The sequence below is a fragment of the Arboricoccus pini genome, assembly GCF_900187945.1.
GTDB lineage: Bacteria > Pseudomonadota > Alphaproteobacteria > Geminicoccales > Geminicoccaceae > Arboricoccus > Arboricoccus pini.
Genome location: NZ_FYEH01000006.1, coordinates 56,175 through 170,791 on the forward strand (window position 1 = coordinate 56,175; position 114,617 = coordinate 170,791).

A 114,617-nucleotide genomic window follows, 5' to 3' on the forward strand; every position below is an offset into this window, starting at 1 on the left:
GACGCTTGGTGGAGGGGAGCAGCAGCCTCGCCGCTGCCTCCTCTTCTTCAACGCCGCAATCAAACCCAAGGAGATTTAAGCGATGCGTACCAAGCAGCCTTTGCCTTGGGCAGAGGGCGACAAGATCGGCAGTACGCTCTTCACGTTCCTCAGTGAGGCCGAGGGAAGCAAGCCGCGTAAGGCTGTTGTGGCGTGTGCATGCTCGCCGGGAATGCCCGTCACGGTCGAGGTGAACAACCTGAAGAGCGGCAATACCACCTCCTGCGGGTGCCGACGCGGTCGCAACCAACACAGCACCAAGAGGCGCAACCAGCACCAAGAAGAAGAAGACATGGGCAGACCATACAAGCCGCAGTGGCGAACCGGAGAGTCGATTGGGAACAGCCCCTACATCCTCAAAGAAGAACTCGGACTCCTCCCTACGGGCAGTACGGTAACCCGCCATATCCTACTCACCTGCACCGGCTGCGGCGCTGATCGGCCTATCCAGCTGTCCAACGCCAAGCGCGGCACACTGCATTGCCCGACATGCGGGGGTTCGGACTATCTAGAGGAGAGCGAGCGGCTGGAGCGGGAGCAAGAGCGGCTGACCTATGAGGCCTCCAAGGCGGACGAAGGCACCGCTGCTGATCTCTACGCCGCTCTAGATGAGATCGAAGGTAGGCTACGGCGGCTCAAGCGTGAGCGAGCAATCGGGACTGATCGGCTCTACAACATCCCCCTCCCGCCAGACTACCGCTGGTATAATAGGCCAACCCCGAGCACCCCTGAGACCCACCTAGACGCCACCCAGATGGCGATGCAGGGTCCCGCATGGATCGGCCTAGACCACTGCCTCAGGGTGCTCTCCTTCGATTGCCATCTAGCCGGGTGGCCTCGGGATACCGGCGTGCCCCGCTGGAGGATGGTGGAGGAACTGGCTGCCAATCTGCCGTCAGCGTGCCCCTATACGGGCGAAGAGCTGAACCTTGAGGGTACATGGTGTGCTGCTGGGCGACCGCCTCACGGTCATCACCCCGAGGGCCATAAGCACTGGCTCAGGGTGGCCGATCCCGAGACAGCCGATCTAGGTGGCAGTTATTTCTTCGGGCCGCGTGGTACTTTTCAGCTCATCACGGCTCCCAAGCCGCCCACTGAGCCACCCAGAGGAACGCCTACGGTCGCCCTAATGGACCCGACTGACGGCTTTCGGCCTAACAATCTAATTGTGTGCTCGTGGCATGCCCTTGAGAAGGAAAGCGACCAATGCCCGATAGCGGCTTGAGGAAGTCCCAGCAGCGAGGTCCTGCACAAGGTGTTGCTTTTGGTCAGCCGACAGAGGCCGCCATTCTTCAGGCGATCAGCGGGAAACGGTAAGCTGGCCTAGCTAGCACACTTCTTAATGAACGACGTGCGGGCAGCACCGTGAAGCTTCTTGGTGTCAGCATCAGCGGCACACTTAGCGCTGCCATCCGTCGTCGTAGCGGTCGCCTTTGAGGACAGGCAGGTGCTCATGAAGCTCTTGCGTGCATCCCCGGATAGACCCTTCGTCTTCGCATCTGCATTGCAGGTCGTCATCTTGTTCTGCTGCGAGTTGGCCGCATGGGCCACATCGGGCAGTCCAGAGTAAAGCACCGCAGCCAGCGCGATAGCCGAAGACAACAAAGCTGCACGCATGATCCACCTCCTAGTTGATGCCCCAACGCGAGCTGAAGCTTGCGGCCGACCATCGCAGCGATGAGGCCTCGTGGAAAGCTAAAACGCCGGTCGAAGCTGTCGAGATCAGCCTTGCCTCAGGTACACGGAACAGGTACACACAGCACCGACCTCAGCGCACTTAAGTCATTGATTTTGCTTGGATAGAAGGCCCCATAGGCGTTTCCCGGGGGGTCCACCAATACACATGCAAGCTGCTGATTCACCTATAAGAATCAAGCCCAGCGGGCATCCCCAGCATTGGTGTTGTCGCGTTCCGCCCGCCGCCATGTGCATTCGACGGCAGTGATCCTCAGCCCGCTTGATAAGCAGCGTTCGATATGCCCGGCCTGCAAGCAGCCACGCCGAGCGGCGCCTCGCTTTCGCGAGGGGGGCCACCCTCCAGGCGCTCGGAACGCTCCGGCGGGCTGGCGCGCATCACACCTCCGCGGCGCACCAACGGTCCTGGCTTTGCGTACACGGGCGTAGGCCTTGCCGGAGCCGCATTACAGCGCCTCTTGAGACACGTCCCGGCGGCACACCGAAGCCGTCATCGACAGGCCTTACGCGGCAGATTGCTCTACGTCGACCGCAGCGACCGGCTTAGATGAGTTGGCCTCAACCAACGGCACCTCTATCGGCGAATCGGGCAAGGAGGGCGACACCGCTTCAATCGCGACGTTCTTCACGGGTCGCTCCAAGCAGCGAATTATATCCACCCTCCCCGGACGAATCACGGCGATGGCATCCCTGCTCACTCTAAACGTATGCATCCGACCCCCGCTAAATCAACTTAAAGATGCGTGATTTATCGACAAGAAACCGTGCAGATCACGTGAAATGACCGTGAATCCAGAGAAGGCCGCTGTGCCGCAAGGCAGATTTGCAACAAGCAGCAGTCCTTGAGAACTCAACCAAAACGCATCGACCGCTACGGCCTGCTGAGGCGGCTTGCGACCGCCACGGAGGTGTGGCCTACTTTTCCAGCGGTTCTCGCTGATGCCAGCTTGAGCACGGCACCCAATGGAATCGGGCGCAGGCTATGACCGCTTCAGGCGGCCTTGCTCTGCGACGATTGCTGGGGAGCGTTCGCCGTCACACGCGACAGGGCATCAATGTTATGGGCCTTGCCACGGACAACCGCCGGCTGAGCAGCGACGCAAACGCAACGTCGAAGGTCGACCCGGCCAGGACGGACAATGGCAATAGCTGTATCATCTAAACGAATGGTCTTCATCGCGCCAACCCTCAACCTTTGGTAGCGGCGTAATGATCTTCATTTCGATAAAATGCAATAGGAATTTGAGAGATAAATTTATCTTTTTGAGGGCACGGAACCTTTGATTGCCAGACCTCTCGAAATGCAAACTTTCAACCAGGCCGACTCGGGCAGGCGCGGCGTCAAAAGCGGCGATCTCACCCCTTGCCTTGACCTCTACGGTAAGCACGACCGGTAAGATCCGGGCCCATCAAGGTCGCCCGTTGAGCAAATCTGGTCAGGAGGTTCTGGTTGATCGTTAAAATGACCCTCGTCGGGTCAGCGGACGCACGAGCCCCCCGGATCTAGCGCCGTCTGCGTCGCTACTCCCCGGTGGTCATTCCCTCACCGACGGCATTGGCCGGCCGACCTTATCGGATGAAGAGCAGGGCACCTTTGGCCGACCCCACCGCTGGGCCTCTAACAATATGCCTCTAAGGGCTGCGAAGCCGGAAGGCCAAAGCCGTCATCACCATTCTAAATGGGTGAAATGCTTCCGACCAAGTTGCAAGGGCCCGCGCCAGAATGGCGGCTCTCTCTCAAACTCGATGGTGCAGGAAACCGGCACGCTGTTCCAGCCGTTCCCGGGTCACGAACCACAGGCCTAGGGGTCGGCCAGTCCTTTTATGGCTCACGAGGTGACGACGATGTGCATACCTTCCCTCTTGAGCCGGCTGCAGGCAAGACTGAAATCCCGTTTCGTCTATGCCGATGCCTTCGCTCGTATGATTAAGGAATCCACCGTGGGCCGGTCGATTACATGGGCCGTACGAGGATCGCCGCATCTCTCGTCAGGTAGCTGCGCACGTAAATCGACAATGAGCAGTCGTCAGCTTCTACAATGTTATAAGGGGAGCCCGCTGCGCTTCGATGCGTCGAGCCAGAGTCGAGCAATATCGTCTCACCGGCGACGGCTGCGAATCGCAGCCAGCCCGGCCAGTAGCAGCGACAGGCTAACGGGCAAGAGCGCGCTTGCCAGGCAATAACGCTCGACTTGCCGCGAACGACGATACTCCAGGCGGCCTGAAGGCAACGCGCCTGTCGGCCTCATGATGGGAATAGCGCGTGCCGTCAGCACCTGCGCCATGGTAGCACTGACGATCCGTCCCCAGGCCAGCAGCGGCGTCACAGCGGAATAGGCGGCGGCGCCCGGGCCATCATCGAAACTCAGGAGAGCATACCAAACTCGATTTGGACTCTCCTCCGCCGGCCGGCTCCTCGAAACCAGAGCGTTGCCGCCGCCAGTCGGAGCCAGGCACCGCGGCGCGCCCGCCTCCGAGCAATCGAGCAGGCTCGGTTCGCCTACGGCCTCGGGCATCCCAACGGCCGGGAGCCGATCGGCATGGATGGCGGCGACTGCGACTGTCCGCTTCGTCAAGTCGCCACAAGGACGATCGATCGGCACGGCCGCCGACGCATTCAGCATCAGCAATGACAGTACAAGCACCGCCAGAGCCTTGAACACGCCATCCTCCTGCGCACCTGGCACACGCCGACCTGACCGACCGAATCAGGCGTCCAAAAACCACAAAGGTTAATTTATGTCAAGAAAGATCAACCTTAATGATCGCATTCGCAGGGCCGTTCTTAACGCGGCGTTAATCTTGAGGCCGCATCATGATGATGTCCCTACAGATGGATGTGTCATTCATGCGCTTCACCGATCTTGCGCCTCAGCCATTCGCGGCGCTGCATCTCCTTCAAGTCATCGCCGCATTCTCGATCCTGTCTTTTTGGATCGGCGCACCACTATACGTCGCGCTGCTTGTCGCACCGCTAGCCGGGCTCTTCCCCTTAACGGGACCGATTCTGGGACTAAGTTGCGGACTTATGGCCTGGTCATGGCTATAGGCTGATCGCCGCTAACGGCAGACCAGGCGTCGGGCAAGCCTGCAACAGCTCGACTGGCCAAGCCGCGAAGATCGATTCAGAGGCTGGCGGCGCGTTCTTGGCCCTATACCTTTAGGGCCGCTAGCCGCCGGCGAGCTCGAGGGTCCTGGATTCGGCTGCCTGGTCAGCCGGTATACTGGCTAGAATCGGCATTGCGGCACCGTTGTCCGTGACAGGCGCGGCGATAACACACCCATTACGGACCACGGCAGCTGTCCCCGCAGCCCGTATCACCAATCGGACCCGGCCCGCCGAAATCTGTGCTTCAACGTTTGAACTGAGCCTTATCGACTTTGTCATGACCGCGCGCCGTAGTGATGATCAACCAGGGATAGCAGGGTTGATTAAGCGGACGCACATCAAGAAACCGTGAATTTACTAAAATGCAATTCATTGGCCCTATGCAATGAGGTGCAAGGCTGCCCAGCTCAAGCTGATCGGGCATGCAAACCTGAACGCGACCGTCTTATCAAAGGGCGGCAATGTAAGCGCGCCAGCCGCCATAGGAAGAAATATCCAGGGCACCGTCCTGGCCCGCCGGCTCCAGGATGAACCCCTTCGGGGTACTGCCGTCGTCGAGGTACGTCGTACCGATGCCTAAGGGTGCCGGAATATCGGCAACGAAGGCGCCAAACCCGGCGGCCGGCAGTGCCCAGACCTCAACCTCGATGGCCGCGCCCCTACGGTCGGCCACCCGGACGAGTCCGGGGCGGGCGGGCGGGCCGCCCGGCAGCGCCAGCAGACGATAATACGGCTTTGTTTTCGTCGCACGGAGGAAGCGCGCACCGCGCCGGACGAGTTCGCCATTGAGCGGCATGCCCGAGAGATGCGCGCCGACGACCACGACCTCTATCTCGTCGCCAACGGCTGTCGCCTGCCCGACCGGTGCTTCCGGCACCGGCGTGGTACTCGCCCCAAGCATGACGCCGGCGGCAGCATGCAGACGCATGCCCAAGGATGCCAGCAGACCATCCTGGCCGCGCCCGGCGATCAAGGTGACACCCGAGGGAAAACCGTCAGCGCGAAAGCGTGACGGCACCGCCAGCGCCGCGAGGTCCAGCAGATTGACGAAGTTCGTATAAGTCCCCAGCTCGCTATTGGGACCGATCGGATCTACTTCAAGCTCCTCCAGCTTGCGGGGCCGAGGATAGGTCGGCACCACCAGCAGATCGATCCGCGCCAGGATCGACTGGGCTGCCCGCCGCAGCGCTGCCAATTTGTACTGGCCGGCAAAGGCATCGGCGGCGCTATAAGCCTTGGCGCCTTCGATGATCCGCCTCGTCGTCGGATGAAGAATGTCCGGTCGCGTCTCCATGACGTCTCGGATGGCCTGATAGCGCTCGGCCACCCAGGGGCCAGCATAGAGCAAAGCGGCCACGTCGAAGAGTGGCTGCATGTCGACCGGCACGATCTCGACCTCGCTCAAGGCCTGGAGATCGCCCATTGCCGCGTCGAAGGCGGCTTCGGCCAGCGCGTCGCCGCCAAAGACGCGACTGCTGGCGTCAGGCACGCCGACCCGGAGGCGCGGTGGCAGACGCGATGGCATACCCCCGACAGGCAAGTCGCGGCAAAAGCCGTCCATGGGATCGTAGCCTTGCATGACGCGAAAGACCGTGTCGGCGTCGCCGACCGTGCTGGCAAAGACGGAGATCGTATCGAGCGTGCGGCAGGCCGGGACCACGCCACGGGTCGAAACACTGCCCAATGAAGGCTTGAGACCGACAATGTTATTGAGTCCAGCCGGCACGCGACCCGAACCGGCGGTATCCGTGCCAAGCGCAAAGGTCACGAGGCCACGTGCCACAGCCACGGCCGAACCGGAGCTGGAGCCGCCGGGTACATAGGCTGCATCAATGGCGTTGCGCGGAACCGGATAGGGCGTGCGCACGCCCACCAGGCCCGTGGCGAACTGGTCGAGATTGGTCTTGCCGATGGGAATGGCGCCGGCGGCTCGCAGCCGTTGCACTGCGAACGCGTCGACCGCGGCCTTATACGCAAAGTCCGGGCAGCCTGCCGTTGTCGGCAGGCCGACAACGTCGATGTTGTCCTTGACAGCGAATGGTACACCCCAGAGCGGTCGGCTCTTGGGATCGAAAGGCCCAAGGGCCTTGATCTCCGACAATATTTCGGCCTCGGATCGCAGAGTAATAAAGATCCCCGGATCGTCGAGGACGGCCATTCGACGATAGAGCTCGGCGATCACGAGCGTAGGATCGCTATCCCGGGCGTAAGCCTCGTGGAGTGCTCCGATCGTCGGAAACGCGCGCACCATCATCTTTTTCCCAAGCTGTGTCGGTCGCAAGATTGCACCGCGACACACCGCCCGCAATCGAGCGGATGATCTACCGTCGCGGGATGCAGCGGCCATGAGGTCCTGGGCGGCAAGCGCGGTTGCAACCGGCGGAATGGGGATCGAAGGCGAGCCGCCCGCCATGGCGCCATGCTGCGTCGCGTCGACCTTACTCGACGCTATTCCTCTCGACGTAGCATCCGAACGACGAGGGAGAGCCGCGATCGAAATTGCGATCGATGGACAGGTACCGGCGGTGGGACGCAAGCGGGCGAGACGACGCTGTCGCCGCAAGGGCGGGTGGCGCTTGTTATTCGCGGGAAGGATGGAACATGGTGCGCCCGCAGGGATGCGACTCCCAACGCTTTTGATCCCTGATTATACAAGGCTCTTTTCGACCAATACCGTTTCCGACCGCGCTGCTGGCCCGCATGATGGCCCAATGCGCGACGTGGCCGTCCATATCGAAGGTGGTGATCACTCTTCGACCTTCGCATCCTCCGTCACACGAAACCCGAAGATCCGGTAGGCGGAGAAAGGAGCGTCCCAAAGGGGCGCATGAACACACCCATCCCCGAAATGATCCTCAAGCGAGAAATGTTGCTGCGATCTGGCGTCATCGGTCGACCTCAGGCAGCCGGCTTCAGCACTACTTTGGTCCAGCCTTCATCACGGTTGTCGAAATGCTCGTACGCTGACGGCGCCTCATCCAGCTTCAAACGGTGGGAAATAATCTTGGATGGCGTCGCACGCCCGGTGTGGATCAGTCGGGCGAGCTGGCGGTTGTAAGCCTTGACGTTAGCCTGGCCGGTGCGGATTTGCTGACCCTTGAACCAGAAGGCGCCAAAATCAAAGGCCATCTTGCCCTCCTTGGCCAGTATGTCCGGTGCGCCCGGATCCTGCGGCACGAAAACGCCGACGACGCCGATCCCGCCAGTGGCACGCGTGGAGGCTACAGCCCAGTTCATTGTGACGTGATTGGCTTCCTTCCCGTGGCGATCGCAGCATTGGTAGCCGACACATTCGCAGCCACGGTCGGTTCCACGACCATCCGTCCGGTTGAGGATCTCCTCCACCGGATCGCAACGCCGTGTATCGATCGGAACGGCACCCAGCGAGGCCGCCAATCTCAAACGATCGTCATGCGCATCCACGACGAATACGTCCGACGCGCCCTTGATCATGGCCGAGTGCGCGGCCATCAGCCCAACTGGTCCGGCACCGTAGACCGCAACGCTCTCACCCGGCCGCAGGCCAGCGAGCTCCGTGGCATGCCAGCCGGTCGGGAAGATGTCCGACAGCATCACATAGTCGTCCTCCTTCGCCTGCGCGTCCGGCGGAAGGACGAGGCAGTTGAAGTCGCCATACGGCACGCGCAATGCCTCCGCCTGGCCGCCCTCATAGGGACCCATTTCGGCGAAGCCGTAGGCGGCACCGGCAGTGCCCGGATTTGTGGTCAGGCAAAAGCCAGTGAACCCGCGCTCGCAATTCTCGCAAAACCCACAACCGACATTGAAGGGCAGGACGACGCGATCACCTTTCTTAACCCGATCCACCGCACTGCCGACCTCGACGACCTCGCCCATGTTTTCATGGCCGAAGATGCGTCCCTTCTCAAAAGATGTGCGGCCCTCATACATGTGAAGATCCGAACCGCAGATATTGGTGCTGGTCAGACGCACCAGAACGTCGGTCGGCTTTTCGATGCGTGCGTCCGGTACGTTCGAGACGCTGACGTCACGCGGTCCATTATAGACGACGGCTTTCAATTGGCTGCTCCTTTCGAGCGGCAACTCGGATGGCGAGGCGCCTCCACAAGCCTGTCGAAACGCCGGCAGTCTGGCGGTTGATTGCGGCCAGCGCTTCCGGCCGGGAAAGGCGGCAGGCGGCCACCTGTCTTCCCATTCGACCTATCCTAGGGGAATCGGATTGCGAATCGCGTTCTCGTGAGAAAGGCATGGCGGCTTAAGCCTCCCCATGCATCCCCGCCGTCGCTGACACCAAGGCCCGTTTGCTACCCGATCGGGTGCACTGGATCAGAGGTGGAGCGTGAAATGCTTCTGCGCTGCCTCGAGCGGCAGCAGCGCGAGATCCTAGCTATCAAGCGTCGCCCCGATATGGCGCTGAACCGGCTACGCCAGCGCCGCGACCCGAAGGCAGTTGCTTCCACGGCGACGCGAAGCTGGTTATCTGACCATCGCGCGCGGGCCAGCGCCTCGCGCCGACTCGACGAGGCTCCCATGAATTCAGCGATTCGCTCGCACATGCGGGCCAGACCTGATTTCTGGCAACCGAACTGGATCGGGTGCTGGGCATTTCGGTGCAGCAGGAACGAGACGCCCAACACCAAGGCCTGATCAAGGTTTATCGGCACGGTGCAGGCAAGTGATGATCCGGCCATCACCATCCACAAGGCTCAGGCATTCGACAAAGAAACCGACCGATACCGGGTCGACACGGCCCGCAGACTGCACCGCGCGCCGCAGCCGAGGACCATGCGCTTCCCCGTAGGCGCATACCGCGCACATAATGATTTTCTCGACCTGTCTCCGAAAACAGCCAGAAATATGGCTGTCATCGCCTGAAACCTGAAGGGTTGCCCGGGACGGATCGGCTGGTCGGGATCACCCCTCCGGCCACCCACTCTATCAAACGGTCGATGCGCGCCAAGGCATGGGCGGCAAACGCCCACTTGCACGTCCTCTGCATCCTGCTCAACTTCGACATCCGAAAGGGCTGTTGATCAGACAATCCGCCGCTGCCTTTCGGCAACTCGAGTTGCGCCTTTGAGAAACCATGTGGAGTCGAGGGGACGGGGCTAGACTGCTCGCGAAAGCGAATGAGGCGATTCGCCCAGCGCTGCGACTGGCCCGCCTCCCAGCAAGTTACACCGCTCAGCGCGAGAACGACCTGCTCCACATGGCGTGGCGCGACAAGTTCAAGGATCTGATGGTTGATGTGAGGATAGCAGGCCTGAGATTTCAGACCCACGCCGAACGGCGTTCGTTCGCATGGTCGAAACCGGATGCACCCTGCAGAGATCGCCGGCATGGCCGGTCACGCTGTCGTCGAGGCCAGCGCCTCATCAATACATATCTTCGAAGCAAGCTCGCCCTCGTCCAGGCGGTCGTCATCAAGACACCAACGCCGGAAACCGACCGAAGGCGTCTGAAATTCCAAAGCAAAATCAGGAAATGGTGCGCCCGTAGGGATTCGAACCCCAAACCTCCTGATCCGTAGTCAGGTGCTCTATCCAATTGAGCTACGGGCGCTTGCGAGGCCCGTCACATAACGGGATCAGATGCGGCGCGCAAGTCCCTCGGCGCTCATGAGGAGGGGATGAGTTGCTGCAGGCTGCGCGCCATCTGCTCGGCGCTCACGTCGTGACCGAAATGGGCAAGGTACTCGCCGCTCGGGCTCATCAGATAAGTGAATCCCGAGTGATCGACGCTATAATTGCCATCTTTGTCCGGCGTACCCTTGTGGACGTAGACGCGATAGGCACGGGTCACCGCATCGATGTCTTGCTGCGAGCCGGTGAGGCCAATTAGCGATGGATGGAAGGCACGGACATAGTCACGCATCACGCTGGGCGTGTCACGGCCGGGGTCGACGGTGATGAAAAGGGGAACGATGTTCGCTGCTTCCGCAGGCGGCAGATCATCCAATGCCTGGCTGATCGTTTGCAGGCCAAGCGGGCAGATATCCGGACAATAGGTGTAGCCGAAATAGACGAGCTTGTAGCGATCGGCGAAGTCGCGTTCCGTCACGCGTCGTCCATCATCGGCCGTGAGCGTGAACGGGCCGCCGATCAACGCCTGACCAGTGACCACGTTGGCCTGCTTATCCGCTCGCTGGACGATGACCGTCGCCAAGGCTGCGCTTACGACCGCCAGAGAGATCAGCCCTGCGAGGAACAGCCTTGATCGCATGGACCCGCTCCATCTCATCCCGCCACCGCCGGCATTACGTCAAAGACCTTGCCCGCAACAGCCTTTCCATATCGTCAACCGCGCCAATCGCAACAATGGCGAAATCTAGGACAGGCAGCGGCCGAGCGACTGTGACGTGATGTCGCTCGATGACGAGGTCATTTAGCAGAAGGCGCGTCGCGCGCGAAATGGCGCCAGATCGACCAGAGGCTGACGACCAGCAACAAGATCGGCCACGAGGCGGCCCGTTAAGGGACCGAGTGTCAGGCCGATATGCTGGTGGCCGAATGCGTACCAGAAATTGCGTAGCGCCGGTGCCCGGTCGACCACCGGCAGGCTGTCGGGCAATGACGGCCGGTGGCCCTGCCATGCGTCGTCAACGGTCGCTGTCAGACCCGGGACGAGACGGCGGGCGGGCTCGATCAGCCGACGGATGCGGGCATAGTCGGGGGGCGCCGCGTTACTGGCGAGCTCGACGCCGCCTGTGAGGCGAAGCCCATGCGTCATCGGAGCGACCACGAAGGATCCCTCGACGGTGTAGACTGGATTGTTCAGGGTGACGGCCGGATGCGGCAGCATGAGATGATAGCCGCGCTCGGCGATGAGCGGGACCGGCGCACCGCTCATCCTCGCCAGCGCACCGCTGAACGCGCCCGCCGCTAACACCACCCCATCGACGGCGAGCTTACCGGCGTCGGTGATCACGGTCTTAACGACGCCATCCGCTCGCTCGATGTCCCGTACGGTCTGACGCACATGCTCCGCCCCCCGTTCCATGACCGCGCGCGCGATACCTCCCGTGTAGTCCTGGGGATGCCGCACCGCCCGGCAATCGGCGATCAACACGCCTGCCGCGATCTCGGGATTGAGCGCAGGCTCCAGATCAAGGCATCCCTCGCGGTCAAGCATATGGTAGACGACGCCAAACCGGTCATAATAACGTCGAATTGACGCCATGTAGCGATCGAGCCGCTTTCGGTCATAGGCGACCTTCAGCCAGCCGCCGCCGCGGACAAGATCGCCGAGCCCGGCTTGCTGGATGACGATATCGTGCGCCTGGTTCGCGTGTTGCAACAGGGCAGCCAGCGCCACAGTGGAACTCTCTACCGTGCGGCTACGGCTGGCAATGCAGAAGCGGACCAACCAGGGCAGAAGTTCCGGCAGATGACGCCAGCGAATGCTTAGAGCGCCCATCGGATCACGCAGCATTGCCGGGACGCCCCGCAACGTTTCGATCGTCGCTAGCGGTGTGATCGCGCTACAGCTGATGATTCCCGCATTGCCCTTCGACGTGCCGGCGCCAGGCTCGCGCGGATCGACCAGCACGACGTCGTGGCCGTCGCGCTGCAAAAAAAGCGCGCAGGAGCAGCCAACGATGCCCGCGCCCACGACAGCGATCCTACCCATGTCTTATTCCCCGGCCGATTCGGCCCGCTTGTCGCTTCTTCGTCGAACGCTAGAGTGAGCGCATCGGCGCGCCAAGACGATCACGCGTTTGCTTGAAGCAAATGGTGTTCCGCGCTCTGTCATCGGATAGCTACATTTTGCCCAGCGTCGTGATCACCGTCGCCCAATCAGCACCGCTCCCCGACGATCTCCCGGGCAATGCGGCCGCGATCCGCGAAGCCCGCGAAGCGGCCGCCCGCATGCAGGCGCGGCTCGTCGTCTGTCCGCAAGATGCGCTGACGGGTCGGCCGGCCGCCGGCATCGCCTTGCGAGCCGATCTCCTGGCGAACTGCACGAAGCTCGTTGAACAATTCGTTCACGAGACCGCCGATGGCGGCCCGGCCCTTCTCTTCACGGCACCGCGTCAGACGTCCGAAGGCCTGGCCGATGTCGTCATCCTGGCGCAGGACGGCGCGGTCGCCGGCTGGCGCGCGCGCCACAGGCTGGAGCCAGAAGAGATTGCGACACTCGTGGCCGGTCCGGTCCCCGGTCCTTTGCCCCTCCGCCTCGACGAGGGCCGCGTCCTGCGACTTGGCGTCGTCCACGGAATCGACATTGAGACACCGGACGTTTCCGAAGCGCTGGCGGAATCCGGTGCCGAGCTTTTGATCTCCGTCATCGCCAGCAGCTTCGATCCGGCAGCCCCAGATATCCTCTTAAACAATGTCGTTAGCCGGATCAGGGAAACAGGACTTGCCTGCCTCGTCGCGAATCTGGCGGGCGCCCTTGACGACCGCGTGCATGCCGGCGGCTCCTTCGCGCTCGATGCCGATTGCCGCCTGCGGGCCTCGACGTTGCCGCTGGCGGCAGACCATCTTGCAACCAGCTGGGCGATCGAACCCGACGGAATTCGGCTTTTGGAGGGCAGGGTTCGGTTCCCGCCGCCGCCGGGGGTTCTCAGATCGCAAGCCCTCTGCCAGCGACTGCGCGCCATGGTCAGGGAACGCAAGTTCGATGGCATCCTGCTTCGTGCAGGCGAGCCGCGTCTGGCGGCACTGGCGATCGACGCAGTCGGCCCCTCCAAGGTCCGCATCATCGATCTCGACGAGGCCTTGGTTCCTCTTATCGCGGGGCTGACAAGAACGCTCGAGAGTACGCTCCATGCCGCACCCCCGAAGATCCGGGTGGAGGACAGCCTACGTCTTCTGGCGCTGCGGCTGGCAGCCGAGACTGCAAACTGCCTCCTCGTGGGGGCGGGAGGCTATGACCCCTTTGGCGCGAGCGAATCTGGCTGGCCGCGAGCAACGTGACAGACGGTTGCCCGCCCTTCCCCCGCAGCCCGAGGATCAGTTGTACCGACACTGGCACTCTTGTATAAGGCAGCCACCCGGACGGCGTGGCTTTGCCGGCATACGCCTGCGCGCGCCAGTCGTTCGAACCGAGGACTTTCGCGGTCCCGCAGATGGTATATGGGAGCGCCGGCGCGCACGTTACGCCGTGCAAGGAGCATCGACGAGGTTATGAGCCGGCGCAGGCGGGTCTACGAAGGCAAGGCGAAGATCCTTTTCGAGGGGCCGGAGCCTGGAACGCTCGTCCAGTATTTCAAGGATGACGCGACCGCCTTCAACAATAAGAAGCACGCCATCATCACGGGCAAGGGCGTCCTCAATAACCGAATCTCCGAATATCTGATGATGCGACTGGGCGATATCGGCGTGCCGACGCATTTCGTTCGCCGGCTCAACATGCGCGAGCAGCTGATCCGCGAGGTCGAGATCATTCCGGTCGAAGTGGTCGTGCGTAATGTGGCGGCGGGCTCGCTGTCGACCCGCCTGGGCCTGGAGGAAGGTTCCCCGCTCCCGCGTTCGATCGTCGAGTATTACTATAAGAGCGACGAACTGAGCGATCCTCTCGTCAGTGAGGAGCATGTAACGGCGTTCGGCTGGGCCAGCTATCAGGAGCTGGACGAGATCTTGAACCTGACTCTGCGCATCAACGATTTCCTCACCGGGCTCTTCATGGGCGTGGGCCTCAGGCTGATCGACCTCAAGCTGGAGTTCGGCCGCCTTTGGGAAGACGAGGAGATGCGCCTCGTGCTCGCCGACGAGATCAGCCCCGATAATTGCCGCCTCTGGGATCGGCAGACGAACGAGAAATTCGACAAAGACCGCTTTCGCCGCGACCTCGGCAACGTGCAGGAAGGCTATGCCGAGATCGCACGTCGGCTCGGCATCCTGCCAGAGGCAGGACCGCGCGACCTTAGTGGACCTGAGACCATTCAGTAGAGAGAAGCGACGATCATGCGCGTCAAGGTGGCCATCGGCCTTAGACCCGGCGTTCTCGACCCCGAAGCCGTAGCGATCGAACGCTCGCTCAAGGGCCTGGGCTTTCCCGATGTCGCAAACGTCAAGCGGCAAAAGATCATCGAGCTCGATGTGGGCGCACCTGACCGCGAGGCCGCTCTCACGGCTGCCAGGGCCATGTGCGAGAAGCTGCTCGCCAACCCGGTCATCGAAAGCTACACGATCGACATTGCCTAAGGGATCGCAACGCGGCTGCCGAGCGGCAAACCATGGCGTCCGGCGGCGATCCGCCGGGTCGCACAATCATCGCTGCCTGGGTCCGCTCACAAGCTTCCGTACTGATGAAATCGAGAGACGATGCGCGCTGCCATCATCACTTTTCCCGGGTCCAATCGCGAGGTCGATCTCGCGCGCGCCCTAGAGGCCGCAACCGGCCATCGCCCCCTTTCGGTATGGCACAAGGAGAGTGAACTCCCCGACCTCGATCTCATCGCCCTGCCCGGCGGTTTCTCTTACGGCGACTACCTTCGCTGCGGTGCAGTGGCCGCACGTTCGCCGATCATGACGGAGATCGCAAGGCAAGCAGGCCGAGGGGTTGCCGTCATCGGCATCTGCAACGGGTTCCAGATCCTGACCGAAGCCGGGCTCCTCCCTGGCGTCCTCATGCGAAACAAGGGGCTGGCCTTCCTCTGCAAGCCCGTCACGCTGGAGGTCGCCACCAGGCAGTCGGTCTTTACGAGCGGCTATGAAGCTGGCCAGGAGGTCGTCTTTCCCGTTGCGCACCACGACGGGAACTACACGATCGATGCCGAGGGCCAAAAGCGGCTCGAGGACGAAGACAGAGTGGCCTTTCGCTACAAAGGTGAGCTGAACGGCTCGGTAGGCCGCATAGCCGGAATTCTCTCGACCGGGCGCAACGTCCTGGGCCTCATGCCCCACCCCGAAGACGCCACTGAACCCTTGCAGGGCAGCATTGACGGCAAGCCTCTCTTTGCATCTCTTGCGGCCGCATTGGGTTGACCAAAATGACCAGTTCCGATTCCTCCGCGATCACGCCTAAGACAGTCGCCGAACACGGACTCTCGTCAACCGAGTTCGAACGTATCAAGGAAATCCTCGGCCGCGCACCCAATCTCGTCGAGCTCGGCATCTTCTCGGTGATGTGGAGCGAGCATTGCTCCTACAAGAGCTCCAGGCGACACCTCGCGAAGTTCCCCACCAAGGCGCCCTGGGTCGTTCAGGGGCCAGGCGAGAATGCCGGCGTCGTCGATATTGGCGATGGTCAAGTCGTCGTCTTCAAGATGGAGAGCCACAACCACCCCTCCTATATCGAGCCCTACCAGGGGGCGGCGACCGGCGTCGGCGGCATCATGCGTGATATCTTCACCATGGGCGCCCGGCCCGTCGCCGTACTGGATGCGCTGCGCTTCGGCGAGCCGCGTCATCCCAAGACCAGACACCTGATCTCGGGAGTCGTGGCCGGCATCGGCGGCTATGGCAATTGCGTGGGTGTACCGACCGTGGGAGGCGAATGCACCTTCCACGCCTCGTTCAATGGCAACATCCTGGTCAATGCCATGTGCGTGGGCATCGCCCATGCCGATAAGGTTTTCTACGCGCGCGCGGCCGGCGTGGGAAATCCCGTCGTCTATGTCGGCGCCAAGACCGGCCGCGACGGTATCCACGGCGCCACGATGGCCTCGGCCGAGTTCACCGACGAGACCGAGGCGAAGCGGCCGACGGTGCAAGTCGGCGATCCTTTCACCGAGAAACTCCTCATCGAAGCCTGCCTCGAGCTTATGGCGCGCGACTGTATCGTCGCGATCCAGGACATGGGCGCAGCGGGCCTCACCTCGTCCTCGTTCGAGATGGCAGCGTCCGGCGGCACCGGCATCGAGATGGATCTCGACCAGGTGCCGCTGCGCGAGACGGGCATGACCGCCTACGAAATCATGCTCTCGGAAAGCCAGGAGCGCATGCTCATCGTGCTCAAGGCAGGCCACGAGGACGAGGCCAGGGCGATCTTCGAGAAATGGGAGCTCGACTTCGCGACCGTCGGCCACGTGACCGATACAGGCCGGATGGTGCTTCGTATGGGTGGTGAAGTCGTGGCAGACCTGCCGGTCGCACCCGTGAGCGGTGCGTCGCCGGTCTATGACCGGCCCACGCTGCCCTCGCCCAAGCTTTTGCCGATCATGGGTGTGACCGGCGCGCCACCCATGGACGTGCGCGAGGCAGCATTGAAGCTCCTGGGCTCGCCCGATATCGCGAGCAAGAGGTGGCTTTACGAGCAATATGATCACCTGGTGCGCGGTGACACGGTGCAGCGTCCGGGCGGTGATGCCGCGGTGGTGCGCGTCGATGGCAGCAAGAAGGGCTTGGCCCTAACGACCGATTGTACTCCACGCTATTGCGAAGCCGATCCCTTCCAGGGCGGCATGCAAGCTGTTGCCGAGGCCTGGCGCAATCTGATCGCGGTGGGCGCAAGGCCGCTGGCGATCACCAATTGCCTCAATTTCGGCAATCCCGAGCGCCCCCGCATCATGGGACAGCTGGTTGCCTGCATCGAAGGCATGGCCGAGGCCTGCCGCGTGCTCGACTTCCCGGTCGTCTCCGGCAATGTCTCGCTCTACAATGAAACCGACGGTCGCCCGATCCAGCCAACCCCAAATGTCGGGGGCGTAGGCCTCATCGACGACCTGGCACGCATGACAGGCCTGGCGCTGCCCGGAGAAGGCTTCGTCATCCTTATGGTGGGCGAATCAGCGGGCTGGCTTGGCGCGTCTCTATATATGCGTGAGGTCATGGGTCGCGAGGAAGGCGCGCCTCCGCCGGTCGATCTGACCTATGAGAAGCGTAACGGCCTCTTCGTCCAGGGCCTTATCCACGACGGTCTCGTTGCCGCCGTCCACGACATTGCCGATGGCGGCCTCACCATAGCAATTGCTGAGATGTGCTTGGCCGGCGGTATCGGTGCTACCCTCGAGGTGCCAGACGACGCCACCAGCCCCCAAGGCTGGCTATTTGGCGAGGAACAGGGCCGCTATGTGCTGGCGGTGAAGCCCGAGCAGGTCGCCAATCTGCGTTCAAGGGGCAACGAAGCCGGTGTTTTGGTCAGAGAGATTGGCCGGAGTGGCGGCGACGCGTTGAACCTGGGCGGCCACGTGCCCATCTCCCTGGACGAGATGCGGCGGGTGCATGAAGCCTTCCTACCGGATCTGATGCAGGCTGCCTGACTGGGGCATCGTTTTTTCGACAGTTTCACGCGAGGGATTCCGCGAGCAATGGCGATGGCGCCCCACGATATCGAGACGCTGATCAAGCAAGCATTCCCCGATGCCATTGTTGTCATCGAGGACCTTGCAGGAGATGGGGATCATTATCGGGCCACCATCACGAGCGAGGTCTTTCGCGGCCAGAGCCGCATCCAGCAGCACAAGCTCGTCTACGAGGCGCTTGGCGGTCGCATGGGTGGCGAACTTCACGCTTTGGCCTTGCGTACTTGCGCCCCAGCTGCCTGAGACCCCTTAAACCCGACCTGGTCGGGCAATGTCCGGAGCAATGATGATGACCAATGCCGTTTTCGACCGCATCAAGGAACAAATCGAGCGCGACGACGTCGTCCTCTACATGAAGGGAACGCCCGTCTTTCCGATGTGTGGCTTTTCCGCCGCTACAGTGCAGGTCTTGGGGCAGACGGGCGTCAAATTCCAGTCCTACAATATTCTTGAGGACATGGAGCTTCGCAATGGGCTGAAGGAATTCGGCAACTGGCCGACCTTTCCCCAGCTTTACGTCAAAGGTGAGTTGATCGGCGGCTGCGATATTGTCCGAGAGATGTACGAGACGGGCGAGCTCGAAGCGCTGTTCCAGGAGAAGGGCGTGAACACAAACGCTGCCGTCGCCTGAATCCCGGTTGAGAAGGCTCTCGCTCCTACGAGCGAGACGCCATCTAGCGCTCAATATTTGCACAAGCACCTGTCTGCGGCTTTCCCAGGCAGTCGTTTTGCAGGCTGGCGCTTGCCTGGGTGGCATCGCCGACTGTGGTCATCAAGATGGGTGCCATATCTCCCGGCCGGAAATGGATTCGTGCATATTGCGTGGGCGTCTCGCCTGGGAAAGTTATGAGCCCATCGCCACGCTCGAAACCGGCTTTGGCAATAAACACCAGCTTGGCGACACGCGTGGTGACCTTCTGGCCAGCAATCTCGATGTCCGTACTTCCCTCATCGGTAACATCGGTATCGTAGAGCTTACGGCCATCGAAGATAGGCAGCGTAGCGCCTCCTCTGCCAGCCGCCATCGTGTCGCGCAGACGGAATGATGCGGTGACAGGATCGATCGTATTGGTCCAGGCTGTGCGTGGCACGTCGCTCGTGGCATCTCTACCATTATTCCGATACCGGAAGCTCGTGATCTGGCCGTCACTGCCATAGCTGATATCGATCAGGCGCTGGCGGTCGCTTTTTGACTGAACGCTCTTGAAGCTTACAGGTCGAATGACGCCGCCAACCCGCGCTGCAATGGCGCTATAGCTTGTGGTGTTGCCCGATAAGATCGCTGCTAGGCCGTCGGCACGCGCAACGATCCTGCCCTCAAAATGATCGCCACGACGCAGATTCTGCAGTCGGAGCGCGCCCACGGTCAAACCGTAGGCTTGCACCGCATAGCGAAAATCGCCTTCGCTGAATTCGGCAGCCTGGGCACTCAGGGGCGCTGGGAGACAGGCGGCAGCGAGCGCCAAGGTGCTAGACTTCAGAAGCCGGCGTCGCGCGAGCGGTGCAAGGAGGGACGGCATGATCATACCCACAATGTTTCGCATCGTGAGCGGGAAGAAAAGACTTGTGCGATTAAAAGCCGCCGAGATCTAGCTTGAGAGCGTCCGCTAGGATCACGGCTGCGGCATAATGATCAACAGGAGCGTCTCGCTTGGGCCGCCGCCACCGTCCCTCCGCAAATGCGTCCTCGACGGCAAAGCTCGTCAGGCGCTCATCTTGCATCAGGACCGGGAGGGCCAACTCCAGTGCGAGGCGATTACCAAGATACCTTGCGGTAACGGCCATGGGCCCCTCGGAACCATCCATGTTGAGCGGAAGGCCAAGGACAATACCGACCGCGGCCCGTTCGACCACTCGCGCTTGAATGGCCTCAAGATCGTCTTGAAGCCGCCGTCGCTGCATGGTCGAGAGCGGCGTTATCAGCAGTCGTCGCGGATCCGTGCCTGCGAACCCTAAGCGCCGTTTGCTGGCGTCAATTGCCAGCAGGCCACCACTTTGAGGCAACACCGAGATGAAGGCCGGGAGGTCGTCGAACAACTCGGCCATTGGAACGACTTTTCCTTTTGCCGGGACGATCGATGCGCTCGCCTACTGTGCTGTTCAGGCCAACTCGAAAGATTCCCGAGGCGCCACCTTCGATTGGACCGAAGGAAGGCCTTCGTATAACGACACATCCGAGGAAACCAGCGGCTGTTGGGCCAGCGAGATCCGCCTGGGCCGTGCGATAATACGCACACGGCCAGGCTCGATCGTCACGAATGCTCCTGGCAAAATGATCTCGCGCCTCGGAGCGTGCTCGTTGCCTCCACAAGCGTCGACTTCGGACATCGGATGTTCCATAATAAGCACGCTCTTCATCGGCTGGAAACGGTGATGCGTGGCGCCGCACTGGCCGCCCGTTTCGATCGCATCTGACGTTGAAAAACGTTGTGGCGCGTTATGGTTGCAATGTAAATCGAATTTTACGTAATTTTAGATAAATCAAGCGCCTTATTTCAACCTTGGGACCATGCCGCCACACCGTCGACGGTCTGTTGTCACTTCAACCCCGGCAGCTGTAAACTGTGCCGGCTGATGTCCATGGATCGGCATCCAAATTCCATCGTCTCGGAGACCAGTTTCATGTCGCTCGATCGATCCACCGTAGCGCGGATCGCGAACCTCGCGCGCATCGACGTGCCCGATGATCAGCAAGAACCGCTTGCTCGTGAACTCTCTAACCTGCTGCTCTGGGTGGAGCAGCTTCGCGAGGTCGATACGGACGGCGTCGAACCTTTGCGGATGATTATGCCGCTTCCGCCGCGCTGGCGTGAGGACAGCGTCACCGACGGCGGTCATGCCGATGTCGTTACCGCCAACGCACCGGCAGCACTCGACGGATTCTTCGTAGTCCCAAAGGTCGTCGAATGAGCGAACTTACCTATCTTACCTTGACGCAGGCGCGCGCGGGTCTCCTCGCCAAGGAGTTCTCGGTCGACGAACTCCTTGAAGCACATATCTCGGCTCTGGCTGCCCATCGCGATCTTAATGCGTTCATCACCGAGACAGCAGATCTTGCCCGCCAGCAGGCAAAGACCGCCGCGAGCAGGCTGCAGCGGGGTGAGGCCGGCCTGCTTGAGGGCCTGCCCATTGCCATCAAGGATCTGTTTTGCACGACGGACGTGCTGACGACAGCAGCCTCGCATATCCTGGACGGCTTCAAGCCGCCTTACGAATCGAGCGTTACAAGAAAGCTTTGGGGCGAAGGAGCTCTTTGCCTGGGCAAGACCAATCTCGACGAGTTCGCGATGGGCTCGGCGAACGTCACATCCTACTATGGACCCGTGCGGAGCCCCTGGACGGCCGTGGGTGACAACGTGGCCGTGGTTCCAGGCGGCAGCTCGGGCGGCTCGGCGGCGGCCGTCGCCGCGCGCATCGCCCTGGCTGCCACCGGCACGGATACGGGCGGCTCGATCCGCCAGCCCGCCGCCTTTTGTGGCATCACAGGCATTAAGCCTACCTATGGCCGCTGCTCGCGATTCGGCGTGATCGCATTTGCGAGCTCGCTCGATCAGCCAGGCGCCTTCGGCCGGTCGGTCGAGGACTGCGCGCTTTTTCTCGAAGCCATGGCGGGTTACGACCCGAACGACAGCACGAGCGCTGATCTACCCGTCCCCGACTGGAAATCGGAGGTCGGCGGCGGTGTTAAAGGCATGCGCATCGGCTTGCCACGCGAATACCGCGTAGATGGCATGCCGAGCGAGATCGAGCAGATCTGGCAGCAGGGCGCGTCGTGGCTCAAGGCGCAGGGAGCAGAAATCGTCGAGATCAGCCTGCCGCACACGAAATATGCGCTGCCGACCTACTATATCATCGCGCCCGCCGAAGCCTCGTCGAACCTCGCCCGCTATGACGGCATGCGCTTTGGTCTGCGCGTACCGGGCAAAAATCTCGCCGAGACCTATATGAAGACGCGCGGTGAAGGCTTCGGTGCCGAGGTGCGCCGCCGCATTATGATCGGCACCTATGTGCTCTCGGCCGGCTATTACGACGCCTATTATCTCAAGGCCCAGAAGGTCCGACGGCGGATAGCCGACGATTTCACCCAAGCCTTCGAACACTGCGACGCGATCTTGACGCCGACCGCCCCCTCGGCCGCCTTTCGCGTTGGCGACAAGATGGACGATCCGGTCGCCATGTATCTGAACGACGTCTTCACCGTACCCAGCAGCCTAGCCGGCCTCCCCGGCATCTCGGTTCCGGCCGGCCTCTCCGCGTCGGGGCTGCCGCTCGGCCTTCAGGTGATCGGCCGGCCCTGGGACGAAATGACCTGCTTCAAGGTGGGTCGCGCGATCGAGCAGGCCGCCGATTTCACCACCTTGCCCTACGGGCTGGAGGCTGCCGCATGAGCTATACGATCGAGGGCAACACGGGTACCTGGGAAATCGTCGTCGGCCTTGAGGTACATGCGCAGGTCATTTCCGAGAGCAAGCTTTTCTCGGGTGCCTCGACCGCCTATGGCGCGCCACCCAACGCCAATGTCTCTATCGTCGATGCGGGCATGCCCGGCATGCTGCCGGTCGTGAATGCACATTGTATCCGGCAGGCCGTACGCACCGGCCTCGGCCTGAAGGCGCAAATCAACAAGGATTCGGTCTTCGAACGGAAGAACTACTTCTATCCAGATCTGCCACAGGGCTATCAGATCAGCCAATATCTCCATCCGATCGTCGGCAATGGAGAACTCGTGATCGACATGCCGAATGGTGAGAGCCGGACGATTGGCATCACCCGGCTCCATCTCGAGCAGGATGCCGGCAAGTCGGTGCATGACCGAAGCGACGATGCGACATTGATCGACCTCAACCGCTCGGGCGTGGCGCTCATGGAGATCGTCTCCGAGCCCGACATCCGCACGCCCGAGGAAGCTGTTCTCTACATGCGCAAGCTGCGCTCCATCCTGCGCTATCTCGGGACCTGTGATGGCAACATGGAGGAGGGCAACCTGCGCTGCGACGCCAATGTCTCCGTACGCCGTCGGGGCGAGACCGCGTTCGGCACGCGCTGTGAAATCAAGAACGTCAACTCAATGCGCTTTGTTGCGCGCGCCATCGAATATGAGGCGAGGCGCCAGGTCGATCTCATCGAGAGCGGCCAGACCGTCGTGCAGGAAACACGCCTTTTCGACGCTCAGAAGGGCGAGACGCGCTCGATGCGTGGCAAGGAGGAGGCACACGACTATCGCTACTTCCCTGACCCCGATCTCCTCCCTGTCATCCTTCCCGAGGGCTATGTCGAGGAGATCGCAGCCAGCCTTCCCGAGTTGCCGGATGCCAAGAAGTCGCGCTTCATCGCCGATTACGGGGTCACCCCCTATGATGCAGGCGTCCTGGTGATGGAACAGCAAACCGCCGCTTATTTCGAAGCGGTGGCGCAAGGCAGGGACGCGAAGCAAGCCGCCAACTGGGTCATCAACGAATTGTTCGGCCTGCTGGCCAAGGGCGGCAAGGATCTGAGCGAAACGCCGATCAGCGCCGATGATCTCGGCCGGCTGCTCGACCTGTTGAATGACGGCACAATCTCAGGCCGCCTGGCCAAGGACGTTTTCGCCATCATGTTCGAGACCGGTCAATCGCCGGCCCGGATCGTTGAGGAGCGCGGCCTGAAGCAGGTTACCGACACCTCGTCGATCGAGCCCTTCTGCGAGGAAGTCATCGCTGCCAATCCGGGGCAGGTCGAGACATATCGAAAAAATCCCAAGGTCATTGGCTGGTTCGTAGGCCAGGTCATGAAGAAGACCGGCGGCAAGGCCAACCCAGCCGTCGTGACCGGGATCCTGCAAAAAATGCTCGACGGCTAAGGCTCAGCGTAGGGAAGCAGAGCGAGGTCGACGGCATCCGCGTCCAGGCAGACCACGGCACCGACCGACAAGCCCCCCCGACGTCAGATCGACAGCATAGAGGGTGCAATTCGGGCTTATGCATTGCCGTTGCCCGTTCGCTTTGGCGACAGCAAGCCTCGAGGCTATGCCCTCATGGCCGATGACGATGGGGCCGAACCGGTGCCCCCGGCGGCAGCACCAAGCGTATCGGCTTGTGGAGCACATTCACCTCAACGCGCCGCCCCGTGCGCGGCTCGCCGTCCAACGTCAGGTTCCACGGCTCGTCTGCCGACAACGTGAACCTTTTCGTGCGGCAGCGAATGACGAAGCGGGGCTGGGGAAAGTCGGGATCACCAACCTCCCGCACGACGGCAGGAAAATCCGCGATCTCGAAGGCGCGGATCATCCGCACATCCATCAGGCCATCATTGATAAGTGCGCTGGGTGCAACGACCGAACCACCGCCAGTCTGTCGCCCATTCGCCAGGGTCAGCACCACAAGGTCATCGCTCCCTCGCGCGTCATCCGACCGCCACTCGATTCGGCGCGGACGAAGGTGCAGGGTGCGCAAGATACCGGCGATCCAGTAAGCCGGGCCACCGATCAGACGCTTTAATTCGTCCGAAATCTCGGTCGCGTTCTCATCGATAAAGGCAGCGGTGATGACATTTACGGCGATCGACATATCCAAATCGGCAACCTCGCCAATCGGATCCAGGCCGCGGACTTGCAAGACGTCGATCGAACGGCTGCGACCCGAGGCCGCCAGTTGCAAGGCCAAAGGCGGAAAGCGCGGGATCTGGCAGCCGGTTGCGAAATCGTTGGCCGTACCAGCGGGTAACAGGGCCAAGCTCGGCCTTCGCGTCGGTCTGACGCGCAAGATACCTTCCACGACTTCCTGAATGGTGCCGTCACCGCCGGCAGCCACGACGACATCGCAAAGCCGAGTCGAAATGCTGGCGAGATGCGTCGCATCGCCCAGTCTATGGGTGATCGCAAGATCGACACGCGTCCCGGCCTGACGCATCTCCTCGATTGCCAGTCGAATGTCCGCGCGATCGGCCGACTTCCCATTCAAGATAAGGCGGAGTCGTCGATCCGATTTGGGCAATTTCGGCTTGAGACCAAGTACCCTGCGGACGATGGCGCGAACCCGCGCACGCCATATGCTGAACAAGGCGCCCAGGCTCACGAGGCGGTTCCCGGCATCAATGTCAGCCCGCCTATGTCGCGCCGTTGACAACAAGAGCCGGCATCAGGCGAACGACCCGACCGCTCGATCATCAACGAATAGGATGAATAAGGGCGTTAATTTGGTGGAGCCGATCGGGATCGAACCGACGACCTCCTGAATGCCATTCAGGCGCTCTCCCAACTGAGCTACGGCCCCACCGGGGAGACGAGCGGCTTCATAAGGGTAAGCCGCTCGCCAAGCAAGCCCTCCGTGCATTTTGTCGTCGAGGCATCAACGAGGCTATCGATCGCCGTCCGGATCGTCGATATCGTCATCGATAACGTCGCTCACATCGTCGTCATCGCCCAGATCATCGGTGTCTTCGATCAGCGAGGCATCGTCAGCGGTCTCGTCGACGTCGGCATCGGCAAGGTCGGTGTCGTCATCGACGAGATCCTCTTCCTCGGCCTCGGTCTCGACGGCGATATCGGCGTCATCGGTCTCGAGCTCGGTGTCATCCGTGGGCGCATCGGCTCCAGCCACCGCGCGCGTGGCAACCCGCGGGCGGCGAGACCGCGAAATCACGTCCAGGTCGAGCACGGTGCCGCAAGTCGGGCAGGTGATCGGCTGGCGCATGAAATCGTAAAATCTTGCCCCGCAATTCAGGCACAGGCGCTTCGTGCCCCATTCCGGCTTGGCCATCGGCTCTCCAAACAAGTAAGAATTGCGGCCGTCTGACCGCAGTGCATAAGCGAGCGAGGCGATTGCCATGACGGCCCGGCGCTGTCAAAAGCAATTCCCGTGCTATCGCCCGCCTTACACCAATCTCGGCGGTGCGTAGGACCGCCATCGATCTGTTGCCCCGGTCTGGAGCGGATAGGTCGGTCGCTACCGACCACATTTCAAGCGGCAGCCGGCGCCAAGCTAGCTGCGTGTTCGCCGGCCCTGCCTGAACGGGTGCTCATGCCGCTCCGACTGCCTGTCAGCTCTCAGCAATCGACGACCCTCAAGGTGCCGCCGGACCCGCGGAGCTCGATCGACGCCCTGATGATGGCAGCCCTGGCCGTTGGCAAGAGCCGTGTCGATCGCTTGGCATCGCATCCGCATATCGACGCCTTCATGCTTGCGCTGCAAGAATTGGGGGTTTTGATCACACTGGATACAAATGATGGGGTGCTGCTGCATGGCGTCGGCGTTGGCGGCTTCCTCAGCCCCGCTTCGACCCTACCGGTGTCGGCGATGACCTTCCCTCTTCTGCTAGGCGCCCTCGTGGGCCACGCCTTCGATAGCATCATGACCTGTGAGGGAAGCGGGTCAGTGGAGACCATGCTGACGTCGCTCCTGCCACCGCTGGCCGCCATGGGCGTGATCGCCAAGAATCGGCCGGAGCCGCGCTTCCCTCTGTTGTTGGAGGGGCGCAGCGACCTCATGCCCGTCGAATGGGATGCTGACGACGCAACCGACGGCACCCTTTTACGAACCTTGCTGCTAGCCGGCCTGCACGCGCCGGGAACCACGTCGCTGTGCATACCGCGACCATCGACCGACCCGATTCTGACGGCATTGCAAAGCATCGGCGCCAAAATCGAAGAGGCGGGACAAAACGAAGGTCGCCTACATATCGCCATCAGCGGCCAACCCGAGCTGAAGCCGGCAGATTGGGCGGTAGCCGGCGATGATCTTATTGCCGCCTGTCTTATCGTCACCGCCGCCTGTTCGCCCGGAGCGTCGGTTATTCTCGAAGCGGTGCCGAACAGCCCGGCCATCCTCTGGCTGACCCGGAGCTTGAAACAGGCGGGTGCGACAATCAAAACGCTCAACACCCACGCGTGCTACGGCGGTTTCATGATCGACCTCGCGATCGACGGCACATCCCTTTCGGCGATCGACGTGGAACTGGAAAATCCACTTCCCTCGAGGGAGTTTAGCCTGTTGCTGGCCAGCGGTCTGGCGCGCGGCAGCGACAGGTCGGTACTACGCGGCCTAGGGCCCAACGCCTCGATGCGCAGCCGCGTTGCCAGGCTCGCCGCTTGCGGTGTGGCGATCGATGTCGTAGGCGACAACCTCGTTGCAGGTGGCACCGCGGCCAGTGCGACAGCGGATCTTAGCGGCTTCGATGATGACCAGTTGACCGCTGCCTTCCTGACGGCGGCCGGGCCCACGAGGGCAGCGCTCATTGGCAGCAGCGCGTTCGGGGACTTGGCTTTGTCCTGCCTGCGTCAGCTCGTTCCCAACGCCAGAGATGAGAGACATTCGTGAGCTTGGACCCTGCCAGAGCTGCCGACCCCCTCGTGATAGCGGTCGACGGCCCGGCCGCTTCCGGCAAGAGCACGATCGCCAAGGCGCTGGCGGGGCGATTCGGCCTGGCGTTTCTCGACACCGGCCTCCTCTACCGCGCCGTCGGCCGCAAACTCCTCGATTGCGGGCTCGATCCGGCGGATGCCGAGGCAGCCTTGAAGGCAGCCGAAACGCTGCAGGCCTCGGATGTCGACGAGGCAAAGCTAACGGGTGACGAAACCGGCCAGGCGGGCTCGAAGGTCGCAGCCGTCCCCTCCGTTCGAGCTGTCCTTTTGCCTTTCCAGCGCAACGTCGCGAGGTCGGCGCCAGGCGCGGTTCTGGCCGGCCGCGATGTCGGTACGGTGATTTGCCCCGATGCTGCCGTGAAGCTGTTCATAACGGCCTCGGTAGAGGAGCGGGCCAACCGCCGGTTTGCGGAGTTGCATCAGCGCGGCGCAAATCCTATAAGGGCGCAAGTTCTCGAGGATATGATCGAGCGCGATAGACGCGACACCAGTCGGTCTGTCGCGCCTTTGCGCGTGGCAGACGATGCCCACGTCCTGGACACCACGCAGCTTTCTCTCGACGCGACGCTAGCCGCCGCCGCCGAGCTGGTAAGGCTGTCGCTGGTTCGAGCCGGACGCCGGGACGAAGCCGCTAGCGGTTAAGCGATACCTCGACGACGCTTGTTGCAACCCCAGCCCCGGCTGGCCCGTCCTCGAGGCGGCGCCTGCCGGCTTCTTGGAGACTCTATGTCGGAAAGCACCGCCACCCTCGATCGGGGGGCCTCCCTCGACGATTTCGCGGCCATGTTGGATGAGACGCTAGGATCCTCGGGTCGTCTCGAGGGTACGGTCGTGCGCGGCACGGTCGTGGGCCTCGATAGCGAAGACGTCATCGTCGATGTTGGCCTCAAGTCGGAAGGCCGCGTGCCCCTGCGCGAGTTCAGCGTTCAGGGCCAGGCTCCGGAGGTCAATATCGGGGATAGCGTCGACGTCTACGTCGAGCGCTTCGAAAACAAGAGCGGCGAGGCCGTTCTTTCTCGTGACAAGGCACGTCGCGAGGAAAGCTGGAACCGTCTCGAGCGTGCCTTCAATGACGTTGGCAAGGTCGAGGGCTTCATCTTCGGACGCGTCAAGGGCGGGTTTGCCGTCGATCTCGGCGGTGCCGTTGCCTTCCTGCCTGGCTCGCAGGTCGACATCCGGCCGCTCAAGGACATCGGCCACCTGCTCAACAAGACCGAGCCCTTCCAGATCCTGAAGATGGATCGCCGCCGCGGGAACATCGTCGTCTCGCGCCGCGCCGTCTTGGAAGAGAGCCGCGCCGAACAGCGCAACGAACTGCTGGCCAATCTTGCCGAAGGCCAGATCCTGGATGGCGTCGTCAAGAACATCACCGATTATGGTGCGTTCGTCGATCTTGGCGGTCTCGACGGTCTGCTGCATGTGACCGACATTTCGTGGCGCCGCATCAACCACCCAGCCGACGTCCTACAGGTTGGCCAGACCGTCAAGGTTCAGGTGATTCGCTTCAACCGCGAGACACAGCGCATCTCGCTCGGCATGAAGCAGCTTGAGGCCGATCCGTGGGAAGGCATCGAGCTCAAGTACCCCGTTGGTGCAAAGTATTCGGGTCGCGTGACCAACATCACCGACTACGGCGCCTTTGTCGAACTGGAGCCGGGCGTCGAGGGCTTGGTCCACGTCTCCGAGATGAGCTGGACCAAGAAGAACGTCCATCCCGGCAAGATCGTCTCGACCAGCCAGGAAGTCGAGGTGATGGTGCTCGAGGTAGATCCCGACAAGCGCCGGATCAGCCTCGGCCTTAAGCAGACCATGGGCAATCCCTGGGAGACCTTCCTCGAGACCCATCCGTTGGGTTCGGTCCTGGAAGGTGAGGTTCGCAACATCACCGAGTTCGGTCTCTTCATCGGCACCGATGCAGATATCGACGGCATGGTACACCTCTCCGACATCGACTGGGCGGAGCAAGGCGAAGAGGCCATCAAGCGCTTCAACAAAGGCGACATGGTCAAGGCGGTCGTTCTCGATGTGGATGTCGAGAAGGAGCGCATTTCGCTCGGCATCAAGCAACTGGCCGATGACCCCTTCAAGGAAGCGGTCTCGGGCATCCAGAAGGGCGAGCGGGTCACCTGCACGGTCAAGGAAGTGAACTCGGGTGGCGTCGAGGTCGAGGTTGATGGCGGTGCTACCGGCTTCATCCGCAAGGCCGAGCTGTCACGCGATCGAGACGAGCAGCGTCCGGAGCGGTTCGCTGTCGGCGAGAAAGTCGATGCGCGTGTTATCAATATCGACGCGCTCAATCGCCGCCTTACGCTTTCGGTGAAGGCGCTCGAGATCGCCGACGAGAAGCAGGCGATGGCCGAATACGGTTCCACGGACAGTGGCGCCAGCCTTGGTGATATCCTGGGAGCAGCGCTTCGTCAGAAGGCCGCTGCCGACAGCACCGATCGCAGCGACGACTGATCGGCGGCGCCCACGGGCGCGTGTATTGACAGGTATCGGGGGGCGGTCCAACAGGGGCCGCCCCCTTTTTTATGCCGGATCATCACGAGCACCCGGGACACAGGCGAGTGGCCGATTTTGACCACGCCTACCGCGCGCCTTGACGCTCTGGCCGGCCATTGGCTAAGCGGAACGCATCCGGCCTATCCCCGGGCGCATTGCTAGCGCCCGATCCATCTTCGTTGGCATTCGGCCTGCCCTTATCAACCGCGAGCGGAAAGCGGACCGATGACGAAATCCGATCTCGTCAAGCGACTGGCCGCAGCCAATCCGCATCTCTACCTCCGCGACGTGGAAAAGATCGTCGCCACGGTGTTTGAGGAGATCAGCTTGGCACTGACGCGCGGAGATCGGGTCGAGTTGCGAGGCTTTGGGGCTTTCTCGGTACGCGCGCGCGATGCACGGCAAGGTCGCAATCCACGTACCGGGGACGAGGTCGAGGTGCCCGACAAGCAGGTCCCACATTTCAAGACCGGCAAGGAACTACGAGACCGCCTCAACCAGGAGGCTGACTGAGCACCGGCCACCTAAGCCCGGCCCCGGCGGTTGGCGACGGACGACAATCTCGCTAGATGGAAGCAGTGGGCGACCGCTCAGACGACCGATATCGTGGTGCGTCGGCTACCATGCAGAGTTTGCGAGGGGCTTCGCTCAGCGCCGCGATCGGCGCGCTGATCTTTCGATCGGGCTGCTTCGTTACATCAGGAGACGCAATCCATGCTGCGCGCGATACGCCTCGTCATCGCCATCCTCGCGATCCTGGTCATCGTCGACATGGCCGTCGTCAATCGCGACAATGTCACGATAAGCTTCTGGCCGCTTCCCTATACGAGCGACACACCTCTCTTTGTCATAGGCGCGATCTGCCTCGTGGTGGGCGCGGTCCTGGGGGGCATCGCGACCTGGCTGGGCGCTTGGCGCTATCGCGCCAGGGCCAATCGGAACCGCCGCCAGCTTCGCGAGCTGGAAGCGCGCGAGCATGCCCGGCAGCGACAGGAAGCAGCTGCGGAAAATGAGCGTCAAAAGCAGCGCCGAGCCAACCTGACGCTCACCTGAGCCATAGGCGGCATCGCCCGATCCCTGCTGGCCATCTTCGCTTTGGCAGGCTGCGAGCGCCATGCTATAGCGGCGCGCCTTACAATGGGGTGACCGCCTCCTTATCTCAGCAAGACCATGGGTTTGACGAGCACTGCTATCAATCCGATCTACGTCGCGATCGACCGCCCGGACCTCAAGGGCGCGCTGGAGCTTGCCGGCGTCCTGAAGGGCCATGTGGGGGGCCTTAAGCTCGGCCTCGAATTCGTTACCGCCAACGGGCCCGCCGGGGTACGGGAGATGGCAGCAGTGGGTCTGCCGGTCTTCCTCGACCTCAAGTTCCACGACATTCCCAATACGGTGCACGCTGCGGTCAAAGCCGCCTGCGAACTGGGTGTCGCCATCATCAATGTGCATGCCGCCGGCGGTCCAGCGATGCTAGCAGCGGCAAGGGATGCAGCAGCCGCATCGCGAACGCCGCCCAAGGTCATAGCGGTGACGGTGCTGACCAGTCTCAATGGCGACGATCTGGCGGCTACCGGTGTAGCGGCATCTCCAGACGAGCACGCGGTCCGTCTGGCGTTACTCGCCAAGTCCAATGGCCTGGATGGTGTCGTTTGCTCCGCGCACGAACTCAAGGCGATACGGACGCGATGCGGACCCGACTTCATGACAATCGTCCCGGGCATCCGACCAGCGAACGCGGCCGACAGTGATCAAAAGCGTATCATGACGCCCGAGGCAGCGATGGCCGCAGGGGCGGATCTCCTCGTCATCGGACGTCCAATCACGGCGGCAGCAGATCCTGTTGAGGCAGCCCGCGCGATCGGCGTGACGCTGAAAGCGAACTGCTCATGAGCCTGATGGTCAAGATCTGCGGCCTACGTGAACAGATGGCAGTTGAACAGGCCGTCAATGCCGGTGCACGCTATTTGGGCTTCATCTTCTACCCACCCTCCGTCCGGGCGTTGCGGCCCGACGAGGCAGCTACGCTGATGGCCGACATCCCCGACAATGTTGGGAAGGTGGGGGTCTTTGTCGATCCGAGCGACAGAGAGATCGAGACCGTGTTGGCGCTCTGCCCACTCGACGTCATTCAGCTCCATGGCCGAGAAACGCCAGATCGCGTCGCCCAGGTGGCGCTGCGCAGCGGATTGCAGGTAATGAAAGCCATCCAGGTCGAAACGGCAGACGATCTGGGCGCATTGTCGGCGCACGTCGCTGCCGCAGACATGATTCTCTTCGATGCCAAGGCCCCCCGCGATGGCGCGGCGGTCCCAGGTGGCAATGGCCTGGCCTTCGATTGGCAGCTGTTGCAGAATCTGACCATCGACAAGCCCTGGTTCCTTGCAGGCGGCCTCAACAAGGAAAACCTGGCGCTCGCCGTCGAGCTCGTCGATCCGCCCGGCGTCGATGTCTCCTCCGGCGTGGAGCGATGGCCGGGGGCCAAAGATCCCGCGAAACTGGACGCCTTCCTGGCCGAGGCGCGCCGATTGGCCGACCTGCACAAGGCATCCTAGCCATGAGCGCTTTGGTCGCCCGACGTGTTGCGCCCAGCCTTCCCCTATCCTTGCTGCCCGGACAAGCTTGATGACTGCCGAGACTGCCTCTTCCACTTCCGCCAGGCCAAACAGCCTGCGTCAGGGACCCGACGCACGAGGGCGCTTCGGCATTCACGGCGGCCGCTTTGTCGCCGAGACATTGATGCCGCTTATCCTAGAATTGGAGCGCGCCTACGAGATCGCAAAGAAAGACGATCGCTTTAAGGCCGAGCTCGATTACTGGTTCAAGGATTATGTCGGTCGACCATCTCCGCTTTATTTTGCCGAACCCCTGACCAATGTGCTGGGCGGTGCCCGCATCTATTTCAAGCGCGAGGAGTTGAATCACACAGGCGCCCATAAGATCAATAACTGCCTTGGTCAGATCCTGCTGGCTCAGCGTATGGGCAAGAAGCGAATCATCGCCGAGACGGGCGCCGGCCAGCATGGCGTGGCGACCGCGACGGTAGCTGCCCGGTTCGGCCTGCCTTGCGTCGTCTACATGGGCGAGACGGACATTGAGCGGCAAAAGCCCAATGTCTTCCGCATGCGGCTTCTGGGTGCCGAGGTGATTCCGGTTAAATCCGGCTCTCGTACGCTCAAGGACGCGATGAATGAGGCGCTACGCGATTGGGTCACGAATGTTGAAGATACGTTCTACCTGATCGGCACGGCGGCTGGCCCTCATCCCTACCCTGCGATGGTGCGCGATTTCCAGTCGGTGATCGGCAACGAGACGCGCGAGCAGATCCTCGCGAAAGAAGGACGCCTGCCCGACGTTCTCGTCGCCGCCATCGGCGGCGGCTCGAACGCGATCGGCCTCTTTCATCCATTCCTTGATGATCCGGAGGTGCGGCTCGTGGCCGTCGAGGCCGCCGGGCATGGCATCGAGACGGGCAAGCATGCAGCGGCCATCGCCGGCGGCCGCCCCGGCGTGCTGCACGGACAGCGCTCCTATTTGATTCAGGACGATGACGGCCAGGTGGCCGAGGCACATTCCATCTCGGCCGGCCTCGACTATCCGGGCGTCGGTCCCGAGCACGCTTGGCTCGCCGATATCGGTCGCATGGAAGTGACGGCGGCAACCGACGACGAGGCTTTGGCGGCGTTTCAGACCACGGCCAAGCTCGAGGGTATCCTGCCCGCGCTCGAAAGCGCTCATGCGATCGCAGCGACGATCAAGCTGGCACCGCAACTCGCCAAGGATCAAATCCTCGTCCTCAACCTCAGCGGGCGAGGTGATAAAGATATCTTCACGGTCGCTTCCTCGATGGGAGTCGAGCTTTGAGCCGCATTGCCCGTCGTTTTCACGATCTGAAGGCCGAGGATCGGGCGGCCCTCGTCACGTTTCTTGTGGCCGGTGATCCGGACCTGGAGACAAGCCAGGCATTGATCGACGGCCTACCGGCTTCCGGTGCCGATCTGATCGAAATCGGCATGCCGTTTACCGATCCCATGGCCGATGGTCCCGCAATCCAGGCCGCGGGTCTGCGCGCGCTAGCGGCAGGTGCAACGATGGATCGTACCCTCGAAATGGTTCGCCGTTTCAGGGATACCGACAAGGTCACACCCATCGTTCTGATGGGATATTATAATCCCATCTGGGCACGCGGTCCCGAGCGCTTTCTCGCCGAAGCCGGCGCTGCCGGCGTCGACGGTCTCATTATCGTCGACCTCCCCCCCGAAGAGGATGAAGAACTTTGCCTGCCGGCCCGTGCCGCCGGAATCGACTTCATTCGTCTTGCGACACCTACCACCGACAGCGCTCGCCTGCCGGCCGTTCTCCTGAACAGTTCGGGCTTCATCTATTATGTCTCGGTTGCCGGCATTACCGGCCAAAAACGGGCTACGGCCGAGGTTATCGGCCAGGCGGTCCGTCGCCTGCGCGCAGCCACGGACCTGCCGATCGCCGTTGGCTTTGGCATTCGCGAGCCCGAGCAAGCCGCCGAGGTGGCGCGACTAGCCGATGCGGTCGTCGTCGGCTCCGCCCTGGTCGATAGCGTTGCGGCAAGCCTGGATCCTTCCGGTCAGGCTCAACCAGAGCTCGTGCGTGCAGTCCACAGCCGCGTCGAACGCCTGGCCGCGGCCATTAGAACTGCGAGGCAACAATCGTGAACTGGCTTTCCAGCTACGTCCGCCCGAAGATCCGCGCCCTCGTCGGCCAAAGCCGCCCGGACCTGCCGGAAAATCTTTGGGATCAATGTGCGTCCTGCGAACGGATGATCTTTCACCGAGATCTCGAAGCCAATGGCCGGGTTTGCCCGCATTGCGGCTACCATATGCGGGTAGGACCGGAGTTCCGCTTCCGTGCCCTGTTCGATGAAGGAAGCTGGCAACGGGTGGAAGCACCGAGGGTCGCGGCCGATCCGCTGAAATTCCGTGACCTCAAACGCTACTCCGATCGTCTTAAGGAGGCTCAGAACCGGACCAAGGCATTCGATGCGCTTGAGGCCGCAGCCGGCACGGTGGACGGCTTGCCAACTGTCATTGCCGTTATGAATTTCGACTTCATGACGGGCACGATGGGAACGGCCTTGGGTGAGGCTTTCATTACGGCTGCCAGGCACGCTGTCGAAACGCGAAGTGCCTTTCTTGTCGTCACGGCTTCCGGCGGCGCCAGAATGCAGGAGGGCGCCTTGTCGCTCATGCAAATGGCGCGCACGACGATCGCCGTGCAGGAGATCAAGGAGGCAGGCCTTCCCTATATCGTCCTCCTCACCGATCCGACGACGGGCGGCGTCACCGCATCCTTTGCCATGCTAGGCGACATTCACCTGGCCGAACCTGCCGCGATGATCGGCTTTGCTGGCCCGCGCGTCATCGAGCAGACGATCAGGGAGAAGCTGCCGAATGGCTTCCAGCGCGCGGAGTATTTGAAGGAACACGGTATTGTCGACCTCGTGGTGCCACGGCACGAGATGCGGGCGACGCTCGCCAGACTTCTAGGTCTGCTACTGCGTCCCAAGCTAGAGAGCCCCCCAGCCGCAGAGGTGACGAGCGGGCCGGAAGTCGCCACCGAGGACGAGATGGCGAATGTCGACGCTGGTCAGTGACCTGATCCTGGCCAGGCTCTCAAGCCTACACCCCAAGAAGATCGATCTATCGCTCGGTCGGGTCTCGCGCCTCCTAGAGGCGCTCGGCCATCCCGAGCGGCATCTGCCGCCTATCGTCCACATTGCCGGGACGAATGGCAAGGGATCGACCCTAGCGATGCTGCACGCCATGATCGATGCCGCCGGCCTCAGGGCACACCGCTATATTTCACCGCATCTGGTCCGCTTCAACGAACGGATCATGCTGAATGGCCAACCCATCGACGAGGCACGCCTATCAGACTGCCTAGATCGCTGTGAACGCGCGAACGCAGACCAACCCATCACTTTTTTCGAAATCACGACCGCTGCGGCCTTCCTGGCGATGGCGGCAGACAGTGCGGATCTCGTTCTTCTCGAGACCGGCCTCGGCGGTCTCTATGACGCAACAAATGTTATCGACAGGCCCGCGCTCAGCCTGCTGACGCCCATCTCGATGGACCATGAAGCGTTCCTGGGCGACAACATCTCGAAAATCGCCATTTCCAAGGCAGGCATCCTCAAGCCCGGATGCCTCGGCATCGTCGGGCCGCAGCCCGGATCGGCCCTGGACGTCATCAAGGCACATGCTGCCGAGATCGGTGCTCCGCTCCTGATTCATGGACGGGACTGGCTGGCCCGGGCCGAGGACGACTTCCTCGTTGTGGAAGATGGCGACACGACGATTAGCTTGCCCAGGCCTGCCCTCAAGGGAGCGCATCAGATCCAAAATGGCGGGCTTGCCGTCATGGCAGCGCGGCATCTGCCTTCACTGATCATCGATGAGCACGCTATCGCCAGCGGCCTGCGCCGTGTCGTGTGGCCCGCGAGACTGCAGCGCCTAACGCAAGGCCCGCTGGTCGAGTCCCTGGGCGGGATGCACGACCTCTGGCTCGACGGAGGCCATAATCCGGCGGCCGGCGAGGTCCTGGCGGAGAGCCTTGGAGCCTTGTCGGCGGGCCGGCCTGTTCATCTGGTCGTCGGCATGCTCCAGACAAAGGACTTCGCCAATTTTCTCAAGCCGCTGGTTTCGCGCGTGGCGTCCATAACGACCGTCCCGTTACCCGAGGAGCCGGGGGCCGGCCACGCGGCAGAGGAGCTTGCGGCCGTCGTCGTGGCGGAGAATGGACAGGCGAACATCGCAACATCGCTTGAGGACGCGACAGCGGGCCTTGCGCGCCGGTTGAAGCGGCCCTCCCTCGTTCTGATCTGTGGCGCCCTCTATCTCGCCGGTTATGTCCTGCGCACGAATAGCTGACAGCCGATTTAACCGACTATTAAGCTTATCGGGCTAAATTCGAGGTTGAAGCGGGCGGATGTCGCCATTGACGGCATTCGGATCCGATCGAAAGCCATTGGGTGGGGCATAAACGATGAGCGACGGGCTCGAGATCGAAAACTTACGGCACGAGCTTGCCTATATGACCGGCAAGATCGACGACACCATGCGTGAGATCTCGATGATCCGCCATCCCATGATGTCAGATGATCGCGTCAACGCCGCCGTCGATGAATTAGGCGCGATCGTGGCCGCCACCGAGGTCGCGACCGGTGAAATTCTCGACGTCGCCGAAAAGCTGGAAGAGACGGTTCCCGGCGCAGCCACCAGCGAGCTGACGACGCGGCTGTTCGAAGCCTGCAATTTTCAGGACATTACCGGACAACGGATCAATAAGGTCATGACGCTTTTGCGTGACATTGACGGCCGTCTGCACAGCATGATCGCGACTTTGGGCGAGGAGCGGCTCGAACAGATACCGCATGAGCAGGTCTCAGGGGAAGCGGCCCTGTTGAACGGACCGGCGGTGACGGGCGCGCTCGCACAGAACTCGATCGACGAGTTGTTCAACTAGCAGGAACTACCACTAGTCTTATCGCACCTGCTCGAGCGTTCAGGTGGAGGCTCACGCCCTCCGCTCGCCTCGGCATCGAGTCTGAAGATTGCTGGATCTGAGCAGCCGACGAGGTCGGCCCGAGCGCCTAGATGCTCCCAGGCAGAATGGCCGTGCGCGATTTTAGCCACATGTTTTTGGGTGGCGGGCATAGCGGGTCGGCTGTAAGCCGGTAGACTTGTTAACGAAACAGTCAGGTGAGTGGCCCCTTAGCTCATGTCCAGCCCGCGGCGTTACATTATCCGCGCGTTCCTGTTCATTGCGATCGCCATTGGGGTCGTGACGCTCTTATCGCGAATCATCTGGCAGGCGTTTCTTCACAATCCTTATCTCAACAGTCTCATCCTGGCCGTCCTGGTGCTCGGGATTGCCTATAATCTTCGTCGAATCTTCCAGCTCTTCCCCGCCAACAGATGGATCGAAACGTTCAGGACCGGACGTCCCGGCCTCTCACTGCAAACGGCTCCCCCTCTGTTGGCCTCAATGGCCGCGGTCCTGGGTGAACGTGACCGACGCGGTCGTTCGAAGCTCTCTCCCCTATCGGTTCGCCATCTTCTGGACAGCATCGGCACCCGCCTCGATGAGAGCCGCGACATTGCCCGCTACCAGACCGGGCTCTTGATCTTTCTCGGTCTTCTCGGGACCTTCTGGGGGCTCCTAGAGGCCATCGGGGCAGTCAGTGGCGTCATCAGCAATCTGTCGATCACGTCGACAGACGTGGTGACCCTGTTCAACGACATGAAGACGGGTCTGATGCGACCTCTGGCCGGCATGGGCACTGCCTTCAGCGCCTCTCTTTTCGGTCTCTCCGGTTCGCTGATCCTGGGTTTTCTCGATCTCCAGGCGACGCAGGCGCAAAACGGTTTTGCGAACGACCTTGAGGAGTGGCTCTCAGGCATGGCGCGCTTCGGCGGCGACGGTAGCGAGGTCGGCGGCCAGCCGATTCCGGTCTATGTGCAAGCGATGCTGGAGCAGACCGCCGAGAACCTCGATCGGCTGAACGCTATGATCGCCCGTGGCGAGGAAGGACGTGGCGAACTGAATCAGATTTTGCACGGGTTGAGCGAACGCCTGGGCATGCTGGGCGACAATCTTCGCCGCGAGCAGGACCTGATGGGCCGCCTGTCGGAGGGTTTCCACGCGCTCGCCGACCAATTGGCGCGACGCAATGACAGCATGCTGGATGCAGAAAGCCGGGATCATCTCCGCAACACCGACCAGCAAATCGGCCGCCTGCTGGCGGAAACGGTGCGCGAGCGGGAGGAGATCAAGAATGAGATCAAGATCCTGACCCGAACGGTAGCAATCGCCGCCGGCGAGCCGATCCCGCCGGGCGGGGTCTGAGCCGGTCATGGCCCGACGTCGGAGCGAGGCGCGCGCGGTCGATATATGGCCTGGCTTCGTCGACGCGCTCTCCACCTTGCTACTGGCCTTTATCTTTCTGCTTGTCGTCTTCGTCCTCGGCCAATTCTTCCTGAGCCAGCAACTGGTCGGCCGCGACCAGGAAGTCTCACGCCTCGGCCAACAGATCCGCGACCTGACCTCGAAGCTGGGGCTGTCGGCCAGCGAGGCCGACGACCTCCGACGTAGCTTGGCTCAAACATCCGCGGACCTGCAGGCGGCACTTACCGATAAGGACGCTCTGGCCGCGCGCCTCGACCAGAGCGAAGCGGCCCGAGCCGATCTCAACAGTAGGCTCGCCCATACCGGCGACGACCATCTGGTCATGCAACGTCGGCTGGACGAACTGGAAGCCGGGCGCAGTCAATCACAAAGCGATATGGCCGCCTTGCAGCACCAGCTAGACGAGGCCCGCAAGACCGTGAGTGCTGATCAGGACAAGTTGAAGGTCCAGTTGGCACAGCTCGTCCAGCTTCAGGCCGATATCGCAGCGCTCCGCCAAGTCCGCAGTGATCTCGAGAAGGATGTGGCCGATCTCACCAGCCGCTCCACAGCCAGTGACGCCGAACGGACCCACCTGCTAGCCGAGCTTGGGACGACCAGGGACAACAGCGCCGCTCTGGAGGCCAAGCTGGCGGATGCAGAGCAAAAAACGATGCTGGCCCAACGTGAGTTGCAAGCTCGTGAGATCCGTCTGACTGATCTCCTGCAATCGACGCAATCCCTTACCAGCAGCCGCGATCAAGCGTTGCAGGGGCAGGCGGATGCCGTGGCCGAAGTCCAGGCACTACGCCTACAGCTTACCGATCTCGGCGATCAGCTGCGGCGCTTGGCCAACGCCCTAGATGCGCAAAAGACTGCCGACAGCCAGAAGGATGCAAAAATCGAGGAGTTGGGCAAGCGGCTCAATCTGGCACTCGTCAACAAGGTCGAGGAACTCGACCGCTCACGGTCCGACTTCTTCGGCAAGCTCAGGGAGGTCCTGGGCGACCGGTCCGACGTTCAGATTGTCGGTGATCGTTTCGTCTTCCCCTCCGACGTGCTCTTCACCTCTGGCGACGCTGATATAGGCCAGGACGGGCGCGACCAGCTTGCCAAGCTCGCAACGGCACTTAAGGACATCATTACCCAGATCCCCAACGATCTCCCCTGGGTCCTGCAGGTCGATGGCCATACGGATATCCGCCCCATCAGCAACGCGCGGTTCCCTTCTAACTGGGAACTCTCATCGGCACGGGCCATCGCCGTGGCGCGCTTCCTCATTGATCAGGGAATTCCACCCGATCGCGTGGCAGCACGCGGCTTTGCCCAATTTCAGCCCTTGGACCCCGGCACCTCGGAAGAGGCCTATCGCCGCAATCGGCGGATCGAGATCAAGCTGACCACACGATAGCCTTAGTCGATCGGCAAAAGCCTAGTGTAGGCTGCGAGTGCGGACAGCTACTGACCGCGGCCAAAGGCGAGCTCTTGGAAAGCACCCGAAGGCGAGTCCTGATGCGCGTACACGGACCAGATCGGGTGCCAGCCTGATAGGCTACGACTGCCCATAGCCTGCGTTCGGCAGATGCTAGCGTGCCGTCTTAGAAGTCGCTCAGGAGCAGCCGCGCTTCAACCGCCCTCACCAATCCCAGACGACCCGCTAACGCGGCCATCGCGCTCAAGCGTCGGCACCTGGAGCCCGATTACCTGCAAGTCGGGCTGGCCGGATCGAGCTTGAACGGGCCATTTCGAATATCCGGGGACAGGGACGCTTACGATCTTGGAAAATCTCTCGGCTGCCGGAGACGTCGTCTCCGCAGTTGATCTCTGCCCAAGAAGCATTCGGTCAACGCGGAGCATGCCGCAATCGCCAAGTTCCGCGCTCAAACCATGACAGTGCCCGAACGAACCATTCCCCAGGGAACACCCATGCCTCAGGCGGCGGCCTCCAGGTCGAATTGCAGGGCAGCGAGACGGGCATAGAGGCCGCCACGCGCGACGAGCTCTTCATGCCTTCCCTCATCAATGACACGGCCCTGGTCGAGCACGACGATGCGGTCGGCCTTGCGCACGGTGGCTAACCGATGAGCGATCACAAGGCACGTTCGGCCATGGCGCAGGCGCTCGAGCGCCTCTTGGACCGCGCGTTCGCTCTCAGCATCCAGGGCACTGGTGGCCTCGTCCAAAAGCAGAACGGACGGCTCACGCAGAATGGCGCGAGCGATGGCTATCCGCTGGCGCTGGCCGCCGCTCAGCCGCACCCCTCGTTCCCCCAAAAAAGTCTTATAACCTTGGGGCAACCGTTCGACGAAGCCTTGCGCCGCGGCGTTGCGCGTGGCGGTCACGACGGCTGCTTCATCCGCCTCTGCCAAGCCGTAGCGGATATTCGTCAAAACGTCGGTGCCGAACAAAACCGGGTCTTGCGAGACCAATGCCAGGCGCCGGCGAAACATTTCGGGCGCCAAGCTCCTCAGATCCTGCCCATCAAGAAAAACGCGGCCTTCCTGGGGATCATAGAAGCGCATGAGCAGATCGAAGATCGTCGACTTGCCAGCGCCTGAGGGACCGACGATAGCGACCGTCTCGCCCGGCCTGACCCGCAGATCGAAATGATCGAGGACGAGACGCTCCGGCGCGGAAGGATAGGCGAAGGACACACGATTAAACTCGATCTCGCCTTGCGTGCGAGGCGGCAACGTGGCGACGATTGGTGGCGCCGCGATCTTGGGCTTGATGTCCATCAACTCGAATATCCGCTCCGCGGCACCGGCGGCGCGTTGAAGATCACCAAAGGTGTCGCTCAATCCCCCCATGGCACCGGCCACGACGCTGGCGAAGAAAACGAAGGATGCAAGCTCGCCTGCGGTAAGACGCCCCGAGACGACGTCCTGACCACCAATCCAGAGCACCACGACGATGGCACCGATGACCAGCGTTATGACGATCGCTGCCAGAAAGGCTCGGGCCCAGGCATAACGCGATGCCGCGGCGAAGGCCGTCTCGCAAGCCTCGGCGAACCGCCGGCTTTCATGCTCCTCCTGCCCGAATGCCTGAACGGTCTTAACGGCGCCGAGCGTCTCCTCTGCCAGCGCACTGACTGTTGCGACCCGGTCCTGGGTCTGACGCGACAGCCTACGTACATTTCTGCCGATGACGACGATCGGTACGACGACAAGCGGTACAACAAGAAGGATGAGGCCGGTTAATTTCGGATTGGTTACGGCCAGCAGAACCAGACCGCCCACGAGCATAAGGAGATTACGCAACGCCTGGGTGACACTGGAAGCGATCACCGCCTGGATCACGCTCGTATCGGTCGTCAGGCGGGAAATAATCTCGCCCATCCTCCTCGTCTCGAAAAATCCCGGCTCAAGACGGATGAGACGCCGTTCGAGTGATGTCCGCAGATCGGCAACGACACGTTCGCCTAGCCAAGTCACAAGGTACGAACGGGTAAACGTGGAAAGCGCCAGAACGACGATCACGATGAGGACCGCCTCGACAGCATGCCGCATGGCGATCAAGCGCCCACCGACCAATCCATGGTCGATCAGATAGCGCATGCCCACGCCCAGCGACAGAACGGATCCGGCAGCCAGAACGAGCGCCAGAAGCGCTAGAACGAGTCGCCAGCGATAGGGTAGGAGATATCTTGCCAGCCGCTTGAGCGGCTTGAGGTTGCGGCTTTTCTCACGGCCATCGCCTACGACCTGGGCCGTCCGTCGACCTGATGCCATCGCCATTCTCTTACCGGCTGAATCGAAATAAACTTGTTCTATGCCATAGGCCTGAGGCGGGTCAGGCAGCAACCCCAAGCCTGTCACACCGACGAATAAGCCGCGGCCGCGAATGATCTGCGTACATGTCCGATCTGCTGCCGGAGATCCCGTCGCTGCGGTCAACGACGTTCGGTCGCGCTACCAGCGGATTTCCCGAAGGCGCCATCGCTTGCCTTTGCCGAGGGGTTCGGTTAGACAAGCGTCCGCACATGCTAGGCAAAGCGTTCGGCCCGGGCAGGAAACCGCCTGGAAGGGCCTTTTCTGCTGTTGTTGAACTTCTCCTACATTCGTCTCCATCAAGTTTCGTCTCGAGGATCGGCCAAGTGAAGAAGGAAATCCACCCGGACTACCACGAGATCAACGTGGTGATGACCGACGGCAGCACCTTCACGACTCGCTCCACCTACGGCAATGCCGGCGATAGCCTGCTGCTCGACGTAGACAGCAAGTCGCATCCGATGTGGACAGGATCGACCTCGCTGCAGCTTGTTGAACGCGGGCAGGTCGAGAAGTTCAATCGCCGCTTTCAGAACTTCCGCCGCAAGAAATAATCATGGGCGACGCCTCCCTGGTCTGCTTGCCAGCAGGGCGGTGACGTACATAGGGGTAGACGAGATGAAAATCCGGAATTCGCTCAAGACCGCCAAGGCCCGACACAAGGATTGCCGGCTGGTGCGCCGCAAAGGGCGCGTCTATGTCATCAACAAGACGGCACCGCGCTTCAAGGCTCGTCAGGGCTGATCTGAAGGCCTTCTCGAGAGCAGCGCTGGTGGTACAAGAGCCCGCCGATCGATATGATCGGCGGGTCTTTCGTCTTTGTACGGCCGTATCGAAAACTGATCGGCCCAATCAGGGAGCTTATGATCATGGAGATGCCTGCGCTTGACCGGGACTCGCTGGCAAAGCGTGATCGCATCGTGGCTGCCCTGCGTGCGATCGTCCCCGGCGAGGGCGTCATCGCCAACGTGACCGAAATGCGGGCCTATGAATGCGACGCCCTGTCGGCCTACCGGACACTACCGATGGCGGTTGTGCTTCCCGCCAGTGTCCAGCAGGTCTCAGCCATTCTTAAGCTCTGCAACGACGAGAAGATCAAGGTCGTGCCCCGCGGCGGCGGCACATCGCTTTCGGGCGGCTCTTTGCCTCTCGGCGACGGCATCGTCCTTGGCATGGGCAAGTTCAACAAAATCCTCGATGTCGATTTCCAGAATCGCTGTGTGGTCGTCCAACCGGGCGTTACCAATCTCGCCATCACGCGGGCAGTCGAGCATGAAGGTTTCTATTACGCTCCCGATCCTTCCTCGCAGATTGCCTGCTCGATCGGAGGTAATGTCGCGGAGAATTCGGGTGGCGTACATTGCCTGAAATACGGCCTGACGACCAATAATCTGCTTGGCGTCGAGATGGTACTTCCAGATGGATCCGTCATTCGTCTAGGAGGCCGGCATCTGGACGCGGACGGCTACGACCTGCTCGGTGTGATGACCGGATCGGAAGGCCTCTTGGGCGTCGTCACCGAGGTGACGGTTCGAATCTTGAAGAAGCCCGACACGGCTCGCGCCGTCCTGATGGGATTTCCCAGTAACGAGACCGGCGGCGATACGGTGGCCTCGATCATCGCGGCTGGCATCATCCCGGGTGGCCTCGAGATGATGGACAGACCGGCAATTCATGCCGCCGAAGACTTTTGCAAAGCTGGCTACCCGAGGGATGTCGAGGCGCTGCTCATTTGTGAGCTTGATGGCACGGCGCAAGAGGTCGATCACCTGATCGACATCGTCGCCGCCATTGCACGCCAGCATCATGCATCGTTCATCAAGGTGTCGGAGAGCGAAGAAGAGCGAACCCGCTTCTGGGCGGGTCGCAAAGCCGCCTTTCCGGCTGTCGGCCGCATCTCGCCAGACTATCTCTGCATGGATGGCACCATCCCACGCAGCCAACTGGCCCACGTCCTTAAACGAATGGAGGAAATGAGCGCGCATTACGGCCTAAGGGTCGCCAATGTCTTCCATGCTGGGGATGGCAATCTGCACCCCCTCATCTTGTTCGACGCCAACGTTCCCGACGAGTTACGCAAGGCCGAAGACTTCGGCGCGGACATCCTCAAGCTCTGCGTCGAGGTCGGCGGCGTCCTTACCGGGGAGCACGGAGTAGGGGTGGAAAAACGTGACCTGATGCCCTCCATGTTCAACGAAAATGAGCTGGCCCAACAGCAGCGACTGAAATGCGCCTTCGACCCTGTCCAAATTCTAAATCCCGGAAAGGTCTTTCCAAAGTTGCACCGTTGCGCGGAACTTGGGAGGCTCCACGTCCAGCGGGGCGCCCTGCCCTTTCCGGATCTGCCGCGCTTCTGACTGCGAGGCATAGGCCCACTAGCTGGGAGGCATCAGCTTCGCGGTGAGGACTGCTTCCGCGGCCACGCTGCCTTCTACCGTGGCCCGTCCTGCATATTTCCAGACACCCAACCTGTGGCGATCCAGTGTTACTTCTAGTCTGAGTTGATCTCCGGGACGGACAGGACGACGGAATTTCGCCCCATCCACGCCCATGAAATAGACCCCGCTGCCATTGGCCCACTCGCCCAAGCTGCGGATCGCCAAGACTGCGGCAGCCTGCGCCATGGCTTCAATGATCATCACCCCCGGCATGATCGGATCGCCGGGGAAATGCCCCATGAAAAACGGCTCGTTGAAGGTAACGTTCTTGATACCGGCAGCACTTTCGAAGGCACGCGCATCGACTAGGCGGTCGAGCAACAACATCGGATAGCGATGCGGCAATATCGCCAATATCTCTGCATAACCGACATCGGGCAGCCTAGTGCCATGCGGCAACGGCGTCTTATCCGTCATTATCTTCTCATCGTCGCTTGGGCCGAGTTCCGATTAGCGGTCAGTTCGCCGTATCGGGAACCTCAACATGGGGCAGTTTCTTGTCGAGAATGGCCAGAACATCCTGGGTCAGGTCAAGGTCTGGCGCGAAGAGCAAGACCGTCGAGGACGGCAGGACCAAGTTGAAGCCTCGCTGCTTGGCCAGCTCGTCAACGACCTCGATCACCGCCTGACGGACCGTACCAAGTGCGCGGGCACGCACGGCCTCCAATTGCTGCCGCCGCTCCTGCGACAAACGTTGCGCTTGCTGGACACGCTGCTCAAAATCCCGCCGCTTTTGCGTATAAACCTCCGGCGCGAGTACACTCCGCTGCCGGGCGATCTCCTTATCGGTATCGTAGAGATGCTGTTCTTCGGCTGACAATTCGTCGAGATAGCTTTTTCGCCGCGCCTCGACCTGATCATTGATGTCCTTGGCGGCCTTGGCGTCGCTCATCAACCGTTGAAAGTCGACGACAGCCGCCACCGTCGTTGGCATCGGCAGAGCATTTTGGTCCGCCTTGGCGTCGGGACTTGCAGGCGACGTCGCCGCGTCCTCCGCATTCCCCACATTCGGGATAACGAACAAAGAGGTCGCAAGAGCGAATGCCGCCGCAGCATGTCCGCGCGCCCAGCGGCCTTCACCGAATCGCCAACATGTGCCGCTTTGGAGAGCCTCGCTCACGTGTTTCGCCGCCACCGCCCTCTAGAAGCGCGTGCCGAACGACAAGCGGAAGATCTCAGTCTTATCGCCACTATCCTTGACGACAGGCTGGGCAATGTCGATTGCGAGCGGACCCAATGGCGAAACCCATGACAGACCCACGCCGGTCGATACGCGGATATTGCCGCTGTCCTCGATACCACCACCATGCAGGTCGGTTTTCGTTAGCGTACCGAAATCAGAGAAGGCACGGCCGAAGATTCGCAGCTCGTCGGGCAGACCCAAAGGAAAGCGCACTTCCGTGGTGCCAACCCAATAGGCGTTGCCGCCTAGCGCGTCGTCGGTGTCCTTGTCCCTCGGACCCATGCCCGCATAGTCAAAACCGCGGAAGGTCTGGCCGCCTATGAAGAAGCGGTCAGTCAGGTGGACGTCCGATCCCAGGCCGAAAATATAGCCGGCACTGGCGCCAAGATTGAGAACCACGTCTGGCACGATTGAATAATACCAGTCAGCCCGGCCCTCATGGCGCAACCAACGATTGTCGCCGCCGACCCCGGCAACGTCTTCGTCCACTCGGAAATAATAACCTGAAGAGGGAAGGAAAACGGTGTCACGCCGATCATAGGCAAAGCTTTGGCCAGGCCCGGACGTCAGTCTTTGACCCTCTTCCCGCTTGATGTAGCGCGACGCGTCGTCATCGACGTTCTTGATCTCGTCGAGCCGCAACGTGTAGCGCACAGTGTGCTTGAGATATTCTGTCAGCGGATAGGTGGCACGCAGCGTGATGCCCGTCCGATTCTCATCGAAATTGGCCTCGCTTTGATAATTCGTCTGCGAGCGGTAGACGTCGAAGCCGGCGGCGATTTCCTTGTTAAGGAAATAGGGCTCCGTATAGCTCAGCTGGATGAGCTGGCGACGTCCTGATACCGTGAAATTGGCCGATAGCTCCCGTCCGGTTCCCAGAAGATTGCGCTCCGAGAGACGGATGTCGCCCAACGGGCCATCGCTTGTCGAAAACCCGGCACCAAAGGAGAGCTCGCCTGTGGACTTCTCGGTAACCGCGACATTGATGATGATCCGGTCAGGGGCGCTGCCGGGTGCCGTCGTGACATTTACGGAATCGAAGAAATCGAGATTACGAACGCGCTGCTGTGAGCGACGCAGGAGGGCCGAGTTGAAGGGATCGCCTTCGGCCAGCCTGAACTCACGCCGGATGACCTCGTCGAGCGTGCGAACATTGCCGGTAATGTTGATCTTCTCGACGTAAACTCGGGGACCTTCCTTCACACCGTAGTTGATGCCAATCGTCAGATTGTCACGATCCTGAGTGGTCTGCGGGTCGACCTGCACGAAGGCGTAACCGAGCTGGCCAAGCCGGTCGGTGATCGACTGCACCGTCGCTTCCACCTCGTCGGCGTTGTAGGTCTTGCCTTCTTTGGTTGTGATCAGTGACTTCAACTCGTCGACGGGCACATCCGGCACCGAACTCGTAAGGTCAATGGCGCCAAACTTGTAGCGCTGACCCTCCTGCACCGTGAAGGTGATGTAGAAATCCTTGCCGTCCTGTCCCAGCTCCGCGATCGCCGAGACTACTGTGAAGTCCGCATAGCCTCGTGCCAGATAGAAACGCCGCAGCATTTCCTGGTCGAAATTCAGCCGATCGGGATCGTAATTGTCGTTCGACGAGAAGAACCGATACCAAGCGCTCTCCTTCGTCGAAATGACCCCACGCAGCGTGTTTGCCGAGAAGTCCTTGTTACCAACGAAAGAAATCGCCGCCACCCGGGTCATTTCGCCCTCGTCGATCTCGAAGACGAGATCCACGCGATTTTGGTCAAGATCGATGGTCTTGGGCTCGACCCTCGCCGCATAGCGGCCCTGGCGGCGATACAGATCCAAGATACGCTGGACGGCATCCCGGACGCGCGCCTCGCTGAAGACTACGCGCGGCCGAAGCTGGATCTCGCTCTCCAGCGTCTTGTCTTCGATACGCTTATTGCCCTCGAAGGCGATGCGATTGATGATCGGATTCTCGACCACGTGTACCGTCAAGGTCGAGCCGTCCTGACTGATCGAGACATCCTTGAACAGCCCGGTGGCGTAGAGATTCTTCAAGGACTGGTCGAGCGCTGTCGGATCGAAATTATCGCCGCGATGAACCGCGAGATAGCTCTCAACGGTCGACTGCTCCACGCGCTGATTGCCCTGCACGGCGATGTTGGCGATCGTCCCACCGCTCGTCTGCGCCATGGCGGAGACCGTCAGGACGAACGGTATCAGCGTGGCCATCATCAGCCGTGAGATCAACGCCCGCATTATAAAACCTTCGGCTGCTATTGAGATCCGCCACTGGATGGCGTGTCGATAGGATCACGTCCTTAACAAATTATCGAGGGAATGCCAGCAGGTCGTTGATCCAGCGAGCGATCTTTAATCATGCGTTGCAAATAGACCAAGCAGATCGAACGCCTGTCGTCCAGAGGTCAGGAGACGAGTCCCTTGACGAATTCCACCACCCGCAGGTGGATGAGGTCGTTCCATGTAGCAAAAACCATGAGGGTCAAGACCATCGCCAAACCAATTCGGAAGGCGATCTCCTGGCTACGCTCACCGAGAGGTCGGCCGCGTACGGCCTCGATGGCATACATAACGAGATGGCCGCCATCGAGCATGGGCACAGGAAAGAGGTTGATCAGACCAAGATTGATCGAAAGCACGGCCGTGAACCATATGGCCGGGACCAACCCGTCCTGAGCGATCTGCCCGGACATCTGTGCAATGCGCAATGGTCCGCCCAATTCATCGGTGCCTCGCGAGCCCACGATCATTTGGCCGATCGCCTGCAGCGTCCCGCCTACCATGCGGCCGATCTCCCCTACCGCCTGAAACGGTGCGGCGAGGGGGTTGCTGCGGACGAATTCGACGCCCGCGCGGCTGACGCCGATCAGACCGATGCGGTGCACATTGCCGAACCGATCGGTTAACTCCTGCAATTTAGGGACCACCGTCGCCTGCACCGCCTGCCCGCCTCGTTCCAGAGTAAGGACCAACGGGACGCCCGCAGCATCCCGCACAATGTCCTGCAGACGCTCGAAGCTGTCGACGGCCTTGCCATCGACGGCGGTAATCCGATCGTTGGGCAAAAGCCCGGCCGCAGCGGCTGGCCCGTCCTGCTGCACTTCGCCCACGACCGCTGGCGTGAATGGGCGGCCACTGAAAACAAAGAGGAAAGAGAGGACGACGATGGCGAAAAGAAAATTGAACGCCGGTCCGGCGAACACGACCGCCATGCGCTGTGCCACGCTCTTTGACGGAAAGCTGCCTTCCTGTGCGGCCTTCGCGCGGTCGATACTGGTGCTGGATGCATCGGCATCGCCGAGCATCTTTACGTAGCCACCCAGGGGGATCAGGCTGAATTTCCACCGTGTGCCGGCCTTGTCGGTACGACCGAATATCTCGGGCCCGAAGCCGATCGAGAAGCTCTCGATGCGAACGCCGTTCCGGCGCGCCACCCAGTAATGGCCGTATTCGTGAACGAACACGACAACAGAGAGGATGATTAGGAACGGAACGAGATATTGAGCGATCAACGACAAAGCATGATCCTCGCGATCGTGACGGCACAGTGCCGGTGTTTAGGCCAAAATTACAGGCGAGCGCGATTCTGCCGCATCACGCGACGTGCAGCCCACCATCTCTTTAACGCGAAGCCCTGTTTCGCGCCAGCATGCCCGTGAGCTAATCACAAATGACGGGTCAACCGATGAGCTGCTTTGCCAGGGCGCGACCTTGCTGGTCGGCAAGGGCAACGGCCGCGAGGTCCATCAGGCGCGTGCTTTCGATGTCATCAAGCACGCGCTCGCAGATCCGGGCAATGTCGAGAAACCCGATGGCGCCTTGTAAAAAGGCCTCGACGGCGACCTCGTTGGCAGCATTGAGCAGTGCGGGAGCGGTACCACCTGCTTCCAGGGCCGATCGAGCCAGGCGCAATGCTGGAAAACGTATCGGATCGGGCGGCTCGAATGTGAGATCGCCGATCTCGGCCAGGTCCAGCCTGGGCGCGCCCGTCGTCAAGCGTTCTGGCCATCCAAGCGTGGACGCGATCGGAATTCGCATGTCCGGAGATCCGAGCTGCGCCAGATGCGACCCGTCGACGAATCCCACCATGCTGTGAATGACCGATTGCGGATGAACCAGAACCTCGATCCTCGCCGGGGGCAGACCAAAAAGATGGTGCGCCTCGATGATCTCGAATCCCTTGTTCATCATGGTCGCACTATCGATGCTGATCTTTGCGCCCATCGACCAGACGGGATGCGCTAGAGCATCGCTTGGACGCACGTGCGCCATTTCAGCCAATGAGAGCTGCCGAAAGGGGCCACCTGAAGCTGTAAGGATGAGCTTCTCGACGCCCATGTCGGCGGCCCCATCGCTCTCGCCACGACTGCCAAGACATTGGAAGATTGCATTATGCTCCGAGTCAACGGGCAGGATAAGGCTGCCATGAGCATGCGCAGCCTTGATCATCAAATCTCCCGCGCAGACGATGCTCTCTTTATTGGCCAGCGCCACGAAACTCCCTTGGCGCAACGCGGCCATTGTGGGTTCCAGGCCTGCCGCACCGGTAATTGCCGACATGATCCAATCGGCCGGCAGGGCTGCCGCGGCGACAACCGCCTCCCTACCAGCTTCGACCTCGATGTCGGAGCCGGCAAGCAGACCCGACAACTCGGCCAGTCGGTCCGGGTTCGCAATAACCGCCCGTTTAGCACCCAACGCTAGCGCCAGCGCCGCCAACTCGGCTGCTCGATCGCCACCGACAATCGCCTGAACATCATAAAGGTCCGGTCGCTCGCGAAGGAGAGCGGCGGTGCTCCGACCAATCGATCCCGTTGCCCCCAGGATGGAAACTCGCCTCGGACGATCGGGGAAACGCGCCTCTGTTGCGGGCCCGGGCATCAGACAATCCATCCGTTAAGATAGAGCATGAAGCCCAGAGCAAAACACGGCGTGGCAAACAACAGCCCGTCAACCCGGTCCAGGACACCGCCATGCCCCGGCAGCAATCGTCCGCTATCCTTGACACCGGCTCGACGTTTCAGCGTTGATTCGAATAGGTCGCCGGCTTGGGCCAGCACCGCCAGGATGGCGGCCATGATGGCGCCGGGTAGAAAAGGATGCCCGGTCGCCGCCGACACGCTGCCACCGACAATCGCCGCAAAGACCATGCCGCCGCCGAGACCGGCCCAGGTCTTGGACGGACTGATCCTTGGCGCCAACTTTGGGCCGCCAATCGCGCGACCGGCAAAATAAGCACCCACATCCGTGGCCCAGATAACGACGAGCAGCCAGAGCACGGCATCTCTGCCATCAATGTCGACATTGCGCAGCCAGACGAGGCAGACGGCTGAAAGGCCGATATAGACGACACCGAACGCGCAGCGGTGAACGGAAAGTCCGGGAATAGCCGCAGCCAGACCCGCCGCGGCAACCATGCCTGCGCCGAGGGCGCCGAAGGCGAAGGCAGTTGCTCCCTCCATCATGAAAACGATGGCGGCAATAGGTGCAGCAGCCGTAATGAGCCGACTAATGCTTTGAGCTCTTGGTGTCTGCGGACGGGCCAGAACCGCCCACTCTTCCGCCATCAAGAGCACTGCAACGACGACGAAGATGGCAAAGAACCAGCCGCCGAGAAAGACGTCCGCCAGCGCGATTGCGGCTAGGACAGCGGCAGTCGCAACACGTTTCTTGAGGACTGGATCAAAACGATCAACGCGCGTCGACGCCATAACGCCTTTCGCGCCTTGCATAATCGGCCAACGCCAGTTCCAGGTCTTTCTCGCCGAAATCGGGCCAGCCGACATCAAGGAAGAGAAATTCAGTGTAGGCCATCTGCCAAAGAAGAAAATTGCTTATGCGGCGCTCGCCGCCCGTCCGGATGAGAAGATCAGGATCTGGCAGGCCGCTCGTATGCAGCGCCGATGCCAATGCGTCCTCATTGATCGCCGCTACATCAATCAGTCCCGCTGCTGCCCTTTGCGCCAGTTGTCGCGCGGCTCGGGCCAACTCGGCACGCGCTCCGTAATTCAACGCCACGACCAGATCCAGGCGGAGATTGCCGCGTGTCCGCTCTTCCGCTCGAGCGATCATGTCGAGAATATCGGGGTCAAAGCGTTCGCGTTCGCCGATCATGCGCACACGAACGCCGTTCTCGTGCAGTCGCTCGAGCTCGTTTCGCAGATAGTGGCGCATGAGGTTCATGAGCTCGCCCACTTCGTCACGCGGTCGACCCCAGTTCTCACTTGAGAACGCGTAGAGCGTGAGATAGCGAATGCCGCGGTCAGCGCAGGCCTCGACCGTGCGTTGTACCGCCTTGGCTCCCGCGCGATGACCAGCAGCGGCAGGAAGATGCCGCGCCTTCGCCCATCTGCGATTCCCATCCATGATGATCGCGAGATGGGTTGGCAGCCGACCCGTTCCCTGGGCGTCGACGGTCCCGATGAGCTTATTGTGCGCCACGCTAGCCGATCAAACCGTCAGAATGTCTTTTTCCTTGCCGGCAGCAAGCTCGTTAATACCACCAATCGTCTTATCCGTGAGTCCTTGGATCTCATCCGCCCAGAGCTTGTGCTCATCCTGGCTCAGATCCCCATCTTTCTCCATCTTCTTGAGCGCATCCATGGCATCGCGGCGTACATTACGAACGGCCACGCGCGCCTGCTCGGCATATTTATGCGCTACCTTGACGAGTTCGGTCCGCCGCTCCTGCGTCAGCTCCGGCAACGGAACCCTGATAAGGGTTCCTTCCGCCGCCGGATTGAGCCCAAGGCCAGCGCTGCGTATAGCCTTCTCCACCGCCTTCGCATTATTTCGGTCCCATACCTGGACGGAGAGCATGCGCGGCTCGGGCACATTGATCGTCGCGACTTGGTTGAGCGGCATGTCGGCGCCATAGACCTCGACCGTTATCGGGTCGAGCAAGCTGGCCGAAGCTCGTCCGGTACGAAGACCCTGCAATTCCTTGCGCAGCACCTCAACCGCACCTTCCATCCGCTTGCTGTAATCGTCGATCTTGACGTCGCCGTCACTCATTGTTGGCTCTCCTCGGCGATGATCGTATGCGGGCCCTCACCCTTGAGGACGCGGGCGAAAGCGCCTGGTGCATGGACCGAGAAGACGATGATCGGGATCTTGCTATCGCGCGCGAGCGAAATCGCCGACGCATCCATGACCTTCAGATCCTCGCTCAGCACCTGAAGATAGCCCAAGCGGTCATATCGCTTGGCGTTGGGATCTTTTTTGGGGTCGGCCGAATAAACGCCGTCGACCTGCGTGCCCTTGAGGAGCGCGTCACATCCCATCTCGGCGGCCCGCAGAGCGGCGCCCGTATCGGTGGTGAAGAACGGATTGCCCGTACCGGCGGCGAAAATCACGATCCGGCCTTTCTCAAGGTGGCGGATGGCGCGACGACGGATATAAGGCTCGCAAACAGCGGCCATGGGGATGGCCGACATGACGCGCGTGGGAATGCCTGTCTGCTGCTCGATGACGCTTTGGATCGCCAGGGCGTTGATGACCGTACCCAACATGCCCATGTAGTCGGCGGTCGTGCGCTCCACACCCGCCGACGCCAGCGTGCCACCGCGAATGATATTGCCGCCGCCAATCACGACCGTGAGTTGCACGCCCATCCTGTGGACTGCCGCGCATTCCTCGGCCAACTGCGAGAGCACCTTGCGATCATGTCCGAATTGACTGTCGCCCAGCAGGGCCTCGCCCGACATCTTAAGCAGAACGCGCTTGTAGCGCGTTTCGGCGGCGGCTGCGTACGACGTCATGGGAACTCCTCCTGGGCACCGCCCCTCGTCGACGGTGTTAAACGGATAGTCTGTCGGCGCACACCAAGCCACCCCTGGCGCGCGGTCCCGTTAAGGACAGGGCCGCGCGATCGCCTCAACCCTGGGTCAGCTTTGCGACTTCGCTGGCCAGATCCTGCTCTTCCTTTGCCAAACCCTCGCCCAGTGCCAAGCGGATGAAGCCGACAAGGGCCACCGGCGTGCCCAATTCCTTAGCGGCTGCCTCGACCACCTGCTTCACTCGCTTGTCGGTGTCGACGACAAAGACCTGCTCGAGAAGAACGGCTTCTTCGTAAAATTTGCGGATCCGGCCTTCGACCATCTTTTCAACGATGTTGTCGGGCTTTCCCGACGCCTTGGCCTGATCAGCGAAGATCGCGCGCTCGCGATCGACAAGAGTGGGGTCGATGCTGGCGATGTCGAGGGCCTGCGGATTGGCGGCCGCCACGTGCATCGCAATCTGCTTGCCGACTTCGGCGAGCCTCGCAGGGTCACCCTTTGACTGCAGCGCTACCAGAACGCCGATCTTGCCCAATCCCGGCGCCGCCTGGCTATGCATATAGCCGGCAACGACGCCTTCCTGAACGGCTAGATACGAAGTGCGGCGGACGGTAATGTTCTCGCCGATGACGCCGATCGCTTGCTGCGCCGCCTGCTCGACCGGAAGACCGGAGGACGGTATCGTCAGCGTCTTGAGCTTCTCGACATCGCCCTCGGCGCTCAAGGCCAGCGCCGTCACCTCACGGACCAGCGACTGAAACGTCTCGTTGCGTGCCACGAAGTCGGTCTCGGAATTCACCTCGACGAGGACGCCCTTGGGCCCTTCCAAGGCAAGCCCGATCAGGCCCTCCGCCGCGACGCGGCCGGCCTTCTTGGCGGCAGCAGCCAAGCCTTTCTTGCGCAACCAGTCGGTAGCGGCCTCGATGTCGCCGCCATTCTCCTCAAGCGCCTTCTTGCAATCCATCATCCCGGCGCCGGACTGCTCGCGAAGCTGCTTGACGAGGGCGGGAGTCACCTGAGCCATCTGCTCTCTGCCTTTTGAAAATCATAGTCATTACGCCCGCGAGGCGCGGGCGGCCGGTTATCCGCCATCGTAGCAAGACGACAGCTTGGACCGGCCTTGTGTTAATTCACTGAACGGCCGCGGCGGGTTCGGAGTCGCCGATATTGCTCTGCACCTCGGCGGGCTCATTGTCCAAGGCAGGCTCAGATTCCGCTTCTTCAGGGACGTCATCGAGCGGCTGCTCGATGGCACCGAGATCGACACCGGAAGCCACCATCTCGGCCTGAATACCGTCGAGAACGGCGCCCACAAGGAGGTCGCAATAAAGATTGATCGCCCGGCTGGCGTCGTCGTTGCCCGGGACCGGATAGCGGATGCTTTTCGGATTGCAGTTGCTGTCGACCACGGCCACGACCGGGATGTTCAGCTTCACCGCTTCCTGAATCGCGATCGACTCCTTGTTGGTGTCGATCACGACAATGATGTCGGGCAGGCCACCCATATCCTTGATGCCGCCGAGCGAGCGCTCCAGCTTCTCGCGTTCGCGATCCAGCTGCAGCAGCTCCTTCTTCGTCAGGCCGCCTTGGCCGCCCTCGGCTTTGGCCTCAAGATCACGCAGCCGCTTAATCGACAGCGAAATCGTCTTGTGATTGGTCAGCATACCACCCAGCCAGCGGTGGTTGACGTAGTACTGACCACATCGCGCCGCTGCCTGGGCAATCGGCTCTTGGGCCTGGCGCTTCGTACCGACGAAGAGCACGCGGCCGCCCGCCGCAACGACATCGCGCACGGCTTGCAGGGCGCGATGCAGCATCGGCACGGTCTGAGTAAGGTCCAGGATATGGACGCCGTTGCGGGTACCGTAGATGTAGGGAGCCATCTGCGGGTCCCAGCGGCGCGTCTGGTGACCGAAATGGACGCCTGCCTCGAGGAGCTGGCGCATGGTAAAGGTCGGAAAAGCCACGTCTTTCGTCCTTGATCCGGTTATTCCACCGCAGGCATTGAGCCCGGCAACGATCTCCATCTGGGATGATCGACGTCCGGACACCGGAAGGCGTGCAAAAGCAGCACGCATAAGCCCGCGTGAGAGGTGCGGCGGCTTTTACTCGCATTGTCTTGCAAGCGCAACCGCTAGCATTGACAGCGCCTGTTGGCGTCCTAGCCTGCCTTCGCCAGAGGAGAGCTCAATGCAGTATGCCGACATATCCGCCGAACTGCTCGAACGCGTAAGGGCGCGCGCGCCGCTCGTTCAATGCATCACGAATTTCGTGGCGATGGATATCGCAGCCAATCTGGTTCTGGCGATTGGTGCATCTCCCGCCATGGTCCACGCAAAAGAAGAAGTCGAGGAATTTGCCGCGATCGCCTCTGCCCTGACGATCAATATCGGCACTATCGCGCCTGAGTGGGTGGAAGGCATGTCACTGGCGGCAAGCACCGCCAGTCGGATCGGCCTGCCGTGGGTCCTGGATCCGGTCGCCTGCGGCGCCACACGCTGGCGCACACAGGTGGCGCGTGAACTGGCGGCCAAGAGGCCTACGCTCATTCGCGGCAATGCGTCGGAGATCCTGGCTCTTCAGGCCGATAGGGAGACGACGACCCGCGGCGTCGATTCGACCGATCCGGTCGAACGTGCCCAGACAGCTGCCCGGGCCCTGGCAAAGACGTACGGCGCCATCGTAGCCGTAACGGGTGCTACCGACTTTGTCACCGATGGCTCCCGCGAGTTGGGTATAGAAGGCGGCGATCCGCTGATGACGAAGGTAACGGCTCTGGGGTGCTCACTCACCGCCGTAAGCGGCGCCTTCCTCGCAGTGGGCGATTCCGCCTTCGAGTCTACGGTGGCGGCGCTCGCGAGCTTCAAGATCGCCGGCAGCCGATCGGCCTTGAACTGCCCGGGTCCGGGGACCCTTCGCTGGCGTATGGCTGACGAGTTGCACCGGCTGGATGCCGCGGCGATGCGAAGCGAAGCCCGCCTACTAAGCTATGCCTGATGCGCAGCCTGCGAGATGCGCTCAATGCAGCGTGATGTCGCGAATTTCCCGTACGCCGGGATGTCGCTCAACATCCGCCCGCCTCTGATAGGGCAGGGCATACGTCTCCGGCAGGTTGAGCGTGATCTCCTCGCCTTCCTCCACGATCACGAGCCTGATGCGCGCTCCAGCACCGCTAGTATTGAGTAGCGGTTTGAGGCGCAGCGCTGATTCCGTATCGACCAACCGGATTTCGATCGAGGTAGGCCCGCGTCGATCGACCAAACCATCCAGTTTTTCCATGCGCAGGACGCTCAGCTTGACGTTCTCGCCGTCCAGGCGAGCATCGACTTCCACCAGCAGGGGGTCACGTGATTCCAGCAACTCACGCGACTGTGCCAGTGCCTCGTTGAAGAGCATAACCTCGAACTGCCCAGACGGGTCGGAAAGCTGCGCAAAGGCGAAGCGCGAGCGCTCGGTGACACGCTCCTGCTTGCCCAGCACGACACCGGCAAGCTTGATCCGCGTGCGCTCGGCAAAGCCCAGCGCATGGCGCAACTCGGCGGCAGGTGTAATGCGCAAGCGCTCGAGGGCAGACCTGTAGCTGTCGAGCGGATGAGCCGACATATAAAAGCCGATAGCCTCCATCTCGTATTGCAGCCGCTCCATAGCGGGCCAGTCTTCGGTCTCCGGCAGGGTCGGTTTAGGCGGTAGCGCCTGTTCGCCGCTCCCGAACATATTCCATTGCCCGCTAACCGCCGCTTCCTGACAGGCCGCAGCCCAACGGAAGGCGGAATCGATCGCGAGCATCGACCGCTTGCGGTTGGCATCGAGGCCGTCCAACGCGCCCGCCTTGATCAGGGCTTCCAAAATCCGCCGGTTGAGCGTCTTCGTGCCGACACGGCGAACGAGATCAAAGATGTTGCCGAACGATTCTCCGTCGACACGCTCTCTCACAAGCTCTTCCATGGCATGCAGGCCGACCCCCTTGATCGCCGCCAAAGCGAAGCGGACGGCAGGCTTGCCGTCCGAGCGGTCCTCGACGGCGAATTTAGGCTGTGAGAAATCGACATCGGGCGGCAGCAGCTCTAATCCGCGGCTTTGCATCTCCTGGCGAAAGGCCGCCAGCTTCTCTTGGCTGGCCATTTCGGTCGTCATTGCCGCCGCATAGAACTCGACGCCGTGATTGGCTTTCAGATAGGCCGTATGGTAGGCGAGCAGCGCGTAGGCGGCCGCATGGCTCTTGTTGAAGCCGTAGGATGCGAATTTGGCTACGGCATCGAAAATCGTGTTGGCTAGATCATCAGCGATGCCGTTACCCGCGGCTCCCTTGACGAAGACCTCGCGCTGCGCATCCATTTCCGCCTTAATCTTCTTGCCCATCGCGCGACGCAGAAGATCGGCGCCTCCCAGCGAATACCCGGCCAGCTGCTTGGCGATCTCCATCACCTGTTCCTGGTAGATAATGACGCCATTCGTCTCCGAAAGGATCGGTTCCAGGAGCGGGTGCAGATAGGCGGGCTCTTCGAGTTTGTGCTTCACCGCAGTGTAGCGTGGAATATTGTCCATCGGTCCCGGGCGGTAGAGCGACACCATCGCGATGATGTCCTCAAAACAGTCGGGCTTGAGCTTTCGCAGCGCGTCGCGCATGCCTCCCGATTCCAGCTGGAAGACGCCCGTCGTTTCCGCCTTGGCAAGCAAACGGTAGGATTCGGGATCGTCTAATTCGAGGGCGGAAAGATCGAGGTCGATCCCCCTTGCATGGACGATTTCTTCGGCAAACCGGAGCAGGGTTAGGGTCGAGAGCCCAAGAAAGTCGAATTTGACGAGGCCGGCCTTCTCGACATCCTTCATGTTGAACTGCGTGGCTGGCAACTGTGCGCGCGGATCTTGATAGAGCGGCACCAGTTCATCGAGCGGCCTGTCGCCAATCACCACGCCCGCGGCGTGGGTGGAAGCGTTACGCGGCAATCCCTCCAGCTGGCGCGCGATGTCCATCATGCGGGCGATGTTCTCATCTTCGCGCATCGCCTCCTTGAGCCGTGGCTCCATCTCCAGGGCCTGCGTAAGATTAATCGGATTGGCGGGATTTTGCGGCACGAGCTTGCAGATGCGGTCGACCATGCCGAAGGGCAGCCCCATGACCCGCCCGACATCGCGCAGCGCGGCGCGCGCCTGAAGCGTGCCGAACGTGATGATCTGAGCCACCCGGTCAGCACCGTAGCGATCGCGAACGTAGGCAATCACTTCGCCTCGCCGCTCTTCGCAAAAATCAATATCGAAGTCCGGCATCGAGACACGCTCGGGATTGAGGAAGCGCTCAAAGAGCAGTCCGAAACGGAGTGGGTCCAAATCGGTGATCTCGAGGCTCCAGGCGACGACCGAGCCCGCACCTGAGCCGCGCCCCGGACCCACAGGTATTCCCTGGCTCTTCGCCCATTTGATGAAGTCCGAGACGATCAGGAAGTATCCAGGAAACTTCATCTGGCTGATCACGTCGAGCTCATAGGCGAGACGCTGGTGATAGGGTCGTGCGGCCTTCTCCCTAGACGCTCCGTCCATGTCTTTTACGAAGACAGCCTGCCTGAGGCGCTTCTCCAAGCCTTCCGTCGCCTGTCGCCGCATCTCTGCATCCTCGTCGGCGGCAAAGGTCGGAAGGATCGGCTTCCGTTCAGGTGCCGCATAGGCACAGCGTCGGGCGACGACCAAGGTGTTGGCGATCGCCTCGGGGAGATCGGCAAATAACGCCGCCATTTCCTCGGCTGACTTGAACCTGTGATCAACCGTTACCCGCCGGCGATTTTGGTCGTGCAGCGTCGTACCCTGGCCTAGTGCGAGGAGCACGTCATGGGCCTCATGCATCTGGGCGGCGATGAAATGGACGTCGTTTGTCGCCACGAGCGGAATCTCGTGCCGATAGGCGAGTTCCAGCAGTTCGCCCTCGACCTCATCCTCCTGCGGCAAGCCATGCCGCTGGAGTTCGATGTAGAGCCGATCCCCGAAGATGGCCTTTAGCGCCACCGTCAGCCTGTCCGCATAGGCGCCTTCCCCTCGCAGAAGAGCCTGGCCAATGGGTCCAGCGCTCCCTCCCGTCAGGCAGATCAAGCCTTCGCTGAGGCTCTCCAGCCTCTCGATGCTAAAGCGCAAACCCTGCGTCGGATCGGACTCGAGATAAGCTTGGCTCAGTAGCTTTGAGAGATTGCGATAGCCCTGCTCATCCTTGACCAGAAGCACGATCGGCTCGGCTGGCGGTTCCTTAGTCGTCGTCCGCGGCCGCTCATCGAGGAAAGCCAAGGCGATCGTCGTGCCAAGGATCGGCTGCACGCCCGCTTTCGTCATGGAGGAACTGAACTGCATGGCGCCGAAGAGATTGGCGCTATCAGTAAGGGCTACCGCAGGCATCCGCAGCCCCACACAGGACTTGGCCAAATCATCGAACTTCACAGCACCTTCGAGCAGCGAAAAGCCCGAACGTACGCGAAGATGGACGAAGGATGCGTAAGCCATGAGGACCTGGACTGATAGGGACCGGGGTTGAGTGTCGCGTCAGACCAGCGTGGGATCAACCACCAGGGTGGAGATCGCGCTCCGATCGACGAACAGGCGTAACTTTGCACGGACTCATGCCCGAGAAACAATCGGCTGCATCGAAGCAGCGAGCTATTTAAGCATTCCTACCCCATGGCCGGCCGCCCTGGCCATCTTATATCAAAGTTTCGACTATTGGGCTGACTCGGAGATGGAGCGCTGTGCCATGAGCCTTGTCGTTGCCGACTTTGATCATCTCGTTTTGAACGTGACCGATGTCGAGGCATCGGCCCGATGGTATGAAGATGTCCTCGGCATGAGGCGAGAGGAATTTCAAGGTGGAGACGGGCCGCGCCTCGCGCTGAAATTTGGTCGACGCAAGATCAATCTCAGACCGGCTGACGCCAGTCAGAAGGATTGGTTTACGGCGAGCGAAGCCCGGCCCGGGTCGGCGGATCTCTGCTTCCTGACATCAACCTCTCCGGCCGAAGTCATGACGCATCTGCGTACTTTAGGTGTCTCGATAGAAGCCGGACCGACCAAGAAACAGGGAGCGCTGGGCACGCTTGATTCCATCTATTGCCGAGACCCGGACGGCAGCCTGATCGAGATCGCCTCCTATGCCGGCCATCCGGTCGTTCGGCGCTAAGATCAGCTCAGGTGGCGCCCGAGACATCGGCACGTGACCGCATAAGCGGCTGAATACGCTGGCCGAACTGGTCCATGCCGATCAAAAACTCATCGAAAGTCAGCATGAGCCCCTTGGTGCCCGGCACGGTCGCAGCCTCGTCCAGCAGACGGGCGACGGTGGCATAGGAGCCAACGATTGTCCCCATATTGAAGTTCACCGCTCCCTCCGGCAGATTCATGTGAGTTGCCGTGGAATGTACGCTCGCGGTGCTGTCGGTGGCGCTTTGCGCCGCCATCCAGGCGAGCGCGTCCAGATCGGCGCCCGCTCGATAACTCTGCCACTTCGCCATCGCCGCGTCGTCTGTCTCGTCGGCAATCACCATAAAAAGCGCATAGGTGCCGACGTCACGCCCTGTCTTTGCCGCAGCACGCATTAGCCGGGCCGGCACATCTGAATGTGCCGTGGGCGTATTCACGCCTTTGCCGAAACAGAAATTATAGTTGCCGTAAGTTGCGACGAACTCCATGCCCCGATCGCTCTGACCTGCGCCCACGATTTCGGGCATGCGGACAGGGCGAGGGCTCAGCCGGCAATCGTCCATCCGGAAATAGCTGCCCTTGAAATCGGAGCGGCCCTCCGACCAGAGCTCGTTCATAACGCGAACATATTCCGAGGCGTAATCGTAACGATAGCGAAAATAGTCGTCGCCGGGCCAAAGACCCATCTGCGAGTATTCCGCCACGTGCCAGCCAGAGACGATGTTGACGCCAAAACGCCCCGGAGCGATCGAATCGATCGTCACAGCCTGCCGCGCGATCAAGGCAGGCGGGCATGTGGGAATCGCCACTGAGGCAAACAGCTTGATCTTGCTAGTAACGGCAGCGATGCCAGCCATCAGCGTGAACGAATCGAGCGCGTGGTCCCAAAACTCGCTCTCCCCGCCAAAGCCACGCAACTTCACCATCGAAAGCGCGAAATTCATGCCATAGGCTTCGGCCTTCTGGACTACCCGACGATTGAGATCGAAGCTCGGCATATATTGCGGCGATGTCTTCGAGATCAACCACCCATTATTGGCTATAGGAATAAAGACGCCGACATCCATGACCAATCTCCGACCTGAACCTTTGAACGAGGGGAGCAAAGATCATGCCGGTGCAGAAGACGAATGCTATCGCCCTATGGTTGAAATGAATCGCATCGACGGACCTCAAGAAGACAAGTTGATGACAAGAAGTTCAAGGTGACGTAGATAGCGCTGGAAACAACTCCTGTACTCGCCAAAGATCAAAATCCTGCTGTCTGGGATCACGATGGGATCGTCTCAATGACTAGCGTTTCTGCTGAGACGCTTCTTGATGGCAACGCGCCGCTCGTTGGCGGAGCCAACGTGCCCACTGTGTCAAAATCGGCCGTCGTCGTCGCAGGCGAACTCTATTTCAAACCGGCTCCCATAGAGGCCGAATGGATCGTCGAGGGTCAGCCGCTTGCCCAATCGGCCATTGTCAGCGGCAGCACCGATGGGATGGGTCACACCATGGTCTGGGAGTGCACGGCCGGCACATTCGACTGGCACTTTCATTTTGAGGAAACGATCCGCGTCCTGTCCGGAGAGGTCATCGTCACCGACGAGGATGGCCGAGTACATCGATTGAGCGCGGGCGACACAGCCTTCTTTCGTGGCGGCAGCCGCGCCCGCTGGCACATCCCTGATCACCTCCGCAAACTAGCATTTAACCGTCGCGTGCCACCCTCAGCCATTGTCCAAGCTTGGCGCGCGATTCTCGGCTACAGATTGATCATGCGCGCCGTTATGAAGCGCCTGGGCCCGGCACTCGAATCGCCGGCTACTCAGATGATACTCATTTCAGGCGCGGCCATACTGTTCTAAGGCCCACTCCTCTCAGCTAGCCTGAGCGAGTTGCAGCGCTGCACGTAGCAGGACGTTCGCACCTGCTTCCGCTTCATGCGGCTCGATGCTCTCTTCTTCATTGTGACTAAGGCCGTCCTTGCAGGGACAAAAGATCATGGCCGTAGGCACATGGCGAGCGGTGTAGCAACTGTCGTGGCCTGGGCCACTCACCATATCCTTGTGGCCATAACCCAACTCATCCGCCGCCTGCCGGATTGCAGCGACGCATGTCGCGTCGAATTGCACGGGTGGAAAATACCAAGTCTGATCGAGCTCGAAGGCTATCTCATCGCGCTCGCATGCAGCCTCGATGGAAGCACGAATCTCTCTGTCCAGAGTCTCGATCACCTCTTCCTGCGGATGCCGCACGTCGATCGAGAATTTGACCAGGCTCGGTATGACGTTCCGGCTGCCCGGCTCGATATCAATCTGACCGACCGTGATCACGGCGTGGGGTGCATGACGCCTGGCGATCTGATCGAGATCCGCGATCACACGCGAAGCTGCTACCAGGGCGTCCTTGCGCCGTGGCATCGGCGTCGAACCGGCATGGCTATCCTTGCCGTGTATCCTGCACTCGTACCAGCGAATCCCCTGGCCACCGACGACCACACCGATTGGCAACCGCTCCGCCTCGAGGATCGGCCCCTGCTCGATATGAAACTCCAGATGGCATTTCCATTTCTGGGGTTCGCAGGGCAGAGCGCCCCTATAGCCGATGCGCTCGAGTTCCTCGCCGAACTTGAATCCCTGGCGGTCCGCGCTCGCATAAGCCCATTCTTTGGTGAAAGCGCCCGCCCATACGCCCGATGCCATCATGGCCGGGGCGAAGCGGCCACCCTCTTCATTGGTCCAGTTGACGACCATGATCGGGTGGTCATGCTCGTAACCTGTGTCCTGAAGCGTACGCAAAATTTCGACGCCCGACAGCACGCCCAGCACCCCATCGAACTTGCCACCCGTCGGCTGCGTGTCCAGGTGGCTGCCAATGACCACTGGCGGCAGGTCGGCCCGCCGCCCGGGCTTGAGCGCCATCATGTTGCCCATTTCGTCGATGGTTACCGTGCAACCGGCCGCCTCGACCCATTTCCGGAACAAGGCCCGCCCCTGCGCATCGAGATCGGTGACCGTCTGCCGGTTGCAACCTCCCTTGGGCGTACCGCCGATCTTGGCCATTTCCATAAGCGACTCCCACAGCCGCTCTTTATCCACCTTCATGTTGCTGCCGGGCAGATTCATGACCGATTTCCTCGATAGATGGGACGAAACCTGCCCCTCTTACTCGGTGGTGGCCAGATTGTCTGGATGGCGCGGGTGATTTTTCCAGGTCAGATAAGGTGCGCTTGTCGGGACGGGTACCATTGCAATGCACCCTTCGACCGGACAGACATGCTGGCAGAGATTGCAACCGACGCACTCGGCCTCGATAACCTCGTAGTACCGCCGACCCTCGAGCCTGCTAGCAGCAATGGCCTGATGCGACGTGTCCTCACAGGCTATGTGGCAAAGACCGCATTTGATGCAAAGATCCTGATCGATCCGGGCTTTGGTGACAAAATTCATGTCCAATTCGCCCCACTCGACATAGTTGGGCGTAGCCATTCCCTTGAATGCATCCAAGGTCGCATAGCCTTTGGCATCCATCCAGTGGCTAAGGCCTGAGATCATGTCCCCCACGATCTTGAACCCGTAATGCATGGCTGCGGTGCAGACCTGTATCGAGCCGCTGCCCAAGGCAATGAACTCAGCGGCATCGCGCCAAGTCTCAATGCCACCAATGCCCGAGATCGGCAGCTTACCGCACGTGTCGCGGGCAATTTCCGCCACCATCCCAAGGGCGATCGGCTTCACAGCCGGCCCGCAATAGCCGCCATGCGTGCCCTTGCCGTTTACCATGGGCATTGGCGCCATCAGGTCGAGGTCGACGCCGGTGATCGAGTTTACGGTATTGATCAAGGCGACGCCGTCTGCGCCGCCAAGCTGCGCGGCGCGCATGGGAGCAAGGATGTTCGTGACGTTCGGCGTAAGCTTCACGAACACGGGCATGCGCGTGTGGGCTTTGCACCAGCGCGTCACCATCTCGATATATTCTGGCACCTGACCGACCGCCGAGCCCATGCCTCTCTCGGACATGCCGTGCGGACAGCCGAAATTCAACTCAACGGCGTCGGCGCCCGTCTGCTCGACGCGCTTTAGGATGCGTTGCCAGGACGCCTCCTCGCAAGGCACCATCAGTGACACAATGAGGGCGCGATCCGGCCAGTTTCGCTTTACCTCCGTGATCTCTCGCAAATTGATTTCGAGCGGGCGATCCGTGATGAGCTCGATATTGTTGAATCCCGCCATGCGTTGGCCGCGATAGCCTATAGCACCGTAACGTGAACTGACATTGACGACGGGCGGGTCTTCACCGAGCGTTTTCCAAACCACCCCGCCCCAGCCAGCTTTAAAGGCACGCTCGACGTTATATTGCTTGTCCGTTGGAGGAGCCGATGCCAGCCAGAATGGATTTGGCGAGCGCACGCCCGCGATGTTGCACGAGATGTCGGCCATGGCGGCGTCCTCTCAAGGCTGCAGATAGTTGTGGATGGCGGCTGCGGCGCGTTTGCCGTCCTCGACCGCGACCACAGTCAGATCCTGGTCGCGGGAAACACAGTCGCCACCGGCAAAAACTCCGATGATGGAGGTTGCAAACTCGGAATCGATCCGGATCTTAGTTTCTACAAGGGGGCTCGACGTCGTTGGGAAAGCACCTCTATCGAGGGTCTGGCCGATAGCTTTGAAAAGCTGATCGGCCGGCAAGAGGAACCGCTCTTCTCCTATAACAAGCTTACCCCCCGGATCGGTCTCCGTCGTGGCGAATTCGACTCCGGTCAACCGCCCATCCTTTCCGTGCAAGGCCACGGGAGCGGCCCAATGGCGAATGGTGCAGCCATTGATCTGCGCCAGTTCCTGCTCGAACGATGTGGCCGACATCTCCGCTGATCCGCGGCGATAGGCGATGGTCACATTGACGGCACCCAATCGCTTGGCCTGAATCGCGATGTCGATCGCGGTATTGCCCCCGCCGATAACGACGACGTCCTCTCCGACCTCCAGTTTGCTTAGATCATCCGCCTGACGCAGCGCGGCGATATATGCGACGGCGTCCTCGACCCCCGCGAGATCCTCGTTCGGCAAACCCAGCCTGTTGGCAGCACCGAGGCCGATCGCTAAAAAGACCGCATCATGTCCCCGCAGCAATTCCGGCAGATCGAAATCCCGCCCCAGCATCAAGCCATGCCGGATCTCAATCCCTCCTAGGCTCATTAGATAGGCGATCTCGCGCTGCGCGAAATCATGCGGGACTTTATAGGCGGCGATACCGTATTCATTGAGGCCGCCAGCCTTGGCCCGTTGCTCGAAGATGATCACATCGTGTCCGAGGCGGCTGAGGTGATGGGCACAAGCAAGGCCTGCCGGTCCGGCACCTACGACTGCCACGCGCTTTCCCGACGGCGACGCTCGGACGAAAGGCTGAATGCTTCGATCCATCAGCCAATCGGTGGCGTAGCGCTGCAACGCACCGATCTTGACCGGTTTGCCGTTCCGACCATGCCAAACGCAGGCCCCCTCGCAAAGAATCTCTGTCGGGCAAACACGTGCGCATGAGCCACCTAGAATGTTGGCTCCCAATATCGTCCTGCCCGCGCCCTCGACATTGCCAGTCTGGATCCCACGGATGAAACCTGGAATATCGATGCCCGTGGGACACGCCTCGAGGCAGGGCGCATCGTGACAGAAATAGCAGCGATCTGCCTCGACCACGGCTTCTTGGACGGTGAAAGGTGGATGGAGATCGTCGAAATTCCGCTCGTATGTCTCCTTTTGCAGTCGTCCCCCACGAACACGCGACGACAGCTTCTCACCAGGCTCACCAGCCAGCAAAGACTCAACCTCGGCAACGTTCACGCTCATGACACGCACCATCCTGACCCGGGCAAAACCGCCACGGATATGGTCAATCTACCATTGGAATGGCCCCGATTTTTCTTATCTAACGAGCGTAGGAATAACCTGACCATATGGTCAAGATTTTAAATAATCCAATGAATGAGGATTCCTCTGTCAGATCGGTCCTTCGCGGTGGCCAGCGCATTCGCGCCCGCAATGAAGCGCGCCTCATCAATGCGGCCATCCAGGTTTTCGCAGACCGGGGACTTGAGGGTGCAACGACGGCCAGAATTGCCGAAACCGCCGGATTACCGAAGGCCAATCTTTATTATTATTTTGCCAGCAAGGAGACGATCTATCGGCGTGCCGTGCTCGGTATCCTGGAGAAATGGCTAGACGCCTTTAATGCCTTGAGCCCCGACGACGATCCGGCCCTAGCTATCGCCGATTATGTCCGCGCCAAGATGACGGCCAGCTTCAACCATCCAGCAGAATCGCGCCTCTTCGCTCGCGAACTCCTTAGCGGGGCACCGATCGTCAAGCATTATCTCGAGACGGAACTCCGAGACTGGGTCGCCCGAAAGTCGGTCATCATCAAGGCCTGGAGCGATAAAGGCCTCATGGCGCCTGTCTCGCCGCCCCATCTTTTCTTCATCATCTGGGCTGCGACGCAGACATTCGCTGACTTCTCCGTCCAAATCGATTGTGTCCTCGGACCGGAAGACCGATCAAGCCGGCAAGAAATCGCTACCGACGAGATCGTCAGCTTCGTACTCCGCGCATGCGGTCTGGGCGGTTGAGCGATTTCCTCTTCCCATCCTGCCAAGCGCTACTTGTGAGCGAGAGCTTCTTGTCGTTGCAGAATGCCTGCCAAGTCGACTCGAATGGCTTCAAAGACCTGGCGATAAGCCTGGGCGGAGCTCCGCTCAATTACTGCTTCGAGGCCGATACCTGCGAAGTCGTGCTGGCTGTCCCCACCTTTGCCAGGATAAACCTTGTGAAGGAGTTGCTTCCGATCGGGCCCGAACAGCTTTGCATCGACCTGGAGATCGATGACGCCATCGGTGAATTTGAAGCTGGGTATCTCAAGGACGAGTGTTAGACGCTGTTGTCCGGAATCAGGTGTCGCGAAGCTGTCCTTGAGCACGTAGTGGCCAAACATGGCTCCGAGGTCGTGATCCGCTGCCTGTCGAAGCATGACGCCGGGTTGCGCATAATAGGCCCTGAGGCCAGCTGTGAATGACCCCTTGATCGGGTAAATGCCTTGCTGCGTAGCAGCATCGATCACCGCCACCAGCGCATCGCCGGGCGCGGTCTTCTGCACCGGGTAGTCCAAGGGCGCGAGGGCCAGATCGTCTGAGCAGCCCGCCATGAAGAGCAAGGCAGAAAGAGCCAGATAGACGATCTTGCGCATTGAATACCTCCTAGCCGTGGCTGGACGAGGCAAAATTGGATAGCGGCTGCAGGGGCAAACACCACAGGGAAGCGACGCTCGACGCGCCGAAGCAATATCGATTATATACCGGATGATCGCCGAAACGCCATCCGACGGTCGGTATCACCCGTTTACGCGAAACGGACGACAACGCGCCTTCGAGCGAAGGCAATCGTACTGCCGGCTACCCAAATCCTAAGCTTTCGAAGGGTTTGGTGGGCGCACAAGGACTCGAACCTTGGACCCGCTGATTAAGAGTCAGCTGCTCTACCAACTGAGCTATGCGCCCGGCGAGCGGGGACATACCGGGGATGAGGACGAGCCGTCAAGCCTGCCACCGCGTTTTGCACCATGGCACAGCCGTCCTCTGGCAAACGCGATAGCGCTTATGTGAGGCCCCCCGGCCAGACGGGAAGGCAACGTGACGACAGGCCGGACGTTTGTCATACAGGCATGAAAACCCATGCTCGGTTCGCAAAGGAGCGCGCATAATGGATCGCAATCGCGTCGAAGGCACAGCCAAGGACGTCAAGGGCAAGATCAACGAAGCTGTCGGCAAGCTCACCGGTAACGACCGTCTCCGGGCCGAGGGAAAGACCGATCAAGTCGCGGGCAAGGCCCAAGGTGCCCTGGGCAAAAGCAAGGATGCCGTGAAGGCCGCGGTCAAACATTGACGGCCGGGGAGCTTGTCTAGCCATACAGGCTCCCACTCCAGCTTTCTAGTGAGGCCGCTCGCTCATGAGGTAGGCAACGGCATTGGCTAATGCCTCGCGCGTGAATGGCTTCGCGAGGGCTACTGCCTCGAGGTCGTCGGTAACAGCCAGCGGCGTCGCAGTAACATAAAGGACCGGAACGTGCGAATGGAGCTGCCTTATCCGGCGTGCGGCTTCGACCCCATTACCTTGCTTTAGATGGATATCGACGGTCAGTAGCGCCGGCCGTCTGGCGACGGCAGAGGCGATAGCCTCTGCTTGCGTGGCCGCGATACTGAAGGTCGTGAGCCCCATCTCGCCAAGCAAGGCGACCATGGTCGAGGCGACCAGTCTTTCATCTTCAATAATCAGCGCGTGGGGCATGGGAGAAAGAGCTTGGTTGATTCGGTCGCGAGCTCGCATTTAGCGATACGAATACCGAATGTCACCGCGGCTTACGAAAATTTGAAGAGTCCCTGGTTTCTTCGCTGGCCGCCATGCGCATCGAGGTATCTACAATGCCCGGGCGCGGATAACACTGCGGATGGAAAAATTTGAATGGATGCGCGCGACGCCGGGCATGCGTGACAGCTGCTCGGTGTGAATACGCTCGTAGTGGGCCGCATCCCTGACCTCGACCCGCAACAGATAGTCGGCCATCCCACTCATCAGGTAACATTCTCCCACCTCGGGGCATCGCCGGACCGCAGCTTCGAACCGAAGAAGCGAATCCTCGGTTTGCCGCTCCAAGGTAATTTGAACGATGATCACCGTTACCGCCTCTGCACCGGGTTCATCGATCATCGCCGTGTAGCCGCGAATGACCTTGTTGCGTTCGAGCGTGCGCAGACGACGCAGACACGCCGATGGCGACAGGCCAACGACATCAGCCAGTTTCGCATTGCTGATACGCGCGTCCTGCCGCAATTCGCGTAAAATTCGCCGATCGATGTCGTCAACAACAGTCATGCAATTTCCACTCAAGAAACACAATTAAGTTCGATATAAGGACGTTTTTCGCAATATGTTTTCCACTATGAAAGGAAATTAGTCGATCATGCCTTTATCCTTACCCCTGCGCCGATGATCGGCGTAGGGGTTGGACGAAGGTGCCATCGGTGAGCAACAAATTGATGGAACTGACGGCTGCCGAAATCGACGCAGCAGCGGGCGCTGTCTTGACGGTCGACCTTGATGCCGTCGTTGCCAATTACCGGCTGCTGACACGTATGCTCGGGGGCCGGCGATGCGCCGCCGTTGTCAAAGCAGATGCTTACGGCCTGGGTGCCGAGCCTGTCGCCCGCAAGTTGCAAGCCGCGGGCTGCAGACATTTTTTTGTTGCACATTTGACGGAAGCCTTGAGTCTTCGTCCTGTGCTGGACAAGACGAACAACATCTTCGTTTTGAATGGTCTCAATCCCGGCAGCGAGATTCATGCCGTCCGTCACAACATTACCCCTGTTCTGAACAGCATTGAGCAGTTGCACGCTTGGCGCCAGCAGGCGATGCTTTCCTACCGGACCCTTCCAGCTGTGTTGCAACTCGACACGGGCATGTCGAGACTTGGCCTTTCGCAATCGGAACTCGACTCGCTCATCGCTTCGCCGCACTACCTTGAAGGCATCGATCTGCAGTTTGTCATGAGCCATCTCGCATGCGCCGACGAACCCGATCATCCAGCGAATCGTATGCAGCTTGAGAATTTCGTCTCAATGCGCCGGCACCTTCCCGCGATCCCTGCATCCTTCGCCAATTCAGCCGGCATATTTTTAGGCTCCGCCTACCAAGCCGACCTAGGGCGACCTGGCATCGCCCTGTATGGAGCCCATCCTGGCGCCAACCGATCGACACCGCTCTCTCCCGCCGTGAAGCTCGAGGCCAAAATCGTGCAGCTACGCGAGATCGAAGCGGGCGCAGGGGTCGGTTACGGGCATGCCTTTATCAGCAGCAAGGCTACACGCCTTGCGACCATCAGCGTCGGCTATGCTGACGGATGGATGCGAAGCTTGAGCGGTCGAGGATGCGCTTTTCTGGACGACCAGCCTCTGCCGATCGTCGGGCGCGTATCAATGGACAGCATGACATTGGACGTGTCGATGGTGCCCCCCAGCAAACTGCGGCCGGGCGCCCTTGTTGAACTTATCGGCCCGCACCAGAGCGTTGATGATATCGCCGCACATGCAGGTACGATCGGCTACGAGATCTTAACGGGACTCGGAACGCGGTATGCCCGCCGCTACCGAGGCATTGGCTCGGATGAGGCCACGGCACGGACGCCGGGCGCCATGGAGCGAACGGAGATTGCGCGATGAAGATACTTGTTCTTGGAGGCGGCGTCGTCGGCGTTACGACTGCCTATTATCTCGCGCGCGCCGGTCACGAGGTCGAACTTGTAGATCGCCAGCCTATGGCTGCCCAGGAAACCAGCTTTGCGAATGCGGGCCAGGTTTCGCCGGGCTATGCCTCGCCCTGGGCGGCTCCTGGAGTGCCGCTCAAAGCGATCAAATGGCTCATGATGAAGCACGGCCCGCTTGTGGTTCGCCCTCAAGCCGACAACCACATGTGGGCCTGGCTCGCGCAGATGCTTCGCAACTGCACTGCCGAGCGCTATGCGACGAACAAGGCTCGCATGGTGCGTATCGCGGAATATAGCCGGGATGTCCTAAAACAGCTCCGAGCGGATACCGGCATCCGCTACGATGATCGCGCCCAGGGAACGCTCCAACTGTTCCGCACGCAATCGCAACTTGATCACGCCGGCTCCGACATAGAAGTCCTCAAGCAGTATGGCGTGCCCTACGAGGTTTTGGATGCGCAGGAATGCGCGAATGTCGAACCGGCGCTCAAGCCCGTTACCGATAAGATCGCAGGCGGGCTCCGACTTCCTGGCGACGAAACTGGGGATTGTCATATCTTCACGCGCGAGTTGGCAACGCTGGCAACCGCGATCGGTGTCAATTTTTCCTGGAACACGTCGATCCAGCATCTGAACGTCGCGGGCGACAAGATAGCGGGCGTGGTCACCGACCGCGGCGTGCTCAAGGCCGACTGCTACGTCGTCGCACTGGGAAGCTTCTCGCCGTTCCTCCTCCGCCCGCTGGGCCTTGATATTCCAGTCTATCCGGTCAAAGGCTACTCGCTCACCTTGCCGATCATTGATCCCGACTCAGCGCCGGTCTCCACGGTCATGGACGAAACCTACAAGATCGCCATCACCCGCCTGGGCGATAGGATCCGCGTCGGCGGTACAGCTGAAGTGAGCGACTATAAAATCCGGTTAAGCGAATCCAGGCGCGCAACGCTGGCTCACTCGGTCACCGACCTCTTTCCCAAAGGTGGGGATGTGAGTGCGGCGACTTTCTGGTCGGGCCTCCGGCCGATGACGCCGGATGGCACACCGATCATCGGCCCGACCAAATATGACAATCTTCACCTTAATACCGGCCATGGTACGTTGGGCTGGACAATGGCTTGTGGCTCGGCACGGGTGATGGCCGACCTGATCTCCGGACGCTCGCCGGAGATCGATACGCGCGATCTGGCCATGGACCGGTATGGTGGCTCATTTGCCGTGCGAAGTCGCAGCTCCGCCAGCAACCTGCAAAAGGCTTGACGTCGGGGCGTTGCCAGCATCCCCCTCCTCCGCTATCAACGCGTCATCTGCGGGTGTAGTTCAATGGTAGAACGGCAGCTTCCCAAGCTGCATACGAGGGTTCGATTCCCTTCACCCGCTCCAATGACCTAATTTATTTGTCGCTTGGCGGCGCCCAAATGTCGGCCTTGGAAAGCGTGTTGTCCGCAGCCATGCTTTGGTCAGAGGCGTTGTCGTTTGCAGCATTGTCGTTGGCTCCAACGGCTGCCAGCGAGGTCAGTTTGGCGAGGCGGGCACTGACCATGGCCTCAACCTGCGCAGGCGTTAGGCCGAAACGGGCAATGGCGTCCGGCGCCTGCTTCAGCGCAAAGTTCGCAGCCGACGCGATCATGACGTTCTTGACGGCGGCTTTAGGATAATTCTTGGCCGCCTCCTCCATCTGGCTCGCAGCAAAGCTGACACCCCGAGTAAGGATCTCATCCAAATACTTGCGGACGACATCATCGCTCTTGAGCTTGAAATAGCTGGTGGCGCGAACGCTTAGCCAACCTGCCAGTGCTGTAAGCACGGCAACCGCGAGCGGGATGACGATATCCCAGAGGATGGTAAGGTTGATCTCGGTCGTCGCTTCCATAGCAGTCTTCTCCTTATCACTCGCATGCGCCCTGGTGCTTTGCCATCCAGAATTCATTATAGGACTTATATCCTAGGGATGTCCAGATTTATAGTTCGTTTACACCGGCGGCCCGCTGCCACTGATAAGGGGTCCGAATTCCCCGCCGATTGGCCAGTGACTATCTCCAGGTAAATTCTTCGACTTGGCGATCCGACGTCCCGTGACCGTGTATAGCTCAAAGCGTGAACGAGGATTTTGCGGTGCCTGCTTTAGGCTTAGCCCTGCTGAGGGCATCGTCGCGTATCAGCCCTGCCGAGGTTCGGAACTCTTAAATTGAACGCCGAACGAGCGGCGCGTTGGTGAAGAACTGGTTCATCACCATTTCTGAGAGAATGCTCTCAAGGAGATGGGGATGAAGCGCTCGTTCGGATCGGTTCTGGCGGTTTCGCTATTATTTCTGGCTGGCTGCAGCACAGCGGGCGAGGGAATCCCGCATTGGTTCGATCTACAATATAGTCTGACCTCGTATTACAAAAATTACGCTCAGGAGCGTGGTGCCACCTGTAATCTTCCAGACATGACCATCACCTCGACTAGGATCGTTGAGGAAACACCAAATAAAATGACGCTCGACGTTGGCTATGTATGGCGGGATACCGCATACGGTAGCGGATCGATTGGTGGCTTCAACAACTGCATAGGCACAGACCATCGCCAATTCCTCGTCAGCAAAAATAGCGACGGTACTTATTCTGTAGAGCGAATGTCTGGTCCACAGCGAAGCTGAAGCGCAATCTGGAACTCACCGCGTTGGAGCGGGGTAGGATCACGCTCACCGGCGTCAACCTTGTCTTAACCCTTGATGAATAAAGTCAGGACCTCCCGAGCCAGCCTACCCTTTACAAGCACGATCTCGTAGCGGCGGCGGTTAGTTCGCTAGCAGCGCTCGTCGAATTGCGGGGTACGAGCAAAGGCGCGGCGATTTATGTGATCCTCGCCTCGGCCGGCGGTGCTGTAACGAGCCTCGTGCTCGCCGCACAAGCGACCACCGGGATGATCTACAGCGACACTCTGGGACAGCGGCTACGCGCTGGCTTATCAGATCAACGACCAGACCGGATCACGTATCGTCATTCAGCATATCGATGCAACGAACGAGCTAACCGACACGTCCTTTGATTCCCAGCATAAAGATTCGCTGGTCCGACAATTGTGGCTCGCGTTGACGAAAGCGTCGCCTTCATGGGCGTAATTACGGATACTATCAGCACCATCCTGTCATTCACGATATCAATCGCTAATCTTGCTCAACAGCTACACGCGAGGCGATGAGACGCAGCCGACCATTGTCGCTCTAGCCAATGGCATTTTGCCCCAGTCTGGCGCTCTATGGGCCTGAACGGCAGCACGCGGGATGCTGTCATCATCAGAACGTTCTGCAATTATCGGCAGTGTCGGCCAAGGATGGCATATTGTTGGGTTCGCCGATGCCCGCGGCGACGATAAAACGGGTATTCTATCGCAACGCGATTCCGGCGTTATTGCGCTTTGGCAGTTGAGCAATAATCAGGTCTTGCACGCCACCTCGATCGTCAGCGTGAATCAGATTTGACGCATTCTCGATTTTGACGATGTCAGCGGCGACGGGCAAGCCGGCATCAACTGGCAGAACAAAACCGTGCCATCGCGGCGTGGTCAATCACGAACGGGTAGTTACCGGCGGCGTGACATTCGTTTCGACCGGACTTGGGTAGAATTTCCAAGGGTCCCTTGATGGCGATGGTCGGAGCTACTGGATCTGGCAACATCAATGCGGCGACGGCGATGCTTGGCAGATGACGAACGACCTTCATCTCAGCAGGCTGCCACCATAGCGCCGCGCGTTTACAGACTGGCATCTTTCCTAATGTTTGGTTGGCTAATTGCACGCCTTCTGCAAAGCAGATTCAACGATGCCAAATCCCAGATCGAGTTCGTCTTCCTTAATGTTCAAGGGAGGACATAACGTGATGATATTGCTGTTGCCTATTTTGAAACTTAGGCCGTTCTCAAGGCAGGTATAGAGCACTCTCTCTGCAACGGCGGCACCTTCTGGGTTCGCCAGTTCAATGCCCCAATACATTCCAAGGCCACGGACGCTCTTGATCGTCGGGATCTTCGCCTTCATGGCCACCAATCGCCCGAGCCCGACAGCGCCGAGACGGGCTGCCCTGGCCAACAGGGCCTCCTCGACGATGACGTCGAGGGTGGCTAGTGCCGCCGCACACCCGAGCGGACTTTTTTCATGCGTATAGTGACCAAGGGCCAGTCGCGGCGCCACAAGGTCAAGCTCGGGTCGGGCGATTAGCGCAGCTATCGGCATTACAGCACCCCCTAAACCCTTGCCACAGACAAGAATATCGGGGACCGCACCCGCCTGCTCACAAAGGAACATCGTCCCACTTCGCCCCAGGCCACTGGGAATCTCGTCGAAGATCAAAAGACAACCGTGTCGATCGCAGCTTTGGCGAATGGCAGCCCAAAAGCCTGCGGGCGGCGGATATACACTTGTCCATCGCATCGGTTCGGCGATGATCGCCGCGACGTCGCCTTGAACCTCCAGCATGTAGTCGATGTAGCTTGCGAGCCGCTCGAAGCCGGCCGGCCCAGGCCCAAAAAACCTCTCGACTTGATCAAGCGGCGGCACATGTTCACTGCCTGGCAGCAACGGTCCCGCCCCTCGCCGGAACAATGCTTCGCCACCTACAGATATCGCATCGAGACTGGCACCGTGAAACGAATCCCACATTGAGATCGTCTTGTGGCGACCCGTGGCATATCGCGCAAGTTTAAGCGCCATGCCGACGGCACTCGTCCCGCCAGGAGCAAACAAGACTTTTTCCAAAGTGCCCGGTGCAAGGCTGCCTAGTCGCTCAGCGAGTTCTATGGCCCTGATATTCGTGAACCGACGAGGAGAAAAAGGCAGATGCTCGAGCTCGTCCTGGATCGCCGCCTTCACGCGCGGATGTCCGTAGCCGACCTGATGGGCGCTATTGCCATGAAAATCGAGGATACGCCGCCCATCGATCGTCGTGAGCCAAGCCCCGTCGGCCGCCTCGATAACATCCAGACAGGGCGTGGAGAGCGATTGATGCAGAAAGGCCTTACTGTCTCGCGCCAACAAGTTACGCGTGGCCGGTCTCAAGCGCGAATGCCATGCCGCACGCGCCGGGGTCGTGTTCTGGTCGCCTTCGGCTGTGAGAGTCTCTTGCTGCATCGATCCGTTGCTCGCTCGCCGTCAGGGTAACAGGATGGCAAGAATGGCCATGAGCACGCCGACAAGCGAGACGAGCCAAACGACGCTGCGCAGAACTGGGATCCCGGCTGCATAGAGCGGCAGATACACGATGCGTGCAACGAGGTAGAGGATGGCCGCTGACAATGTGAGCACGCCCTCTCGCCCGGTGACGTGCGCCACGATCAGGGCGGCGACGATCACCGGCATGGTTTCGAAGAGGTTGGCTTGCGCTCGGCGCAGCCGCGCCGTCAGTCGCCCGACCGGCGGACCTTCGTCATCTCGCGGCCCGACATTGTAGGCCGTCCCCGTCTCCTTGTTGCGTGCATAAGACGCCAACAGGATCTGGACGATTGCCAGCAGCAATATCCAACCGACAAGATAGAGTTCGGTGCTCAACCTATTTTCTCCGGCTATGACCAGTGCTACCGACGGTGCGACGGTTGCCAGGGTAAGGCTGACCGGCAGACATGCCTATGAGGCTGGCCAATGTTTCTCGCCAGAGATCGTGGCGGCGGCTTGCGTCATTGCCTCGCGGTGGAAACTTCGTAGTCGCCGTTGATCCAGGTCCCGGTAACCTCGAGTTTGCTGTCGAGCAAGGCAAAGTTAGCTCGATAACCCGTGGCAATTCTGCCGAACTCATTCTGGAGTCCGAGGAACGCCGCGGGTACGGCCGATGCCATGCGCAAGGCTTGCTCGAGCGTTACATCTAGCCACGCACAAGCGTTGCGGACCGCCGTCGCCATGTCGAGGTCCGAACCCGCCAGGGATCCGTCAACCTCGAGAGCACAGCGGCCATCCTTCCGGACCACATTCCGGCCTTGCAACATGAAGCTCGACGATGCCGTACCTACGCCGGGCATGGCATCGGTAACCAACATAATATGCTCGGGACCTTTGGCGCGAATGGCCGCCTGCATGCTTGCGACATGAACATGGAAGCCATCAACGATCAAGCCACAGAATGACCCCCGATCCGCCAGCGCAAAACCGATGGGCCCGGGATCACGCCCGGCAAAAGGCGGCATGGCGTTGAAGAGATGCGTAAACCCTGTAAGGCCGAGTGATCTTGCGTTCGCGAGCGTTTCGCTGCTGGCGGCCGTATGACCCGCACTGACGATGACACCCGCATTGCAGAGATCGCGAATCTTCTCGAGATCCACGCATTCCGGGGCTACGGTCACCATCGAGACGCCGCCTTCGACCGATGCGAGGATGGCCACATCCTCCTCATCCAGTGGGCGCATTAAGGCAGGATTATGCACGCCTTTACGCAGCGGATTGAGGAACGGACCCTCGACATGAATACCTAAAAGTCCCGGCAAGCCGGCATCTAGAGCGGCGGTGGCGGCCGCCACAGCTTCCCGCATTCGGCTCTGGGTATCGGTAATGAAGGTAACCATAAAGCCTGTCGTACCATAGGCGCGATGGGCTTTTCCGATGGCGGCGATCCCCTGGACGGAGCGCTGGTCGTTGAACAGAACGCCTCCACCGCCATTCACCTGTACATCGATGAAGCCTGGAACCAACAGGCCGGAAAGCCTCTCAGCACTCTCGGCCGCGCCCAGAGCAGAGACCGGGATTACCTGCCGCACGCGGCCCTCTTCGACGATGACAGCCATGCCGTCCTGCATGTTCAGACCGTCGAAAAGCCTATCAGGGACATAAATGCGCGGCATGGCTCCGCTACCTCTCCGGCTAAGGCGTTCGTTCCAGCGTTCTAACGCCACTGTGCCCGCACAATCCAGCCGCGCTCGGCGTATCCATCACGGCCATGCCCCTTGCATCCCCGTCCGGCATTCCGCATGAGCAAACGCAGAGCGTTGGCATGGCGAACATGCCAGCGTCCCGCCTCGCACATTAAGGGAAAGTCACGATGGTCAAGCGTATCCAGCCCGGCAAGCGCATGAGCCAAGCAGTCATTCACGGTGACACGGTCTATCTTGCCGGACAGGTCGCTGAAGATCCCAGCGCATCGATCCAGAACCAGACCCGTTCCGTCCTAGCGAAGATCGATGCAATTCTGGCCGAGGCCGGATCCTCGAAATCCGATCTCATTTCTGTCACGGTCTATCTTTCCAGCATCGCCGACTTTGCAGCGATGAATGAGGTCTATGACGCGTGGATCGATCCGGCCAATCCCGCGACGCGCGCTTGCCTCGAGTCTCGCCTTGCCTCACCCGACCTGCGCGTCGAAATTGTAGCGGTGGCGGCCAAGCGTAGCTGAAGCCTGTAGCAGCCCGGGTGGCGGCGAGGTGTGTTTTGCCAAGCTCGGGCCTGCTACGTAACACCGACTCTTCGAAGCGGCTGCGGGGCCTCAAGCACGCAAAGCTGCATCCAATATCGTGGCAACGGCCTGCTCCGCATCAAGCGCAAGCTCGGCTTGGCCTGCATAGAAGGAAATCACCGTCTCGAGCGTGCACGCAAGATCGTCGGCTTTGGGAAGACGCCTTGTCGGTGCTGGAAGCAACTGCGCCAGCATTGCCTGCTCCACCTGTTCGGCGGCCAGTTCTGCCGTAGCGACCTTTTGCCGGACAGCGAGCTGAACTGGATGATCCTGAAGCTTATCGACAAGCTTCAGACTACGCCGCACTTTCCGCAGTGGCCAGACGACTTGACTGCGCCACTCCGATGCTGTCCTGTCCATTGCTGCTATGGTGAGGATGCTGGGCGGCCCGGCAATGGCCGCATGTATTAGCGCCACAAGTAAGACGTTGACGTCGATCTTATGGCGATCCTGCAAGAGCAGACAGGCGTCCGCAACACCCGGTTGTTCGTAGACCCGGAGAGAAAAGCGCCAATGAGCACCGTCGAGGTCAAGCTCGAAGCTCATTCGTCTCTCACCTGCAGCCACCGGCGACAGGCTACAAGAAGACGTCCACCGAACCACTTAGCATGCGGCCGAGTGATGTCTGCCGATTGGCAACCTTGTCGTCTGATCCAGATCGCGATGCCCACATCTTCGCCCCTTAACCCGACTGCATTATCGTCCGCAATTCGTTAAAGAAACACTAGCTCGGCAACGTTTTGCCCCCAAACTGTTTATAGCTGATGACCGCGGTCAACCGCGGACTTCCATTAACCAGACGAGGCCATCATGAACGAGGATCGAGCCGAAGCCACTCTGCGTGACGTAGGCGGTACAGGGAAGAAGATCGCGGGCGACCTGATCGGCGATGCGAAACTTCAGGCAGAAGGAACGGCCGACAAGGTCGTCGCACGCATTCAGGAAGGCGTCGGTCGGACCAAGGAACAGTTCGAGAGCGTTGCGGACACGGCCCAGCAACTTGGCGGCCGAGCCTATGAGGCCGGCAGCAAAGCCAGTCAGTATGTTGCGGAAAGTATCAAGGAAACGCCGCTCATCACCTTGGCGGTCGGCATTGCAATCGGCTACGCGATTGGCGCGCTTGTCCATCGTCAGATCGCGCCCACACCCCCCTCTTACAAATTCTGGCGCTAGGCATCTCAGTCATAATTGGTAGTGCTTCTCAATGCCTTTGTTCGCGAGCGTGAAGTCTTGCCCGCGATGCGCCGTTCCTTTGAAGCACGCGTGGGCCGGGTCGCCCGCCGCACTATCGGCGGCTCCAGCGCTTGCAAGACGAGGTCCTTGAGGCGTGAAATCGCGTCGTCGCGGTTCTGTTTCTGCGTACGGTGACGCTGCGCGAAAATTAAAATCACCCCGCTTTGGGTGAGACGATCTCCTGCCAGCTTCGCCAAGCGCTCTTTTGCACCTGCATTGAGCGCTTGGCTCCGCCCGACATGGAATCGCAGTTGGACAGCGCTAGCCACCTTATTGACGTTCTGGCCGCCAGGGCCCGACGCGCGCACGAAGACGATATCCACATCATCCTCGTCGAGCTGAAGGTCAGCGCTTACCGATATGCCCGCCACGTCAGGATCTCTTGGTTTCAGTGATCAGCGCGGATGAAGGCGCCATGATATCGACGGGAGACAGTCAGCAACCTTGTCTTCGTCCTCGCTCCCGCGAGCATAATGCCATACTGGCAGGAGGCAATTTATTCGGACAACCGAGGCTCTGGATCCTCAGTCTCTTCGAGAATGGCGTCCGCTGAACGGCTGAGGGTAGCCTCGTCCATCGGTTGGTGCGTGAAGCCCTTGAGGGGTGCCAGCTCCAGAGCATCGCGGGCGATTTCCACCGGGCTCGTCACGTAAGCTGTGATCAGCTCCGCCAAGCTGCGAAGACTATGCATGTGGATCCGCTCGTAGCCGTGGCTGCCATCGACACCAAAGGTGATGAGCGCCGTGCGCACATCGGCCCCCGCCTCGATGGCGGAGGCGCTATCGGAGCGATAGTAGCGAAAGACATCCCGCTGGAAGCGGATATCGTGATCCTGACACAAGCGGACCAGTTTGCGGGTCAGATGCCAGTCGAAAGGTCCCGTCTGGTCGGCCATGGCGATCGTGACACCGAATTCGTCACTCGCCTGACCGGGCGCTGTCGTGCCGTTGTCCACCGCGATCATGGAAGCGATTTCCGGCGCCAGCAGCGAAGAGGCACCGACGCCGACCTCTTCGGCAATGGAGAACAGCCAATATGTGTCCACCGCTGGCGACAAGCCCTCGCGCAAGATCGCCTCGAGCGCTGCCAGCATGACAGCTACTCCGGCCTTGTCGTCGAGGTGCCGAGAGACGATGAAGCCATTCTCCAGGAATTCAGGTTGAGGCTCAATAGCAACGATGTCGCCGATGGCGATGCCTAGTCGCTCTAGGTCCCGACGGCTCTTGGCCATCGCATCGACTCGCAATTCGACATATTCCCAGCCGACCGGCTGGGTATCAATCTCGCCGTCGTAAGTGTGCCCGGAAGCCTTGAGCGGCAAGATCGTGCCGCGGTACGTGCCATGCTCACTGTAGATGACCGTCCGCGCCCCTTCGGCAAAGCGCGATGACCAATGGCCAATCGGTACCAGCTCAAGGCGCCCGTTTGGCTTAAGGAGCTTGACCTGCGCACCCAACGTGTCGAGATGAGCGCAGATTGAGCGAGCAGGGCGCCGCTTGGCGCCCTCCAGGCGAGCTCGAATTGCTCCCCTTCGCGTCAATTCGATGACAAGGCCCAGCGAGCGCAACTCGTGGCTGACCCGGTGGACGATCTCGTCGGTGTATCCTGTAGGGCTAGGAATCGCCAACAGGGCAGCAAGCATCCGTTGAAGATAGCTCGTATCAATCTTCAGCCGGCGCATGAATTGTCCCTATTGGCTGCCAGGCAGGGAAGCACCCACCCCAGCCTGATTATTTTTCTGGTGACGCTCTGCCGCCGCGGCTCGAGCAGCGGCGGGCAATGAGAGTGGGAAAAGCAAGTCGACGAAACGCTCCGCGGTGGGCTGCGGTTCGTGATTAGCCAATCCCGGCCGCTCATTGGCTTCGATAAATACATAGTCCGGCTGCATTGGTGACTTGACCATGAAGTCGATTCCGACGACGGGAATGTGAATGGCGCGCGCGGCACGGATTGCCGCATCCACCAGTACGGGGTGGATGCGGTCCGTTACGTCATGGATCGTGCCGCCAGTATGAAGATTCGCCGTCCGGCGGACTTGCAACTCGCTGTCGCGCTCAAGGACGTCATCAAGGGTAAATTCCTGGGCAAGGATACACCGTTCCGTCTCATCATCCAGCGGAATGCGTGATTCGCCGCCAGTCGCCAGAGAGCGCCGCTTGCTCTGCCGCTCGATCAAATCGCGGATATTGCTGGTGCCGTCGCCAACGATGCTGGCGGGTTTCCGGATGGCTGCCGCAACCAGCCGATAGTCAATCACGATCAGACGAAGATCGAGGCCATCATGGAAGGCCTCGACGAGCACATGCTGGCAATAGGCGCGCGCGGCATCCACGGCGCGCTCGACGGCCTCGATATTGTCCAGACCGACGGCAACGCCTTTTCCCTGCTCGCCACGGGCGGGCTTAACGACGACCAAGCCGTGCTGCTCGATGAAGGAGGGCAAGGCCTCGCACTCTGCGGCATCTATCTGTTCAGGTACGCGAACCCCGGCAGCACTCACGATGCGCCGCGTCACCGCCTTATCGTCACATATGCTCATTGCGACGGCGGTGGTGAACTCGCTCAGCGATTCGCGACATGCTATCGATCGACCGCCATAGGTCAGGCGAAAAAATCCGCCCTCCGAGTCGATGACATCGACCCCGATGCCACGGCGGCGCGCCTCGTCGACGATGATCCTTGCGTAGGGATTGAGGTTGCTCTCCACGTCCGGGCCGGCGAAGAGCCGTTCATTGATCGGATTCTTGCATTTGACGGTAAAGAAAGGAAGGCGCTCGAAGCCGAGCTTTTCATATAGACGAATTGCTACGTCGTTATCGTGCATCACGGACAGATCCGTGAATTGTGCGCCGCGTGTTTGGAAAAGCTCCACCAAGTGTCGAACGAGCGTTTCACCTATCCCAGGGCGGGCTGACTGCGGATCGACGGCCAGGCACCAAAGCGAAGAGCCCCGGTTAGGATCCTCGAACGCGCGAGCATGGTCGATGCCCGTAACCGTACCGACGATCGCACCAGTTCGGAGGTCTTCGGCCACCAGATGGATAATTGCGCGATTGTCCCGTCGGTGCCAGAAAAAGTCAGGGGGCACAGCTACCATGTGCTGCGCCGCATAAATGCGGTTGACCTCTATCGCGTCCTCCGCAGAGGTCATGCGTCGAACCGTAAAACCGAGCGGTCGCCGCCGCGACGGCCGATAAGTCGACAAATCCAAACGATAGGTGTGCGAGGGATCAAGGAATAATTCTTGAGGGGCCGCGGCGAGCAGCACATGAGGGTCGCGGACGTAAAAGGCGATGTCCCGTCGATCATGCCCTTCGGCGCGCATAGCGGCTGCCAGTTCGGCCGGAACCTTGAACGTCTGGCCGAAGAGCAATCTTCCCCAGCCGCAGTCAATTGAAGCATTGGGCAGGGGCTCAGCCATGTGGCCCTCCTCGGCTTGCTCGATCACCGCAGAATTATCGCGCCGCAATCGCCTCAGGCGATCGGCAAATCCACCAAACGTGCGAGAGCCGCCGATCGCAGCGCTCATTCGTCGATCCCTTCGCGCTGCACGTCAGATCCGATGCTGCTGCAACCAGAGTTCCAAAAGCCCGGCCTGCCAGAGCTCCGAGCCGCGCAGGCGCGTAATATGGTCCTTAGGATTGGCTAAGAGCTTGTCGAGCCATGTACTTTGAAAGAGGCCCCGCTCGCGCGCCGACTGACTACTGAGGGCGTCTCGCACTAACTCGAGATAGGGACCATCCAGGTATTTGAGTGCCGGGACGGGGAAATAGCCCTTCTTCCTATCGATGACTTCGTGCGGCACGATTTTCCGGGCGACGTCCTTCAAAATTCCCTTGCCACCGTCGCGGAGCTTCAGTTCATCGGGTACGCGGGCTGCCAACTCGACAAGGTCATGGTCGAGAAACGGTACCCGTGCCTCAAGGCCCCAGGCCATCGTCATATTATCGACGCGTTTTACGGGATCGTCGACCAGCATGATCGTCGAATCGAGACGTAACGCCTTGTCGAGGGGACCATCGGCGTTCGCCTGCGCGAATTGCTCCTCGACAAAAGCCGTGCTGACATCACTTTCAGCCAGCCAGTTAGGCGCCAGTTGGCCGGCCAGCGTCGCATGACTTCGATCAAAAAAAGCGTTGCTGTAGTCGGTCAGCGGGTCATTAGATCCCTGCATTGGTGGGTACCAATGATAGCCTGCGAATACCTCATCGGCGCCCTGGCCACTTTGTACGACCTTGATGTGCCTGCTCACCTCTCGAGACAGAAGATAGAAGCCGACATTGTCGTAGGAGACCATCGGCTCCGACATCGCTTCGATCGTGCCGGGTAGCGCATCCAGAAGCTGCCTGGAGGGGATGAAGAGCTTGTTGTGATCAGTGCCGAAATGACTGGCGATCAGATCCGAATAGACGAACTCGTCACCTTTTTCCCCGTGGGCTTCCTCGAAGCCAATGGAGAATGTCATCAACTTTTGCTGCCCGGCCTTGGCCAGAAGCGCGACGATGAGCGAACTATCGACGCCGCCCGATAGAAGGACGCCCACTGGAACATCCGCGACCATCCGGCGATCGACCGCTGTCACCAGTGCATTCATGATGGCGTCACGCCATTCAACTGCGCTCATGGCGGCCTCGTCGGCCTGGCGATCGAATGAAAGACGCCAGTAAACCTCGTCCTTTTCGTCACCGTTCGCTTCGATCACGCGAATCGTGGCCGGTGGCAACTTGTTTACACCTCGAAGGATCGTCCAAGGCGCCGGCACAACCGCATGAAACGTCATGTAATGATGCAGCCCCGTCGTATCGATCGATGTATCGACATCCCCGGCTGCAAGAATAGCCGGCAAAGACGAAGCAAACCGCAAGCGACGGCCGGACCTGTTAATATAGAGAGGCTTAATGCCAAAGCGGTCCCGAGCCAGAATTACGCGGCCGGTACCGCGCTCGAGAATGGCAAAAGCGAACATACCTTTGAATCGCTTGACGCAATCCGTCCCCCAAGCGTGCCACGCTTTTAAAATGACTTCGGTATCGCCCGAGGAGAAAAAGCGATAGCCCTTGCTCTCGAGATCGCTCCTCAACTCGGGATAATTATAGATACATCCATTGAAGACGATCGTCAGACCAAGTTCCGAATCGACCATCGGCTGCTCGGACCTGTCCGAGAGGTCAATAATCTTCAGCCTACGATGCCCGAGTACGACACGCCCACGGCTGACGATCCCGGCCGAATCCGGGCCTCGGGGAGCCAGACATCCGACCATCGCATTAACACTGTCGGTCGAAGCGAGGCTGCCGTCAAAAGTCAGTTCGCCAGCAATTCCACACATAAAAATAAATTCCAGTCTCTGACCGATGCCGCTCTGAACTATTCCGATCCGGCTGCTACACACGCGTGGAAAGCCGATCCGGCCTGTCGTGTTCGAGCCCAAGAACGGTTCACTTGGCGACCCGTTGCACGTTTTATGCAGCGGTAGGCAAATCGGCAGCCTGGAAAACAGCAAACGATCCGAAGACGCAACCTTCCTGGCCGCAAGCCAGCTACCCGTGCCAGCGTGGGCAGGAGAAAGGAAGAACGCAGCTCTTTGGATTGTGACTAGGTTTGGCGGAAGAAGTCATTCGGGTAACGGGCAGACGAAATCTGGAAGATCGGATGCATCTTCCAGCATGGCCGCAATTTAAGAATCAGCCATGGACATCATTTAAGAAGCATCTTTGCCTACTTAACGATGATCTTTCCCTCGAATTTGCTGTTGGGCATATGATAGATGAAATTACCGGGGCGGATAGGAACAAAAGAGATCGTCGCCTTTCCGGCGTCGTCGAACTCGATCGAGTCCAGACCAAGCGGCCGAACTTCTATGCCATTGATGACAACCTCATTGATCCAGATGTTCCTAAAGAACTCCGGCGCGGCGATCGCCATCTCGCTTGAGCCGTCGCTCTCCACCGCCCACCGGTAATATTTCCCGGCCTCCAACTCGATTGGCTCAGAGGGAAATGACTTTCCAGCAGATAATTTGAGTGGGGCGAGATTCGTGCCACGGACCGTCAAACCAGCTTGCGCCCAGGCCGTGCTGATTCCATCGGCCAACGTCAAGCAGCCAACCGCGACGATCGTGGCGGCCACGAGAGCCGTCATCCTTGTCATGTCCTCGATCCCAATCAAAATGCTAATACGTTCCATGACTTTTTCCTCATGAAGCCATCGTGTCAAGACAATGACCTCGAGGAATCCGCCTGGTTGGACCGCATCAGTGATAGGCCTCGGGCTCTACCTCATGTTAGTATCAGTGCAGCTATCTGCAGACACGAGCCCATCTTCTTGTGATGGCAGGGCAGCCTGAAAAAGAGGTCAAGCCTCGTCTTCAGGCTGCGTGCAAGCGGCCCCTAGCTGTCCAGGACAATCTGCAGCTTGACGTCGGTTGGACGGGCTTCGACCGCACGGTCGAACACGGCGATGCTTTCCTCGAAGGGAAAGCTGCCGGATATCAACGGCTTAAGATCGATCTTGCCCGCGATAAGCTTGATCGCCCGGTCATAGACATTCGCATAGCGAAAGACTGTCTCGATGCGGACCTCCTTGGCGATCAGCGAGGCGAAATCCACCGGTACAGGTTCGGTCGGATTGCCCACCAGTACGATGGCGCCTCCCGGCCTTACCGCTTCCATCATGACCGGATAGGCGTGCTTGCTGCCGCTGGCATCGAAGACCAGATCGGCGCCCCAGCCCTCCGTGCTGCCTTTGACGACGTCGATCAGCGTTCCGCTTTTGACGTTGACCGGGGTGATTCCGTCGTACTGCCCGGCAATCTTGAGCTTTTCGTCGACCAAGTCGGCAATGATGATCTGGCTACAGCCGCCAGCTAGTGCCGCCAGAGCGATCATGATGCCGATGGGGCCGGCCCCCATCACGACACCGACGTCACCGGGCGTGATGCGCGCCTTCACCGCCGCCTGCATGCCAACTGCAAAGGGTTCGATCATGGCACCTTCGGCGAAGCTGACATTATCGGGCAGCTTGTAGGTGAAGGCAGCGGGGAAGACGACGTAGGGCGTCAGGCACCCGTGGTCGGGCGGCGTGGCCCAGAACGTCAACGATGGGTCGAGATTATAGAGACCCATCTTGGAGAGACGGCTGTTCAAGTTCGGCACGCCGGGTTCGATACAGACGCGATCCCCGACCTTAAGCGTCGCAACGTTCTTGCCAACTTCGACAACCGTCCCTGACCCCTCATGCCCGAGGACCATGGGTGCGTTCACCACGAACGGACCAATGCGTCCATGCGTGTAATAGTGAACGTCGCTCCCGCAGACGCCCACCGTGTGCATCTTGATCTTGACGTCGTCCGGCCCCGGCTCCTGAGGAAGATCGATGTCGCGCAGCGACAATTCATGTGGGCGTTCAAGGACCAGTGCACGTGCCATGTTATTCGTCCGTGTTGCGGTGCGTAGCGTGGAGGCTTGACATCTGCCTTTATGTCGCACCTTTGCCGACAATGCGATTGTAAATCGAAATTTCCTTTTGTAATAGTCGCACACAACCTCTCGGGAGAGGGGCGAAAATCAACGAATGGGCGAGGCTGCCAGCAAATGAAGTTCTTGAAAGCATCGTGTTGCGCCCTGGCCATGGCGACGGCGCTTGCTCTGAGTTCGCCGGTCAAGGCAGAGGACTGGTCCTTGGCCAAGGCTGCAGAGCCTTTCAAGGGCGAGACCATCAATGTCATCTTCCTCGATCGTCCCGGCTATCGAGCCATCATCAAGCTGTTGCCGCAGTTTGAGAAAGAGACTGGCATCAAGGTCAATTACGAAATCGTCCCTTACGAGAACACCCGCGAGAAGGAGGTCTTGAACTTCAGTTCGCAGGGCGATCTGACCGTGGCACTGGTCGACCTGGTGTGGGTCGGTGAATTCGCCGAGAATGGTTGGATCGTGCCCGTTGACCATTTCACGAGCGATCCGTCTATCACCGATCCGAAACTCGACCTGAAAGGCTTCTTCCCGCTGCTTCTCGATGCATTCGGGACCTGGGGCGGCACAGTCTACGGCTTGCCCTTCGACAATTATTCCGGCCTGCTCTTCTATAACAAGTGCATGCTGAAGGATGCGGGTTTCGACAAGCCGCCTGCCACCTGGGACGAGTTGCTCAAAACCTATGCGCCGAAGCTCACGAACAAGGAAAAGGGGACGTATGCCTATGTCCTCCAATCCCGCCGCGGCGAGACTCAGTCGGCAGACAGCTTCATGCGCTTCCTCTGGCCGTTTGGCGGCTCGCTCCTGAACAAGGAATTCAAGTCGAACCTTTCGTCCAAGGAAAGCCTGGATGGCCTGAACTTCCGCCAAGCGCTGGCGCCTTATATGCCTCCTGGATATGTGAGCTTCGACCATGCCGAAGCGGTGAACGCCCTGGCCCAGGGCCAGGCAGCCATGCTGACCGAATGGTCGGCTTTCTATTCGACCCTCACCGATCCAAAGACATCGAAGATCGGCGACTGTCTTGCCGTTGCGCCAGAGCCCGCTGGTGCCGCCGGTCGCCTGCCAGCCCTTGGCGGGTTTTCGCTGGCTGTGGCCTCACAGGCGCCAGAAGAGCAGCAGAAAGCCGCTTGGCTCTTCATCCAGTGGGCGACCTCCGACGCCATTGCCAAGGACTATGTTGAGGCGGGTGGCGTATCCGGCCGGACGAAAGTCTACGAGGACCCCGAGATCAAGGCAAAATACCAGTTCGTCGAGCCTTTGGTGCAGTCCTGGCAGAAGGGCGTTGCGGTGTTCCGGCCGCGCTTCCCGGCCTGGCCCGCCATTTCCGAGATCATTGGCGAATGGGGCTCAAAGATGCAGTTGGGCGAAGTAAGCGTCGAGCAGGGCGCCAAGGAAATAGGCTCGCGGATGGAGGATGTCCTCCAGAAGGAAGGCTATTACGACGGCAAGAAGAAGCTCCTTCAGTAGGAGCCACCTCGCATGAAATCCCTTTGGACACAGACCCTTGCCGAGCTCGACCACGTCTTCGCCGAACTCAAGCAGGACAGGGTTCAGCTCGTGGTCAACGAGATCGCAAATGCGCGAACGATTGTCCTCTATGGCGTCGGCCGCGAGGGACTGCAGATCAAGGGATTCGCCATGCGGCTCTACCATCTAGGCCTGAAGGTCGGGGTGGTCGGCGAGATGATCGCACCGGCCATCGGCCCGGGCGACCTGCTGATCGTCTCGGCCGGCCCAGGGCAGTTTGCGACGGTCGGCGCACTCATGACTATCGCCGGGGCAGCCGGTGCGCGGGTCCTGGTGATAACGGCAGATCCCCAGGGCAACGCCGCCGCTCAGGCAGACTTGGCGCTGGTCCTGCCAGCGCAGACCATGGCCAGCGACCGTGACGGGGCAACGTCCGTGCTACCGATGGGGTCGCTCTATGAGGGCGCCTTGTTTCTTCTTCTCGAAATCATCGTCCCGAAGCTGCGCCATCGTCTGGGTGTCAATCCCGCGACGATGCGCGCGAACCATACGAATCTGGAATGAGTACGAGCATCGAGCACGCGAACAAAACGGTCGCGGCCAGCGCCGCCCGTAATCCCTCAGGCAAGGGCCCTCGCCTTGGACATGGCCGCTTTGTCCATGTCTGGTTCCTGGCGCCCGCGGTCCTGGCGCTCCTCGCGATCGGCACCTATCCCACGATATTCGCGGTCGTTACCTCCTTTCATCAATATAACCTGACGCGGGTGCGGGACGGATTTCCCTTTGTTGGCTATGCTAATTACGTTTCCGTGCTCGGCGATAGCAGCTTCTGGAACACGCTGCTGACGACGCTCGAATTCTTCCTGGTCGTCATGCCGATCGAGATCGTTCTGGGCTTCGTCATCGCGAGCCTCCTGCATCGCGAGGGCTTGGGCTTCCTTCGCAGTGTCGCTCGCGTCACCCTCGTCGTGCCACTGGCCACGACCTACGCCGTCGTGGGTCTGGTCGGCCGCCTCCTGTTCAACCAGGATTTCGGCGTGCTCACCCAGGCCTTTCGCGCCATTGGGCTGGACATCGACTGGCTGGGCTCGGTTGGGGGCGCATTCGCGGCGATTGCCATCATGGATGTCTGGCAATGGACGCCCTTCTGCGCCCTGATCTTCCTGGCGGGCCTCACTATGGTCCCCGGCGAGATCGAGGAGGCGGCAAGACTGGATCGCGCCAGCGGCCTCAAGCTTTTCTGGCACATTCAATTGCCCTTCCTGCTTCCTGGCTTGACCTCACTCCTGATCCTCCGCTCGGCCGACATTCTCAAGCTATTCGACATGATCTTCACGATGACCCGCGGCGGCCCGGGCTCGGCCACGGAACTCATCTCGATCTACATCCAGCGCATTGGTTTTCGGGTCTTCGATCTCGGCACGGCTTCGGCCCAGGCCATTCTGCTGCTCATCCTCACAATCGTGCTCTCGAGGCTCTATATCCGCTTTCTCTATCGGGAGGCCTCGGCATGAAGACTAACCCCCTGCTTCGCCTTGGCCATCTGGTTGGGCTCATCCTGATCATCGTCTTCATGCTGTTTCCCTTTTATTGGATGCTCGCCTCAAGCCTGAAGAGCCAAGCCGATCTTCTGGCCTCGCCGCCGGTGTTCATCTTCAAACCTACATTAGAACACTACGCTGAAATCTTCGCCGATGAGAAAGTGACGCTAGCGATCCTCAACTCTTTCATCGTGGCGATCTCGACGACTGCCTTAGCGCTATTGCTTGGAGCGCCTGCCGCCTACGCGCTGGCGCGGTTCGATTTTCGCGGCAAGAAGGATATTTGGTTCTGGTTTATCAGCAACCGAATGATCAGTCCTATCGTTCTCGCGCTTCCGGTCTATCTCCTCGCCCGCAACCTAAACATGCTCGACAGCCACATCGTGCTGATTTTGATCTACCTCACCTTCAATCTGCCGATCGTGGTCTGGCTATGCACTGATCAGTTCGCCGGCATTCCCGGGGAACTCGAACAGGCGGCGCGTGTGGACGGTGCTGGAACATTCACCATCTTTGCCCGGATCTACCTACCTTTGGCTTTGCCTGGTCTGGCGGTCTCCGCAATCTTCAGCTTCATCTTTTCGTGGAACGAGTTGCTTTATGCTCTGATACTTACCAGACGCGCGGCACAGACAGCGCCCGTCATTGCGACCAGCTTCATGTCCGGATACGAGCTCCCGTGGGGCAAGATCATGGCGACAGGCTCTGTCATCGTTTTGCCGGTGACCATTTTTGCGCTGCTTGTCTCTCGTCACATGATCCGTGGCTTGACCATGGGCGCCACGAAATAACGGCGAACGACATTGGATGCATCCGAGCGACCTTTTCACGACGGCATGGCGCCGATGCAGCAAGATGCCATGGGAATCGAAGCTGAACGCATTAAGGCGCGCGTGCTCTGGTACTCCTTCATGGGCGCCATGACGCAGCAGGAGATTGCCGAACGTCTGGGTATCACCCGCCTGCGCGTCAATCGCATCATCGGTCAGGCGCGTCAGGATGGCTCCGTTGCAATCGATATCCGCGTCCCGCTCGCCAGTTGCATCGAACTCGAGCAACGCCTGATCAAGCGTTACGAGCTCAAGGAAGCAACCGTCGTACCGTCGATGGCAGACTATCAGCAAACGAGGCGCGTGGTCGGCGAGACAGCTGGCTTCGCGCTCGATCGCCTGCTTGAAGATGGACGATCGATCGGTGTGGGCTGGGGAACGACGCTGAGCATCGCCATCCGCGGCTTGCGACCCAGGCGACTGCAGAAGAGCTGGGTCGTCGCTCTCATGGGTGGACTGACCCGCGGTTCCGGCACGAACACTTTCGAAGTGTCAACCGAATTATCACGCGCCCTATCCGCTTCATGCTATTATCTGGCCGCCCCTATTTATTGCCCAGATGAGCAAAGTAGAGATTCTTTACTTTCTCATTATGGACTTTCTGAAGTAATACGTCTCGCATCTGAAGTCGACGTTGCCCTGGTATCCTGCGGTGATCTCTCAAAACGGTCCAATCTCGTGATGACGCCGATCGTCGAGAGCCACCTACCGGAACTCCACGAGGCAGGTGCTGTGGGCGACATCCTTGGGACGTTCATCGATGCCGATGGCCGACCGGTCAATCATCCACTAAATCGCCGTGTCCTGGCGCTGACCCCTGCCGGCCTTGGCGGCATCAAAGATGCCATTCTCACCGCGGCGGGGACGCATAAGCACGCGATCACGCGGGCGATCCTGCAAGGTCGGTTCATCAACCGACTCATCGTCGACGAAGAAACCGCCCTTTTGCTGCTCTAACGTCAATCAGGAGCGCACGCGTCGGGGCGATGATCGACTCGCCACCGCGGAGATGCCTCCCATGTCGAGGGTAAGCGCTCTAGCGGCATCCCTGATCGAACGCCCTAATATCTGTAATCGCTCCACTGGAATGCGTGCGGTGGGACCGGAGATCGATAAGGCACCGACCGGGCTTGCATGCTCATCCAGTATCGCGGCGGCGACGCATCGCATGCCCAACGCATGCTCCTCATCATCGATCGACCACCCCCGACCGCGTATAACGCGAAGATCCGCCAGGAGTGCGTCGATCGAGGTGAGCGTGTGCGGCGTTGCTGCAGGCAAGCCGTGATGTCGGACCATGGCTTGAACCTCCTCATCGGGCATGCAAGCAAGCAGTGCTTTGCCGACGCCCGAACAGTGCAACATCACCGAGCCGCCGGGACGACCGATCGCACGGACCATCTGACGCGATTCAACTTGAACAAGACAAATGGCGCGGCCCGAGTCGGGTACATAGAGATTAACAGTCTCGCCGCTTTCTTCCATAGCTGAACGCATACGCAGCCGCGCGATCATCGTCAGGTCGCGCGTGCGAGCGAAACCATTACCCGTGGTGAAGGCGGCAACACCCACCTGCCACAGCCCGCTCATGGCATCGAAGCGAGCAAAGCGCGTCTGTTGCAGGGTCGTGAGCAGACGATGGGTTGTCGATGGCGGAAGATCCAGCATTCGAGACAATTCACTCAAAGTCGCCTTCTCGGGAGAGGCAGCTATTGCCTCAAGCAACGACAGACCACGAACTAGCGATTGAACTTGACCGGACCGTTCCTTAGGAGAACGCTTACCGTCCGCATCTTTGGGAGTCATCGTCTTTAGGCCCTCATGCACATGGACGGCTCGCCGGTCCGATGTCGAACAACATATTGTGTGCCGCTTGACCTCCATATGTCAGCATTCCGAGCCGATTGATCACACATACCCCCAATCGCATTGCAGCGTCGGTCCAGGATCGCCACTTCTCTACCGAAGGGCAACGGCTCGCGGCGACATTCGACAACAGCCAGGCCAAGTAGGACATCGACATGCGTGGTATCGACAGGAACTGGATGTGGGCCGAAGCGCTGGGCCGGATCGAACGTGCCGAGAGACTTCACCGGCAATATTTTCGTCCGAATGCGCAAAGACAAGGAAGCCGCACGCCGTCCTGGGAACCGCCGCTGGACATGGTGGAAACCGAGACTGAGGTTCTCATCCTCATAGCGCTGCCGGGTGTCGACCTGACCCGGGTGGAAACGACGATCGAAGGCGACACGCTGGTAGTCTTGGGCGAACGCCGGCTGCCTGTTCAACTCGCGTCGGCGCTCGTCCATCGGTTGGAGTTGCCGCGCGGACATTTTGAACGTCGGCTTCGCCTACCCGCCGGCCGCTATGGATCGGTCAGCCGCGAAGAAGCTCTGGGTTGTCTCCTCGTCATCCTCAGCAAGGCCTGAAGGAAGGACGCCAGTGGAGTACGAAAACATGGCTGACAACAGCCCCGCAGGTTCGGCACCGGCGCAAGATGCGAACCTCGCTCTCTTACCGCTTAAAAATCTGGTCGTCTTTCCCGGCTCGATGCTTCCGGTCGTAATCGAGGGCAAGCGCGCAATCGCTGCAGCACAGCAGGCCGTTCGCCAGGGCACCCAGGTGGGGCTCGTTCTCTGCCGGGAAGGCGCTCCGGAAGATCCGGGGCTGGCCGACATCCATCAGATCGGCACGGTCGCGAACATCCTGCGCTACGTGACAGCACCCGATGGCGCCACGCATCTGGTCGTCCAGGGAATAGAGCGCTTTTCCGTGCAGGCACCGGTCGCCGAAGAACCCGTGCTCACGGTACAAGCGCGACGCATGCCCGATCCTGAGGAGCGAACGGCTGAGATCGAGGCGCGGTTCGTCAACCTCCGAAACCTCGCCACCGAAGCCTTGCAACTTCTCCCGCAGCCGCCGCAGGAACTCCTGGCAGCGATCAGCGCGTCCACGTCGCCCGGCGGCCTAGCCGATCTTGCGGCGACCTACATGGACGCCAGCGCCCGCGAGAAGCAGGACGTACTGGAAACGATCCCACTTGCCCCGCGCATCGAGCGTGTGACCGCCTTGTTGGGCCACAGGATCGAGGTCATGCGTCTGTCGGCGGAAATCGGCAAACAAACAAGGGCCTCCCTTGACGATCGCCAACGGGAAGTTCTGTTGCGCGAACAGATGGCCGCCATTCAAAAGCAATTGGGTGAGGACGACGGGAAAGCGGCAGAGATCGCTGAACTCACCAAGGCGATCGAAGCCGCGCAGATGCCCGACGATGTCGCGACGACGGCAAAGAAGGAGGTGCGCCGGCTCGAACGCACGCCTGAGCAATCCGCTGAATATGGAATGATCCGCAGCTACCTGGACTGGCTCATCGAGCTGCCCTGGGCCATGCCGGAGGAAAAGAGCATCGACCTGGATCATGCTCGGTCCATCCTGGATTCTGACCATTTCGGCCTGGACAAGATCAAGCAGCGAATCATGGAATATCTGGCCGTCCGCAAGCTGTCGCCGACGGGTAAGGCTCCGATCCTTTGCTTTGTGGGCCCCCCGGGAGTGGGCAAGACTTCCCTCGGTCAGTCCATCGCGCGCGCCATGGGCCGACCATTTGTCCGCGTGAGTCTGGGCGGCGTTCATGACGAGAGTGAAATTCGTGGACATCGGCGAACCTATATCGGCGCGCTGCCGGGAAACATCATCCAGGGCATCCGCAAGGCTGGCGCACGCGATGCCGTTGTGATGCTTGACGAGATCGACAAGATGGGTCGCGGCATCCAGGGTGACCCTTCGGCAGCCATGCTTGAGGTTCTGGACCCGGAACAAAACGCTACGTTTCGCGATGCCTATCTTGGCGTCCCCTACGATCTCAGTCGGACAGTCTTCATCGCTACCGCGAACATGTTGGACAACATCCCCGGGCCGCTGCGTGACAGGATGGAGATCATTAGCCTCGCTGGTTACACCGAGGCGGAGAAGTTTGAGATCGCCAAACGTTATCTCTTGGATCGACAAAAGGCCGCGAACGGCTTGAGCGACGTCCAGGTGACGATCGACGACGCAGCACTGCGACAACTCATTCGCAGCTATACGCGGGAGGCCGGGGTTCGCGGCCTGGAACGCGAAATCGGTAGGCTCATGCGCCATGTCGCGGTCGGGGTTGCCAGCGGGAAGACGACGGCTCGGACGATACACGCCGAGGATCTGGAATCCATATTGGGCCCGTCACGCTTCGAGAGCGAGGTCGCGATGCGCACCTCGATCCCGGGCGTCGCTACCGGCTTAGCGTGGACCCCGGTGGGCGGCGACATCCTCTTTATCGAGGCGGCACGCGTGCCGGGAAGGGGCAACCTGATCGTCACAGGACAATTGGGCGAGGTCATGCGTGAAAGCGTCCAGGCGGCTCTAAGCTTGGTCAAAGCCCGCACCGCCGCCTTGGGCATCGACAGCTCTGCCTTCGAGCGCAGCGACATTCATGTCCATGTGCCCGCCGGAGCCACCCCCAAGGACGGGCCGAGTGCTGGCGTTGCCATGGTCGTCGCCCTGAGTTCGCTCTTGACCGGTCGCACGGTTCGCAGCGATACGGCGATGACGGGCGAAATATCATTGCGTGGCCTTGTGTTGCCTGTCGGCGGTATCAAGGAAAAGGTCGTCGCGGCCGCGGCGGCGGACATCAAGCGGGTTCTTCTTCCTGCCCGCAACCGGCACGACTTCGTCGACATCCCTGACGACGTGCGCCAGGCACTCGAATTCGTCTGGCTCGATACTGTCGATCAGGCGTTGGAAGCAGCTCTGGAGTCCGCGGCCGAGGCGCGGGCCGCCTGAGGCGGTAACCACAGGAAATCGGACGTCTGCTTAAATGCGGACGTCCGTTAGTCCTGCCTCGCCGGATGATCACCCAATCTTTTCGCGGCAATATTTCAGCTAAATATTACGGCATTAGCTAGAATTATAATAATCAAAATAATATTTTGCCGCTTTCGCACCATTTTCTTGAGTATTTCAAATCCCCATCACGCAATGGACAGGTTGCGGTTTAACGAGCAGGTGTTAGATAGCGCGCAGGATCTTCGTCGTGGGCTGCCTGAGCGGCCCCTTGACCTCAGGAAAGCCGCTTATGGATCCCGCTCAAGTTGCCGCGATTGCTGCAGTCCCGCACGATCTCTCTGCCGCTGGACTGTTCATGCGCGCCGATCCGATCGTCAAGGGCGTCATGCTTCTACTGGTGATCTGCTCCATTACCGCCTGGGCGATCATCCTCGAAAAGATAGTCTTACTCACAAGGCTGCGACGCCAGACGCGATCGCTGGAAAGACAACTGGGCAGAGGCGGCCGGCCTGAGCTAAATGACCTTGGGCCGGTCCCTCGGGCGATCATGGAAGCTGGGCTCGGCGAATGGCGTGACGATGACGGCCAGGAAAGCCGCGGCGAATATCGCCAACGGATCGAACGCTCGATGCTGGCAGTTTTGACCGAAACGAGCCGCAAGATCGAACCTGGCCTACCGTTTCTGGCCACGCTCGGGTCCGCAGCCCCATTCATCGGCTTGTTCGGGACCGTCTGGGGCATCATGCGAAGCTTCACGGCGATCGCGCAATCGAATGACACCAGCCTCGCTGTCGTCGCGCCAGGCATCGCGGAAGCGCTTTTCGCTACCGCCATCGGGCTCGTTGCCGCTATTCCCGCCGTCGTTGCCTATAACAAGCTAATGATTGAGCTCAGCCGCTTACGCGATCGTTTGCGTTCTTCGATCGGCAAGCTCAGCGGCCAGCTATCCGCTTCGCGGGCGACGTCGCAATCCCGCGCTGCCGCCGAGTGAGGGCCATATGGCGATAGGTCCCCTAATCGATGGCGGTGACGAAGAGGGTTTCCGGCCGTTAGCCGAGATCAACGTAACGCCGTTGGTCGACGTCATGCTTGTGCTCCTGATCGTCTTCATGGTCTCAGCGCCTCTCATGATGGCCGGCGTTAAGATTGATCTTCCCAAGACGAGTGCAGCCACGATAAGCCCACCCAAGGAACCGGTCGTGCTCACCATCGATCGGCAGGGCCGCCTCTTCATCAAGCAGGATGAGATCGCCACAGCGGATCTGGCCTCACGACTCGACGCGATGGCCAAAGGCGACAAAGGTCAGGTCATCTACATTCGTGGCGACCGTGAGCTTCCCTATGGCAAAATCATGGCCGTGATGAGTGATGTGTCACAGGCTGGGTTCGCCAGTGTCTCTCTCGTCGGAGAATCGCGTCCTAATGCGTCCGAAGGGGCGGCCTTGCCTGCCGCTGGCAAAGACCAACCCTGACCATGGCAAGCGAGTCCGCTTTATCTGCGCCATTTGCCATGCCATCACGTGCGCTCCTCTTCACAGTATCGCTTGTGCTTCATGGGCTCGTCCTCGCCGTCCTTTTAACAAGGCACCCTCCGGCGCCCTTGCCAGAACCTCCCGGAGAGCCCTTGAAGGTGACGGTGGCCCCCGTGGCAACCGTTCAAGCAGTGGCAGCTGGCGCGCCCGCACCCATGCCTGCTGTAACCTCTCCCCCGGTCTCCAGTTCTGCAGCCCGGCCGGAAGCTTCGGCAGCCCCCGCTCCCATGCCAGCCCCGGTTGTACCGCCAACTGCCATGTCGCCGGTAACGACACCCTCTCCGGCGACGGCGGTGCAATCTCAGCCGATACCCGCCGAGCCCCCACCGAGCAAGCCGGTTACGCGAGCGCCAAATGATCTGGCGTTGCAAAAGTCCCGCGAGAATCGCCGAGAGCCGACAAAGCCCATACGACAGACAAGGAGACCGCCGCCAACAAGTGAAGCCCAGCCAGACCACGCTCCGGCTCCGACGAACGTACCCGTTGGCGAAAGCGGCGAAGGACCGCGATCGGAAAGTCCCACACGGGGCGACCCTCGGGCAGTTGCCAGTTATGAGGCAAAACTGTCGGCGTGGCTAAGCTCCAACCAACATTATCCGCGGCTGGCACGCATGCGTCGGATCGAAGGGACCGTCGTCCTCTATTTCCGTATCGATCGCCAAGGAAATGTTGCGGATGCGCGCATCGTCTCCGGCTCCGGCTCCGATTTGCTTGACGAGGAGGCCTTGGCGATGCTGGGCCGCGGTCGCGCCCCTGTGCCGCCAGCAGACATTCCCGAGGCCGCACTGGCGCATCAGGTGCCCATCCGCTTCATGCTCCGCTAACGTGGGATAAGCTTGAAATTAGGTATATAAGCCTATATTATCGACTATGATGTAGTACGAGGACACCATGGTCGACAAGCTCGACGCTCGCATTCTATTACTTATCGAGGAACCCGATTCGGTCACAGTGAATGACGAGGATCTCGTGGCGGCAATTCTCGCCATCATGCGCCACGATCCCTCGAGCTACGCCGGGCCCCGGGATCTCTTCGCGCTCGAAAAACGCTTCAATAGGCTAGCTGCCAACAAGCTGCCTCTAGCCCAGGATCTGGCCGATCGCTGGCTCCGCCGCGTCGAGACCGAAAAGAGCCCGCCGACAGCAGCAGTCGCTGTTTCTCACAGTCTCGGCATATCGTTCCCCCTGAAGGAAACATTGGACGAACAGGTGGAACGGCTTTTGGTCACACCATCTCCCCGTGTTCCCGGAGATCTCGACCTGGCTGATGCCATCGTTGCGATACTCTGGCGACAGGTCAGGCATTACCAGGGCACAGCCGAAATCTGGGAAGTAGAGCGGGCGATCGCCAGTTACCGCGCCCGACCAGCCTTGATAGAAGCAGCGGCCGTCACGCGATTAGCGAGCAGAGAATTTCTCAAGGAGGCGCTAGCGTTACGGCAAGACGAAACCGAGGCCGTCCGTGCCCCCGCAACCTTGAGCGGCCAATCGACTTTAAGAACTGTATAGATCTTCCTGCTCCGAGGGTGCCAGACAGAGTGGACGAGGAGACTTGTATCAACGCCGCGGCCGGCACGGGATCAGGACCTCGCGGATACAGCCTTGACCGTCGCCTGCTCCTGTCGGTCGCTGCTGCGAGTTTCCTGCCCAGAGGTGCCGAGGCCAAGCTCGATGTCATCCCGGACGACACGTTGGTCATCGGGCAGGGAGCCGAACCCCGGTCGCTAGATCCGGCGGTTGCCACATCGCTGAATGATTTCCGACTACTCGCCAATATGTATGATGGGCTGGTGAGAACCCGCGATCAATCGCTCGAGCTCGAACCCTCGCTTGCCGAATCGTGGACAATCGACAAGGACGCAAGCCGCTACGTCTTCTCACTGCGCGAGAACCTGACTTTCCAGGATGGCGCTGCCCTGGATGCCAATGCCATCAAATGGAACTTCGAACGGATGCTGGATGCAGACCATCCTGCCCACGACACCGGCCCGTTCCCGCTAGCCTTTTTCTTCGCGCAGGTACAATCCATCGAAGCGCCAGATCGGCAAACCGTGATCTTCAATCTGAAGGAAGCGTTCGCGCCCTTTCTCTCCAATCTGGCCTATCCCTCGGCGCTCATCGTCTCTCCACAAGCCGTCATGCAGGACAAGAGCGGCTTTGGTCGCCGTCCGATCGGGAGCGGTCCGTTTCGCTTCGAGCGCTGGGAAAGCAGAAGACAGATCGTCCTCGCACGAAACAAGGGTTATTGGCGGAAAGAAGCGAGGCTGAAGCGACTCGTGTTTCGGCCGATCACGGACGCGAATGCACGCCTCTCCGAATTGCTAGCCGGCAATCTTGACGTTCTTGTCGAGGTCCCCCCGGATAGTACCGACGTCTTTCGTCGCACGGGTGGCTTTCAATTCACCGAGCAGGTCGGACCACATCTCTGGTACGTTATCCTTGACGCTGCAAGCTCGCCTTTCAACGATGTGCGCGTTCGGCAGGCGGTAAACTTCGCGGTCAATAAGCAGGCGATCGTCGACGATCTCCTCCAAGGAACGGCCACGGTTGCAGCCGGTCCGATCCCGGCAGCATTTTCATGGGCCACCGACCCGAGCGTTCAACCTTATCCCTACGATCCCGATCGCGCCCGTGCCCTGCTGCAATCGGCAGGATACGATCGAGCTCAAACGATAACCTTCTACGTTCCCGACGGCGGCTCCGGCATGCTGGATCCCGTTGGCATGGCGACCGCCATCCAAGCCGACCTTGCTGCCGTCGACATGCGGGTGCGTATCCAAACCTATGAGTGGAACACCTTTCTCGCCAAGGTTAATGGAGGCCTCGCGGGGAGTCGCTCCGGAGATGGCGCCAAGATGGCGGAGATGGCCTGGATGACGAACGACCCGGACACGATCCCCTTTCTCACATTACGTAGCGATGCCGGGCCGGCTGCAGGCGGCTTCAATTCCGGCGCCTTCGCGGATGCCGAACTCGACAAGCTGATCCTTGCCGCAAGGAAAGCGGAGGGTCGGGAAGAACGTGCGGCTCTCTACCGACAGATAGGCAGTCGGGTACACGAGGCCGCACCTTGGATATTCGTGGCTTCCTGGAAACAGAACGCTGTCTTGAGCCGCTTCGTGGAAGGCCTCACGCTGCAACCCAGCTTTCTCGTGCGCTTTGAGGATGTCGCAAAGCTCGCCCGATCGGACGGATGAGCAAGGTGCGAAACTTTATCCTTCATCGCCTTCTGGCTGCGATCATTGTCCTCATCGGCGTATCGGTGATCGTCTTCCTCGCCCTTGCCGCCATTCCCGGAGATGCTGCAACCGCCATCCTCGGATCGTTTGCGACACCGGACAACAAGGCAAGGTTAACCGCCTCGCTCGGTCTGGATAAACCGCTACCCGTTCAATATCTGAGTTGGTTGTCTAACGTGCTGAAGGGCGATTTCGGGCGTTCTTACGCGCTCGATCGCCCCGTACTCGACGAGGTCCTCGATCGCCTGGGCCCAACCCTCATTCTCGCGGCAGCCGCTCTCTGTCTTTGCAGCGTCATCGGACTGCTATTGGGCGCTGTTGCCGCCGTCCGGCATCGCAGCTGGATCGATCGCCTGATTACCCTGGCTGTGCTGATCGGTATCAGCACACCGTCATTCTTCTTGGGCATCGTCCTGATTTTGATCTTCGCCGTCACGCTTCGTTGGTTTCCCACAGGCGGCATGTATGCTCTTTTCGGCGGTGGCGATCTTCTTGATCTACTTCATCACCTTGTCCTGCCCGCCTTGACGCTTGCCCTTGTCGCTGCAGCGATCATCGCCAGGCTCACGCGTACATCGATGCTCGAGATCATACGCCAGGACCATGTCAGGACCGCCAGGGCCAAAGGTCTGCGCGAACCGCGGATCATGATCGTCCATGCCTTCCGGAATGGGCTCGTCGACATCATTCCGGTCATCGGCCTCCAGGCTGGCTATGTTCTTGGAGGCGCCGTCTATGTCGAAACGATCTTCCAATGGCCCGGCATCGGACGAATGCTCGTCGATGCGATCATGCAGCGGGATGTGCTCCTGGTCCAAGGCGGCGTTCTTATCGTCGCCACAGGCTTCGTAATCTTCAATCTCGCGGCCGACATCATCCAGCGACTGGTCGATCCCCGCATCGGATCCGGACGATGAAAGGTCCCGTTTCACCCTCCGAACCGATGCTGCCGATCAGGCCCAAGCTATGGTCGCGCTGGGCGTCCAACCGGCTGGCCCTGACTGGCGGCTTCGTCACCCTCTTTATCATGGCGGCGGCGGCTCTGACTCCGCTGCTCGGTTTGCCCGATCCCAACGCTATTCATCCCGCTGCCCGGCTCCTGCCGATTTTCAGCAGGCAAGCGATACTCGGCACCGACCAGCTAGGCCGGGATCTTCTGTCGCGGCTGCTTTGGGGGAGCGGCCTCAGCCTCTGTGTCGGTATGGCCGCAACATTGAGTGCTTGCGTCATCGGCTCGGCGATCGGCCTCATAGCCGCCTATACCGGAGGGTTCGTTGATTCGATCCTGATGCGCCTGATCGACATGATCATGGCGTTTCCCTATCTCCTACTGGCCCTTGCGATCGTTGCCGTCCTTGGCCCAGGCTTGTTTAATGCCCTCTTGGCCATCGGGATCGTCAATATTCCCTTTTTCGCCCGAACGATCCGCGGCGTGGCACTCAGTCTCGTGGAGCGACCTTTCATGGCAGCCGCGGGGCTCTCAGGCGCGTCGCATGTGCGCATTGTCCTTAGGGAACTCCTGCCCAACGTTCTGCCGGTCATCATCGTCACCATGTCGACGACGCTGGGCTGGATGATCCTCGAGACCGCCGGCCTCTCGTTTCTTGGGCTGGGCGCCCAACCTCCCCAAGCTGACTTGGGATCACTTCTGGGCGACGCACGTCAACTCGTTCTGCTGGCACCGCATTTAGCACTCGTTCCGGGCTTGCTGATCATGTCCCTGGTCGTCGGCATCAACCTCGCCGGCGACGGTCTGCGGGATGTCCTGGATCCAAGGCTCCAGGGTGGCTTACTCGAGACCCCCTCGCCGAACACGAGGGTCGAGCGCGCGCCGCTACTCGAAGCGGGTCCGTCATCGCCTTCGATCATGAGCGTGCGCGGTTTGACGGTGCAGCATCGCCTGGCGGGCGACGGCCTCGGTCGCACCATTGTGGATCATGTGGATCTCGATATCGCCCCTGGCAAGGCGATCGGGCTTGTTGGCGAATCGGGCTCCGGGAAATCGGTTCTGGCGCTAACTCTCCTGGGCCTCGCTCCCAGCCCGCCAATGCAGATCGTCGATGGCAGCATCACCTTGGGCACGCAGAACCTGCTGGCCCAGTCCCTGAAGTCTTGGCAGGATCTGAGAGGCAGACGGGTCGCGATCGTCTTCCAGGACCCGCTGACGACGCTCAATCCCCTCATGCCGGTGGGCGCTCAGATCGCCGAAGTGATCGCCCGCCACCTCCCCGGCCCAAGAAGCGAGCGTCAGTCCGGGGTGCTGGCGCTGATCGATCGCGTGGGCCTGCCGAACCCTGAGGCGACAGCGCGTGCCTATCCGCATCAGTTATCGGGCGGCCAGCGGCAGCGCATCGGCATTGCCATGGCCCTGGCGGCGCAACCGGACATCCTCATAGCCGACGAACCGACTACGGCTCTGGACGTCTCGACCAAGGTGAAGATCCTCGATCTTCTGAGCGAGCTGAGACATGATCAGGGCCTCTCCATCATCCTGATTTCCCACGACTTCAGCGTGATCCAGCGCGTGTGCGACCATGTCCTCATCATGTATCGTGGACAGATCGTCGAAGAGGGGCCGACCTCGGAAATCATGGTGACGCCGACACATCCCTACACTCAGCAGCTTCTCGATGCGGTCCCGGTTTTGGGCCGTCCCGAAAAGCTCTTCACCACGCAGGGCTGAGGGGTGCTGCCATGGTTTCGCTAAGCGGCGATGCACATTCAGTTCTGGCGCTTGAGGCCGTGGGACTCGTCCACAGCTATGCGTCACGCAGCGACTTGCGCGCGGTCGACGACGTTTCTTTGCAACTCCGGGCGGGTACGACCCTTGGTATCGTCGGCGAGAGCGGATCGGGCAAATCGACCTTGGGCCGGATGCTGACCGGCCTTATTCGTCCCACGAGCGGAGACGTTTACGTGTTTGGCAGGCCTTTGCCGAGAAGCCGACGGGCGATCGCGCGGCTCGTTCAGCTCGTCTTCCAGGACCCATTGGGTTCGCTCAACCCGCGCCGGCGCGTCGGACAGATCATCGATGATCAATTGTCGGGGCTGACGGGGCTCGGTCGGGATGCGCGCTCGAAACGCCGCGACGAGCTCTTGATGCTCGTCGAACTTGATGACTCGCTGGCGGATCGCTATCCGCATGAGTTGTCGGGTGGCCAATGCCAGCGCGTCGCCATCGCCCGCAGCCTCGCTGCAGACGCCCCCATTCTCGTTCTCGATGAAGCGGTGTCGGCCTTGGACGTGCGGATCCAGGCTCAGATCCTCCGCCTTCTCCGCCGACTGCAGAACGAACTTCACCTGAGCTACGTCTTCGTCGGTCATGATCTGGCTGTCGTCGAAGCAATGGCGGACCATGTCGTCGTCATGCGGCAGGGCCGGCTGGTCGAGTCCAATTCCCGCGCCCAGCTTTTCGCTACGCCTCAACATCCCTACACTCGCTCACTGCTCGAAAGTGCCAAGACTGGGCTGCCCGCATAGCCGGTCCGACCGTCATTTGCTCGATCGGCCGTTTTGCGTCAAAGCAGGCCGGGGATCGTCATCAGTCAGGAACGGTTGGACATCTTGAGCAAATCGCCCAGCTCCCGAGCACGACCGATCGAGCAGCTGACGCCAGAGGAAGCGGCCAATGAACTTGAGTGGCTGGCTGCCGAAATAGCTCGCCACGACCGGCTCTATCACCGCGACGACGCGCCCGAAATCAGCGATGCTGAATACGACGAACTGCGGGCTCGCAATCTAGGGATCGAAGCGGCTTTTCCGACGCTCATTCGCGATGACAGCCCCAGCCTGCGTGTCGGCACCGCGCCGGTGGAAGCCTTCGAAAAGGTCGTCCATGCGCTGCCGATGCTCTCGCTCGACAACGCGTTCGAAGCCCATGACGTCGAGGAGTTCGTCGGGCGCGTTCGTCGTTTCCTGGGTCTGTCTGCCGATGCGCCGCTTGCCTTCGTCGCGGAGCCCAAGATTGACGGCCTCTCATGCTCGCTGCGCTATGAAAGCGGCCAGCTCCGTACGGGCGCGACCCGGGGTGACGGTGCCGTCGGCGAGGACGTGACGAACAACGTCAAGACAATCCACGACATTCCAGTTCGCCTGCGCACCACCGAACCGCCAGCTACGCTGGAAGTGCGCGGCGAGGTCTATATGGATCGGCAAGATTTCCTCAAGCTTAATGAGCGACGCATGGCGGCCGAAGAGCCGCCCTTTGCCAATCCGCGCAATGCGGCGGCCGGGTCCTTGCGTCAGCTGGATAGCGGCATCACGGCCAAGCGGCCGCTCGGCTTCTTCGCCTATTACTGGGGCGAAGCCAGCCCGCCGATTGTCGGAACCTACTCCGAGTTCTTGGCCATGCTCCGCAAGCTCGGCTTTGTCGTCAATCCGGAGACGGCGCTTTGTCGCTCTGTCGATGAGCTCCTGGCGTTTTATAACGACATCGAAAGCCGGCGCGCGGAGTTGCCCTACGACATCGATGGCGTGGTCTACAAAGTGGACGATATCGCCCTGCAGCAAAGGCTGGGCTATGTCGGCAGGGCACCTCGTTGGGCGATCGCCCACAAATTCAAGGCACAGAGCGCCGAAACGGTGGTGAAGTCCATCACCATTCAAGTCGGCCGAACGGGCGCTCTTACCCCCGTGGCGGAACTTGAACCCGTAACCGTCGGGGGCGTCACGGTGACCAGGGCGACGCTGCACAACGAGGATTTCATCGCCAACCTCGACCTTCGCCCTGGAGACAGGATTCGAATCCAGCGAGCCGGCGACGTCATTCCGCAAGTGATCGAGGTGGTTGCAAAAGACGCAAAACGTGGCTCGCCCTATGTGTTCCCCGATCATTGCCCCGTCTGCGGGTCGCTGGCGCCGCGTCCGCCTGGCGAGGCCGTCCACCGCTGCACGGGTGGCCTTTACTGCAGCGCGCAGGTCGCTGAACGGCTAAAGCATGTCGTCAGTCGCCAGGCTTTCGATATCGAAGGTCTTGGCAGGAAGCAGGTACCGCAGTTGCTTGAGGCCGGACTGATCCGCGAACCTGCCGATCTTTTCACGCTCGCTAAGGACGAAGCGAGGCTCGAGGCGCTCGAAAAGCTCGAAGGCTGGGGCAAGAAAAAGGTCGCGAAGCTCAAGGAATCGATCAAGGCGCGGCGCGAAATAAGCCTCAATCGTTTTATTGACGCTTTGGGCATTCGCTTCGTGGGCGAGGTCAACGCGATGCTGTTGGCGCGCCATTATGGCAGTTTCGAAGCATGGCGACATGCCATGGATCGACTAGGCAATTCAGACGAGAGCGAACGTCAGGACCTGGACAATGTGGACGGCATTGGGAGTGCCGTTATCGAGCAGCTCTGCGAATTCTTTGCCGAACCGCACAATCGCGAGGTGGTCGAACGGTTTGCGCAAGAGTTGACGATCGTCGCGCCGCCAGCGTTGGGAAACAAGGGCAGTGCCTTTGCCGGCAAGACGGTTGTCTTCACCGGCAGCCTTGCAAGGATGACCAGGGCGGAAGCAAAGGCTCGCGCGGAATCGCTAGGCGCCAAAGTGGCAAGCTCGGTCTCGAGGAGCACGGATTTTGTCATCGCCGGTGCGGATGCGGGATCGAAGCTGAAGAAGGCGGAAGAACTGCAGGTCACGATTCTGAGCGAAGATGAATGGCTTGAACGTGTCGGTCAGGAATAGGAAGCGAAGCTGTCGCTGGCCCTCATGGGCCGCGTGATTCGCGTCACATGGTCGCCAAATCAGCGCGCCGCGGGAGAGATGTACGGGTCAGTCCAAAGAGCACTCGTCATCGGGCCTGTGGAACTGCGCCCACGGCGGCAGACCCATTCAGTTACACCGAATCAAGTAGCTCGCTTAAGCTTGGAGCATAGTCGGTCCCCCTTGCTCATGACAACGGAGCGAGGCATGGTCCGCCCGGTGATCAGGGCAGGGAGTCAGCGTGGTGAAGGTCGTGCATCAGCTTCGAGAGCTACGGCAGCTTCTCGGTGCGCTCGGCCCCACGAGCTTCGTGCCGACCATGGGTAACCTGCACGAGGGACATCTCGATCTCGTCGAACGCGCCGCCACATTCAGCCAGCCTACGGTCGTCAGCATCTTCGTCAATCCACTGCAGTTCGCACCGCATGAGGATTTCAATGCTTATCCGCGCACACGCGACGCCGATCTGGCCAAGCTAGAAGCAAAGAATGTCGATATCGCCTTTGTACCATTGGTCAGCGAGATTTATCCTGAGGCCCAGTCCTGCTTCATCCAGCCCGCCGACAGCTTGGGCTCGATCCTTGAGGGAGCAGCGCGTCCTGGCTTCTTTACCGGCGTAGCCACGGTCGTCCTAAAGCTCTTCAACATGGTGCGTCCAGCCAGAGCGATTTTCGGCGCCAAGGACCTGCAGCAGGTCCGCGTGGTCGAAGCGATGTGCCGGCAACTGGCACTGGATATCGAGATCGTGGTGAATCCCACGAGCCGTGCGGCAGACGGTTTGGCGCTCTCTTCGCGCAACGGGTACCTCAATCCTGCGGAACGCGCTGAAGCGCCTCGCTTGTTTCGCGTCTTACGTGAGATGGCAAGGGCGGTCGGCGAGGGCGATACGCGGTTTCTCCAACTTGAGCACCGGGCTTCCGCCGAGTTGATCAAACATGGCTGGGCGGTCGACTACATCTCCGTACGACGCCTGATTGATCTCGAACCGCCCTCACTTATCGATCGAGAATCGCTTGCCATTCTCGGCGCTGCCAAGCTGGGCAACACGCGGTTGATCGACAATGTCGAGGTTGACCGCCGGCGCTGAAGGGGTCGGCGAGGGCAAAGCTGTCTAGATGGCTTGGTCCAGGATCAAGCATCAATCCTATTATCTACGCCGCCGGGTCTCTTCCATCATCTCGAGTTGAATCTGCTGGATCTCGGCAAGGCGTTGCCACTGGCGGTTGATAAGATGATCCATCTTTTCGTGAAGATGTCTGATCTCGAGCTCGGCCTTCAGATTGACCCTATAATCGTTCAGTGACCGCAAGCGATCCTTCTCCTCCTGTCGTTTCTGACTCATCATGATGATGGGCGCCTGCACGGCTGCAAGGCAGGAGAGGACGAGGTTCAAGAGAATGAAAGGGTATGGATCGAAGGCAGCCGTCGTACCGAGGAGCGCATTCAGTGCCATCCAGCACATAAGGACGACTGCAAACGAGATGAGAAAACGCCACGAGCCGCCGAAGGTGGCCAAGCCATCGGAGATACGATCGGCGAAACTCCGCTTCTCGTCAAAATCATGCTCGACGTCGGCGACAATCGTCTCGTGCGAGGCAACACTCGCGGCGACCTGTCGGTCGAGCTCGGAAAGCTCGCCGTGCTCGGTTCGAAGAAGCTCCTCGACGTAAAGCGAGCGATATCGATTGAGCTCGCTGTGGCAGATATAGGCATCCGGCTTCAGTCCAGGATGATCGAGAAGGATGCGCTTCTGTAGTTCTGGCCGCACCACATCGATCTGAACAGCGTCGCGCTTATGAACGTCCCGTTGGGAAACGGCACAGCGGACACGCTTAGAGTGCGCCGCCTCATCAAGAGATGCAGTCTGTTGATCCGGCGCCAATGGCTCGCTCATGAATTCGATCTCTCAAGGTCAAGCATCCTGACCTTAAATGGCCCTATCCCACATCCAGCACAGCGGGATCTCGAAAATAGCCCTGACTTGATGCCCATAGTTGCTGGCTATAGGGATGCGTAAACGTACCAGTCCGCAGATGGCGGCTGTCGGTTACTTCCACAATTTTGCCCTGGCTCATGATCGCAACGCGATCGCACATATGCGCAACGACGGCGAGATTGTGCGACACCAGCAGATATGTCAGCTGTCTGGCCTCACGCAGGTCCGACAGCAGGTTCAAGATCTCGGCCTGGATCGACACGTCCAAGGCAGATGTCGGCTCGTCAAGCAGCAGAATCTCCGGTTCGAGCACCAATGCCCGCGCGATTGCGACTCGCTGGCGCTGACCACCAGACAATTGATGGGGATAGCGATAGCGATAGCGCCGCGGCAGGCCGACTTCGTCCAAGCTTTGCAGAATGCGCTCCTCTCGACGATCAAACCCGTGCACCTCAAGTGGTTCGCGAAGGATCCGATCGATCGAGTGACGTGGGTGCAAAGAAGCGTAAGGATCCTGGAAGACGAGTTGAACACGACGGCGAAAAGTCTTGGGTGGATGCAGGGGAAGCGGGCCACCAGCGACCTGAAGACGACCACCGCTGGGCCGAACCAAAACGCTGAGAGCTCGAAGAATCGTGCTCTTGCCCGAGCCGCTTTCTCCAACGAGACCGAATGACTGACCGAAAGGTACCGTAAAGCTGACGCCCTGCACCGCTTTGAAGCTCTTGGTGCCGTGACCGAAGGTAACTTCTAGATCCGACACTTCGATGGCCTCGTTCACACTTGGCTCCAAGCGGGATCGCGTTGCATTGTCTGGAGTCGGCTGGAAGCTTCGCTCAGGCGCGGCAAGCACGCAATCAGGCCTCGCGTGTAGGGATGAACCGCCCTGGACAGGGCACTCGCTTCAAGCGTCTCGACGATCCTGCCGGCATACATGACGAGAACGCGGTCGCAAAATGAGGCAACCAGCTCGAGATCGTGGCTGATCATGATAAGCCCCATGCCACGTCTGCTCACGAGATCGTCGAGAATGGCCAGGACCTGAGCCTGTACGGTGACGTCGAGTGCCGAGGTTGGTTCATCGGCGATCAGCACATCGGGCTGTGTCGAGAGCATCATAGCGATCATGGCGCGTTGGCCCATGCCCCCTGAAAGCTCATGCGGAAAACAGTGGTAAACTCGCTCGGGATTGCTGATGCGCACGGCGAGGAGTGCCTCCATCGCATGCGCACGCGCCGCCTTCCTCGTCACGCGGCGATGCATGCGGATCGCCTCTTCGATCTGCGTGCCGATCCGCATGACAGGGTTAAGCGAGAATTTGGGATCCTGCATGATCATGGCGATCTTGCCACCACGCAGGCCCTGAAGATCGCGCTCGTTGGCGGAGAGAACATCCTTGCCGCCAACCTTAAGTTTTTGGCCAGTGACGACGCCTGGGGACGGGACCAGACGCATGAGCGCCCTCCCGATGGTCGACTTGCCCGACCCTGATTCACCGACGATACCCAACTTTTCCCGCCCCATGGCGAATGATACGCCGCGAACAGCTTCGACAAGCCCGCGCTGGGTGGCAAAGCTCACGCGAAGACCCTCGACTTCGAGCAGTGGGGCTTCGGGCGATATGCTGGTCATGATTGCCTGGGGTCCAGAGCATCCCTCAGGCCGTCTCCCAGAAGGTTGAACCCAAGCGACACCAGAAGAATAGCGATGCCCGGAATGGTCGATACCCACCACTGATCGAGCACGTAGCCCCGCCCCGCTGCGACCATGGCACCCCATTCCGGCGACGGTGGTTGAGCGCCCAAGCCAAGGAAACCCAAGCCTGCAGCTGTCAGGATGATTCCCGCCATGTCGAGCGTAAGCCGGATCACGACGGAGGGCATGCAAAGCGGCATGACATAGCGTCGAATGATCCGGGGGGCGGAAGCGCCTTGGGCAATGGCGGCGGCGATGAAGTCGCTACGGCGGATCATCAGCGTCTCGGCGCGCGCCAAGCGCGCGTAAGGAGGCCAGCTCGTTATGGCTATAGCCAGAATCGCGCTCTCGATGCCAGGCCGAAGGGCAGCTACGAAGGCAAGCGCCAAAACTAGTCGAGGGAAAGCGAGGAATATATCGGTCAAGCGCATCAAGATGCGGTCGGTCCATCCGCCGACATAGCCGGCGACCATACCGATGATGAGACCAAGCGGACCGACGATGATCGCCACGAGCGCTACGATCATCAGCGTGATGCGGCTGCCATGGACCACACGAGCAAAAAGATCTCGGCCAAGTTCATCCGTACCGAACCAATGGAGGAGTGAGGGCGGCTGCAGGCGTCCATCAAGGTTCTGTACATAAACGGCGTCCCGCGGCGCGATCCAGGGAGCCAGCAAGGCGCTGAGCAAAAGCAGAACAACGATCGCCAGGCCGATCAAGGCAAGGGGATTGGCGCTAAGGGCCAACCAGGATGTGTAAAATCGCCCCATCCGCGCCTGCAAGGGTGATGCCGGCTGGTCCGCCAGGAGCCATGAACGTGCATTGTTCATGCGGCGTGTGCCCTGGGATCGAGGAGCCGGTAGACGAGATCCGAGAGCAGATTGAGCAATATATAGCAGACACCAACAACGATGGTGCCGCCCAGGACAGCATTCATGTCGGCGTTGAAAAGCGATTCGGTGATATATCGGCCGAGCCCGGGCCAGGCAAAAACCGTCTCAGTCAGAATGGAGCCTTCGAGAAGACCTCCATAAGACAGCGCGACGACCGTGACCAGCGGCACAGCGACGTTGCCCATGACGTGGCGCCATATGACCCGACATTCGGACATTCCCTTTATGCGAGCCGTCATCACATATTCCTGCTTCATTTCCGCCATGACGAAACTCCGCGTCATGCGCGAAAGATATGCCATGGAATACCAAGCGAGGATCGAGGCCGGCAGGACGATATGGGAAACGGCATTCCAAAAGACTTCTGTATCGCCCGCAAGTAGAGAGTCCAACAAGAGCAGGCCCGTACGTGGCTCGATCAAGCCGTCGTAATAGATATCCAGGCGCCCTGGGCCGCCCACCCAATCGAGCTTGGCATAGAAGATCAAGAGGCCCACGAGGCCCAGCCAGAAGACTGGGGCCGAGTAGCCCACGAGGCCAAACAGTCTGACAAGATGATCGGGCCAGCGCCCCGAGCGGACGCCTGCGAGAACACCGAGCGGCACGCCTAGCCCCACGCCGACGACAATGGCGACGCTCGACAGCTCGATCGTTGCCGGGAAAAATGCCTTGATATCCTCAAGAACGGGCCGTCCGGTCAGGGTCGATTGGCCAAAGTTACCAGACAAGACGTTCTTCAGGTAAATCAGAAATTGCTGATAGAGAGGCAGGTCAAATCCCATGGCCGCCCGGGCCGCCGCATATGTCTGCGGCGATGCACGGTCGCCGACGACCGCGAGCACCGGATCGATCGGAATGACACGCCCGATGACGAAGGTGACCGCAAGAAGTCCCAGCAGCGTGAGTATAATCGAAGCCAAAAACGCCAGGATCGGCCGCAACAAACGCAAAGTCGGCACGATCGATCAGTTCTTCGTCAGATTCTTATAAAGAACATGGTCCGATAGCGCGCCATCGACAAAACCGCCGACCTCCTTGCGCATTGCGACCTGATCGACATTCTGAAAAGCAATAAGGAAGGGCCCATCGTCGAGAAGCGACTTCTGGAGTTCGGCATACATGGCCATACGCGCCGTCTCATCCGTCTCCTTCAACGCCTCCTCAGTCCGCTTGGTCAGATCGGGAATGTCCCAGGCATTTCGCCAGGCGAGTGGCTTATCAGAAGCATTGTCGGAATTGTCGGGATTCCAAGCAAACGAGCCCGCATTGCTATGCGGATCCATGTAGTCCGGCGACCAATAGAGAAGCACCGCCTGATGCTGCCGAGCACGATATTTCGTGATTACCTGACGCTGCTCGCCGGGGACGATCGAGATCTTAATTCCAGCCTGGCCCATCGTTGCCTGAATGGCCTGGGCGACGTTAGTCGAGGGGTAGCTGTTCGACACATCGAGCTGGAGTTCGAAACCGTCTGGATAGCCGGCGTCGGCGAGCAACTTTTTCGCTTTTTCTACATCCAGCTTGTAGGGGCTGTCGTTGAGCGCACCGGGAAAGCCCTCTGGCAGGAAGGCCTGGTGCACCTTAAAGCGACCCTTGGTGATGCTATCGGCAATATTTTGATAATCGATCAGCCAGCGCAATGCTTGGCGAACACCGGGCTTGCTGAGGCGCTCATCCTTTTGGTTGAGCGCCACGTACCAGGTATCAGCCTTGGGAAACGACTCGACTTTGATTTTGGCGTTGGACTTAAGCCCTTCGATCTGGTCCGGCGACATATTCCGCGCGATGTCGACGTCCCCCTTTTCGAGGAGAAGTCGCTGCGTGGCAGGCTCCGGGACATGGCGGATAGCCACACGTTTGACCTTGGGCGATCCGCCCGCGTAGTTGGGATTTGCGTCCAGCAGGATAACCTCGTTCGGCTTCCAGCTCCGGAGCGAAAAGGCTCCCGACCCAGCGGCGTGACTCTTCAGCCACTCATAACCCAGGTCGCCGTCCTTTTGACGCGAGAGAACCTCCTTCTTATCGAGTACGGAACCCACACCGGCCGACAGGCAGTTTAGAACGAAGCTTGGCGCCAGCTTGGCCGGGATGGTCAAAGAAACCGTTTCGGGATCCTTTGCCACGACCATTTCCTCGACATTGTCCTTTGTCCATCCGAACTGCGTGAGGATAAAGGCCGGTGACTTGTCGAGTTTGACGACGCGCTGAAGCGAGAACGCTATGTCGTCCGCCGTCAAAGGATTGCCGCTCGTAAATTTCTGGCCCGGGCGAACCTTTAGGGTAAGGCTGCTCCCGTCCTTGGAGGCCTCGCTACTGGCTATGACACCGGGAACCACCTTCGACGTCGCCGGGTCGTAGGTCATGATCCGGTCGTAGAGGTTCGCGTCGATCTCAAGGGCGGAAAATTCGTACGCTTCCGCCGGATCGATCGTTATCATGTCATCGATCTGCTTGGCCATGACGATCGTGTCTGCCGGTGTCGCCGCGAAGCCTACCGAGGGCGTCGCCAGGATAAAGGCAAGGAAAGTTAGGCCTGCTCCGGAGAGAAGAAGCAAGGCGCGATTCAGCTGGCGCATGAAAACGTATCTCCGGTAGGCAGGCAAAGAATCCAGACAGGCCAAATGGTCGATCGAACGCTAGCTGGCTTAGCCCCCACTCTGTCAAGCGCTACACCTCGACAGAGGCCAGCCCTTGGCTCGCTGGCAAGATCCATTAAGTTCGGCCCGATCCCGACGTCATTGGCAAGGCACTCAGGGTGCCCTAGTTCCTGGCGGCGGCCAGATCCTTGAGATGCCTTCGCTGGAGCACTTGATCCTTATGTGGAAGCCAGGTTTTGCCGCCGAGATGGCCACCATCGCGCTCACCGCGTGCTTCCTGGGCTTCTCATCCGCGCGGGCAGATCCCGTAACCCTGCATTTTATGTGCTCGGCCGAAGGCAATGGCTGCGCCGTGATGTCGGACGTTCTCGGGCGCTTCACAAAGGATAACCCGGACATTCAGGTTAGTGTCGACGCAGTTCCCGCTAAGACCGTGATCGAAAGCTTGCCCGTACAGTTGGCCGCCGGCGAAGGGCCCGATCTTGCACGGATTTCCGACTTCGGCGGGTTACACAATTTTTTCTTGGACATTGGTCAGTACATCGATCGCCAGCGGTGGAGCGAAAGCTTCGGCCGATCCCTCAAATGGCTGCGCGCCCGCGGGGACGACCAGGGATTTTATGGTGTTCCGCTCCAATTCTCGGTAACCGGCGGCTTCGTCAATGAGACCCTGTTTGAGCAAGCCGGGGTTTCCATGCCCGGACCGGGTGCCACGTGGCAGGACTGGGCGGACGCCGCCTATCGCGTGGCCAAGGCGACCGATACGCCCTACCCCATGGCATTCGATCGCTCTGGTCGCGCCTTCGCTGCACCAGCGATCTCCTTTGGCGCGCGCTACGATGTGGCCGACGATGCTGCG

The 114,617-nt window shown here is 60.3% G+C and carries 107 protein-coding genes and 4 tRNA genes (2 of these 111 cut by a window edge); 60 read left to right on the plus strand and 51 right to left on the minus strand.

Features of this window, described 5'->3' with window-relative positions:
- Positions 1-2, plus strand: a 2-nt sliver of a protein-coding gene (locus CFB17_RS09805) for a hypothetical protein (RefSeq protein WP_088561369.1). It extends 2,560 nt beyond the left edge of the window; only 2 of the gene's 2,562 nt are visible here; its start codon lies off the left edge, out of view; the stop codon is cut by the window's left edge — 2 of its three bases fall inside, at positions 1-2.
- Between the two features lie 80 nt (positions 3-82).
- Entirely contained in the window at positions 83-1,264 is a 1,182-nt protein-coding gene (locus CFB17_RS09810; RefSeq protein WP_088561370.1) for a hypothetical protein, read from the plus strand.
- Positions 1,265-1,362: 98 nt separating this feature from the next.
- Here CFB17_RS09810 and CFB17_RS09815 read toward each other — a convergent pair whose 3' ends face one another.
- The 4 genes from CFB17_RS09815 to CFB17_RS09840 all read right to left on the minus strand — a co-directional run bounded on the left by CFB17_RS09815 (position 1,363) and on the right by CFB17_RS09840 (position 8,881).
- Positions 1,363-1,656, minus strand: coding sequence for a PsiF family protein (locus CFB17_RS09815; RefSeq protein WP_088561371.1), 294 nt, complete (start codon positions 1,654-1,656; stop codon positions 1,363-1,365).
- A 2,177-nt stretch (positions 1,657-3,833) separates the two neighbouring features.
- Positions 3,834-4,397, minus strand: a complete 564-nt coding sequence (locus CFB17_RS09825) for a hypothetical protein (RefSeq protein WP_088561373.1) — start codon at positions 4,395-4,397, stop codon at positions 3,834-3,836.
- An 894-nt stretch (positions 4,398-5,291) separates the two neighbouring features.
- A complete protein-coding gene (gene atzF, locus CFB17_RS09835) occupies positions 5,292-7,097 on the minus strand; it encodes an allophanate hydrolase (protein WP_088561375.1) in 1,806 nt (601 codons plus the stop codon).
- 644 nt (positions 7,098-7,741) lie between these two features.
- Entirely contained in the window at positions 7,742-8,881 is a 1,140-nt protein-coding gene (locus CFB17_RS09840; protein WP_088561376.1) for a glutathione-independent formaldehyde dehydrogenase, read from the minus strand.
- A gap of 273 nt (positions 8,882-9,154) precedes the next feature.
- Here CFB17_RS09840 and CFB17_RS19175 point away from each other — a divergent pair, with 273 nt between their 5' ends.
- Complete coding sequence (locus CFB17_RS19175; RefSeq protein WP_165769537.1) at positions 9,155-9,469, plus strand: hypothetical protein; 315 nt, start codon at positions 9,155-9,157, stop codon at positions 9,467-9,469.
- Between the two features lie 838 nt (positions 9,470-10,307).
- On the opposite strand, the gene CFB17_RS09860 is transcribed toward CFB17_RS19175, so the two are convergent.
- The 3 genes from CFB17_RS09860 to CFB17_RS09870 all read right to left on the minus strand — a co-directional run bounded on the left by CFB17_RS09860 (position 10,308) and on the right by CFB17_RS09870 (position 12,451).
- A tRNA-Arg gene (locus tag CFB17_RS09860) sits at positions 10,308-10,384 on the minus strand.
- 54 nt (positions 10,385-10,438) lie between these two features.
- Positions 10,439-11,044 (minus strand): SCO family protein, encoded by a 606-nt coding sequence (locus CFB17_RS09865; protein ID WP_165769538.1) that lies wholly within the window; start codon positions 11,042-11,044, stop codon positions 10,439-10,441.
- A gap of 162 nt (positions 11,045-11,206) precedes the next feature.
- Positions 11,207-12,451: an NAD(P)/FAD-dependent oxidoreductase gene (locus tag CFB17_RS09870; protein ID WP_088561381.1), complete on the minus strand. Its 1,245-nt coding sequence runs from the start codon at positions 12,449-12,451 to the stop codon at positions 11,207-11,209.
- A 137-nt stretch (positions 12,452-12,588) separates the two neighbouring features.
- Between CFB17_RS09870 and CFB17_RS09875 the strand changes: the two genes are divergently transcribed.
- The 7 genes from CFB17_RS09875 to grxD all read left to right on the plus strand — a co-directional run bounded on the left by CFB17_RS09875 (position 12,589) and on the right by grxD (position 18,642).
- Entirely contained in the window at positions 12,589-13,740 is a 1,152-nt protein-coding gene (locus tag CFB17_RS09875) for a nitrilase-related carbon-nitrogen hydrolase (protein WP_165769539.1), read from the plus strand.
- 210 nt (positions 13,741-13,950) lie between these two features.
- The gene (purC, locus tag CFB17_RS09880) at positions 13,951-14,715 is read left to right on the plus strand and encodes a phosphoribosylaminoimidazolesuccinocarboxamide synthase (RefSeq protein WP_088561383.1); all 765 of its coding nucleotides are present in this window, start codon (positions 13,951-13,953) and stop codon (positions 14,713-14,715) included.
- 15 nt (positions 14,716-14,730) lie between these two features.
- On the plus strand, positions 14,731-14,970 hold the full coding sequence (purS, locus tag CFB17_RS09885) for a phosphoribosylformylglycinamidine synthase subunit PurS (protein WP_088561384.1): 240 nt from the start codon (positions 14,731-14,733) through the stop codon (positions 14,968-14,970).
- Between the two features lie 120 nt (positions 14,971-15,090).
- Entirely contained in the window at positions 15,091-15,753 is a 663-nt protein-coding gene (gene purQ / locus CFB17_RS09890; protein WP_088561385.1) for a phosphoribosylformylglycinamidine synthase subunit PurQ, read from the plus strand.
- A gap of 5 nt (positions 15,754-15,758) precedes the next feature.
- On the plus strand, positions 15,759-17,969 hold the full coding sequence (gene purL / locus CFB17_RS09895) for a phosphoribosylformylglycinamidine synthase subunit PurL (RefSeq protein WP_088561386.1): 2,211 nt from the start codon (positions 15,759-15,761) through the stop codon (positions 17,967-17,969).
- Between the two features lie 48 nt (positions 17,970-18,017).
- Entirely contained in the window at positions 18,018-18,254 is a 237-nt protein-coding gene (locus tag CFB17_RS09900) for a BolA/IbaG family iron-sulfur metabolism protein (protein WP_088561387.1), read from the plus strand.
- Between the two features lie 46 nt (positions 18,255-18,300).
- Positions 18,301-18,642, plus strand: a complete 342-nt coding sequence (grxD, locus tag CFB17_RS09905) for a Grx4 family monothiol glutaredoxin (protein ID WP_207762004.1) — start codon at positions 18,301-18,303, stop codon at positions 18,640-18,642.
- A 43-nt stretch (positions 18,643-18,685) separates the two neighbouring features.
- Here grxD and CFB17_RS09910 read toward each other — a convergent pair whose 3' ends face one another.
- Together CFB17_RS09910 and ruvX are read right to left on the minus strand one after the other, a co-directional pair.
- On the minus strand, positions 18,686-19,531 hold the full coding sequence (locus CFB17_RS09910; protein WP_165769540.1) for a DUF3108 domain-containing protein: 846 nt from the start codon (positions 19,529-19,531) through the stop codon (positions 18,686-18,688).
- A 52-nt stretch (positions 19,532-19,583) separates the two neighbouring features.
- Positions 19,584-20,057: a Holliday junction resolvase RuvX gene (ruvX, locus tag CFB17_RS09915; protein WP_088561390.1), complete on the minus strand. Its 474-nt coding sequence runs from the start codon at positions 20,055-20,057 to the stop codon at positions 19,584-19,586.
- Positions 20,058-20,633: 576 nt separating this feature from the next.
- Between ruvX and gatC the strand changes: the two genes are divergently transcribed.
- Genes gatC through gatB form a run of 3 tightly spaced genes read left to right on the plus strand, consistent with a single transcriptional unit; the run spans position 20,634 to position 23,850 of the window.
- Positions 20,634-20,921 carry an Asp-tRNA(Asn)/Glu-tRNA(Gln) amidotransferase subunit GatC gene (gatC, locus tag CFB17_RS09925; protein ID WP_088561557.1) on the plus strand — a complete coding sequence of 96 codons (288 nt, stop codon included), beginning with the start codon at positions 20,634-20,636 and terminating at the stop codon, positions 20,919-20,921.
- Positions 20,918-22,399 carry an Asp-tRNA(Asn)/Glu-tRNA(Gln) amidotransferase subunit GatA gene (gatA, locus tag CFB17_RS09930; protein WP_088561392.1) on the plus strand — a complete coding sequence of 494 codons (1,482 nt, stop codon included), beginning with the start codon at positions 20,918-20,920 and terminating at the stop codon, positions 22,397-22,399. The genes gatC and gatA overlap by 4 nt, the downstream gene beginning before the upstream one ends.
- Positions 22,396-23,850, plus strand: coding sequence for an Asp-tRNA(Asn)/Glu-tRNA(Gln) amidotransferase subunit GatB (gene gatB, locus CFB17_RS09935; RefSeq protein ID WP_088561393.1), 1,455 nt, complete (start codon positions 22,396-22,398; stop codon positions 23,848-23,850). Before gatA ends, gatB begins: the two co-directional genes overlap by 4 nt.
- Before the next feature lie 172 nt (positions 23,851-24,022).
- On the opposite strand, the gene CFB17_RS09940 is transcribed toward gatB, so the two are convergent.
- From CFB17_RS09940 to CFB17_RS09950, 3 genes are all read right to left on the minus strand, one after another.
- Positions 24,023-25,063, minus strand: a complete 1,041-nt coding sequence (locus tag CFB17_RS09940) for a YegS/Rv2252/BmrU family lipid kinase (protein WP_207762005.1) — start codon at positions 25,061-25,063, stop codon at positions 24,023-24,025.
- Between the two features lie 122 nt (positions 25,064-25,185).
- Positions 25,186-25,261: transfer RNA gene (locus CFB17_RS09945), tRNA-Ala, on the minus strand.
- Positions 25,262-25,345: 84 nt separating this feature from the next.
- Positions 25,346-25,747 (minus strand): TIGR02300 family protein, encoded by a 402-nt coding sequence (locus CFB17_RS09950; RefSeq protein WP_088561558.1) that lies wholly within the window; start codon positions 25,745-25,747, stop codon positions 25,346-25,348.
- A gap of 261 nt (positions 25,748-26,008) precedes the next feature.
- On the opposite strand from CFB17_RS09950, the gene CFB17_RS09955 reads away from it, so the two are divergent.
- The 14 genes from CFB17_RS09955 to CFB17_RS10020 all read left to right on the plus strand — a co-directional run bounded on the left by CFB17_RS09955 (position 26,009) and on the right by CFB17_RS10020 (position 40,180).
- The gene (locus CFB17_RS09955) at positions 26,009-27,304 is read left to right on the plus strand and encodes a hypothetical protein (RefSeq protein ID WP_088561395.1); all 1,296 of its coding nucleotides are present in this window, start codon (positions 26,009-26,011) and stop codon (positions 27,302-27,304) included.
- Positions 27,301-27,990 carry a (d)CMP kinase gene (gene cmk, locus CFB17_RS09960; RefSeq protein ID WP_243389841.1) on the plus strand — a complete coding sequence of 230 codons (690 nt, stop codon included), beginning with the start codon at positions 27,301-27,303 and terminating at the stop codon, positions 27,988-27,990. The genes CFB17_RS09955 and cmk overlap by 4 nt, the downstream gene beginning before the upstream one ends.
- 84 nt (positions 27,991-28,074) lie before the next feature.
- A complete protein-coding gene (gene rpsA, locus CFB17_RS09965) occupies positions 28,075-29,808 on the plus strand; it encodes a 30S ribosomal protein S1 (RefSeq protein ID WP_088561397.1) in 1,734 nt (577 codons plus the stop codon).
- A 267-nt stretch (positions 29,809-30,075) separates the two neighbouring features.
- Positions 30,076-30,363 carry an integration host factor subunit beta gene (locus CFB17_RS09970; RefSeq protein WP_088561398.1) on the plus strand — a complete coding sequence of 96 codons (288 nt, stop codon included), beginning with the start codon at positions 30,076-30,078 and terminating at the stop codon, positions 30,361-30,363.
- Between the two features lie 201 nt (positions 30,364-30,564).
- Positions 30,565-30,903: a LapA family protein gene (locus tag CFB17_RS09975; protein WP_088561399.1), complete on the plus strand. Its 339-nt coding sequence runs from the start codon at positions 30,565-30,567 to the stop codon at positions 30,901-30,903.
- Positions 30,904-31,020: 117 nt separating this feature from the next.
- Positions 31,021-31,740 carry an orotidine-5'-phosphate decarboxylase gene (gene pyrF / locus CFB17_RS09980; protein ID WP_088561400.1) on the plus strand — a complete coding sequence of 240 codons (720 nt, stop codon included), beginning with the start codon at positions 31,021-31,023 and terminating at the stop codon, positions 31,738-31,740.
- Positions 31,737-32,402, plus strand: coding sequence for a phosphoribosylanthranilate isomerase (locus CFB17_RS09985; RefSeq protein WP_088561401.1), 666 nt, complete (start codon positions 31,737-31,739; stop codon positions 32,400-32,402). The genes pyrF and CFB17_RS09985 overlap by 4 nt, the downstream gene beginning before the upstream one ends.
- 70 nt (positions 32,403-32,472) lie before the next feature.
- Entirely contained in the window at positions 32,473-33,711 is a 1,239-nt protein-coding gene (gene trpB, locus CFB17_RS09990; protein WP_088561402.1) for a tryptophan synthase subunit beta, read from the plus strand.
- Positions 33,708-34,538 carry a tryptophan synthase subunit alpha gene (gene trpA, locus CFB17_RS09995; protein ID WP_088561403.1) on the plus strand — a complete coding sequence of 277 codons (831 nt, stop codon included), beginning with the start codon at positions 33,708-33,710 and terminating at the stop codon, positions 34,536-34,538. Before trpB ends, trpA begins: the two co-directional genes overlap by 4 nt.
- The gene (gene accD / locus CFB17_RS10000) at positions 34,535-35,476 is read left to right on the plus strand and encodes an acetyl-CoA carboxylase, carboxyltransferase subunit beta (RefSeq protein ID WP_088561404.1); all 942 of its coding nucleotides are present in this window, start codon (positions 34,535-34,537) and stop codon (positions 35,474-35,476) included. Before trpA ends, accD begins: the two co-directional genes overlap by 4 nt.
- Positions 35,457-36,752 carry a bifunctional folylpolyglutamate synthase/dihydrofolate synthase gene (locus CFB17_RS10005; protein ID WP_088561405.1) on the plus strand — a complete coding sequence of 432 codons (1,296 nt, stop codon included), beginning with the start codon at positions 35,457-35,459 and terminating at the stop codon, positions 36,750-36,752. The genes accD and CFB17_RS10005 overlap by 20 nt, the downstream gene beginning before the upstream one ends.
- Before the next feature lie 115 nt (positions 36,753-36,867).
- Positions 36,868-37,347, plus strand: a complete 480-nt coding sequence (locus CFB17_RS10010) for a protein phosphatase CheZ (protein ID WP_088561406.1) — start codon at positions 36,868-36,870, stop codon at positions 37,345-37,347.
- Between the two features lie 255 nt (positions 37,348-37,602).
- Positions 37,603-38,730 (plus strand): flagellar motor protein MotA, encoded by a 1,128-nt coding sequence (locus CFB17_RS10015; RefSeq protein ID WP_088561407.1) that lies wholly within the window; start codon positions 37,603-37,605, stop codon positions 38,728-38,730.
- Between the two features lie 7 nt (positions 38,731-38,737).
- On the plus strand, positions 38,738-40,180 hold the full coding sequence (locus tag CFB17_RS10020) for a peptidoglycan -binding protein (protein WP_088561408.1): 1,443 nt from the start codon (positions 38,738-38,740) through the stop codon (positions 40,178-40,180).
- 520 nt (positions 40,181-40,700) lie between these two features.
- Here CFB17_RS10020 and CFB17_RS10025 read toward each other — a convergent pair.
- On the minus strand, positions 40,701-42,503 hold the full coding sequence (locus CFB17_RS10025; RefSeq protein ID WP_088561559.1) for an ABC transporter transmembrane domain-containing protein: 1,803 nt from the start codon (positions 42,501-42,503) through the stop codon (positions 40,701-40,703).
- 365 nt (positions 42,504-42,868) lie between these two features.
- Here CFB17_RS10025 and rpmE point away from each other — a divergent pair, with 365 nt between their 5' ends.
- The 3 genes from rpmE to CFB17_RS10040 all read left to right on the plus strand — a co-directional run bounded on the left by rpmE (position 42,869) and on the right by CFB17_RS10040 (position 44,899).
- Positions 42,869-43,096, plus strand: a complete 228-nt coding sequence (gene rpmE, locus CFB17_RS10030; RefSeq protein WP_088561409.1) for a 50S ribosomal protein L31 — start codon at positions 42,869-42,871, stop codon at positions 43,094-43,096.
- Between the two features lie 64 nt (positions 43,097-43,160).
- A complete protein-coding gene (gene ykgO, locus CFB17_RS10035) occupies positions 43,161-43,286 on the plus strand; it encodes a type B 50S ribosomal protein L36 (protein WP_088561410.1) in 126 nt (41 codons plus the stop codon).
- A gap of 125 nt (positions 43,287-43,411) precedes the next feature.
- Complete coding sequence (locus CFB17_RS10040; protein ID WP_088561560.1) at positions 43,412-44,899, plus strand: FAD-linked oxidase C-terminal domain-containing protein; 1,488 nt, start codon at positions 43,412-43,414, stop codon at positions 44,897-44,899.
- Between the two features lie 18 nt (positions 44,900-44,917).
- Here the strand turns inward: CFB17_RS10040 and fabZ are convergent, their stop codons facing one another.
- From fabZ to rpsB, 11 genes are all read right to left on the minus strand, one after another.
- Positions 44,918-45,397, minus strand: coding sequence for a 3-hydroxyacyl-ACP dehydratase FabZ (fabZ, locus tag CFB17_RS10045; protein ID WP_088561411.1), 480 nt, complete (start codon positions 45,395-45,397; stop codon positions 44,918-44,920).
- A 40-nt stretch (positions 45,398-45,437) separates the two neighbouring features.
- Positions 45,438-45,914, minus strand: coding sequence for an OmpH family outer membrane protein (locus CFB17_RS10050; protein WP_133063887.1), 477 nt, complete (start codon positions 45,912-45,914; stop codon positions 45,438-45,440).
- A gap of 207 nt (positions 45,915-46,121) precedes the next feature.
- A complete protein-coding gene (gene bamA, locus CFB17_RS10055) occupies positions 46,122-48,395 on the minus strand; it encodes an outer membrane protein assembly factor BamA (RefSeq protein ID WP_088561413.1) in 2,274 nt (757 codons plus the stop codon).
- A 167-nt stretch (positions 48,396-48,562) separates the two neighbouring features.
- On the minus strand, positions 48,563-49,675 hold the full coding sequence (rseP, locus tag CFB17_RS10060; protein ID WP_088561414.1) for an RIP metalloprotease RseP: 1,113 nt from the start codon (positions 49,673-49,675) through the stop codon (positions 48,563-48,565).
- Between the two features lie 160 nt (positions 49,676-49,835).
- Positions 49,836-51,038 carry a 1-deoxy-D-xylulose-5-phosphate reductoisomerase gene (dxr, locus tag CFB17_RS10065; protein WP_088561415.1) on the minus strand — a complete coding sequence of 401 codons (1,203 nt, stop codon included), beginning with the start codon at positions 51,036-51,038 and terminating at the stop codon, positions 49,836-49,838.
- A complete protein-coding gene (locus CFB17_RS10070) occupies positions 51,038-51,868 on the minus strand; it encodes a phosphatidate cytidylyltransferase (protein WP_088561416.1) in 831 nt (276 codons plus the stop codon). The genes dxr and CFB17_RS10070 overlap by 1 nt, the downstream gene beginning before the upstream one ends.
- Positions 51,849-52,523 (minus strand): polyprenyl diphosphate synthase, encoded by a 675-nt coding sequence (gene uppS / locus CFB17_RS10075; RefSeq protein WP_088561561.1) that lies wholly within the window; start codon positions 52,521-52,523, stop codon positions 51,849-51,851. Before uppS ends, CFB17_RS10070 begins: the two co-directional genes overlap by 20 nt.
- An 84-nt stretch (positions 52,524-52,607) precedes the next feature.
- Positions 52,608-53,171 (minus strand): ribosome recycling factor, encoded by a 564-nt coding sequence (gene frr / locus CFB17_RS10080; RefSeq protein WP_088561417.1) that lies wholly within the window; start codon positions 53,169-53,171, stop codon positions 52,608-52,610.
- The gene (gene pyrH, locus CFB17_RS10085; protein ID WP_088561418.1) at positions 53,168-53,917 is read right to left on the minus strand and encodes a UMP kinase; all 750 of its coding nucleotides are present in this window, start codon (positions 53,915-53,917) and stop codon (positions 53,168-53,170) included. The genes frr and pyrH overlap by 4 nt, the downstream gene beginning before the upstream one ends.
- Positions 53,918-54,032: 115 nt before the next feature.
- Entirely contained in the window at positions 54,033-54,959 is a 927-nt protein-coding gene (gene tsf, locus CFB17_RS10090) for a translation elongation factor Ts (protein ID WP_088561419.1), read from the minus strand.
- 106 nt (positions 54,960-55,065) lie between these two features.
- Entirely contained in the window at positions 55,066-55,902 is an 837-nt protein-coding gene (gene rpsB, locus CFB17_RS10095) for a 30S ribosomal protein S2 (protein ID WP_088561562.1), read from the minus strand.
- A gap of 223 nt (positions 55,903-56,125) precedes the next feature.
- On the opposite strand from rpsB, the gene thiM reads away from it, so the two are divergent.
- Complete coding sequence (gene thiM / locus CFB17_RS10100) at positions 56,126-56,932, plus strand: hydroxyethylthiazole kinase (protein ID WP_088561420.1); 807 nt, start codon at positions 56,126-56,128, stop codon at positions 56,930-56,932.
- Positions 56,933-56,953: 21 nt separating this feature from the next.
- Here the strand turns inward: thiM and dnaE are convergent, their stop codons facing one another.
- Entirely contained in the window at positions 56,954-60,418 is a 3,465-nt protein-coding gene (dnaE, locus tag CFB17_RS10105) for a DNA polymerase III subunit alpha (protein ID WP_088561421.1), read from the minus strand.
- Between the two features lie 67 nt (positions 60,419-60,485).
- Between dnaE and CFB17_RS10110 the strand changes: the two genes are divergently transcribed.
- Positions 60,486-61,088: a VOC family protein gene (locus CFB17_RS10110; protein WP_322112135.1), complete on the plus strand. Its 603-nt coding sequence runs from the start codon at positions 60,486-60,488 to the stop codon at positions 61,086-61,088.
- Positions 61,089-61,095: 7 nt separating this feature from the next.
- Here the strand turns inward: CFB17_RS10110 and rutA are convergent, their stop codons facing one another.
- A complete protein-coding gene (gene rutA / locus CFB17_RS10115; RefSeq protein WP_088561422.1) occupies positions 61,096-62,175 on the minus strand; it encodes a pyrimidine utilization protein A in 1,080 nt (359 codons plus the stop codon).
- A gap of 222 nt (positions 62,176-62,397) precedes the next feature.
- Between rutA and CFB17_RS10120 the strand changes: the two genes are divergently transcribed.
- Positions 62,398-62,961 (plus strand): cupin domain-containing protein, encoded by a 564-nt coding sequence (locus CFB17_RS10120; protein ID WP_088561423.1) that lies wholly within the window; start codon positions 62,398-62,400, stop codon positions 62,959-62,961.
- A gap of 12 nt (positions 62,962-62,973) precedes the next feature.
- Here CFB17_RS10120 and CFB17_RS10125 read toward each other — a convergent pair whose 3' ends face one another.
- Genes CFB17_RS10125 through CFB17_RS10135 form a run of 3 tightly spaced genes read right to left on the minus strand, consistent with a single transcriptional unit; the run spans position 62,974 to position 66,939 of the window.
- Positions 62,974-64,221, minus strand: coding sequence for a Zn-dependent hydrolase (locus tag CFB17_RS10125; protein WP_088561424.1), 1,248 nt, complete (start codon positions 64,219-64,221; stop codon positions 62,974-62,976).
- A 39-nt stretch (positions 64,222-64,260) separates the two neighbouring features.
- The gene (gene preA, locus CFB17_RS10130) at positions 64,261-65,535 is read right to left on the minus strand and encodes an NAD-dependent dihydropyrimidine dehydrogenase subunit PreA (RefSeq protein ID WP_088561425.1); all 1,275 of its coding nucleotides are present in this window, start codon (positions 65,533-65,535) and stop codon (positions 64,261-64,263) included.
- Between the two features lie 12 nt (positions 65,536-65,547).
- On the minus strand, positions 65,548-66,939 hold the full coding sequence (locus tag CFB17_RS10135) for an NAD(P)-dependent oxidoreductase (protein WP_088561426.1): 1,392 nt from the start codon (positions 66,937-66,939) through the stop codon (positions 65,548-65,550).
- Positions 66,940-67,046: 107 nt separating this feature from the next.
- Here CFB17_RS10135 and CFB17_RS10140 point away from each other — a divergent pair, with 107 nt between their 5' ends.
- The gene (locus CFB17_RS10140; protein WP_088561427.1) at positions 67,047-67,715 is read left to right on the plus strand and encodes a TetR family transcriptional regulator C-terminal domain-containing protein; all 669 of its coding nucleotides are present in this window, start codon (positions 67,047-67,049) and stop codon (positions 67,713-67,715) included.
- Positions 67,716-67,744: 29 nt separating this feature from the next.
- Here the strand turns inward: CFB17_RS10140 and CFB17_RS10145 are convergent, their stop codons facing one another.
- Positions 67,745-68,329: a hypothetical protein gene (locus tag CFB17_RS10145; RefSeq protein WP_088561428.1), complete on the minus strand. Its 585-nt coding sequence runs from the start codon at positions 68,327-68,329 to the stop codon at positions 67,745-67,747.
- A 234-nt stretch (positions 68,330-68,563) separates the two neighbouring features.
- Positions 68,564-68,639 (minus strand) — tRNA-Lys (locus CFB17_RS10150).
- Between the two features lie 202 nt (positions 68,640-68,841).
- Here CFB17_RS10150 and CFB17_RS10155 point away from each other — a divergent pair.
- Positions 68,842-69,024, plus strand: a complete 183-nt coding sequence (locus CFB17_RS10155; protein ID WP_088561429.1) for a CsbD family protein — start codon at positions 68,842-68,844, stop codon at positions 69,022-69,024.
- 45 nt (positions 69,025-69,069) lie between these two features.
- On the opposite strand, the gene CFB17_RS10160 is transcribed toward CFB17_RS10155, so the two are convergent.
- Together CFB17_RS10160 and CFB17_RS10165 are read right to left on the minus strand one after the other, a co-directional pair.
- Positions 69,070-69,426, minus strand: a complete 357-nt coding sequence (locus CFB17_RS10160; RefSeq protein ID WP_165769542.1) for a response regulator — start codon at positions 69,424-69,426, stop codon at positions 69,070-69,072.
- Positions 69,427-69,555: 129 nt separating this feature from the next.
- Entirely contained in the window at positions 69,556-70,011 is a 456-nt protein-coding gene (locus CFB17_RS10165; protein ID WP_088561431.1) for an Lrp/AsnC family transcriptional regulator, read from the minus strand.
- 149 nt (positions 70,012-70,160) lie between these two features.
- Here CFB17_RS10165 and alr point away from each other — a divergent pair, with 149 nt between their 5' ends.
- The 3 genes from alr (at position 70,161) to CFB17_RS10180 (ending at position 72,778) form a co-directional block, all read left to right on the plus strand.
- A complete protein-coding gene (alr, locus tag CFB17_RS10170; RefSeq protein WP_088561432.1) occupies positions 70,161-71,354 on the plus strand; it encodes an alanine racemase in 1,194 nt (397 codons plus the stop codon).
- Positions 71,351-72,655 carry a D-amino acid dehydrogenase gene (locus CFB17_RS10175; protein ID WP_088561433.1) on the plus strand — a complete coding sequence of 435 codons (1,305 nt, stop codon included), beginning with the start codon at positions 71,351-71,353 and terminating at the stop codon, positions 72,653-72,655. Before alr ends, CFB17_RS10175 begins: the two co-directional genes overlap by 4 nt.
- A gap of 49 nt (positions 72,656-72,704) precedes the next feature.
- A tRNA-Gly gene (locus CFB17_RS10180) sits at positions 72,705-72,778 on the plus strand.
- A gap of 10 nt (positions 72,779-72,788) precedes the next feature.
- Here the strand turns inward: CFB17_RS10180 and CFB17_RS10185 are convergent.
- The gene (locus CFB17_RS10185; RefSeq protein ID WP_088561434.1) at positions 72,789-73,268 is read right to left on the minus strand and encodes a hypothetical protein; all 480 of its coding nucleotides are present in this window, start codon (positions 73,266-73,268) and stop codon (positions 72,789-72,791) included.
- Positions 73,269-73,662: 394 nt separating this feature from the next.
- Between CFB17_RS10185 and CFB17_RS19010 the strand changes: the two genes are divergently transcribed.
- Together CFB17_RS19010 and CFB17_RS10190 are read left to right on the plus strand one after the other, a co-directional pair.
- A complete protein-coding gene (locus tag CFB17_RS19010) occupies positions 73,663-74,037 on the plus strand; it encodes a hypothetical protein (protein ID WP_133063888.1) in 375 nt (124 codons plus the stop codon).
- A 627-nt stretch (positions 74,038-74,664) separates the two neighbouring features.
- Entirely contained in the window at positions 74,665-74,862 is a 198-nt protein-coding gene (locus CFB17_RS10190) for a hypothetical protein (protein ID WP_088561435.1), read from the plus strand.
- Positions 74,863-75,168: 306 nt separating this feature from the next.
- On the opposite strand, the gene pbfA is transcribed toward CFB17_RS10190, so the two are convergent.
- The 3 genes from pbfA to nagA all read right to left on the minus strand — a co-directional run bounded on the left by pbfA (position 75,169) and on the right by nagA (position 78,203).
- On the minus strand, positions 75,169-76,506 hold the full coding sequence (gene pbfA / locus CFB17_RS10195) for a (R)-1-hydroxy-2-aminoethylphosphonate ammonia-lyase (RefSeq protein ID WP_088561436.1): 1,338 nt from the start codon (positions 76,504-76,506) through the stop codon (positions 75,169-75,171).
- A 21-nt stretch (positions 76,507-76,527) separates the two neighbouring features.
- Positions 76,528-76,923 (minus strand): MAPEG family protein, encoded by a 396-nt coding sequence (locus CFB17_RS10200; protein ID WP_088561437.1) that lies wholly within the window; start codon positions 76,921-76,923, stop codon positions 76,528-76,530.
- Between the two features lie 125 nt (positions 76,924-77,048).
- Entirely contained in the window at positions 77,049-78,203 is a 1,155-nt protein-coding gene (gene nagA, locus CFB17_RS10205; protein ID WP_207762006.1) for an N-acetylglucosamine-6-phosphate deacetylase, read from the minus strand.
- Positions 78,204-78,400: 197 nt separating this feature from the next.
- Between nagA and CFB17_RS10210 the strand changes: the two genes are divergently transcribed.
- Positions 78,401-78,751 carry a RidA family protein gene (locus CFB17_RS10210; protein WP_088561438.1) on the plus strand — a complete coding sequence of 117 codons (351 nt, stop codon included), beginning with the start codon at positions 78,401-78,403 and terminating at the stop codon, positions 78,749-78,751.
- 90 nt (positions 78,752-78,841) lie between these two features.
- On the opposite strand, the gene CFB17_RS10215 is transcribed toward CFB17_RS10210, so the two are convergent.
- Entirely contained in the window at positions 78,842-79,357 is a 516-nt protein-coding gene (locus CFB17_RS10215) for a TIGR02444 family protein (protein WP_088561439.1), read from the minus strand.
- Between the two features lie 264 nt (positions 79,358-79,621).
- On the opposite strand from CFB17_RS10215, the gene CFB17_RS10220 reads away from it, so the two are divergent.
- Positions 79,622-79,984 carry a CsbD family protein gene (locus CFB17_RS10220; protein ID WP_088561440.1) on the plus strand — a complete coding sequence of 121 codons (363 nt, stop codon included), beginning with the start codon at positions 79,622-79,624 and terminating at the stop codon, positions 79,982-79,984.
- A 5-nt stretch (positions 79,985-79,989) separates the two neighbouring features.
- Here the strand turns inward: CFB17_RS10220 and arfB are convergent, their stop codons facing one another.
- The 6 genes from arfB to CFB17_RS10250 form a co-directional block, all read right to left on the minus strand.
- Positions 79,990-80,415, minus strand: a complete 426-nt coding sequence (gene arfB, locus CFB17_RS10225) for an alternative ribosome rescue aminoacyl-tRNA hydrolase ArfB (protein WP_088561441.1) — start codon at positions 80,413-80,415, stop codon at positions 79,990-79,992.
- Positions 80,416-80,540: 125 nt separating this feature from the next.
- Complete coding sequence (locus tag CFB17_RS10230) at positions 80,541-81,725, minus strand: osmoprotectant NAGGN system M42 family peptidase (RefSeq protein WP_088561442.1); 1,185 nt, start codon at positions 81,723-81,725, stop codon at positions 80,541-80,543.
- Between the two features lie 9 nt (positions 81,726-81,734).
- A complete protein-coding gene (gene ngg, locus CFB17_RS10235) occupies positions 81,735-83,573 on the minus strand; it encodes an N-acetylglutaminylglutamine synthetase (protein WP_088561443.1) in 1,839 nt (612 codons plus the stop codon).
- A 24-nt stretch (positions 83,574-83,597) separates the two neighbouring features.
- On the minus strand, positions 83,598-85,373 hold the full coding sequence (locus CFB17_RS10240) for an N-acetylglutaminylglutamine amidotransferase (protein WP_088561444.1): 1,776 nt from the start codon (positions 85,371-85,373) through the stop codon (positions 83,598-83,600).
- 389 nt (positions 85,374-85,762) lie between these two features.
- Complete coding sequence (locus tag CFB17_RS10245; protein WP_165769543.1) at positions 85,763-86,173, minus strand: cupredoxin domain-containing protein; 411 nt, start codon at positions 86,171-86,173, stop codon at positions 85,763-85,765.
- A 260-nt stretch (positions 86,174-86,433) separates the two neighbouring features.
- Positions 86,434-87,471, minus strand: a complete 1,038-nt coding sequence (locus tag CFB17_RS10250) for an NAD(P)-dependent alcohol dehydrogenase (RefSeq protein WP_088561446.1) — start codon at positions 87,469-87,471, stop codon at positions 86,434-86,436.
- A gap of 165 nt (positions 87,472-87,636) precedes the next feature.
- Between CFB17_RS10250 and CFB17_RS10255 the strand changes: the two genes are divergently transcribed.
- From CFB17_RS10255 to CFB17_RS10275, 5 genes are read left to right on the plus strand one after another with little or no spacing between them, the layout of a single operon-like run.
- Entirely contained in the window at positions 87,637-88,986 is a 1,350-nt protein-coding gene (locus CFB17_RS10255) for an ABC transporter substrate-binding protein (RefSeq protein WP_088561447.1), read from the plus strand.
- A 12-nt stretch (positions 88,987-88,998) separates the two neighbouring features.
- Entirely contained in the window at positions 88,999-89,550 is a 552-nt protein-coding gene (locus CFB17_RS10260; protein ID WP_088561448.1) for an SIS domain-containing protein, read from the plus strand.
- Positions 89,547-90,500: a carbohydrate ABC transporter permease gene (locus tag CFB17_RS10265; protein ID WP_088561449.1), complete on the plus strand. Its 954-nt coding sequence runs from the start codon at positions 89,547-89,549 to the stop codon at positions 90,498-90,500. The genes CFB17_RS10260 and CFB17_RS10265 overlap by 4 nt, the downstream gene beginning before the upstream one ends.
- Entirely contained in the window at positions 90,497-91,318 is an 822-nt protein-coding gene (locus tag CFB17_RS10270; RefSeq protein ID WP_088561450.1) for a carbohydrate ABC transporter permease, read from the plus strand. Before CFB17_RS10265 ends, CFB17_RS10270 begins: the two co-directional genes overlap by 4 nt.
- Before the next feature lie 12 nt (positions 91,319-91,330).
- Positions 91,331-92,314, plus strand: coding sequence for a sugar-binding transcriptional regulator (locus tag CFB17_RS10275; RefSeq protein ID WP_243389842.1), 984 nt, complete (start codon positions 91,331-91,333; stop codon positions 92,312-92,314).
- A 6-nt stretch (positions 92,315-92,320) separates the two neighbouring features.
- On the opposite strand, the gene CFB17_RS10280 is transcribed toward CFB17_RS10275, so the two are convergent.
- Positions 92,321-93,184, minus strand: coding sequence for an IclR family transcriptional regulator (locus CFB17_RS10280; protein ID WP_207762007.1), 864 nt, complete (start codon positions 93,182-93,184; stop codon positions 92,321-92,323).
- A 194-nt stretch (positions 93,185-93,378) separates the two neighbouring features.
- Between CFB17_RS10280 and CFB17_RS10285 the strand changes: the two genes are divergently transcribed.
- From CFB17_RS10285 to panC, 12 genes are all read left to right on the plus strand, one after another.
- Complete coding sequence (locus tag CFB17_RS10285; RefSeq protein WP_088561452.1) at positions 93,379-93,786, plus strand: Hsp20/alpha crystallin family protein; 408 nt, start codon at positions 93,379-93,381, stop codon at positions 93,784-93,786.
- A gap of 28 nt (positions 93,787-93,814) precedes the next feature.
- Complete coding sequence (gene lon, locus CFB17_RS10290; RefSeq protein ID WP_088561453.1) at positions 93,815-96,175, plus strand: endopeptidase La; 2,361 nt, start codon at positions 93,815-93,817, stop codon at positions 96,173-96,175.
- 292 nt (positions 96,176-96,467) lie between these two features.
- Positions 96,468-97,169 carry a MotA/TolQ/ExbB proton channel family protein gene (locus CFB17_RS10295; RefSeq protein WP_088561454.1) on the plus strand — a complete coding sequence of 234 codons (702 nt, stop codon included), beginning with the start codon at positions 96,468-96,470 and terminating at the stop codon, positions 97,167-97,169.
- 7 nt (positions 97,170-97,176) lie between these two features.
- Positions 97,177-97,650, plus strand: a complete 474-nt coding sequence (locus CFB17_RS10300) for an ExbD/TolR family protein (RefSeq protein WP_088561455.1) — start codon at positions 97,177-97,179, stop codon at positions 97,648-97,650.
- A 317-nt stretch (positions 97,651-97,967) separates the two neighbouring features.
- A complete protein-coding gene (locus CFB17_RS19810; RefSeq protein ID WP_279311742.1) occupies positions 97,968-98,534 on the plus strand; it encodes an energy transducer TonB in 567 nt (188 codons plus the stop codon).
- Between the two features lie 67 nt (positions 98,535-98,601).
- Entirely contained in the window at positions 98,602-99,219 is a 618-nt protein-coding gene (locus CFB17_RS10310) for a hypothetical protein (RefSeq protein ID WP_088561457.1), read from the plus strand.
- 104 nt (positions 99,220-99,323) lie between these two features.
- Complete coding sequence (locus CFB17_RS10315; RefSeq protein ID WP_407642406.1) at positions 99,324-100,907, plus strand: ABC transporter substrate-binding protein; 1,584 nt, start codon at positions 99,324-99,326, stop codon at positions 100,905-100,907.
- A gap of 5 nt (positions 100,908-100,912) precedes the next feature.
- Positions 100,913-101,866, plus strand: coding sequence for an ABC transporter permease (locus CFB17_RS10320; protein WP_088561567.1), 954 nt, complete (start codon positions 100,913-100,915; stop codon positions 101,864-101,866).
- Positions 101,863-103,632 carry a dipeptide/oligopeptide/nickel ABC transporter permease/ATP-binding protein gene (locus tag CFB17_RS10325; RefSeq protein ID WP_088561458.1) on the plus strand — a complete coding sequence of 590 codons (1,770 nt, stop codon included), beginning with the start codon at positions 101,863-101,865 and terminating at the stop codon, positions 103,630-103,632. Before CFB17_RS10320 ends, CFB17_RS10325 begins: the two co-directional genes overlap by 4 nt.
- A gap of 11 nt (positions 103,633-103,643) precedes the next feature.
- The gene (locus CFB17_RS10330) at positions 103,644-104,429 is read left to right on the plus strand and encodes an ABC transporter ATP-binding protein (protein WP_088561459.1); all 786 of its coding nucleotides are present in this window, start codon (positions 103,644-103,646) and stop codon (positions 104,427-104,429) included.
- 84 nt (positions 104,430-104,513) lie between these two features.
- On the plus strand, positions 104,514-106,616 hold the full coding sequence (ligA, locus tag CFB17_RS10335; RefSeq protein ID WP_088561568.1) for an NAD-dependent DNA ligase LigA: 2,103 nt from the start codon (positions 104,514-104,516) through the stop codon (positions 106,614-106,616).
- Positions 106,617-106,878: 262 nt separating this feature from the next.
- On the plus strand, positions 106,879-107,721 hold the full coding sequence (panC, locus tag CFB17_RS10340; RefSeq protein ID WP_088561460.1) for a pantoate--beta-alanine ligase: 843 nt from the start codon (positions 106,879-106,881) through the stop codon (positions 107,719-107,721).
- A 60-nt stretch (positions 107,722-107,781) separates the two neighbouring features.
- Here panC and CFB17_RS10345 read toward each other — a convergent pair whose 3' ends face one another.
- The 6 genes from CFB17_RS10345 to CFB17_RS10370 are packed head-to-tail and all read right to left on the minus strand — an operon-like array spanning position 107,782 to position 113,737.
- Positions 107,782-108,528, minus strand: coding sequence for a DUF1003 domain-containing protein (locus CFB17_RS10345; protein WP_088561461.1), 747 nt, complete (start codon positions 108,526-108,528; stop codon positions 107,782-107,784).
- Between the two features lie 43 nt (positions 108,529-108,571).
- Positions 108,572-109,351 (minus strand): ABC transporter ATP-binding protein, encoded by a 780-nt coding sequence (locus CFB17_RS10350; RefSeq protein ID WP_243389843.1) that lies wholly within the window; start codon positions 109,349-109,351, stop codon positions 108,572-108,574.
- Complete coding sequence (locus tag CFB17_RS10355) at positions 109,348-110,202, minus strand: ABC transporter ATP-binding protein (RefSeq protein ID WP_088561462.1); 855 nt, start codon at positions 110,200-110,202, stop codon at positions 109,348-109,350. The genes CFB17_RS10350 and CFB17_RS10355 overlap by 4 nt, the downstream gene beginning before the upstream one ends.
- Positions 110,199-111,098, minus strand: a complete 900-nt coding sequence (locus CFB17_RS10360) for an ABC transporter permease (protein WP_088561463.1) — start codon at positions 111,096-111,098, stop codon at positions 110,199-110,201. Before CFB17_RS10360 ends, CFB17_RS10355 begins: the two co-directional genes overlap by 4 nt.
- Complete coding sequence (locus tag CFB17_RS10365; protein ID WP_165769562.1) at positions 111,095-112,111, minus strand: ABC transporter permease; 1,017 nt, start codon at positions 112,109-112,111, stop codon at positions 111,095-111,097. Before CFB17_RS10365 ends, CFB17_RS10360 begins: the two co-directional genes overlap by 4 nt.
- A gap of 15 nt (positions 112,112-112,126) precedes the next feature.
- Entirely contained in the window at positions 112,127-113,737 is a 1,611-nt protein-coding gene (locus CFB17_RS10370; RefSeq protein WP_088561570.1) for an ABC transporter substrate-binding protein, read from the minus strand.
- A gap of 268 nt (positions 113,738-114,005) precedes the next feature.
- Here CFB17_RS10370 and CFB17_RS10375 point away from each other — a divergent pair, with 268 nt between their 5' ends.
- Positions 114,006-114,617, plus strand: partial view of an ABC transporter substrate-binding protein gene (locus tag CFB17_RS10375; RefSeq protein ID WP_165769546.1) — the start only. The gene runs 651 nt beyond the window's last position; 612 of the gene's 1,263 nt are visible here — the first part of the coding sequence; the start codon lies at positions 114,006-114,008; its stop codon lies off the right edge, out of view.

Excerpts from the sequence above, each read along its gene's own strand:
- CFB17_RS09815 (WP_088561371.1), bottom strand. The coding sequence starts at position 1,656 with ATGCGTGCAGCTTTGTTGTCTTCGGCTATCGCGCTGGCTGCGGTGCTT.
- CFB17_RS10070 (WP_088561416.1), bottom strand. The coding sequence starts at position 51,868 with ATGGCGTCGACGCGCGTTGATCGTTTTGATCCAGTCCTCAAGAAACGT.
- CFB17_RS19810 (WP_279311742.1), top strand. The coding sequence starts at position 97,968 with ATGTCGCCGGTAACGACACCCTCTCCGGCGACGGCGGTGCAATCTCAG.
- CFB17_RS10160 (WP_165769542.1), bottom strand. The coding sequence starts at position 69,426 with ATGCCCCACGCGCTGATTATTGAAGATGAAAGACTGGTCGCCTCGACC.
- CFB17_RS10145 (WP_088561428.1), bottom strand. The coding sequence starts at position 68,329 with ATGCGCAAGATCGTCTATCTGGCTCTTTCTGCCTTGCTCTTCATGGCG.
- uppS (WP_088561561.1), bottom strand. The coding sequence starts at position 52,523 with ATGGATGGGAATCGCAGATGGGCGAAGGCGCGGCATCTTCCTGCCGCT.
- thiM (WP_088561420.1), top strand. The coding sequence starts at position 56,126 with ATGCAGTATGCCGACATATCCGCCGAACTGCTCGAACGCGTAAGGGCG.
- gatC (WP_088561557.1), top strand. The coding sequence starts at position 20,634 with ATGTCGCTCGATCGATCCACCGTAGCGCGGATCGCGAACCTCGCGCGC.
- grxD (WP_207762004.1), top strand. The coding sequence starts at position 18,301 with ATGACCAATGCCGTTTTCGACCGCATCAAGGAACAAATCGAGCGCGAC.
- CFB17_RS10300 (WP_088561455.1), top strand. The coding sequence starts at position 97,177 with ATGGCGATAGGTCCCCTAATCGATGGCGGTGACGAAGAGGGTTTCCGG.
- CFB17_RS10220 (WP_088561440.1), top strand. The coding sequence starts at position 79,622 with ATGAACGAGGATCGAGCCGAAGCCACTCTGCGTGACGTAGGCGGTACA.
- CFB17_RS10025 (WP_088561559.1), bottom strand. The coding sequence starts at position 42,503 with ATGGCATCAGGTCGACGGACGGCCCAGGTCGTAGGCGATGGCCGTGAG.
- CFB17_RS10360 (WP_088561463.1), bottom strand. The coding sequence starts at position 111,098 with ATGAACAATGCACGTTCATGGCTCCTGGCGGACCAGCCGGCATCACCC.
- CFB17_RS10230 (WP_088561442.1), bottom strand. The coding sequence starts at position 81,725 with ATGCGCCGGCTGAAGATTGATACGAGCTATCTTCAACGGATGCTTGCT.
- CFB17_RS10215 (WP_088561439.1), bottom strand. The coding sequence starts at position 79,357 with ATGAGCTTCGAGCTTGACCTCGACGGTGCTCATTGGCGCTTTTCTCTC.
- CFB17_RS10005 (WP_088561405.1), top strand. The coding sequence starts at position 35,457 with ATGTCGACGCTGGTCAGTGACCTGATCCTGGCCAGGCTCTCAAGCCTA.
- CFB17_RS10010 (WP_088561406.1), top strand. The coding sequence starts at position 36,868 with ATGAGCGACGGGCTCGAGATCGAAAACTTACGGCACGAGCTTGCCTAT.
- bamA (WP_088561413.1), bottom strand. The coding sequence starts at position 48,395 with ATGCGGGCGTTGATCTCACGGCTGATGATGGCCACGCTGATACCGTTC.
- CFB17_RS09950 (WP_088561558.1), bottom strand. The coding sequence starts at position 25,747 with ATGGCCAAGCCGGAATGGGGCACGAAGCGCCTGTGCCTGAATTGCGGG.
- rpsA (WP_088561397.1), top strand. The coding sequence starts at position 28,075 with ATGTCGGAAAGCACCGCCACCCTCGATCGGGGGGCCTCCCTCGACGAT.
- rutA (WP_088561422.1), bottom strand. The coding sequence starts at position 62,175 with ATGGATGTCGGCGTCTTTATTCCTATAGCCAATAATGGGTGGTTGATC.
- CFB17_RS10050 (WP_133063887.1), bottom strand. The coding sequence starts at position 45,914 with ATGCCAACGACGGTGGCGGCTGTCGTCGACTTTCAACGGTTGATGAGC.
- fabZ (WP_088561411.1), bottom strand. The coding sequence starts at position 45,397 with ATGACGGATAAGACGCCGTTGCCGCATGGCACTAGGCTGCCCGATGTC.
- frr (WP_088561417.1), bottom strand. The coding sequence starts at position 53,171 with ATGAGTGACGGCGACGTCAAGATCGACGATTACAGCAAGCGGATGGAA.
- CFB17_RS10210 (WP_088561438.1), top strand. The coding sequence starts at position 78,401 with ATGGTCAAGCGTATCCAGCCCGGCAAGCGCATGAGCCAAGCAGTCATT.
- ngg (WP_088561443.1), bottom strand. The coding sequence starts at position 83,573 with ATGAGCGCTGCGATCGGCGGCTCTCGCACGTTTGGTGGATTTGCCGAT.
- CFB17_RS10345 (WP_088561461.1), bottom strand. The coding sequence starts at position 108,528 with ATGAGCGAGCCATTGGCGCCGGATCAACAGACTGCATCTCTTGATGAG.
- CFB17_RS10190 (WP_088561435.1), top strand. The coding sequence starts at position 74,665 with ATGCTGTCATCATCAGAACGTTCTGCAATTATCGGCAGTGTCGGCCAA.
- CFB17_RS10175 (WP_088561433.1), top strand. The coding sequence starts at position 71,351 with ATGAAGATACTTGTTCTTGGAGGCGGCGTCGTCGGCGTTACGACTGCC.
- CFB17_RS10295 (WP_088561454.1), top strand. The coding sequence starts at position 96,468 with ATGGATCCCGCTCAAGTTGCCGCGATTGCTGCAGTCCCGCACGATCTC.
- CFB17_RS10250 (WP_088561446.1), bottom strand. The coding sequence starts at position 87,471 with ATGGCACGTGCACTGGTCCTTGAACGCCCACATGAATTGTCGCTGCGC.
- lon (WP_088561453.1), top strand. The coding sequence starts at position 93,815 with ATGGCTGACAACAGCCCCGCAGGTTCGGCACCGGCGCAAGATGCGAAC.
- CFB17_RS10260 (WP_088561448.1), top strand. The coding sequence starts at position 88,999 with ATGAAATCCCTTTGGACACAGACCCTTGCCGAGCTCGACCACGTCTTC.
- CFB17_RS10370 (WP_088561570.1), bottom strand. The coding sequence starts at position 113,737 with ATGCGCCAGCTGAATCGCGCCTTGCTTCTTCTCTCCGGAGCAGGCCTA.
- ykgO (WP_088561410.1), top strand. The coding sequence starts at position 43,161 with ATGAAAATCCGGAATTCGCTCAAGACCGCCAAGGCCCGACACAAGGAT.
- CFB17_RS09900 (WP_088561387.1), top strand. The coding sequence starts at position 18,018 with ATGGCGATGGCGCCCCACGATATCGAGACGCTGATCAAGCAAGCATTC.
- purQ (WP_088561385.1), top strand. The coding sequence starts at position 15,091 with ATGCGCGCTGCCATCATCACTTTTCCCGGGTCCAATCGCGAGGTCGAT.
- atzF (WP_088561375.1), bottom strand. The coding sequence starts at position 7,097 with ATGATGGTGCGCGCGTTTCCGACGATCGGAGCACTCCACGAGGCTTAC.
- CFB17_RS10040 (WP_088561560.1), top strand. The coding sequence starts at position 43,412 with ATGGAGATGCCTGCGCTTGACCGGGACTCGCTGGCAAAGCGTGATCGC.
- CFB17_RS09985 (WP_088561401.1), top strand. The coding sequence starts at position 31,737 with ATGAGCCTGATGGTCAAGATCTGCGGCCTACGTGAACAGATGGCAGTT.
- pbfA (WP_088561436.1), bottom strand. The coding sequence starts at position 76,506 with ATGCAGCAAGAGACTCTCACAGCCGAAGGCGACCAGAACACGACCCCG.
- CFB17_RS10140 (WP_088561427.1), top strand. The coding sequence starts at position 67,047 with ATGGTCAAGATTTTAAATAATCCAATGAATGAGGATTCCTCTGTCAGA.
- CFB17_RS10355 (WP_088561462.1), bottom strand. The coding sequence starts at position 110,202 with ATGACCAGCATATCGCCCGAAGCCCCACTGCTCGAAGTCGAGGGTCTT.
- CFB17_RS10265 (WP_088561449.1), top strand. The coding sequence starts at position 89,547 with ATGAGTACGAGCATCGAGCACGCGAACAAAACGGTCGCGGCCAGCGCC.
- CFB17_RS10270 (WP_088561450.1), top strand. The coding sequence starts at position 90,497 with ATGAAGACTAACCCCCTGCTTCGCCTTGGCCATCTGGTTGGGCTCATC.
- CFB17_RS10020 (WP_088561408.1), top strand. The coding sequence starts at position 38,738 with ATGGCCCGACGTCGGAGCGAGGCGCGCGCGGTCGATATATGGCCTGGC.
- CFB17_RS10135 (WP_088561426.1), bottom strand. The coding sequence starts at position 66,939 with ATGAGCGTGAACGTTGCCGAGGTTGAGTCTTTGCTGGCTGGTGAGCCT.
- CFB17_RS09910 (WP_165769540.1), bottom strand. The coding sequence starts at position 19,531 with ATGCCGTCCCTCCTTGCACCGCTCGCGCGACGCCGGCTTCTGAAGTCT.
- CFB17_RS09955 (WP_088561395.1), top strand. The coding sequence starts at position 26,009 with ATGCCGCTCCGACTGCCTGTCAGCTCTCAGCAATCGACGACCCTCAAG.
- dxr (WP_088561415.1), bottom strand. The coding sequence starts at position 51,038 with ATGCCCGGGCCCGCAACAGAGGCGCGTTTCCCCGATCGTCCGAGGCGA.
- CFB17_RS10125 (WP_088561424.1), bottom strand. The coding sequence starts at position 64,221 with ATGAATCTGCCCGGCAGCAACATGAAGGTGGATAAAGAGCGGCTGTGG.
- CFB17_RS10310 (WP_088561457.1), top strand. The coding sequence starts at position 98,602 with ATGGTCGACAAGCTCGACGCTCGCATTCTATTACTTATCGAGGAACCC.
- preA (WP_088561425.1), bottom strand. The coding sequence starts at position 65,535 with ATGGCCGACATCTCGTGCAACATCGCGGGCGTGCGCTCGCCAAATCCA.
- CFB17_RS10120 (WP_088561423.1), top strand. The coding sequence starts at position 62,398 with ATGACTAGCGTTTCTGCTGAGACGCTTCTTGATGGCAACGCGCCGCTC.
- CFB17_RS09870 (WP_088561381.1), bottom strand. The coding sequence starts at position 12,451 with ATGGGTAGGATCGCTGTCGTGGGCGCGGGCATCGTTGGCTGCTCCTGC.
- CFB17_RS10255 (WP_088561447.1), top strand. The coding sequence starts at position 87,637 with ATGAAGTTCTTGAAAGCATCGTGTTGCGCCCTGGCCATGGCGACGGCG.
- gatB (WP_088561393.1), top strand. The coding sequence starts at position 22,396 with ATGAGCTATACGATCGAGGGCAACACGGGTACCTGGGAAATCGTCGTC.
- CFB17_RS10155 (WP_088561429.1), top strand. The coding sequence starts at position 68,842 with ATGGATCGCAATCGCGTCGAAGGCACAGCCAAGGACGTCAAGGGCAAG.
- ruvX (WP_088561390.1), bottom strand. The coding sequence starts at position 20,057 with ATGGCCGAGTTGTTCGACGACCTCCCGGCCTTCATCTCGGTGTTGCCT.
- nagA (WP_207762006.1), bottom strand. The coding sequence starts at position 78,203 with ATGCCGCGCATTTATGTCCCTGATAGGCTTTTCGACGGTCTGAACATG.
- tsf (WP_088561419.1), bottom strand. The coding sequence starts at position 54,959 with ATGGCTCAGGTGACTCCCGCCCTCGTCAAGCAGCTTCGCGAGCAGTCC.
- CFB17_RS19010 (WP_133063888.1), top strand. The coding sequence starts at position 73,663 with ATGAAGCGCTCGTTCGGATCGGTTCTGGCGGTTTCGCTATTATTTCTG.
- purC (WP_088561383.1), top strand. The coding sequence starts at position 13,951 with ATGAGCCGGCGCAGGCGGGTCTACGAAGGCAAGGCGAAGATCCTTTTC.
- CFB17_RS09975 (WP_088561399.1), top strand. The coding sequence starts at position 30,565 with ATGCTGCGCGCGATACGCCTCGTCATCGCCATCCTCGCGATCCTGGTC.
- CFB17_RS09810 (WP_088561370.1), top strand. The coding sequence starts at position 83 with ATGCGTACCAAGCAGCCTTTGCCTTGGGCAGAGGGCGACAAGATCGGC.
- CFB17_RS10330 (WP_088561459.1), top strand. The coding sequence starts at position 103,644 with ATGGTTTCGCTAAGCGGCGATGCACATTCAGTTCTGGCGCTTGAGGCC.
- CFB17_RS10285 (WP_088561452.1), top strand. The coding sequence starts at position 93,379 with ATGCGTGGTATCGACAGGAACTGGATGTGGGCCGAAGCGCTGGGCCGG.
- CFB17_RS10015 (WP_088561407.1), top strand. The coding sequence starts at position 37,603 with ATGTCCAGCCCGCGGCGTTACATTATCCGCGCGTTCCTGTTCATTGCG.
- CFB17_RS09970 (WP_088561398.1), top strand. The coding sequence starts at position 30,076 with ATGACGAAATCCGATCTCGTCAAGCGACTGGCCGCAGCCAATCCGCAT.
- CFB17_RS10165 (WP_088561431.1), bottom strand. The coding sequence starts at position 70,011 with ATGACTGTTGTTGACGACATCGATCGGCGAATTTTACGCGAATTGCGG.
- pyrH (WP_088561418.1), bottom strand. The coding sequence starts at position 53,917 with ATGACGTCGTACGCAGCCGCCGCCGAAACGCGCTACAAGCGCGTTCTG.
- purS (WP_088561384.1), top strand. The coding sequence starts at position 14,731 with ATGCGCGTCAAGGTGGCCATCGGCCTTAGACCCGGCGTTCTCGACCCC.
- CFB17_RS10185 (WP_088561434.1), bottom strand. The coding sequence starts at position 73,268 with ATGGAAGCGACGACCGAGATCAACCTTACCATCCTCTGGGATATCGTC.
- CFB17_RS10325 (WP_088561458.1), top strand. The coding sequence starts at position 101,863 with ATGAAAGGTCCCGTTTCACCCTCCGAACCGATGCTGCCGATCAGGCCC.
- pyrF (WP_088561400.1), top strand. The coding sequence starts at position 31,021 with ATGGGTTTGACGAGCACTGCTATCAATCCGATCTACGTCGCGATCGAC.
- CFB17_RS10240 (WP_088561444.1), bottom strand. The coding sequence starts at position 85,373 with ATGTGTGGAATTGCTGGCGAACTGACTTTTGACGGCAGCCTCGCTTCG.
- CFB17_RS09865 (WP_165769538.1), bottom strand. The coding sequence starts at position 11,044 with ATGCGATCAAGGCTGTTCCTCGCAGGGCTGATCTCTCTGGCGGTCGTA.
- purL (WP_088561386.1), top strand. The coding sequence starts at position 15,759 with ATGACCAGTTCCGATTCCTCCGCGATCACGCCTAAGACAGTCGCCGAA.
- dnaE (WP_088561421.1), bottom strand. The coding sequence starts at position 60,418 with ATGGCTTACGCATCCTTCGTCCATCTTCGCGTACGTTCGGGCTTTTCG.
- trpB (WP_088561402.1), top strand. The coding sequence starts at position 32,473 with ATGACTGCCGAGACTGCCTCTTCCACTTCCGCCAGGCCAAACAGCCTG.
- gatA (WP_088561392.1), top strand. The coding sequence starts at position 20,918 with ATGAGCGAACTTACCTATCTTACCTTGACGCAGGCGCGCGCGGGTCTC.